Source organism: Microlunatus parietis (genome assembly GCF_013407955.1).
Classification (GTDB): domain Bacteria; phylum Actinomycetota; class Actinomycetes; order Propionibacteriales; family Propionibacteriaceae; genus Microlunatus; species Microlunatus parietis.
Genome location: NZ_JACCBU010000001.1, coordinates 6,489,664 through 6,604,640, shown reverse-complemented (window position 1 = coordinate 6,604,640; position 114,977 = coordinate 6,489,664). Strand labels below are relative to the sequence as shown.

Sequence of the window (114,977 nt, the reverse complement as noted above, 5' to 3'; positions counted from 1 at the left end):
CCCGAACCGGACAGGTAGGCCTCGACGACCGCCTTGATCTCGGCCGTGACGGCGGCGGACACCGCGGCGGCGGCCTCGGCCGACGCGTCGGCGGACAGCTCGGCCGACAGCTCGTCGGCCAACTCCGCCTCCAGTTCGGCGGTCAGGCCGGCGGCCAGCTGGGCGACGACATCGGTCTGGACGACCGTCGTCGCGGTGCCGGTCAGATCCGTCGTCACCGGCGCAGCGGCAGCGGTGGACACTCCGGCCAGACCGGTGATCGCGCCTGCGATCACCGCCACGGCGCCCTTGGCCAACGGCTTCAGAACAGTCACAGGTACTCCCTCGAGTCGTGGGCCCGGCCCGCGCGGGTCTGGCCCGGTCGGCTACAGCCGCCCCGGCGGGACGGCCCTGGGCACGCTAGCGAAGAACCTCCCGAGTTTGTCCAGGGTTGGTATCGGACCGTGAGAGTTCCAGGAACCGACGTCGGGACCGGGATCGCGCAACCCGGCGTCCGCCTCGGGCCAGCAGGCAGGGGGCCGTCCTCCTGCGACCCTCGCGGGATAACCTCTGCCGCATGTCGACACCTGGCTGGTACCCCGATCCGGGTGGCCGGCCGGGCACATACCGCTACTGGGACGGCCGGGCCTGGTCGGACCGGACGACGACCCGGCCGCGGCCGGCGCCCGGTGATCCGCGCCAGGGATCGCGGCGCGGCGTCGTGCTCGTCGTGGTGGCGCTGGTGCTGGTCGTCGTGCTGGCGGTCACCGGCATCCTCATCGCCCGTACCCTCACCGGTGGGGCGCGGCCGATCACGGACCCGCAGCCCGAATCGACGGTGAGCGCCTGGGACGACTCGAAGCCGACCGCCTCGCCCACCCCCTCACCGAGTCCGTCGCCGAGTCCGTCGCCGTCGGGGACGCCGTCGCGCCGGGAACGGGTCTCCTGCCCGAGTGGGGCCCCGGGAGAGGTCGCGGCGCATCCGAGCGACGGCCGGGTGCACGGCGGGAAGCTGTCCTTCCCGATGGTCGGGTCCGGGTACGGGCCGCCGCGGCCGAAGCACGGGCTGAGCTGGTTCTACGACGTCGCCTCCCAGTCCCAGATCACCGAACCGGGCTGGGAATCCTGGTTCGCGGTCGGCGAGGTCGCCGTCCTGCCGGGGTTCGAGTCGCCGGCCGACGCGGCGGAGAGCTCGATGCAGTGCGTGATCAACCCGAGCTGGTTCTCCGACTTCGAGAGCCGTACCGATGTCCGCAACGAGGCGTACGAACTCGACGGCCGGAAGGGCTGGATCATCTCGGCCGAGATCCGGGTCGACAATCCCAGCATCAGCGTCGACGGGGACGTCGTCACGATCGTGATCATCGACGACGGCCGTACCGACCGGCTCAGCGGCTTCGTCAGCATCGTCCCGATCGGCGACGGTCCGCGCAACCAGCTGGCCGAGGAGACCCTCGCCGGGCTCCGCGTCGGTTGATCATCGTTGGGTCAGGCTTCGAAGAGGGATCGCCACTCGGTCCCGAAGCGCGGCGGCCGACCTCGGTAGCCACGTTCGGTCAAGTGATCATGAATCGTCGTGACCAGAGCCCGGGCCTGTCGCAGTCGCGCCGCGGTCACCCGGATCACGGCGTAGCCAGCTGCGGCGAGCGCCTCGTACCGTTCGATGTCGGCGCTCCACTGCCAGCCGTCGGTCCGATGCTGCTCGCCCTCGTACTCCACCACGACGCGGAACTCGTCGTAGTAGAGATCAACTTCGGCGATCCGTCGCTGCTCGTCGCCGACCGCGACGTTGCACCGCGGCTCCGGCAGCCCGGCCATGATCAACATCAGCCGCAGCTCGGACTCGCGCACCGACGCCACGTTCGGCCGGGCCAGCTCTGCAGCCCGGCGGGCGGTACGGCAGCCGCGACCGGTCGCCGCCGCAGCCGCCTCGACCAACTCCTTCCTGGTCGCCCGGCCCAGCTTGATCAACCGATCGGCGACCGCGACCGCATCGACGATCGAAAGTTCGGTGCAGGCCTCGACCCAGGCCGGAACAGGGAGTGCGACGCGATTCCGGGCGAGCGGCAGCAGGTGCCGTCGGACCAGCCGGAGTCCCGGCGTCCGGCGGCGCAGATCGGTGGCGGTCGCCAGTCGTACCGGAAGCGGATCGGCGACCTCGACTCCGTGCAGCCACAGCGCCGTCACCCCGACCACGACCGTGTCCGGTGGCGCGGCGAGCACGGCCGCCGCGCACCGCTCGAGCAGCGTCGGCTCGTCGTCCTTCTCCAGGTACACGCCGCGGACCAGCCGGCGCAGCGATCGCACCCGATTCCGCCGCCCTCGTTCCCGCTCCCGACGCGCCGTGGTCAACCTCACCTCCCCCATCCGGACAGCCTCACCCGCCCGGCCCGACCGCGCCACCCCCGTCCGTCAATCTGTGGACAACTCCGCGACGCAATGTTCGCGCCTACCTCCGGACTGTGGACGATCCGTACTTCTCCGAGGCGATCTCGCCAGCACCACCTTCCGATCGCGCGCGCCCCCGACCCACCGCTCAACACCATCGAGCGGACTGGTTGACCCGCAAACCGGCCGAAATCGAGGTCAAATCGTCCGTTCGGCAAGGTGCCGAGGCCGTAGCCTTCCGATGGTGCCGATCTCGACGACTGGGTTGAACGACATGCTGGCTGAGGTCGCGAGCCAGGCCGAGGTCACGAAGGTGGAGCGACTCCACGGGCTGGATGCGGAAGGGCGTTGATTCGGTTCGCCGGCTCTCGTGATGACTCGGCTGAGCGGTCAAGGCGACGTTCGACCGCCCAATCTGGATCGCTGGCTGCAGATCGCCCATGCCTTGGCTTCAGTTCACGCCACGGATACCGCAGGCGCCGGCGGCCCCTGCTTCCGCAGGACAACTGGGGCAACCGCGAGCTCACCCGAATCCAATGGCCGTCGAACTCGTCTCTCGTGCAGCGTGCCATGGATGCCGTCCGGCAGCATCGCCCAGATCCGACCGCAGGCCGCACCCTGATGCACGGCGACTATCACCCGGGGAACCTGCTGTGGCGTGACGGTGCCCTCACCGGAGTGATCGACTGGAACGGGGCGAGGCTCGGCTCGCGTTGGTTCGACGTGGCCTACTGCCGTGCCGATGTCGCTGCCCTCTTCGGCCACGCATCACACCATTCCTCCGCCAAGCCCTCGCGGAACTCGGTGTCCGACCCCGCCGAACGGACGGGTTGACCGGCAGATCGGGCCTGTCATGTCTCGGGTTCGTCCGGACAGTATGTCCGAGGTCAGTGTGGACAGATGGTGGTGTGGTTGGTCAAGGGTCGGGGCCGCGCGGGAGCTGCGAGGAGGGTGGCGTCGTCCTCGTCGTGGTCAAGGCCGGGGCCCTTCGGGTTGGCCTTCGGCCAAGCCTTGACCTCGTCTCCGGGCGCCTGCCGATTCGCGGTCAGCTTCAGCGTGGCGGGTTTGGGCCGAAGCCGCTAGAAGGGTTGGGACCGCTCGGTGGCGTCGCGGCTGCCGTGTTCTGGTTGCCAGCCGCTGGATTCGTCGAGGAAGTCGTCGGGCCAGGGTGCGGGCCGGCCGGTGTCGTCCCACCAGCCGGTTTCGTAGCCGGCTTCCAGGGCTGCCCGGTATTGATCTTGGGTGAAGCCTGGACCGTGGATGTCGCGGAGGTCGATCTTGGTCTCGTCTGGTTCAGCGGCGTCTGGTTCACGATCGTTGTTGATCATGGTTGTTCCTTGCGTTGTCGTTGTTGGTGGATCAGCAGGGGCAGCCGGCCGCCGCGGGGCCGTCCGTTGCTGTAGTAGGTCTTGCCGGGTTCGAGGACCTGGGTCCGGAGGTGGCGGCCTCGGCCATCGAAGATCGTCACGGTCTGACCGGTGCTGATCGTGGTGACGGTGGTCTTGGCATGTTCACGGCCGAGCTGGATCCGGACACCGTCGACCCGCACGCTGCCGTTCGCGGCGACTCTGGGCTGTTTCGACCGTGCCGGCCGTGCCGGTGCCGGTGCCGGTGGGGCCGGGACCGGCGGGACCGCGACCGGCCCAGCGGCCATGACCTCGGCCGGTGTGCGCAGGCCGAGGGCTTGATGGCCACGGTCGTGGTTGTAGTAGCGGTCGAACTGATCCAGCTGTGCTTGCAACTCGGCCAACGAGGTCGCCCTCGGCCGGGCTCTCAGCCAGCGTTGCACGGTCTGATGAACCCGTTCGTCCTTGCCCTGGGTCTGCGGATGCCCCGGCCGGCCGGTGATCGGACGACACCCCAGTCCGGTCAGATGATCAACCAGACGGCTCCGCCGGCCGATCCGGGTCTGATTCAACGCGCTGCCGTTATCGGTGAGCAGCAGACACGGCACCTGGAACGCAGCGATACCCCTGTCGACCACCAGGATCGCCGCCTCCACCGTTTCACCCCACGCCGCGAGCGAGGCGATCATGAACCGGGAATGATCATCCACGAGCTGGAAGATCACACACGCACGGTCAGCGGCCAGCACCCAGTCGAACGCGTCGAGCTGCCAGCACTCATGCACCAGCGCGAACACGAACCGTCGCACCGCCGACCGCGGTCGTTTCTGCGGTTGCGGGACCACCATCCCGCGACGGGAGAAGATCCGGGCCAGCGTCGACGCGGCCGGCGGCGTCACACCCAGCCGGTCCATCCGGAACCGGACCGAGACCGGTCCGTAGTCACAGCCCTGATCCCTCAGCTCCTTCCGGAGCCGGACCGCCAACTCCTCGATCTCCAGCCCGACCGCGAGCGGATGCCCCTGCGGCCACGACCGCGAACGTGGCTGGACCGCCGCCGCCGGATCCTCCGCTCGAGCACGAGCCCGGAGTTCGTAGAACCAGGACCGCGACAGCTTGTGCCGCTCACAGAACCGAGAGACCGCGCCCCGCGGCGCGTCCTCGGGCCAGAACGCGATCTGAACACGAATGTCCACCGAGACCACCCTGTCTGCCATGAACGCCAGCATGCGTTCGTCCGAACTGTCCGGACGAACCCGAGACATAACTGTCCGGTCGAACACAAGTCAGGACACCGGCAGATCGGGCCGGAATCGAGGTCAAGGCGTCCGTTCGGCGGCCCCGATCGGGCTAGGGGGCGGCGAGGGCCTCCGTCGGGGAGAGGCGGGAGGCTCGGACGGCGGGATAGAGGCCGGCGATGCAGCCGACCAGCAGGGTGGCGGCGAGACCGCCGGCGACGGCCCAGAGCGGGACGACCGCGGTCCAGCCCTGGTACGTCGCGTAGCCGACCGTCGCCGCTGCCCCGATCGCGGCTCCGGCCAGGCCGCCGAGGCCGGACAGCAGCAGCGACTCGACCAGGAACTGGGTCCGGACCTGGCCGTGGGTCGCGCCGAGGGAGCGGCGCAGGCCGATCTCGGCTCGCCGTTCCAGGACGGAGATCACCATCGTGTTGGCGATTCCGACGCCGCCGACCAGCAGCGCCACCGCGCCGAGCCCGACGAGCAGCCCGGTGAAGGCGCGGTCCGCCGCCTGCTGCGCCGCCAGCGCGTCGGACGGGCGGGAGACGTCGACCTCGTTCGGCGCCTCCGGGTTGGCCGTCGCGCCGAGGACCGCCGCGACCTGTTCGACCTGGGCCTCGGCGGACCGGGTGTAGACGCGGGTCGGGTGCCCGTCGAAGCCGAGCAGGGACTCGGCGACCGGCCAGCCGGTCAGCGCGGCGCTGTCCAGTTCCGGGGCGAGCACCGACGGCTCCAGGATGCCGACGACGACGAACCGTACGCCGCCGATGATCACCGTGACGTCCGGACCGGGCGAGGTGATCCCGAGCCGTTCGGCCGTGTAGGCGCCGAGCACGGCGACCGGGTAGTGGCCGGTCGCGGAGTTCAGCCAGGAGCCCGCTTTCAGGGCGGTGCCGGTGGTGGCGAGCAGATCGTTCCGGGCCGCGTACGTCGCGATGCCGCCGGACTGCTCCACCGGGATCCGGTCGTTGCGGTACACCTTGGCGTCGGGCACCAGCCCGGTCGCCGAGGTCGCCTCGACCGGCCCGATCCGGCCGATCATGGACTCGGCCGTGAGCGGCAGCGTGGCCGCGCCGCCGGTGAACGTCGACCCGGCGTCGGCGGTGAGCAGGTTGGTGCCGAGCGCGTCGAGGGTCCGGTCCAGCTCGGCCCGGGACGACGCGGAGATCCCGATCACCGCGACCATCGCGGCGATGCCGATCGCGATCCCGAGCGAGGAGAGCACCGCTCGCAGCGGTCGGGTACGCAAGCCGACCGCACCGACCCTGATCACGTCGGAGACCGGCATCCGGCCCGGTCGTAAGGCCCGACTCACGATGCCACCTCACCAAGATCATCAACTCCGCGCCCATGATCATCAGCACCGTGATCATGATCATCGACGGCGGCGCGGCGATCTTCGACTACCCGGCCGTCGAACATCCGGATCTGGCGCGGCAGCGAGTCGGCGAGTTCTCGATCATGGGTGATGATCACGACCGTGGTGCCGTCGTCGTTCAGGTCGCGCAGCAGCCGCAGCACGGTCGCCGACGACACCGAGTCCAGCGCACCGGTCGGTTCGTCGGCCAGCAGCAGGGCCGGCTCCCCCACCACGGCGCGGGCGATCGCGACCCGTTGCCGTTCGCCGCCGGACAGCTCGTGCGGCCGGTGATCGATCCGGGCGGACAGGCCGACTCGGTCCAGGGCCGCGGCGGCCCGGCGCCGCCGCTGCCGGCGGGAGGTGCTGGTGTAGAGCAGCCCGTCGGCGACGTTGTCCAGCGCCGGTACGCCGGCCGCCAGGTGGAACTGCTGGAACACGAACCCGATCCGGTACGCCCGCAGGGCCGACAGCTGACGGTCGGACAGGTCGGCGACCTGGTGCCCGTCGATGATCACCGCGCCGGAGGACGGCCGGTCCAGGGTGCCGATCAGGTGCAGCAGCGTCGACTTGCCGGACCCCGACGGGCCGACGACCGCGACGAGTTCGCCGGGCTCGACCCGCAGCGAGGCGCTGTCCAGGGCGACGACTCCGTCCGGGTAGCTCTTGCTGGCCCGGTCCACGGTGATCATGCCGGGCCCGGGCCCGGCCGGGGCGATCATTCGGGTATCCCGACGACGGTGCCTTCGTCGATGCCCGCGCCGGACACCTCGACCCGGCCGTCGGCGAACAGGCCGGTGTCGACCTTGACGTAGGAGGTGGTGCCGCCGGCGACGACCTCGAGCCCGTACCCGCCCTCGGCCAGCGCGAGCAGTGCGGTCACCGGGACGGTCAGCACGTCCTTGCGTTCGCCGGTGGTGACGATCAGGTCGACCGCCGCCTGGTCGTAGCCGGCCGCGGCCTCGATCGCCTTGTCGCCGCTGAGTTCGGCGACCGCGATCACCACGGTCGACGCCTCCTCCTGCTGGCCGGACCCGGCCTGCACCTCGGTGGACAGCTCGGTGATCTTGGCCGGCACTCGTTTCCCGTCCGGCAGTTCCACCTCGACCTCCGCCCCGGTCTTCACGTCGGCCAGGTCGGACGGCTCGAGTTGGACGGTGACCGCCTTCGCGGTCGAGGTATGGCTGAGCACCGGCTGCCCCGGCGTCGCGGCGGCACCGAGCTCGACCTCCAGCCCGTCGATCCGCCGCGACTCGGGCAGGAAGGCCACCCGACCCAGCTCGACCGTCCCGGTCTCCGCCAGCCCGAGGTCGTCCTGCCACTCCTCGACCGCCGCCGCGGTGCGCCAGGTGAACTCGTCGTCGACGGTGAAGCCGTCGTAGCCGAGTTCCTCCAGGTTGCGCTCCAACTGCTCGACGTCGGGGCCCTCGTCGCCCTCCTTGAGCGTGCGGTAGGCCGGCAGCTCCCCGTACAGCAAGATCACCGGGTCGCCGTCGACGGAGTACAGCGACTGACCCCGCTTGATCACGTCGCCGACGTCGGGCAGGCCGGTGATCGTTCCGGTCAGCCGGTTCGTGGTGGTGGTGGCGACGCCGTAGCCGAGTTCGCCGTCGTACTCCGAGGTGGCGGTCAGCGTCTGCCGGGTCACCTCGGCGGTCGCGGGCGGCAGGACGGGCGGGCTCTGGTTCGCCGCCTTGCCCCATCCCTGCGCGCCGAACCAGACCGCCGATCCGCCGCCGGCAGCGGCCGCGACGAGGAAGATCACGGCGGCCACCCGGCCGCCTCGCCGGCGCCGCGTCACTTGCCCACCGCCCCGCCGAGCAGGTCCTTGCAGGCCTCCTGCGCGGCCTCGAAGTCGGGATCGCCGGCGAGCTCCTTGTTGATCTGGATGCCGGGCTGGTTCGGGTCGGGATCCGGGAACTTCTCCACGCCGTTCTCCCGCATGCACGTGGCGTGCTCCTGCGCGGCGCCCATCCGCTGCTGGTACTTCGGGTCGTTCTTGTCCATCTGCGGCGCCAGGTCGCGGCAGGCCTCCATCGCCTCCCTCGACTTGGCCTGGTCGCCCTGCACCCTCAGCTTGAGCCGGCCGTCGGGGCCGGGGTCGTCGACCTCCATGCCGTGCTCGCGCAGGCACTCGACGTACGCCATCGTCGCCTGCTTCGGGTCCTGGCTCGGGCCGCCGGACGCCGACGGCCCGGCCTCCCCGCCGCCGGCACTGGCCACGCCCCCGCCGTCCGTACCGGCACAACCGGTCAGCACCACCAAGATCAACAGCAGGCCGGCGAACGGGCCGGCTCCGCGCTTCAGCATCGTCTTTCTCCTTCACTCGAACGGATTCCCCCCAGTGAAGCCCTGCCCACGTTTCCCGGCCGTTACCCGATTCATGGCCGGCTAACAGGAAGGAAACATAGGTTCACGGAGGATCGCGGGGGTGCTCCAGGGAAAGGGAGAGTGATCATGCGCGTGCTGGTGGTCGAGGACGAGCCGATCCTCGCCGACGCGATCGCCGAATGGCTGCGGGACGAGCCGCATGCGGTGGACGTGGTCGGTGACGGCGGCTCGGCCGTGGAACGGATCCACACCTACGACTACGACGTCGTCGTGCTGGATCGCGATCTTCCGGTGCTGCACGGCGACGAGGTCTGCCGGCTGCTGATCGAGTCGCCGTCGACGGCCCGGGTGCTGATGCTGACCGCGTCGGCCGCGGTGGCGGACCGGGTCGGCGGGCTGAGCCTCGGCGCCGACGACTACCTGACCAAGCCGTTCGCGCTGGCCGAGCTGGCTGCCCGGGTGCAGGCGCTGGGCCGCCGGTCCCGACCGGCCGCGCCGCCGGTGCTCCGCCGCGGCGAGCTCGAGCTCGACCCGTCCCGGCGCGAGGTGTTCCGCGACGGCGTCCAGATTCCCTTGGCCAGAAAGGAGTTCGGCGTACTGGCCGAGCTGCTCCGGGCCGACGGCGCGACGGTCTCGGCCGAGCAGCTGCTGGAGAAGGTGTGGGACGAGTTCGCCGACCCGTTCACCGGCTCGGTCCGGCTGACCGTGCACAAGCTGCGCCGCAAGCTCGGCGAGCCGACCTTGATCGACACGATCACCGGCGTCGGGTACCGCCTGCGATGAGAATCCGGAGACTGCGCCGCTCGATCGGCCTGCGGGGCCGGCTGACCCTGATCTACGGCGGGTTGTTCCTGGCCGCCGGGGTGACGTTGTTGATCACCACCTACCTGCTCTTCCAGCAGCAGTTGACCGGCCAGCTGCTGCGGCAGAAGGTCGCCTGGATCGGTGGGCCCGGCGCCGAACCGCTGCCCGACAAGGCGGGGCTGCCGACCAAGAGCCAGGTGTACGTCTACACGCCGGACGGCAGAATTCTGTCCGGCGCGGACGCCCGGACCTTCATGGCCGAGCAGGCGGCCCGGCTGCAGGACGCGGCGTCGCAGTCGCTGCTGCTGCTCGGCGGCATCGCGCTGCTGATCGTCGGCGGCATGGCCGTCGGGCTCGGTTGGCTGGTGGCCGGCAGGGTGCTGGCGCCGCTGCACCGGGTCCGCGGCGCCGCCGAACGGATCGCCGCCGCGCCGACCGCGAACCACGGCCTGCGGGAACGGATCGCGCTGTCCGGGCCGGACGACGAAGTGAAGGACCTCGCCGACGCGTTCGACACCATGGTGGAACGACTGGACGCCTCGTTCGCCGGCCAGCAACGCTTCGTGGCCAACGCGTCGCACGAACTGCGCACCCCGCTCGCCCTCAGTCGGGCCATGATCGAACTCGCCCTGCACCGCAAGCAGACGTCACCCGACCTGCGCCGGCTCGGCGAGGACCTGCTCCAGGTCAACGCCCGGCACGAGACGTTGATCAACGGGCTGCTGGTGCTGGCCGGCATCGACAACGAGCCGCTCGAGGCGCGCCCGGTCGACCTCGCCGAGATCGTCGACCACGCGGTCGGCGACACCGCGGCGGAGGCGGCCGCGGCCGGCGTGACCGTACGGGCGACGACCGGCCCGGCCCCGACCGTCGGCGACGCTCTGCTGCTCCAGCGGCTGGCGCACAACCTCGTGCAGAACGCGATCCGGCACAACGTCGCGGAGCAGGGCTGGGTCGACGTCGAGACCGGGGCCGCGGACGGCCAGGCGACCCTGCGGGTGATCAACTCCGGACCGGTGATCGGCGCGCACCAGGTGCCGCACCTGTTCGAACCGTTCCGCCGGCTCGACGCCGACCGGCTGGCCGGGCGCAACGGCTCCGGGCTCGGCCTGTCCATCGTCCGCTCCGTCGTCACGGCCCATCGCGGCCGACTGGACGCCGAGCCGGCACCGGGTGGCGGCCTGGACATCACCATCAGCCTGCCCGCCTCCCCGCCGGCCCTGGAACGGGCCGGCTGATCACCGCGGCGGCCCGGCCAGGATCCGGGCCCGCGTCTCGGCGAGCGTCTCCTCCCGGTGTCTCGGCCCGTCGATCGCCCAGGTCGCGCCGGCGTCGGCGAGCTCGTCGGCCGGGGCGGCCGCGAGCGACGTCACCACGTCGAAGCCCGGGCCCGGATCGAGCTCCGCGACGAGCGCGGCCAGGGCCTCCGGGGTCAGCGACCCGGTGTCCCGCGACTGCGGGACGATCCCGTCCCAGCGGGCCGCTCGCCGTACCCCGGCGCGGGCCGGCAGCGTCGCCGCCACCCAGATCGGCGGTCGCGGTCGTTGCACGGCGGCCGGCAGCAGCTGTGCCGACACCCGGTAGTGCTCGCCCTCGTGGTCGACCGGTTCGCCGCGGAGCAGCCGGTCCAGCACCGGCAGGGCCTCGTCCAGTCGGGCCGCGTGCACCTTCGGCTCGACCGGCTCGCCGAACGCCCCGTACTCCGTCGCCTGTGGCACCCCGAGCCCGACACCCAGCACCGCGCGACCGCCGGTCAGGTGGTCCAGCGTGACGATCTCCTTGGCCAGCTTCCACGGTCTTCGCCGCGGCACCGGCGTGACCATGGTGCCCAGCCGCAACCGTTCGGTGTGCGCCCCGATCGCGCCGAGTTGCACCCACGGGTCGTAGGTCGGCTCCCGCCGGTCCGGATCGAGCTGCACGTGGTCCCAGAGGAAGAAGCCGTCCCAGCCGGACTGCTCGACCTCGACCGCGAACCGGACCAGCTCGGCCGGCGGATGCCCGTTGGGCAGGTTCACCCCGAATCTCATCACCATCCCACCGTCCTATCAGCCGGCACAGACAGTCGCCTGGGCCGCGACGGGACCTACTGTCGGCGGCGGGATCTACTGTCCCGGGCAGACACGACGAGAGGGAGCGGACTGTGACGGAAGCGACGATCACCCGGAGGCTCGGTACGGACGGCCCCGAGGTCAGTGCGATCGGGTTCGGCGCCTGGGCCATCGGCGGCCCGGCCAGCCGGGACGGCCGGCCGATCGGCTGGGGCGAGGTCGACGACGACGAGTCGGTCGCCGCCCTGCACGCCGCGCTGGACGCCGGGGTCACGTTGATCGACACCGCAAACGTGTACGGCGCCGGCCACAGCGAGCGGGTCGTCGCGCGGGCGCTCCAGGGCCGCCGCGACGAGGTGGTGATCGCGACCAAGTTCGGCAACCTGATCGACGAGGCGAAGCGCGAGGCGATCGGCCGGGACGCGTCGCCGGAGTCGATCCGGGAGCAGTGCGACGCCAGCCTCAGCAGGCTGCGGACGGACGTGATCGACCTCTACCAGTTCCACATCGGCGACTACCCGCTGGACCGGGCCGGCGAGGTCCGGGACGCGCTCGAGGGCCTGGTCGCCGACGGCAAGATCAGGTTCTACGGCTGGAGCACCGACGACCCGGACCGGGCCGCGTTCTTCGCCGAGGGTGAGCACTGTGCCGCGGTCCAGCAGTCGTTCAGCCTGGTCAACGGCAACGAGGACACCCTCGCCGTCGCCGAGCGGCACGGCCTGGCCAGCATCGTCCGCGGCCCGCTGGCGATGGGGCTGCTGACCGGGAAGATGACCCGGGAGACCACGTTCGCCGAGACCGACGTCCGGCACGGCTGGGACTGGTCCGGCGACCCGGGCCGCCGGCTCGACGCGCTGGATAAGGTGCGCGAGATCCTGACCGAGGACGGCCGGACGCTTGCCCAGGGCGCGCTCGGCTGGCTGCTGGCCCGGAGCGAGGCGTTCGTCCCGATCCCCGGCATCCGTACCGTCGCGCAGGCCCGGGACAACGCCGGCGTCCTCGCCGCCGGGCCGCTGTCGGCCGACCAGCTGGACCGGATCGCCGCGGCGCTGGCCTGACCGCAAGCGGCGTCGCGTGACCTCGGTCACCTGGGCTTGACCATGCCCCAAGGTCACAGCCTGGAGTGGGATCCGTCATGTCCCACGACAGGAGGCTTGAGATGGAACGAGGACGAAGGGCGCGCCGTTGGCTGGCACTGATCGTCGCTGCCGGGCTCGCCGGATCACTGCTGAGCACGCCGGCCGGCGCCGACGACGGCGCGGGCTCGGGCTCGGTCGGCGCCGTGACCTGGGGCGCCTGCCCGGCGGACGTCGCGGAGAAGGCACCACAGCTCGAGTGTGCGGAGATCCCGGTGCCGCTGGACTACGACGAGCCGCACGGCACCACGATCAAGATCACGGTGTCCCGGCAGGCCAGCTCGGACCCGGCGAAGCGGCGCGGCATCCTGCTGCTCAACCCGGGCGGTCCGGGCGGCGCCGGCCTCAGCCAGCCGGCCGACCTGGTCAACCTCGGCGCGCCGGCGAGCGTCCTGGACAGCTACGACCTGATCGGCATGGATCCGCGCGGCGTCGGCCATTCGTCGCCGGTCAGCTGTGGTTTCACGGCCGACCAGGACTACCGCGGCAACATCCCGCCCTTCGCAGCCGACGCGGCGGCGGTCGAGCGACAGGCCGAGGCCGCCAGGAAGATCGCCGACCAGTGCGCCGAGCATGATCAGGACGGCCGGCTGCGCCATCTGACGACCGCGAACACGGCCCGCGACCTGGACCGGATCCGGGTCGCGCTCGGCGAGCAGAAGCTCAACTTCTTCGGGCTCTCGTACGGCTCCGCCCTCGGCGCCGCGTACGCCTCCCTGTTCCCCGAGACCACCGACCGGCTGATCATCGACAGCAACGTCGGCGACACCCATCTCGGGTACGAAGGGATGCGCCAGTTCGGGCTCGGCGCGGAGCAGACCTTCCCCGCCTTCGCGAAGTTCGCGGCGGCCCGGCACGACGCGTACGGCCTCGGCCGCACCCCGGCCGCGGTACGGCGGAACTACCTGGAGCTGGCCGAGCGGCTGGACCGCGAGCCCGTCGACGGGGTCGACGGCGCGCTGGCCCGGTTCCTGGTGTTCGTCGGCCTCTACTCCGAGAAGGGCTTCGCGCCGACCGCCCAACTCCTGCAAGCGCTGGGCGACTCCGATGCCGCGGCCGTCCGCCGGCGGCTCGCCGAGCGCCCGCCGGTCGGCCCGGCCCAGCCCAGCACACCGGCCGAGAAGAAGACCGACGCCCTGTCACCGTACGACAACACCTGGTCGGCGTTCCTGGCCGTGACCTGCAACGACTCGGACTGGCCCGAGGACGTCGCGACCTATCAGCGCGAGGTGGCGAAGGACCGCGCGCGCTTCCCGCTGTACGGCGCCGCCGGCTCGAACATCAACCCGTGCGCCTTCTGGCACCACGAGCCGAGCGAGCCGCCGGTCGCGATCAACGACAACGGCCCGGCGAACGTCCTCGTCGTGCAGAACCGGCGCGACCCGGCGACCCCGTACCTCGGCGGGCTGAAGATCCGGCAGGCGTTCGGCGACCGGGCCCGACTGGTCAGCGTCGACGGCGTCGGGCACGGCGTCTATCTCTACGACGACGACCCGTGCGCGATGAACGTCGCCACGCAATATCTGGTCGACGGCACCTGGCCGCGTCGCGACGTCACCTGCTGATCCGCGGAAGGATCAGCGGGTTCCGATCAGCCGGCGGCTCTGCCAGCGCCGGCCGATCCGGAACCCGAGGCGCTGATACAGGTTGATCGCCACCGCGTTGGCGGCGTAGACGCCGAGCGTGCAGACGCCGTGCCGCCGTACGGCGAGCCGGGTCAGCGCGGCGGTGATCACCCGGCCCAGTCCGCCGCCCCGGTGCGCGGCATCGACGGTGATCCCGGACAGCAGCGGCCGGCCGGCCACGTTGTCCTCGATCACGCCGCAGGCGATCAGGGCGCCGGCCCGGTCCCGCAGGCCGAGCCAGGTCTGCCCGGGCGCACGGCCCGGCACCCCGTCGCTGCCGGGGTTGTGCTCGGTGATCAACGCCGTCAGCTCGGGATGATCGGCCCTGTCGAGCTCGATGATCTTGTCCTCACCGGGCTGGTCCGGCGGCGCCTCGGCCGTCCACATCCAGTGCCAGTCGCCACCCGGCCCGAGCTCGAGCCGGTCCGACACCTCGGCGTAGCACCGCTCCTCGATCGTGATGATGTTGCGCGGCAGCTCGTCCAGCCCACCGGTCATGATCAACTCGTCGAGCAGCACCGCCACCTCGGCCGGCGGCCCGAACACGGCACTGCCGTCGCCGCGGGTCTGGGTGGTGCGCGGGATGATCATCGCCGCACCGTACGCGTAGCCGGGCCGGGCCAGCGTGTCCGGGATCTCCCAACGGAGGAAGGGGTCCTCGGGGTCGAGCCGTCGCAGCTCGGCCGCCGAGGCCAGGCTGATGATCATGGACCGGCTCAGGCCTTCTTCTCCGCCTTGGTGGTCTCGCCGGTGGACAGGGCGGCGACGAACGCCTCCTGCGGCACCTCGACGCGGCCGACCATCTTCATCCGCTTCTTGCCTTCCTTCTGCTTCTCCAGCAGCTTCCGCTTCCGGGTGATGTCGCCGCCATAGCACTTGGCCAGCACGTCCTTGCGGATCGCCCGGATGTTCTCCCGGGCGATCACCCGGGACCCGATCGCGGCCTGGATCGGCACCTCGAACTGCTGCCGCGGGATCAGCTCCTTGAGCTTCCCGGCCATCAGCACGCCGTACGAGTACGCCTTGTCCTTGTGCACGATCGCCGAGAACGCGTCGACCGGCTCGCCGTGCAGCAGGATGTCCACCTTGACCAGGTCGGACCGCTCCTCGCCGGCCGGCTCGTAGTCGAGGCTGGCAAAGCCCTTGGTGCGCGACTTGAGGGCGTCGAAGAAGTCGAACACGATCTCCGCCAGCGGCAGCGTGTAGCGGATCTCGACCCGGTCCTCGGACAGGTAGTCCAGGCCCTGCTGGACACCGCGCCGAGCCTGGCACAGCTCGAGGATGGTGCCGATGTATTCGGCCGGGCTGAGGATCGTCGCCTTCACCACCGGCTCGTAGACAGCCGAGATCTTGCCCGCGTTCGGATACTCCGACGGGTTCGTCACGACGTGCTCGTCGCCGGTCTCCAGCTCGACCCGGTAGACCACGTTCGGTGCCGTGGAGATCAGGTCGAGGTTGAACTCCCGCTCCAGCCGCTCCCGGACGATCTCCATGTGCAGCAGGCCGAGGAAGCCGATCCGGAAGCCGAACCCGAGCGCGCCGGAGGTCTCCGGCTCGTACGTCAGCGCGGCGTCGTTGAGCTGCAGCTTGTCCAGCGCCTCGCGCAGCTCCGGGTAGTCGGCACCGTCGATCGGGTACAGCCCCGCGAACACCATCGGGTTCGGGTGCCGGTAGCCGCCGAGCGACTCGGCCGCGGGCGCGGACGCCGAGGTCACGGTGTCGCCGACCCGGGACTGCCGGACCTCCTTCACGCCGGTGATCAGGTAGCCCACCTCGCCGACGCGGAGGCTCTTCGCCTTCACCGGCTCCGGCGAGATGACGCCGACCTCGAGCGTCTCGTGGGTCGCCTTGGTCGACATCATCAGCACCCGCTCGCGGTGCGACAGCTCGCCGTCGATGACGCGGACGTACGTGATCACGCCGCGGTACGTGTCGTACACGGAATCGAAGATCAACGCCCGGGCCGGCGCGTCCGCGTTCCCGGTCGGCGCCGGCACCTGGGTGACGATCTGGTCCAGCAGTTCGATCACGCCGTCGCCCGTCTTGGCCGACACCTTGAGCACGTCGGAGACGTCGCAGCCGATGATCCCGGCCAGCTCCTCGGCGTACTTCTCCGGCTGGGCGCTGGGCAGATCGATCTTGTTCAGCACCGGGATGATGCGCAGGTCCGCCTCGAGCGCGAGGTAGAGGTTGGCCAGCGTCTGCGCCTCGATGCCCTGCGCCGCGTCGACCAGCAGCAGGGCACCCTCGCAGGCGGCCAGCGACCGGGACACCTCGTAGGTGAAGTCGACGTGCCCCGGGGTGTCGATCATGTTGAGGATCTGGGTGGTGCCCTCGAACGGGCCGGTCCGCGGCGTCCACGGCATCCGGACCGCCTGCGACTTGATCGTGATGCCGCGCTCGCGCTCGATGTCCATCCGGTCCAGGTACTGGGCCCGCATCGCCCGTCCGTCGACGACGCCGGTCAACTGCAGCATCCGGTCGGCCAGGGTCGATTTGCCGTGGTCGATGTGGGCGATGATGCAGAAATTGCGGATGATGTCGGGGCTGGTCCGGCCAGGGATGGGTGTCACGCGGTCAGGTTCCAGTCTGTAGCTGTTCGATGGTTCGGTACGGGTGCGCGGGGGCACCGAACGCCCATCATCCCACGGCGCACCAGCGACTAAATCGCCTCGACGCGCCCGGACCGCTTCCGCGACGATGATGGCCATGAGTCTTCCGGTGACCTTCGCCGTCGGGGTACGGCGCCCGTACCTCGATCTTCCCGCCGAGGTCCGCGCCTGGGTCGACCGGACCCTCGGCGAGCCGGTGGTCGAGGTCGCCGACAAGCAGGGCGGCTTCTCCCCCGGCGTCGCTGCCGTGGTCGCCGGAGCGAGCGGCCACAGCCTGTTCATCAAGGCGGTCGGCTCGGCGGTCAACCCGGATGCGATACGCATGTATCGGGAAGAACAGCAGCACTCGGCCCGGCTGCCGGAGATCGACTTCGTCCCTCGTACGGTCGCGACCGGTGAGCTGACCGTCGGCGAGGAGCAGTACGCGATCTCCGCGCTGCCCGCCATCGACGCCGCCCCGCCGCCGCACCCGTGGACTCTCGCGGACGCGAACCGGGCCTTCGACACGGTCGGCGAGCTCGGCGACCGGCTCACCCCGTCGCCCTGGCCGGAGCCGACCGGCGACGAACTGGGCCGGTTCTTCGGCGGCTGGCGCAACCTCGGCGGCGGCGATCCGTGGCTGGCCGATCCCTGGATCGCCGAACGGGCGGAACGGTTCGCCGAGCTGGAAGCGGCGACGGTCGAGCGGATGGCCGGCGACACGCTGAGCCACACAGACCTGCGCGCCGACAACCTGCTGTTCGGGCCGGACCGGGTCTGGGTGGTCGACTGGGCCGCCGCGCAGAACGCCGCCCGCTGGCTCGACCCGGCCCTGCTGCTGGCCGACCTGGTGGTGTCCCGGGCCGACCTCGGCGACGGTGGCGAGATCGACGTGGCCCGCTTCGCCGTCGAGCATCCGGCCCTGGGCACGGTGCCGTTCGAGGTGAACTGGGCCGGCGTCTGCTGCCTCGCCGGAGCGTTGCACGGGTTCTCCCAGCGGCCCGCTCCACCCGGCCTGCCGACCATCCGCCCCTGGCAGGCCCGCTGCGCCGACACCATGATCGCCTGGTGCCGCCGGACCGAACCCGGATCATGATCAACACCTGGTCATGATCAACAAGGGCCCGGAGTTCCTCCCGGCACAAAACGCCCGCCTTGTGCTCCGGCGAGACCCCGACCAGCCCGGCTCGACCTTCTTTCGGCGAACGGCCGGCGCAAGATCGTCCTGGATCCGATGATGATGTCATGGGGACACCCGCGAGGCGCTGGGAGTTGATCGTCTGGTGCTCGCTGACCTTCGTCGCCGAACTCGGCGCGCTGCTGGTCCTGGCGACCGGCGCCGCCATGCTCATCATGGGAATTCGGATGTACTACGGGCCCTGGGCCGACCCGCCCGGAACGGACGAACTGCACGTCGCCCTCATGGCGCTGGCCACCGTGGTGACGGTAGTCCACACCGTGGTGCGCTGGAAACGCGGCACCGTGCCGGAATGAGCGAGGGTCAGAGGTCGAGTTCCCAGGTCTGGCCGACCAGGTCGGTGCCGAAGCTGTGGTGCCGCTCCTCGTCGACCAGCCGGAAGCCGGCCCGCTGGTAGATCCGCCGGGCCGCGACGAGGACGTCGTTGGTCCACAGCACCAGCCGCCGGTAGCCGGCGGAGCGGGCGAACTCGATGCACGCGTCGACCAGCCGGGTGCCGAGGCCGAGACCGCGGGCCCACGGCTCGGTGAGCAGCAGCCGCAGCCGGGCCGTCTCGTCGTCGTCGCGGACGCAGAAGACGCTGCCGGCCCGCTGCCCGTCGACGGTCGCGATCCAGACCCGGGCTCGGTCCGGGGCCGCGGTCGCGGCGAAGTCGGCGACGATCCGGGCGACCAGGGCCTCGTAGGTCGCGTCCCAGCCGTACTCCTCGGCGTAGAGCACGGCGTTCCGCTCGACGACCCAGCCCAGGTCGCCCGGCTCCGGCCCACGCAGTTCCACCCGCGGCGGTTCGCCGGCCGGCTCGAGCAGCGTCCGTACGGTGCTCATCGCGTCGACCAGCCGGGCCCGGTCCGGGGCGCGCAGCGGTGCCAGCAGGCCGGAGACGTCGCCCACCGAGCCGCGAAGCAGCTCCTCGAAGGCCGCCCGGCCGGCCTCGGTGAGCGTCACGGTCTGCCGCCGCTTGTCGGTCGCGGACCGTTCCCGTTCGACCAGGCCGGCCGCGCCCAGCCGGTCCAGGATCCGGGTCGCGTAGCCGGGATCGAGGCCGAGTTCGGTCCGCAGGCCGACGATGTCGACCCGGCCGACGGCGGCCAGTTCGAACAGCACCCGGGCCTCGGTCAGGCTGAACGGCGAGCCGGCCAGGCCTTCGTCCAGCACGCCGATGATCTTGGTGTAGAAGCGGTTGAAGGAACGGACCCGGTCCACGGTGGCCGGGTCGACGGAAACCTTTGACATAGTCAAAGATTACGCCGCGGACCGCCCGAAATCGACAGCGTCCCGGACCCACGGACAGGGCAAGGATCTGCCGGTCATCGAAGCCTGCCGCGCGCTGCCGCTCGGCGGCGGCGCCGGTGGTTCCGTTCGGATCGCCGACCACGCCGCGGGCCCAATCGACCAGCGCCACTGAGCGGAACTGCCTCAGTGCCGCCGGATTTGGGCTGCCGCGAGCCGGGCTGCTAAAGTCGACCGTCGCGTGACCGCTCGGTCGTGCACGTCCACCTGTCGTACGAAGAGAGTGTCAGAGGCCTGCCCCGTGGCGAACATCAAGTCCCAGATCAAGCGGATCAAGACGAATGAGAAGGCGCGTCAGCGCAACAAGTCCGTCAAGTCCGCCTTGAAGACATCCGTTCGCCGGTTCCGCGAGGCCGCCGAATCCGGCGAGGCCGCCAAGGCGACCGAGTACGCGAAGTCCGCGACCCGACTGCTGGACAAGGCCGCGAGCAAGGGCGTCATCCACAAGAACCAGGCTGCGAACCGCAAGTCGGCCATCGCAACCCAGGCTGCCAAGCTCGGCTGACCTGATCGGCCTCGGTGCCGGGTGGAGATCGTGGACGATCTGCTGACCCGAATCGAGGCCGAGAATCCGCGCCTCCGCGCCTTCGTCGACGAACCCGATCGACGGGAGCGGCTTCGGCGCGACCTCGACCATCTCGCGCAGCGGTGGCCGGACCCTTCGGACCGGCCGCCGCTTTTCGCGCTCCCGGTCGCGGTCAAGGACGTGTTCCACGTGGCCGGTCTGCCGACGCGGGCCGGTTCCCGGCTGCCGGCCGAGCTGATCACCGGTGAGCCCGGACCCCTGATCACCAGCCTGCTGGACGCCGGCGCCGTGGTCCTGGGCAAGACCGTGACCGCCGAGTTCGCGTTCCTGGCGCCCGGCGAGACCCGCAATCCGCACCGGCTGGAGCACTCCCCCGGCGGGTCGAGCAGCGGCTCGGCCGCGGCGGTGGCCGCCGGCCTGGCGCCGATCGCCCTGGGCACCCAGACCGTCGGCTCGGTGATCCGGCCCGCCGCCTACTGCGGCATCCTCGGCTTCAAGCCCACATTCGGCAGGATCGGCAGCGAGGGCGTGATCGCCAACGCCCCGACGTTCGACACGGTCGGCTTCCTGGCCGCCGATTCCGACGTCCTGGTCCGGGTCGCCGCCGCCACGCTGCCTGACTGGCAGCCCACCGATTCGGCCGCGCTGCCGACGTTGGTGGTCCCCCGTGGCGCCTATCTCGACCAGGCCGAGCCGGTGGCACACACCGCGTTCGAGCGCCACCTGGACGTGCTGCGCGAGGTCGGCTACCAGGTCCACGACGTCGAGATGCTCGACGACATCGAGCAGGTCAACCAGCGCAACTTCGTGATCAACGGCTACGAGCTGGCCCGCTCCCACGATGCCTGGTTCGACGACCACGCCGTGCTCTATCATCCGCGTACGGCAGCCGCGATCAGGGACGGCCGGACGATCGACCGGCGCGACTACGAGGCCGCGTTGCGGGAACGGGCGGTGTTCGCCGACGCCCTGATGGCCGCGCTGGCCGGGATCGATGCGTACGTCGCTCCGGCCGCGACCGGGCCCGCGCCGCACGGGCTCGACACGACCGGCAGCCCGCTGATGAACCTGCCCTGGACCCAGGCCCGGCTGCCCGTGCTCGGCTTGCCCGCGGGCCGGACCGACGACGGGCTCCCGCTCGGCGTCCAGTTCGCGGCCGCGCCGGGCCGTGACGAGGCACTGCTCGGCTGGGCCGCCGGTCTCGTCGCCGCACTGGCCAAGGGTCACCACGGTCCTTCAGCCTGACCGGGCGGCGTACAGGGCCACCTCCAGGCATCTTGATGCAGCCGCCGAAGAGCATCATGGTGTCTTCATGAGGATCACCTTGACTCTTGACCCGGACGTGGCTCGGCTGATCGATGACGCCGTCCATCAGCAGCGACGTCCGATGAAGCAGGTGATCAACGACGCGCTGCGACGGGCGCTGGCGCCACAGCAGCAACAGGACCTGCGCCCATTCCAGATCGAGCCGCATACCAGCAGACTGCGACCGGGACTTGACCTGGCCGGGTTCAACCGACTTGCCGACGAACTCGACGACGAGGCAATCGTGACGGGTCTGCGGAACGCGTCGTGATCTTTCCGGACGTCAATCGGCAGCACCAGCGATCTTCGGGTATCTGCGGTTGGCGACCAATCCCCGAATCTTCGATCCGCCGATGGCCATTGACGCTGCAACGGCGTCCGTGACCAGCTGGCTCGAACGTCCACAGGTCGAGTTTCTCGGGCCTGGCCCGAGGCACCTGGACATCGCTTTCGGTCTCCTGGAATCCGCCGGCACCGCGGGAGATCTCACGACCGATGCCCAACTCGCGGCCTACGCCATCGAACGAGGCGCCAAGCTGTGCTCGAACGCCGCGGACTTCGGCCGATTCGACGATCTGATCTGGGTCAATCCGCTGGCTGACGGCACCCGATAGGCAACGTCGCCGCACAGGCCAAGGGCTGACCGGCTTCAGTCGGGCAGGTCGACGGCGAGCACGCGGTCGTCGTCCGGACCGGGACTGCCGCGGCCGTCGGTGTTGTTGGTGATCAGCCACAGCCGGCCGTCCGGTGCTCGGGCCACGTCGCGGAGCCGGCCGTAGTCGCCCGCGTAGTGGCTGGTCGAGGTGGTCGGATCGCCGACCGGGACCGTTCGCAGCACCCGGCCGCGGAGGTTGGCGACGAAGATCGTCTCGCCGATGATCGCGATGCCGCTCGGGCTGGCGTCGGCCGGGCGCCACTGCTGGACCGGGTCGACGTAGCGGCCGTCGCCGGCGATCCCCTCGACGACCGGCCAGCCGTAGTTCGCGCCGGGCGTGATCACGTTCAACTCGTCCCAGGTGTCCTGACCGAACTCGGCGGCGAACAGAGTGCCGTCGGCCGCCCAGGCCAGGCCCTGCGGGTTGCGGTGGCCCAGGCTGTAGACCGGCGAGCCGGGGCTCGGGTTGTCGGCCGGGACGTCGCCGTCGGGCGTCAGCCGGATGATCTTGCCGGCCAGGCTGGCCGGGTCCTGCGCCGCCTCGCGCTGACCGGCATCGCCGACGGTCGCGTACAGCATGCCGTCCGGGCCGAACGCGATCCGGCCGCCGTCGTGGTAGCTCGCGGACGGCAGGTCCTCGATGATCGACTCGGCCGGGCCGAGGCCGAGCGACCCCGGTTCGCCGGTCAGCGGGTAGCGCTGGATCCGGTTGCCGGTGCGGCCGGTCGAGTAGGCATACAGCCGGTCTTGATCATCGACGGCCAGGCCCAGCAGGCCCGACTCCCCGCTGTGCTCGACGTCGGCGACCGTCCCGATCACTCGGGACCGGCCGGCGCCGTCCAGTTCCAGGATCTCGCCGTCGTCGCGTTGGCTGATCAGGGGCGTTCCGCCGCTCAGGAAGACGACCGACCAGGGCGCCGCGAGACCGGTTGTGATCACCGCGGGCGTGCCCAGCTGCGAACTTCCGGTCGGGGCGGCTTCCGGGGTGCAGGCGGCCAGCGCCACGGCGAGCAGCAGCCCGAGGATCCGCCGGGTACGGACAGCTTTCATGATCAACAGGACCTAACGTTCGAGGAGCCGGGGCCGGGCCAGGACCAGGAGTCCGATCAGGGACAGGCCGGTGCAACTGATCATGAGAATAGCCATCGGTACCGCAGTGCTGCTGCCGCCGAGCCCGGCCAGCGGCGCGATCAGGCCGGCGAACGCCCACTGGACCAGGCCGAGCACGGCGGAGCCGGTGCCGGGATGGCGCGGCACCTGGGCCGCCGCGAGGGCGCCGCCGTTGGGACCGATCAGCCCCTGCGCGGTCATCAGGACGAAGAAGCACGGTACGGCCAGCCACAGTGGCGCGTGGAGCCAGAGGGCGCCGATCAGCATCGCGACGCCGGCGGCCAACGCGGCCAGCTGCCCGGCCAGGATCAGCTTCCGGGTGGCGATCCGCCCGGCCAGCCGGGCGGCGGCCAGGGCTGCGACGGTCATCCCGCCGGCGTTCGCCGCGAAGTCGATCGAGTACGCGATCGGCGACAGGCCGTTCATCGACTGCAGGACGAACGCCGAGGTCGCCACGTAGGCGAACACCGCGCCCATCGACGATCCGCTGACGAGGACGTACCCGAGGAAGGGGCGGCTGCGCAGCACCTCGCGGGCGGTGCTGCCGAAGGCGGCCAGGCCGCCCCGGTGCCGCTGCTGCACCGGCAACGATTCCGGTACGGCGAGCGCCACCGCGACGGCCATCGCTAGGCCGAGCGCTGCGACGGTCCAGAACGACATCCGCCAGTGCGACAGCTGCAGGATGACGGCACCGACCAGCGGCCCGACGATCGGCGCGATGCCGCCGACGCCGGCGATCACGTTGAGCACCCGAACCAGCCGGGCGCCGGTGGCCAGGTCGACGATCACCGCCCGGCCGATCACCATCGCCCAGCCGCCGGCGAAGCCCTGGACGAAGCGCGCCGCCATCATGATCGAGATCGCCGGGCTCACCGCGCAGACCACCGAGGCCGCGGCCATGATCAGCGTGCCGATGATCAAGAGCCGCCGGCGTCCGTACCGGTCGGAGACCGGGCCGCCGATCAGCTGGCCCAGGGCCATTCCGGCGAAGAACGTGGTCAGGGTCAACTGGACCTGGGTCGCGGTGGCGCCGAGATCACCGGCGACCACCGGGAACGCCGGCACGTACAGGTCGGTGGCCAGTGGCGCGATCGCGGTCAGGAACACCACGGTGCCGACCAGGGTCGCGGTGATCTTGGCTGCCGACCGGTCGGCGATCGGCTCGGTGATCACGGTCACGGCCGGAGCAGCACCTTGATCGCCCGGCGCTCGTCCATCGCCCGGTAACCGTCCGCCGCCTGATCAAGATCGAGTTCGAGGTCGAACACCCGGCCCGGGTCGATCCGCCGGGCCATGATCAACTCGATCAGCTCGGGCAGGAACCGGCGCACCGGGGCCGGACCGCCGTGCAGGTGGACATGGCTCATGAAGTAGTCCTCGCCGCGGATCGCGACGTCGTGCAGGACGCCGACGAAGCCGACGTGGCCGCCCGGCCGGGTCGCCCGGATCGCCTGCATCATCGACTCCTGGGTGCCGACCGCCTCGACTACCGAGTGCGCACCGAGGCCGCCGGTGAGTTCCCGGATCCGCTCGGCACCGGAGTCGCCGCGCTCGGTGACGATGTCGGTGGCGCCGAACTCGCGGGCCAGCGCCTGCCGACTCGCGTGCCGGCTCATCGCGATGATCCGTTCGGCGCCGAGCTCGCGGGCGGCGAGGACGGCGAGCAGCCCGACCGCGCCGTCGCCGACCACGGCCACGGTCTTGCCCGGGCCGGCCTCGGCCGCGACCGCGCCGAACCAGCCCGTACCGAGGACGTCGGAGGCGGCCAGCAGGCCGGGCACCAGGTCGTCGGTGGGCAGGTCGGGCGTGGCGACCAGGGTGCCGTCGGCGAGCGGGACCCGCATCCGTTCGGCCTGGGCGGCGCCGCCGGTGCCCAGCACCTCGCGGTGCACGCAGGAGGTCTGGTAGCCGGCCCGGCAGAGCTCGCAGGTGTTGTCGGAGGCGAAGAACGACCCGACCACGAACTGGCCGGGCTTGATCGTCGTCACCTCGGCGCCGACCTCCTCGACGATGCCGGCGTACTCGTGACCCATGTGCAGCGGCTCGGTCACCGCGTCGGCGCCCCGGTAGGGCCACAGGTCGGAGCCGCAGATGCAGGTCGCCGCGAGCCGGATGATCGCATCCGTCGGCTTCAAGATCGTCGGCTCGGCGACCTGCTCCACCCGCACGTCACCGGGCCCGTACATCACCACTCCACGCACTGGCGTTCTCCTCGAACTCTCTGGGGATCCCGTCGGCCGACCGGCCGACGCCTCCAGTTGAGCGCCCCGGCCGGGCGTGGAGAAGTCACTGCCGTGAGGTGTACTGACAAGGCATCCCAGGGCCGGGGCGGCGCGAGGTAGCGTCGGCATTGTGGACAACCGAGCCGAGGTCCGCGAGTTCCTGACCTCGCGGCGAGCCAAGATCAGCCCGCACGACGCCGGGCTGCCCGAGACCGGGTCCCGCCGGGTCCCCGGACTCCGCCGCACCGAGGTCGCCACCCTGGCCGGGGTCAGCATCGAGTACTACTCCCGGATCGAACGCGGCAACCTGGCGGGCGTCTCCGGCGCGGTCCTCGACGCGATCGCCCGGGCGCTGCGGTTGGACGACGCCGAACGGGCCCACCTGTTCCACCTCGCACACGCCGCCGACGGCACCAGCGCCCGGATGCGGCCGCGCCGCCGGACCGCGAAGCCGTGGACCCCGCCGCCGAGCCTGCAGTGGACGCTGGACGCCATCACCGGCGGTCCGGCCATCGTCCGCAACGGCCGGATGGATCTGCTGGCGACCAACCACCTCGGCCGCGCCGTGCACGCGCCGCTGTACGACCGCGACCCCGACCGGCCGCCCAACTTCGCCCGCTACACGTTCCTCGACGAGGATTCCCGCCGCTTCTACCCCGGCTGGGACGAGGCGGCCGACATCTGCGTCGCGATCCTGCACACCGAGGCCGGCCGGGACCCGCACGACAAGGCGCTGCACGACCTGGTCGGCGAGTTGTCCACCCGGAGTGAGGAGTTCCGGCGCCGCTGGAGCGCGCACGACGTCCGTACCCACGGCGCCGGCACCAAGCATTTCCACCACGCGGTCGTGGGCGACCTCACGCTGGCGTACGAGAGCGTGGACATGATCTCCGAGCCCGGCCTGACCCTGACGATCTACACAGCCGAACCCGGCTCACCGACGGCCGAGGCGCTGCACCTGCTCGCCTCCTGGGCCGACACCAGCCTGGAGAGCCGCCGGCACAGCCCGACGTGATCGAGAGCGGTCAGTTGCCGTAGTGGGCCCAGGACTTCGGGTACCGCTTGCCGGGCGTCGTCTTGCCGAGCATCTCGCTCACCGTGACCAGCGTGTAGCCCTTGTCCTGCAGGCCTTCGATGATGTCCTCCTGGGCATCGATCGTGGTCTGGTGGATGTCGTGCATCAGCACGATCCGGTTCTTGGCCGCGCTGTGCAGGACCTTGCTCTTGATGTCGTACGGATCGTGGCTTTCCCAGTCGAGCGTGTCGACGTCCCAGAGGATCTGGGCCAGGCCGAGTTTCTTGGTCGCCTTGTCCACGCCCTTGTCCGTCGCCCCGTACGGCGGACGCATCAGGGTGATCCGGCAACCGCAGGCCTTCTCGATCGCTTCCGACGCCTTCTTCATGTCCATATACGCCCCGTCGACCGACTTCCGGTCCAGCGAGTCGTGGTCCCACGAGTGGTTGGCCACCTCGGACCCCATGTCATGGATCTCCTTGACCAGCTCCGGGTATTCGGCGGCCAGATTGCCGAGCTGGAAGAAGGTGGCCTTCGCCTTGTACTTCTTCAGGATCTTGATCAACTCCGGCGTCGTCCCCGGGCTCGGGCCGTCGTCGTAGGTGAGCGCGATGCACTTGAGTTTCTTACAGTCGACCGCGGGCCGCTCCGGCGGTTCGGAGCTGGCCGGCGGGGTCGGGGTCGGGCTCGGCGACTCCGGGGCGGCGGAGCTCGGCGGAGCGCTCGACGAACCGCCGGGCGAGGACCCGGTGCCGGTGGAGGAAGCGGGCGGGCTACCGGCCGTGCCGGGCGGAACTGTCCCACATGCCCCGAGCAGAAGGGAAAACCCGATCAGAAGTACCGCAGCCGCAGACACAGGCACGGATCGCTGGAAACGCACCGGACCGACGATACCCCGCACGGAGTACATCCATTGCACACCACGAGGAACCGTGGCGAACACCACGTGACCGGCTCGGATCAACGGCGGGTCCGGGCCGCCGTGACCGCCAGAACGGCCCGTTCCAACGCGTACTCGGCGTCACCCTCGGCCCCCTTGACGGCCGCGTCCGCCGAGGCGACCGCGTGCAGCGCGGTGGCCAGCCCGGTCGAGTCCCAGCCGCGGGCCTGACCCCGCATCGTCTTCAGTTTCCACGGCGGTACGCCGACCTCGCGGGCCAGGTCCGGCTCGCGCAGCCCGCCCGGAGCGCTGATCAACTTCGCCAGCCCGCGCAGGCCCGAGGCGAGCGCGCTGGTGACCAGCACCGGCGCCACCCCGGTCGAGGTGGCCCAGCGCAGCTGCTCCATCGCCTCCCCGGTCCGGCCGGCCAGCGCGGCGTCCGCCACGGCGAAGCTGGTCACCTCGGCCCGGCCGCCGAAGTAGCGCCGGATGGTGGCGACGTCGATCCGGCCCTCGGTGTCGGCGATCAGCTGCCGCACCCCGGCGGCCAGCGACCGCAGATCGTGGCCGATCGCGTCGACCAGGAACTGGGCCGCCTCCGGTTCCAGGGTGCCGCCCGCCTTCCGTACCTCCGCGGAGACGAACTTGGGCAGTTCCCAGGCCTTCACCTGCGGGCAGTCGACCACCGTGACCGGCTTCAGCTTCTTCAGCTTGTCCAGCAGGCCCTTGCCCTTGTTGCCGCCGCCGTGCACCAGGACCAGCGTCAGGTCCTCGACCTGGGCGCCGGCGATCTCCAGCACCGGGTCGAACAGGTCGGCCGGCAGCTCGGCCAGGTTGCGGATCACCGCGGCCCGGGAGCTGGAGAACAGCGAGGGGCTGGCCAGCTCCGCCAGCCGACCCGCGTCGAGCCGGGCCGCCTCGACCTCGGTCACCTCGAGCTCCGGCGCGACGGCCCGGGCCTTGGCGAGCACGTCGGTGACGGCCCGGTCGGCCAGCAGCGACTCGGGGCCGGTGACCAGCAGGGTGCTCGGCACCGATGACCGGTTGCTGGAGGCCGAACGGCTGGTGGAAGGCGGCACGGGCTCATCCTGCCACTGCGGTACGACAATCGGACGCACGCTCACCGGTCCGGCAGCGGGACCGCATTCTGGCGCTAACCGCGCGCGTGATGCAGTCTTGGACTGACATGCCAACCCGCATCCCCTGCTACCCGCCCCGCAAGGACACGCACAACCCGCTGAGTACGCCATGACTGAAGCCGTCCCCGAAGCCACCGACCCGCCGCATCTGTTCACCGGCGAGCGGCGACTCCTGGACCGGCTGGCCAGGGTGCGCCCGGGCACGGTCGTGATCCTGTTCGACGGGCGCCGGCCGGCCAGGATCAAGCTGCCCGGCGAGTTGCTGGTGCCGAGCTGGTGGCCGCTGCTGCCCGCGCTGGAGGTGCTGCCGGTCACCACCGACACCATCGAGGCGGCGATCACGCTCGACGACGTGGTCACCGCGGACGGCGGGATGATCCACCGGATGGAGCTCCAGGTGCTGCTGCGGCTGCTGGACGACGAGGAGTACCACGGGTTGCAGCAGTTGGCCGAGCACTACGGCAGCGAGCTCGGCCTGTTCCTGGCCCGGGGCGTGCAGGCGGAGCTCGAGGTCGCGGTACGGACGGCGATGCGGATGAACGACTACGCCGAGATCCGGCGGCAGTCCCTGCTCAAGGTGCTGCGGGAGGCCTGGCTGCCGTACAACGTGGTCGACGACATGGTCGACGTGCAGGGCGTCACGATCCGCCGGGTGGAGTGGTCGGCCGAGCAGGAGCCGGTCAAGGAGGTGGCGCCGCCGGCGGAGCGGCTCTGGGTCGATCCGTACGTCGACGAGACCTATGTCGAGGACTCCGACCTCGGCGGCACCCTGGCCAGCAGTTCCGAGGACGACCAGCGTTCCGGAGTCGGCGGGTGAGCACGATCACCTCGCTCAGCGCGGCGACGCAGCCGACGCTGGCGGGGCTCTCCCGCGACGACAGCTACCTGCCGACGGCGAAGGTGCTGGAGCTGTCCCGGCTGCCGATGTTGATCATGGTCGTGGTCAACGTGATCTTCTTCGTCGCCTACTGGCTGCCGGAGCTGGCCCGCGGCAATGACGATCCGCTGCTGGGCCAGTTGGCGCCGCTGGCCTCGGCCGCGTTCGCGACCGGCGGCGAGGTCTGGTTCGCCACCCAGCGCAGCACCGGAACCTGGTTGTTGATCTTCGGCCTGGCGATCGCGGTGCTGATCCGGTCGCGGCACTGGGTGGCCCGGTTGATCTTGTTCCCGGTCGCCTATCTCGGCGCCGCCCTGGTCCTGGTGATGATCTTCGGGGTGATCATCCGAGGCGAGCTGTTCGGCACGCTGCTCTCGGTGCTGCTCGGCGTGGTCTGGGTGGCGACCGCGGTGACCACCACCTGGCGCAGCCTCTGGCAGAACATCGACGACCTGCCGCCCCGGAGCCCGCCGCGGCTCTGGCCGCTGGTGCTGGCCTGCGTCGCCGCGGTGATCCCGCTGGCGGTCGGTCGGGCCGTGTTCGCGCCCGACCTGCGGCAGGCGGCGGCGGACCTCGCCGTGTCCGGTTCGGCGATGCGCTGGGCGGCCCTGTTCACCGAGGCGACCCCGCGGCTCTACCTGGCCGGCGTCGCCGTGCTGGTGGCCGGTTGGGCCGCCTGGCGGCTGCTGCCCGGCCGCCGTCCGGACCGCCCGGCCGGGACGGTGGTCACGCTGCTGGTCGCGCTGGTGATCGGAATGGGTGGCATCGGCATGTCGGCGGCCCAGTTGGCGGCGCAGCGTACGGAACAGATCAGGTCCGGTGACCCGACCCCGGAACTGCTGTTCAGCTGCGTCTCCTGGCGGCAGCCCGGCGAGGGCCCGGTCCGGACCCTGGTCGTGCACGGTGCAGGTTGTCAGCAGTTGAGCGGGTTCACCGGGTACACGCCGTCGACGGACCGCGCGCTCGGCTACTCGGTGTCGCCGGTCAAGGCGTCCCTGCCCGGCGGGCCGGAGATCACGAGCAGCGTGATCTCCGCCTCGTACGGCGACATCCTCGTCCTGGCCGGCACCAACCGGTTCGACGACAAGGCCGACCGGATCGTCGGCCTGCGGATCACCGACGGCGCGGAACTGTGGTCGTTCCCGTGCGCGGTCGAGTCGGGCCGCGGCGCCAGCCTCGAACTGCGCTTCGCCGGGGCGCCGGACGGCGACGACCCGGCCGCCGGCCGGCTGACCGAACGCGGCGAGACCGAGGCGGTCGTGGCCGTCTGCGGCGGCGTCGGCAAGACTCTCGACCCGCGGACCGGCGCCGAGCGGTGACCGGGTTCCCGGCGCTGCGGACCCGCCGGCTGACCCTGCGCCCGGTGGTACCGGAGGACGCCGAGGCGATGGTGGCCGTCCTGGCGGATCCCTTGCTGTACACGTTCACCGGCGGCAGCCCGCCGGACCTTGATCAACTCCGGGACCGTTACCGGCGGCTGGCCGGCGGCCGGTCCCCCGACGGCGCCGAACGCTGGCTGAACTGGATCGTCCGGCTCGACGAGGTGCCGATCGGCGTGGTCCAGGCGACGGTCCGGCCGGCCGCCGGCGAGGCCGACGTCGCCTGGGAGATCGGCACCGCCTGGCAGGGCCGCGGCTACGCGTCCGAGGCCGCCGCCGGGCTGGTCGACTGGCTCCTCGCCGACGGCGTCCGGGTCGTCGGCGCGTACGTCCACCCGGAGCACGTCGCCTCCCAGCGCGTCGCCGCCCGGGCCGGCCTCAGCCGTACCGAGGCGACCGTGGACGGCGAGCAGCGCTGGGTTCGTACCGCTTCCTGAGCGACGTCAGCGGGCGCCGAGCAGGTGCTCCAGCGCGAGCTGCTGCAGCCGGACGAAGCCGAAGCCGCGGGCGTTGTGGTAGCCGGCGGCGTCGAAGTCCTCGTAGCTGGAGCGGTCCGCGACCAGGTCCTGGTAGCTCTCGCCCTCGTTCAGCGTCGGCTGCGCCAGCTCCGCGACCTTGGCGTCGGCCAGGGCCTGCTGCACCTCCGGGTCGGCCCGGAACGCCTTGGCCCGTTCCTTCAGCAGCAGGTAGGTGACCATGTTGGCGCGGGCCGATTCCCAGACGCCGGCGTAGTCCTCGGTTCGGCTCGGCTTGTAGTCGAAGTGCCGCGGGCCGTCGTAGGCCGGGCCGCCGTCCGGGCCCCCGTTCTCCAGCAGGTCGACCAGCGAGAACGCGTTCTGCAGGTCGCCGTGGCCGAACACCAGGTCCTGGTCGTACTTGATGCTGCGCTGGCCGTTCAGGTCGATGTGGAACAACTTGCCGGCGTCCAGGGCCTGCGCGATCGCGTGGGTGAAGTTGAGCCCGGCCATCTGCTCGTGGCCGACCTCCGGGTTGACGCCGAACAGTTCGGACCGGTCCAGCGTCTCGATGAACGCCAGTGCATGGCCGACCGTCGGCAGCAGGATGTCGCCGCGCGGCTCGTTCGGCTTCGGCTCGATCGCGAACTTCAGGTCGTACCCCTGATCGGTCACGTAGTCGGCGAGCAGGTTGACCGCCTCGCGGTAGCGGGCCAGCGCTGACCGGACGTCCTTCGCGTGGTCGTACTCACCGCCCTCCCGGCCGCCCCACATGACGAACGTCTGGGCGCCGACCTCGGCAGCAAGATCAAGATTGCGGATCACCTTGCGCAGCGCGAATCGGCGCACCGCGCGATCGTTCGAGGTGAAGCCGCCGTCCTTGAACACCGGGTGGCTGAACAGGTTGGTGGTGATCATGGGGACGACCACGCCGGTGTCGGCGAGCACGACCTTGAGCCGGTCGATCTGGGCGGTCCGCTCGGCGTCGGTGGCCTCGAACGGGAACAGGTCGTTGTCGTGGAAGGTGAGCCCGTACGCGCCGAGCTCGGCCAGCTTGGTCACCGCCTCGACGACATCCAGCGGCTCCCGCGACGGCGCGCCGAACTGATCCTGGCCGACCCAGCCGATGGTCCACAGGCCGAATGAGAACTTGTCCGCAGGGGTGGGGGTGACTGCCATGACTTCAACACTCCTTGATCATCTTTGAATTGTTGCCCTCCGCAACATATTCGCGCACAATCATCATCGTCAACGAAGGCGGGTGCCGTCAACGGAAGGCCGGTGAGATGTCAGCGGGTACGGACTCCTCGCGGCGCCGCAACCTGTCCGCGGTGCTCCGGCTGGTGCACACCCGGCGCGGGCTCAGCCGGGCCGAACTGACCCGGCTGACCCGGCTCAACCGGTCCACCATCGGCGGCCTGGTCGCCGAACTGGCCCAGCTCGGGCTGGTCGTCGAGGCGGAGCCGGCGATCGACGGCGTCGGCCGGCCCAGCCCCAGGATCGAGCCGAATCCGGACGTCCTGGCCGTCACGGTCAATCCCGACGTCGACGCGGTCACGGTGGGACTGGTCGGCCTCGGCGGAGTGGTCCGGGCCCGGGTGCGGCGGGCGACCCGGCGGGTGCCCACCCCCGAGCGGGCGGCCACGGTGGCCGACGGCGTGATCCGGAAGCTGCTCGCCAGGTCGCCCCGGGCACGCGTGATCGGGCTCGGCGTCGGGGTGCCGGGCCTGGTTCGGGAGGCCGACGGCACGGTGGTGCTGGCCCCGCACCTCGGCTGGCGCGATCAACCGGTGGCCGACGTTTTCACTGCAGGTACGTCGATCCAGGCCAGGGTGGCCAACGATGCCCGGCTGGCCGCCGTCGCCGAGGCGACCTTCGGCGCGGCCGCCGGGCACCGGTCCGTGGTCTATCTGAACGGCAGCGCCAGCGGCATCGGCGGCGGCGTGCTGATCGAGGGCCGCCCGTTGCGCGGCCGGTCCGGCTTCGCCGGCGAACTCGGCCACACGACTGTCAACCCGGACGGTGCCCGGTGCCACTGCGGTCGCCGGGGCTGCCTGGAGACTGAGGTCACCCGGGACCGCCTGCTGGCCGCCCTCGGACTCGCCGACGCCGCCCCGGAGGACCTGGAAGGCCGCCTGCTCGCCGACGATTCACCGGCCCGGCCGGAGATCACCCGGCAGCTGGACTGGCTGGCCCAGGCCATGATCGACTTCAGCAACGCGTTCGACCCGGAGTTGATCATCCTCGGCGGCTTCCTCGGCTCCCTGCAAGCCGCCGACCCGGCCCGCCTCGACGACGCGATCGCCCGCCAAGCCTTCGCCGCCCTCGGCACTCCCCCGGAGATCCGCCGAGCCACCCTCGGCCCCGACCTCCCGGTGATCGGCCCCGCCGAGTTGATCTTCGAATCCCTGATCGCCGACCCCAAGTGAGGGCTCAGACCCTCCGTCGAGTGGTGAGTTATCGACGTCGAATTCGACGATCTGCGTCGTTATGTCGCCACTGGATCGATTCACAACGCTGGAGGAGTCCCGACATCTGGCTCAGGAACTAGGGACGCACGACACTAGCTGCCTTGCCCGTGGCGCCGATTCGATCTTCGCTGAGGAGGTCCTGGCGGGCGGTGGCGCACTTGTTGCCGTGCTGCCGTCCGCAGGCTACGCGGAGGCGAAGGGCAAGACGGACGACAGCGACCAAGATCCCGATCCGTTCCCGTCGCCGTGATCTGGCCGATCGGTGCCCCCGCAGCCGCGCGTGACACAAATCTGCAACGCAACGGCCCTCGAAAGCCGAGAAACCGGTTACCGTAGCTGTTGCGCTGCAGATTTGTGTCACCGGCCCCGGTGCCGCTGACGCGTGCCGAAAGCACCGGCGGCGGCGTAGTGATCGAGGGCCACCGCTGCGCCGAGGGTCCGGCTTCGCCGGCGATCGCCCGCTACGCCTTCGCCGCCCTCAGCCCGAGATCCGGTCGCGGCGGAGGGGAACGCGCGGATCACGATCCGTGGCTGCGTGGGCCTTGAGGTCGCGACCGGCGACCAGGTCCGGCCTCCGCCGAGCCACCCTCGGCCGCGACCCCACCGATGATCGGCCCGGCCGAGTTGATCTTCGAACCTTGATCACGCACCCAGACCCTCCGGCGTGACGATCGCCCCGAGATCACCGCCCGCTCAGAACCCGTCCGCGACCGTTACACGCATCCGCGACTCGTGCGTCGGTCGCGGATGCTACGAACAGTCGCGGCCAAGCGCGGATTCCTGGCGGCGGCGAGCGGTAGCCGCCGTCCGGGCCCTCGGGCCCCCGGACCGACCGCGAACCCAGCCCCACGCGGATGCCGACCTCGCCCGGAACCACCCGCGACCGTTACACGCATCCGCGACCGGTACAACAGTCGCGGATCAGGGCAAGGGTCGCGGATACCGAAACGGTCGCCCTTCCGGGCCTCGGCGGCCGCTGAGCGTGGACGATTCCGCCGCTGCTCCCGGGACCGGTCACGAACGCGGTCCCACGCGGGGGTTGGGCCGGCCCTCGATCGATGGGCGCCAGAAGGCGTAGGCCTGGTCGCCGATCGTGTTCGCGATCCAGTGCCGGGGTGGCGTCGCGCCGCGGCGGTCGAATCCTTGGGCGATCGGATCACCGGAACCGTCGCCCGGCCAGAGGCCGTAGAACACGTTGTCCCGATGGGTCCGGTTCGTCGTGCGCCGGGAGGTCTCGTCGTTCGGATTCAGGTAGAAGGTCGCGGTCTCGGCTTCGTTGTAGAAGGCGTTCCTGGTGAACTGGTAGGTCTGTTCGGCCTCGAAGTTCGTACCCGATCGCTCGTGGGTCTCCCAGATCAGCTGCGGATAGCCGCCGGCGATCTCCCGGTCGGGATTGACGTAGTCGGGATGGGTGTCCGGATACTCGACGTCGGGAACCGGCCGGGCCCACAGCGCGTTGCGGTCGAACGTGACGCCGGTGAAGCCGTAGTTGATGTTGAGCAGCCGGCCCTTGCCGCCGATCTCGAGGTTGCGGGTGACCTCGATCCCGGCGTCGGTCGGCCGGGTGCACAGCGTGATCAGCCCGTAGTTGTTGTCGTGGCTGTAGTTGTAGCGCCACACGGTGCGCGGGGAGTCGAGGTCGGGGTCGAGCGCGGCGCCGTCCATCGCGTCGTGGGACAGGTTGTGGTGAACCTCGTTCCATTCGACGACGAAGCGGTGCACGCTGACGGTGAAGACGGAGTTGCCCGAGGCGACCCGGTCGCTGGTGTAGCCGACCTCGTTGTGGTGGAACGATCCGCCGTCGGCCATCCGGATGATCACGCCGTTCTTCCCCGTGTCCAGGATCCGATTCCAGCCGATCTCGACACCGGTCCAGGCCACCTGCTCCCAGGTGTAGCCGCGGTAGACATCATCGGTGCCGGGGGTCAACTCCTTGTTGCGCAAGTTGCTGTCCAGCCACAGGCCCGTCTGGTCGACATGTTCGATCACGTTGTCGGTGATCGTGATCTTGTCGAACCGGCCGATCCGCCACGAGCCGTCCGTGTGCTGCCGGCCGTCGAGCGCGAAGCCGATGCCGCCCGAACGCTTGCCGTCGTTGCCGTCGGGGACGATCAGGCCGGCGACGTCGTGGATGTGGAGATTGTCGATCAGATAGCCCGAGTAGACGGGCTGGGCGGGTTCGTCGACGGCGACCAGCAGTCCGTTCCGCAGGCCCTGGTCGTCGGCGTCGTTGGTGAGTTCGAGATCGCGCACCTGAACGTGCTCGGCGTTGTGGATCAGAACGGTCGCGGCCAGCTCGGCGTCCGCGGCGAACGATCCGTCGATCCGCGGTCGCGGGCCGTTCCCGTACGCCCCGACGACGATCGGGGCGTCCGCCCGGCCGGAGTCGTCGATGACGATGTTGCCGGACCAGGTGTCGCCGGCCCGGAACAGCACCCGGTCACCCGGCCGGAAGGTGGCCTCGTTCACCCGCTCGGTGGTCGCCCAGGCGGCCCGGGGATTCCGGCCGGACGCGTCGTCGGAGCCGCCCCCGGCGTCGACGTAGAAGGTGCGGCCTGGCGTCTCCGCGTGCGCGGCCGGCGCGATCGTGATCATGGCCGACAGCAGCACGGCGGCGGTGATCAAGGTGACGGGTGGTCTCGGCTTCATCGGGAGGCCCTCCTCGCACGCTCACTCAGGAATCGTGCAATCGATTGCACGATCGTAGGAGGAACAGTCGTCCGAGGTCAAGGGACACCCAACGCGCCCGGTCCGCCCGGTCGGCGGAACCGTGCCCGAACTTTGGGCTCAGAGGGCGATATGGAAGAAGTAGAGGGCGAACTCGCGGTAGAAGCGGAGGCCGATCGCGGCGATCACGAGCAGGTACCAGACCGCGATGATCGTGATCTTGAAGGCGTCGAGCCGCTGCCCGATCGCCTGGGCCTTGTCCCCCAGCGACCCGTCGGCCAGGGTACGGACGACCGTGGTGGCGACGATCGGGATGGTGACCAGCCAGACCAGCATGCACCAGGGGCAGAGCTTGCCGATCACGTACAGGCTCTGGGTCTGCAGCCAGGTGATGAAGACGCCGGCGAGCACCGTACCCACAGCGAAGCTGATCCGGTACCAGGGCGCGAACCGGGCGCCGGCCAGCAGGCCCGCGCCGAGGGTGATCACGACCGCGAAGCCGCCGATCCCGAGCAGTGGGTTGGGAAAGCCGAACAGCGAGCCGGCCGCGGAGGTCATCACGGGACCGCAGGCGACGAACGGGTTGACGTCGCAAAACAGCCTGGCTTCCGGGTCCTCCAGCAGGTGCAGCCGCTCGATGGTCAGCGCCATCGAGGCGATGAAGCCCAGCGCGCCGGCGATGATCAACAGCAGCGGGTACGCCAGCGACCGGCCCCCGGCCGTCTCTTCGGCCTGGCCGGTCTCGGGCGAACTCACCGCGACCATGATCAGGCTCCGGCCAACTGATGCACCTTGTCGATCAGCTGCTGCCCGACCAGCAGTTCCGACTTCTCGCCGTTGATGATGACGGTCGGGGTGCCCTGGACACCGGCCTTGACCGCCTCACCGGTGTTGCCGGTGATCCAGGAACTGTACTTGCCGTCCTCGATCGCCTTCAGCGCTTCGGGATTGGTCACGCCGTTCTGCTCGGCGAAGGCCTTGAAGTCGGCGTTCTGCCAGATGTCGGTCTGCTCGGTGTGGTTGACGAACAGGGCCGAGTGGAAGGCCAGCCAGTCGGCCGGCTGGTACGCGACGACGGCGGCGCTGGCGTTGCCCGCGGTCTGGCCGTACTGCGACTGGAACTGGATCGGGCGGAAGTTGATCGCGAGATTCCCCTCGCCCAGCAACTGCTCGTACGTCTTCGCGGTGGCGGCGTCGTACTCCTTGCAGTGCGGGCACGAGTAGTCGTAATACATGTCGATGGTGACCTTGGCGTCGGCCGGCCCGATCCGGATCGCGGTCCCGTCGACGATAAGCGGGAGCTCCCGTCCGGCCACCGTGATCGTGGTGTTGGCGCTCGGCCGTCGGTCGTTCTGGGTCACCACGGAGATGATCACGGCCGAGCCGATGATGCCGATCACCACCAGGGCGACGGCGGCGATCACGATGATCTGGGTCAGCCGACCGCGCTTCTGAGCCGCGGCGGCCTGCGCCTTGGCCAGTTCGCGGGCGGACTTCTTGGACCCCCCGGACTGTGACTTCGCCTTCACCGACGCCATCTGATGTCAACCTTTCGTCTTCGTACGCTCGAAGCCTAACAATGCCGCGGCCGTGGCCCCGCCGGCTCCGGCGCACGGCCAACCTGTGAGTTCCTGTGTCATGGGGCGATCTCGACGTCGACGGCGGCCACTGGCTCCGCGAAGGTGGAGGTCCGGGCGGAGATCTCGAACCGCCAGGTCCCGGCGAGCGGGAGGTCGAGGGAAGCGCGGTACGACCCCGCCGCGGCCGGCGAGGTCGTACCGTCAATCGGTCCCAATCCGGATGCCCGATGGATGGCCCGGAGTCGAGGATTCTCGACGGTCCGGGTTTGACGCCCCGCGCGGTCAACGATCGTCAGTTCGACCACGTTCCCGCCGACCCGCCCAGGATCGATGTGTCCGCGGACCGTGATCAGATCGAGATGAACGGTGAAGTCCCGTACCGGCGGACGGGGCGCGGCCGGCACCGGACTGAGCCCGACCAGGACGCCCGCGGTGATCACCGCGAGGACGAGGATCGCCGCCTCGTTGAGCGCGCCGCGCCGCAGCCGGCGGAGGGCCGCGGTCCCGGTCCGGGCCTCCCGGATCCGGGGCAGCATCCGGTAGTGGTGGCCGGCGGCGAGGGCGGCCGCGACGGCGGTCAGCCCGATCTTGACCAGCAGCACCCGGCCATAACCGGTGTCGATCAGCGACCGCGGCTCGGGCAGGATCAGCAGCGTCTGCACGACGCCGGTGGCCGCCAGCAGCACCAGCGCGGCCGCGGCGAGGATCGAGAACCGGTCCAGCACTTTCGCGTACGACAGCGCGGCGGAGACCGCCGGCGAGCGGAGCCGGGCGGAGCCGAGCAGGATCACCAGCCCAGCCAGGCCGCCGAGCCAGAGGGCGCCGGTGAGGATGTGCAGCAGGTCGGCCGGCAGCATCAGCCAGACAGGGCCCTTGGCTGCGCCGTGACCCAGCGGCAGCGCGGCGGCGGCGGCCACGACGGCACCGGCGCCGACCAGCAGCCGGCCGGCCCGGCTGCTCCGGTCCGGAGCGACGGCGAGCAGGCCGAGCCCGGCGGCCGCGAGCAGGACGGAGCCGAGGGCGGGCACCAGCGGCGCACCGGTGCGACCCGTGATCACGGCGACACCGATCCAGCCGGCCAGGCCGAGGGCACCACCGCCGAACTCGAGCCGGTGCCGCAGTCTGGCCTCCCCGGTGCGGTGGGGCCCGCCGTCCCGGCGCAGCAGCGTCGTGGCGATGAGGTCGAAGACGGCGAGGCCGATCGCGAGGAGCAGCCCGAGGTACGCGGCGGCCTGGGCGGCGATCCGGAACGGCTCGGCGACGGCGGCCGGGTCAGCCTGGGGTCCGGCCGGCGGCGGGCCGCGGTGTCCGATGGAGAACTCGAGTACGCCGGAGATCGGGTGCGAGTCCTGCGAACCGGCCCGCCAGCCGAGCAGATAGGTGCCGGGCCCGAGGTCTCCGGGCAGGGCGACCCGGAGCTCGTTGCCGTCGGCCGTCGCGGGCAGCGTCCGGGGCGGCCGGTCCGCCGCGTACAGCACGGTCCCGCCGTCGATCGGGCGGACCGGCTGGTCGAAGGTCAGCCGGACCGCCTCCGGCCGGGTCGCGACGACGGCGTCCTCGGCCGGGTCGGTGCCGAGCAGCCGGGCATGCGCCGCCGCCGGCGTTGCGGTGACGATCACACTGACCCCGGCCAGCAGGAGCGCGCTCAGCCAACGGAGGGGCGCGCGGCGGAGAACGGTCAGGACGACGACCGCCTGGTCCTGATCAGGGCGTAGCCGCCGGCCGCGAGCCCGAGCAGACCGGCCACCAGTCCGGCCGGGCCGGTCCAGGCGAGCGACGACGAGTCACGGTTCTCAGCCGACTCCGGTGCGGCGGCCGGTTCCGGGCCGGTCACCTCGAGGGCCGGGGCGGGCGTCTCCAGAGTGTCCGGGTCCTGCCCGGCGGCGGGCACCTGGATCCAGGCCGTCTCGCCCTCGGTGCAGGTCTGCACGGTCGGGAACGCGAGCGTCGTGCCGGCCGCGTCGTCGGGCAGCTTGACCTGGACCTGGAACGTCTGCCGGAGTTCGTCGGGCAGCGGCTGCTCGGCGGTGTAGACGACCTGGTCGACCCGCTCCGTGACGGTGTTCCCGTGGCTGTCGGTCCTCGGCTCGGCCACCTTGGCCCGGACCACCTCGGCCTTCCAGTCGGCGACGACGGTGGGCTTGGTCGTGGTGATCGACTCCGGGATCTTGATCGCGATCTTGGTCGTCGGCGAACCTTCACAACCATGGGGTACGGCGAACGTCAGCACGGCGTACTCCCCCGCGACGGCGCGCTCGGCACTGACCGAGACATGGGCGCCGGCCGGTGTCGCGCCGAGCAGCAGGAGCAGGAATCCGCCGATCACGGCGGGGACAACAGGTCGCATCACGGTCTTCCTCGTTTCGCTGGTCCGAACGCCGATGATTCTACAACTTGTAGAATCGATCTGCGCTCAGGTCGACACGGCAAGCATGGGTACGGTCATGATGATCATGCCGAGCACCATCGCAACGGTCGCGGACCGGTCGGCGACCCGCCGCCCGTGCCGCCGGACCAGCGGTCCCGCGAGGGCGACGGCCTGGCGACTGCCGACCGCCAGGAACGCCACCAGGACGGCGATCCCGGCCAGCGAGGCGATCGGCCCCGGCGGGCGGATGATCATGACGAGGGACATCCAGGACATCCCGAACATCATCACCGCGTGGGTCGGCCAGGTCTCCCGGTCGCCGCTGCACCGGACCCGGGGCAGGAGATACCAGACGCCGGCCAGCGCGAACCCGGTCAGCTGCAGCCAGCCCGACCAGGCCGGCTGGGGCAGCCAGACCATGGCGATCATGGCCACGGCCATGATCACGTGCAGCAGCTGGGAGATCACCCCGGTGCGGCCCGCGCAGCCCCACGGACGGAGCAGCCGGAGCACCCCGTAGGCCGCCACGGCCACGGAGATCACGGTGATCGCCCAGGCGTCGATCATGATCGGAAGTTGCGCAGGCGCAGGCTGTTGGTGACCACGAAGATCGACGACAGCGACATCGCGACGCCGGCGATCAACGGGTTCAGCCAGCCCGCGGCGGCCAAGGGAATGGCGGCGATGTTGTAGCCGAAGGCCCAGATCAGGTTGCCCCGGATCGTCTTCAGCGTGCGCCGGGACAGCTCGATCGCGTCCGGGATCACGCCGAGGTGGCGCCGGACCAGGATCAGGTCCGCCGACCGGAGCGCGATGTCGGTGCCGTTGATCACGGCCAGCCCGAGGTCGGCCGTGGCCAGCGCGGTGGCGTCGTTGATCCCGTCGCCGACCATGGCGACCTTCGCGCCGCCGGCCTGCAGGGACTCGATGGCGGCCGCCTTCTGGGTCGGCAGCACGTCCGCGATCACCGCGTCGACGCCGATCGCCGTGCCGACGGCGTTGGCCGCGCGCTCGTTGTCGCCGGTCAGCAGCACCGTGGTCAGGCCGAGCCGGCGGAGTTCGGCGACCGCCTCGGCGGCCGAGTCGCGGAGCGTGTCGGCGAGCCCGAGCACCGCGACCACCGCGTCGTCGACCGCGACCAGGACGGCCGTCTGTCCCTCGGACTCGGCCGTCGCCAGCGCCTCGCCGGCCGCCTCGGGCACCGCGATCCCGGACCGTTCCATCAGCTTGGCGTTGCCGATCACCACCCGCCGTCCGTCCACCGCCGCCCGGGCGCCCAGGCCCGGTTCGGCGGCGAAGTCGGTCACCGCCGGCTCCGGTGCGTCGGGATCGGCCAGCGCCGCGATCGCGGCCCCGACCGGATGCTCGGAGTGCCGTTCGGTGGCGGCGGCCAGCCGGACCACGTCCGGCTCGGCGAGGTCGCCGACGATCCGTACCGAACGGACGGCGACCGATCCCTCGGTCAGCGTGCCGGTCTTGTCCAGCACCACGGTGTCGATCTCGCCACTGGCCTCCAGCGCGTCCGGTCCCTTGATCACGATGCCCAGCTGGCCGGCCCGGCCGACGCCGACCATCAGCGCGGTCGGCGTGGCCAGTCCGAGCGCGCACGGACAGGCGATGATCAACACCGAGATCGCGGCGCTGGCCGCCTCCCGGACACCCGAGCCCGTGATCAACCAGCCGGCCAGCGTCAACGCCGCGATGATCAACACCGCTGGGACGAACACGGCGACGACTCGGTCCACCAGCCGCTGCACCCGCGCCTTGCGGGCCTGCGCCTGCTCGGCCAGCACCGCCATCTGGGCCAGCTGGGTCTGCTCCCCCACCCGGTCGGCCTTGATCAACATCCGGCCGGTCAGGTTGATCGTGCCGCCCAGCACCGTCGAGCCGGCGGTCGCCTCCACCGGCAGCGGCTCGCCGGTCATCATCGACACCTCGATCGAGGAGGCGCCGTCGAGCACCGTACCGTCGGCGGCGATGGTCTCCCCCGGACGCACGGCGAACGTCTCGCCGACCCGGAGCTCGGCGACGTCAATCACCCGTTCCTCGCCGTCGCGGACCACCCGGACCCGGTTCGCCGCCAGCCGGTTCAGCGCACCCAGCACGTCCGCGGCGGACCGCCGGGCCCGCGCCTCGAAATAGCGGCCGGTGAGCAGGAACGTGGTGACTGCGGCGGCAACCTCGAGATAGATCGAATCGGCGCCGGCCGGCGTGATCCCGTACCCGAGCCAATAGCCGCGGTCATCGGGCGACCCGGTGATCAAGGAAACCACCGACCAGCCGAACGCCGACAACACGCCGAGCGAGACCAGCGTGTCCATGCTGAACGAGCGGTGCGCCAGGTTGCGCAGGGTGGCCCGGTGGAACGGCCAGGCGCACCAGAACACCACCGGGATCGCGATCAGCACGCACAGCCATTCCCAGTACGGGAAGCGCAGCCCGGGCACCAGCGCCAGGGCGATGGTGAGGTTGCCCAGCGGCAGAGTGAGGATGGCCGCGACGGCCAGCCGGCGGCGCAGCATGCCGACCCGGTCCGGCCGGCTGCTCTCGTACCGGTCGGCGCCGGTGTCGGCCGGGATGACGTCGGCGGTGTAGCCCGCCTTCCGTACCGCGTCGACGACGTCCGGCGCCCGGTCCGCGGTGAGCCCGGTGACCACGGCCCGCTCGGTCGCATAGTTGACGATCGCTGTCGCACCGTCGAGCCGGTTCAGCTTCTTCTCGATCCGGGTGGCGCAGGCGGCGCAGGTCATCCCGCCGATCTCGAGCTCGATCCGGTCGGTCCCTTCGGTGGCCGTACCGTTGTTGATCAACTCAGTGCCGGTCATCGCGTACGACCTCCCGATCGGATTCGCGCCGGGCGAGTTCGGCCAGCATCGTGTTGTACGCGTCCAGTTCGTCGTCCCGCCCGCGGACCGTCCGGTCCTTGCGCCGGGCTTCCCGCTGGTCGGACCGGAACCACTGGGCGACCAGCGCGACGATGATGATCAACAACGGCAGCTCGCCGGTGGCCCAGGCGATCTGGCCACCGACCTGCTGATCGGCGGCGAGATCGTGCGGCCAGGCCAGGTCCAGCGAGGTGTAGAAGTTCTCGCCGATGATCGATCCGCCGGACAGCACGGCCACCGCGAAGAAGGCGTGGAACGGCATCGCGGCGAAGACGAAGCCGAGCTTGGCCACGTGCGGGATCGGTCGCGGCGGCGCGTCCACGCCTACGGCCAGCCCGTAGAACAGGCAGCCGATGATCAGGAAGTGCAGCGTCATCAGCTGGTGCGCCCAGTGGTACTTCATCGCGGTGTCGAACAACCCGGAGAAGTAGAGCGCGTAGAACGAGCCGATGAAGATCACCCAGACCACCAGCGGGTGCGTGATCAACCGGGTCGGCCGCAGTTGCAGGAACGCGTTCACCGCGTCCCGGATCCGGTACGGCTCGCCGGGCCGGGACACCCGGGCGGCCCGCTGCAGCAGGGTGATCGGGCCGGACAGCACGATCAGCACCGGGACCAGCATGTTGAACGTCATGTGCACGGCCATGTGCCAGCTGAACATGGCCGACGAGTACATCCAGACCCGGCTCGTGGTGACCACGAGCACGATCAGCCAGGCCAGCGTCCAGGTGATCATCCGGTGCACCGGCCAGTGATCACCGCGTCGGCGCAGTCGCAGGAATCCCCAACCGTACAGGCCGATCGCGGCGACGGCTGCTGCCGCGAACAACAGGTTCGGCCGGCCCGGGAGCAGCATCTCGGCGATCTGCGGCGGGTTCGGGACTTCGAAGCCGAGGTAGTTCTCCTGAGCCGACTGCGGCCACCAGTAGCGCGGCGGGATCATCGCGGTCAGCGCCGCCTGAGCGCCGAGCACGAAGATCATCAGGACCGGATCCCAGCGCGGGGTGATCGCCGTCCGGAGCCGGACCAGCCAGAGCGCGGCCACGATGATCAGCAACGCGAACAGGCCGGCGAGCACCGTCCCGTAACCGGACTGCCAGGGGAGTTCGTCGACGAGCTCGAAGGCCGCGATGCCGACCCGGGTGGCCAGGCTGAGTAGCAGGGCGATCCCGGCGACGAGCCGGTAGCGGGCGATGACGGTCGATTCCCGCCAGGACTCGCCGGCGGCCCAGGTGATCGCGAACCAGGCCGACGAGGCGAGGGTGAAGATCGTTGCCGCGTCGGTGGCCAGGTCATGGCCGGCGCCCACCGAGACCTGGTTGGTGAGCACCGGCGGCAGCCCGGCGAAGGCGACCAGGCCGGCCAGCACCGCGACCGACGGCCAGCTGCCGACGAACCGGGTCAGGATCGCCACCAGGAACGCGATCAGCGAGGTCAGCAGCCAGGCCTGCGACGACTGGTTCGCGGTGAGGAAGTCGCCCGGCGAGTAGAGGAAGTAGGCGACCGGCACGCCGGTGCTGATCGCCGCACTAAACGGTACGGCGGCGAGGGCGGCCACCGCCCAGTTCAGGGACCAGCGGCTGGCGGAGGTGAGGACGTCCAGCTGGTCGGCCGACAGCCGGTGGCCGGACTCGCGCGCGGGCCGGCGGCCGAAGGCGACCACCTGGACCAGCCGGGCCAGCGTGACCAGCGCGCTGACACTGGCGACGAACCCGAGCAGCGCCCCCATCGCGATGGTCACCACGTCGGCCTCGACCCGGCCCGGCAGGCTGGTCTGGGCCGACTGCCAGGCCGCGGCGACCGCCACTCCGCCGGCGGCGACCAGCGTCGCGAGGACGAGGACGACGGAGCGCACGGCGGTGGGCCGGTGCGGAACGACGGGGGCGGTGCGGGAGTCGTCGGCCAGGGAGTCTGTCTCGTCCATCTCGCCGGAGACTCTACGCTAGGCTTCAACGACTTGTAGAAGGAGTGGCATGGTCCGGGACCGGGGCGAACTCGAGGCGAAGGTCATGGCCGCGTTGTGGCGGCACGACAGGCCGTTGACCGCGCGCGAGATCCAGGCTGCGATCGGCGATCCGACGCCGGCCATCACCACCGTCCTGACGATCCTGGAACGGCTCCGGACCAAGGGCCGGGTGCTCCGCGAGGAGACCACCGGATCGACCTACCGGTTCACCGCCGCGAAGTCGGAATCCGAGGACGCGGTGGAGAAGATGCTCACTTCGCTCACCGCGACGGAGGACCGGGCGGCCGCATTGGTCCAGCTGGCCGGCAACCTCGACGCCCGCGACGCGGACACGCTGCGACGGGCCCTGGAGGCCCGCCGGAAGCGGGGCGCTCGGTCATGATCCTGGTCGCGGCGCTGGTCGCGTACACGCTGCTGACGATGTTCCTGGCGCCGCTGCTGCTGGGCCGCGGGCACTGGCGGATCGACCGGCCGCGGCTCTGCCTGTGGCTCTGGTTCGCGCTGTTCCTGTCCGGGCTGGTGTCGGCGGCCGCGGCGATCGGCCTCGCGATCACGTACGGCATCGAGGCCCATCTGGCCGCGAGCCGGGAGGACTGGCTCGTCCCGACCGGCGGCACCGTGCTCGCCTGGATCTCGCTCGGGCTGGCCGGCGGCCTGCTCAGCGTTGTGGGTACGAAGCTCGGCGCCATGATCATCGCCGAGCGGAAGCTGCGGGCCGACTTCGCCCGGCTGATCAGCACGGCCGGCTACCGGCAGGAGACGATCGCCGGGCTTTCCGTGCACTACATCAACTCGCCCCGCCCGCTCGCCTGCGGCCTGCGCGGCCGTACCGCGGAGATCGTGGTCAGTTCCGGGCTCGCCGACCGGCTCTCCCCGGCCGAGGTGCGCGCCGTGATCGAGCACGAGCGAGCCCACCTGCGCGGCAGGCACGACCTGGCCACCCGCCTCGCCGCCCTCAGCTGCGCCTGCCTGCCCACCCTGATCGCCTCCCGGGAACTGCACCGCGCCACCCTGCTGCTGACCGAGCTGATCGCCGACGACGCCGCCGCCCGCCACTGCGGAGCCGGCATCACCGCCTCCGCCCTGGCCAAGCTGTCCACCGGCGACGACCACCTGTTCCACCTCCGCGCCCAACGCCTCCTCCCCGCCTGACGCCAATAAAGACCCGCCGACCGGTCACAAAAGCAGCGGTTCTGGCGGCGTGTCGCTGCGTAAGTGACCGGTCGATCCTGTCCGGCCCACGCCACGACCGCGCCACGGGAACGCGAGTCAGGTTCTCGGATCCGCGCCGCTGCTTCTCCGGTCCGCCGCCCAACGCCGCGCCGCGCGGGTGAACTCCAGCAGCACCGACTCCTTGGCCGTGCCGTAGTCGGCCCGGCTGTCCGGATGGGCGAGGGCGGCTGCCCGCTTCGCCTCGGCGTAGCGCCGGGCGGCGTCGGGGTGTGCGATCAGGTAGTCCCGGAAGTCGCGGTCGGCCTGCGGCGCCGGCGACCGGACGTGGAAGACGTGCAGATGTTCGGTCCGGACGCCGTCGGTGTCCCGCTTGAAGAAGATGTGGTCGGGATCGTCGGCGAAATACTTCGGGTTGTACGTGTAGCCGAGGCCGAACACCCCGGATCCCTTGCCCAGCACGGAATCCGGGTCCGCGGTCGTGACGAGCAGGTCGATGATCGGCTTGGCCGGCAAGCCGGGCACGCTGGTCGACCCGATGTGCTCGATCGTCGCGTCGGCGGGCAGCACCGGTGCCAGCTCGGCGGCGTCGGCGGCGAACCGTACGGCCCAGTCCGGGGTCCACTCGACGACCTCGACCAGCGGGCGCTGCTCGGTCACGATGGCGGAACGTCGAACTCGAGCAGCACCTTGCTGCTCGTCTGGCCGGCGGCCACCTCGAACGCCTCCGCGACCCGGTCCAGCCCGAACGTGTGGCTGATCATCGGCTCGACGTCCAGGCCGTCGGCCAGCAGCGCCAGCGCGTCGCTGATCTCGTCGACGAACCGGTAGCTGCCGCGGTAGTCGATCTCCCGCGACACCAGCGCGGCGAGGTCGGTGGGATGCGGTCCGGCGGGCAGGTTGCCGACCTGGACCAGGACGCCGCCGCGCGCCGTGGCGGCGAGCACCGGGCCGACCGCCGCCGGCGCGCCGGACGCCTCGAACGCCACCTCGACGTCGGCCGGCAACGGCTCCCCGGCGGACAGGTCGATCGCGACGTCGGCGCCCATCCGGCGCGCGATCCCGAGCGGGTACGGGGCGACGTCGGCGACCGTGATCGCCGCGGCGCCGGCGGCCCGGGCGGCGGCGACGACGAGCACCCCGATCGGGCCGCAGCCGCTGACCAGCACGGTCCGGCCGGCCACGTCCCCGGCCCGGTTCACCGCGTGCAGCGCGACCCCGAGCGGCTCCGCGACCGCGGCCCGCCGCAGGTCGACCCCGGAAGGTACGGGACGCAGCTGCCCGACCGGAACGGTCCGAAAGTCCGCGAACCCGCCCGGCGTGTGCGGAGTGAACGCCGCTGACCCGAAGTACCGGACCACCTGATGCAGGTTGGTCCGGCCGGCGATCCGCTCCGGCAGCGGGTCGTCACCGACGACGGTGGCCGGGTGCACGGTGACCGGGTCGCCGACCGCGAGACCCTCCGGTCCCGGGCCGGGCCCGAACGCCGCGATCCGCCCGGACACCTCATGCCCGAGGACCAGTGGTTCGGTCATCACGGCCGCGCCGGTGCTGCCGTGCCGCCAGTAGGAGAGGTCGGAGCCGCAGATACCGCCGAAGGCCATCCGGATCAGCGCTTCGCCGGGTCCCGGTTCCGGGTCGGGCCGCTGCTCCACACGGAGATCGCCCGGCCCGTACGCCACCACGGCCCTCATCGGTCACACCCTGGCATGCGCGGCAGCGTAACCGATGCCACACTCCGCGCCGTTGCCCACCTCGTGACCGAATGACTAATCTGGTCATCAGTCAGACAGGAGGAGAGAATGGCCGAGGACCCGTACGCACAGCGAGACCGCCGCATCCTGGATGCCGCGGCCGACCTGGTGCTCCGCTGGGGGGCCAAACGGGTGACGATCGATGAGGTCGCCCGCCACGCCGGCATCGGCAAGGGCACGGTGTATCTCCACTTCGAATCGCGCGCCCGGCTGCTGGACGCCATGCTGATGCGGGAGTCGGTGGCGATCACCGACGAGCTGATCGCGGCGATCGAGCGGGACCCCGTTGCCGTACTGCCGGGCGAGCAGGCGCGGCTGACGTACCTGATCGTCCATCGCCGACCGCTGAGCCGAGCCATGATGACGCGGGACCGGGACCTCCTCGGCGAGCTCGCGCATGAACAGGCGGTCCGGCCGCTGGCCGAATCCAGTCGGACCTTCGGCCACGAGTTCTTCGCCCTCCTTCGTGATCATGGTCTGCTGCGCGCCGATCAGGAACCCGGCACTCAGGAGTTGATCTTCGGAGCGATCCAGACCGGCTTCTATCTCAATCCCGCCGCAGCCGAGCTCGCCCCGGAAGCGACCGCGAACGCGTTGCGGGACACGATCGCCGCGACCCTCCAGCCACCCGAACCACCCGATCCCACCCGTCTCGAGTCGGCCGCATCACAGGCAGTGGCCCGCTATCGCCGACTCCGTGACGATCTTGCGGACGAGATCGCCCGCCGACCCGAAAGGTCCCGATGAACCACATCGTCATGGCCGCCATGCCGGCCGCCGGTCACGTCAACCCGAGCCTGCCGGTCATCCGCGAACTGGTCCGGCGCGACATCGGCGTCACCTACTACGCCACCGAGGAGTTCCGGGCGCCGGTGGAACGAGCCGGTGCGAGCTTCCGGCCGTACCCCGACGGCACGATCTCGTCGACCATGATCGCCGACGCGACCCAGCACGGCGGACCGGTCCAGGTCGTCAGCCGGATCATGGACGCAACCCGCACCCTGGCCCCGTTCCTGGCCGAGGAACTCCGCCGGCACCCACCGGCCGCGATGATGTTCGACTCGAACGCGCTGTGGGGCCGGGTCGCCGCCGCCGACCTGAAGCTGCCGATGATCTCCCTGATGACCACGATGCTGGTGGGTACGGAGAGCATGCGCACGATGAACGGCCGGGAATGGCTCACGTTCATCGGCGAAACCCTGTCGGCCTTGCCCACCGTCCTCGGCTCCCGGAAGCGGCTGATGAAGCAGTTCCCCGCGGAACTCCTGCCGCCGCGCCCGGTCTTCCCGATGCGCGGCGACCTGACGATCTTCCCGATCCCGCGCTGGCTGCAGCAGCCCGATCCGCGGATCGACGAGACCTGCCACTTCGTCGGCCCGACCTTCGACCCGGCGGCGGTACGGCAGAGCGCACCCGACCCGGAACTGGCCGATCTGCTGGCCGGGCCGGAGCCGGTGATCATGGTCTCGCTGGGCACCCTGCACGCGGGCAGCGAGGAGTTCTTCCGGACCTGCTTCACCGCTCTCGGCGACCTGCCGGCCCGGGTGGTCCTCGCGGTCGGCCGGCCCACCGACCCGGCCCGGCTCGGCTCCCCGCCGCCGAACACCCTCGTCCGGACGTCCGTACCGCAACTCGACGTGCTCGCCCGGGCCGAGCTGTTCGTCACCCACGGCGGCATGAACAGCGTCCTGGAGGGCCTGCACCACGCGGTGCCGCTGGTGATCATTCCGCAGCAATTCGAGCAACTGCTGATCGGCCGCGCCGTCGCCGAGCGCGGCGCCGGGGTCGTGCTCCGGCAGAACCTCGCCGGCCGCCCGGTCCCGCCGGCGGCCTTGCGCGCCGCCGTCGACCAGGTCCGCTCCGATCCGGCCCATGCAGCTGCCGCCCGGACGACCGCGGACGGCATGCGCCAGGAAGGTGGTGCCGTAGCATCGGCGGAACTGATCGACCAGTTCCTCGCTCGGCCACGGGTCGGCTCATAACAATGTTATGTTGTGCCGAGATCTACCGACCGACGAGAGGAACCGCCCCATGGGCAAGATCATCAACTCCACCAACATCTCGCTCGACGGGGACATCACCAACCTCGAGGAGTGGCACTTCGACTACTTCGGCGAGGATGCGATGCGCACCGCCGGCGAACTCCTGTTCGGCAGCGACGCCGTGATCATGGGCCGGGAGACGTACGACGGTTTCGCGCCGGCCTGGTCGGAACGCTCCGGCGACGAGTACTCCGACCGGATGAACAGCATCCCCAAGTACGTCGTGTCCAGCTCGCTGACCGACCCGACCTGGCAGAACACGACCGTGATCGGCGCCGACGTCGCCGAGGAGATCGGCAAGCTCAAGGAACGGACCGAGCGTTCGATCATCCAGTACGGCTTCGGCGACGTGACCCGGCTGATGCTGGAGCACGGCCTGCTCGACGAGCTGTACCTCTGGGTCCATCCGGTCATCTCGGGCAAGGCGAAGCCGGCGGACCTGATCTACCGCGACTTCGCCAAGACCAGCTTCGACCTGGCCGGTACGGACACGCACGCCACCGGCGTCGTCGTCCTCCGCTACACCGCGAAGCCCGCCGCCTGATCCGCGCCGATCGTGATCATGGTCCGGCCCAGCGCCGCCGCCACGCCGATGGCGACTGCCCGGTGTGGCGCCGGAACTGCCGGGAGAAGTAGTACGCGTCGCTGATCCCCACCCGGCGGGCGATCTGGGCCAGCGGCAACGACGTGGTGATGATCAACTCCTTGGCGGCATCGATCCGGACCCGGAGCACCCAGGCCAGCGGTGAGGTGTCCAGGTGGCGCCGGAACAGCCGAGTCAGCGTCGCCGTGCTGCAGTCCGCGACCGCCGCCAGATCGGCCACCGTGATCGGCCGGCCCGGCTCCGCGGTCACCCAGGTCAGCACCCGGCGCAGCCGGAGCGGCAGCCGGCGATCGTTCTGCGGCAGGATCTGGTCGGCGGCCCGCAGTTCCCCGGTCACCAGGACACCCAGCGCGCGGGCGGTCTCGACGTCCGGCGTGCCGCGGTCCCAGACCTGCGCGATCAGTTTGATCAAGGTCTTGAGCGTGGGATGGCTGGTCTCGTCGGTGACCCACAGCTCGTCGCCGATGCCGAGTTCGGCGTCGGCCCGCCAGCCGACGCCGGCCAGCGGATGATCGGGATGGTGCGGCACGGCGAGCTCGACCGGCTGGTCGGCTGCGTGCCACGGGATCAGGTGCGCGCCGTAGACGAGGTAGGGATCCGCCGGGTCCGGCCGGTAGGCGACCTGGTGGCCCCACGGCAGGACCATGATCATGTCCGGTCGCAGGTCGTGCTCGGTCCCGTTGATCACGACCCGACCGCGGCCGGAGTTGCCGGCCAGCAGCATCCGGGACTCGACCCGCGGATAGCCGGAATGATCACCGGGGTGAGCCTGCACCGTTGCAGCGAAGGCGACCAGCGGGAAGCCCGGCCCGCCGTCGGCAGCGGGCCGGGCGATCCTCGGCGTCTCCGATCTCAGCAGATCTTGTTCTTCTGCCAGCGCAGTTCCTCGTCATGATCGACCAGCGTCAGGCCGCGGTCGCGCCAGTAGTATTTCAGGCTCTCGTCGGTCCAGCCCTGGTAGATGTCGTCCCAGGGCAGGATGTCGCAGTGCGGCGTGATCGACCCGCGGGTGATCGGCTCGTCGGCCCGCTGGTAGCGCAGGTCGAGCGACAGCCGGACCCGCTCCCCCTTCACGTTGGGCATTCCACGGTGCACGGTCAGGCTGGTGAAGGTCAGCACGTCGCCGGCCTGGAAGTCGGCGACGCCCCAGGACAGCCCCGAGTCGCAGATGTAGGCCTCCAGTTCCCCGGCCCCCTGCGCCGCGTGGTACGTCAGCAGCCCGTCGGCCTGCGAGCCGACCAGCACGGTCAGCGCACCCAGCTCGACCGGGCAGTCGCCCAACGGGAACCAGGACGTCCAGACGTTCTTGGTGCCCTGGATGTGGATGAAGTCCTGGTGGGCCGGCGTCGGCTGGAAGTTGGAGCTCGGCACCATCACCCGGGCGATCGACAGCGGCTGCCGCAGCACGTTGCCACCGAGCAGTCCGTCGTACAAGTTGATCATGGCCGGGTCGTGCCCGATCGCGTGGAACTCCTGGATCCGGTAGATGTCCCGGTACGCGTCGAGCGGGACCCCGGTGCCGCAGAAGGCGGCGGCCACCGGGTCCACCTTGTCGAACGCGGCCCGGTCGGCGATTCCGTCCATCGGATCGGTGCCCGCCCGCAACCAACCATGATCGGCGACGACCTGCATCATCTGCCGGCGCAGGCCGAGCACCCGGTCCCGGTCCAGCAGGCCGCGGAAGAACAGGTAGCCGTCGACCGCGGCGCGCTCCAGCAGCGCCTGCGGGTTGCCGAGCAGCGGGCTGGAGTCGACGAGCTCGACCGTGGGATTGGCCGTCGCGATGTCGGACGTGGTCATGAGAATCACTCCTGTGAGTAGATCGCCGATGGCGGTCGTTTCGCTCAACTCTGACCCACCAGCGCGCTGCGGTTCCATGCCCGAGAGGCGTACTTCCTGGACGATCCGATCAGCTCGATTCAGGCACGGAGGTCGGAAAGCCCGCGGTCGCGAAGCAGCTCTTTGACGCCCTCGTGCTCGTCCATGACATAGGCGCGCGCGAGCAGGTCGTTGAAGGTGTCAGCAAGGCCGGGATCATCCTCGTCGACCGGGATCGTCAGGAGCTTCCCGTTCCCGGAGCCGATCAGCAGCCCGTTCGGTACGAACAGTGCGGTGCGCTTGTTGCCGTCCTCGAACGGCTGGGCCTTGGCGAGTTGGACGAAGACCTCCAGCGCGCGCTCGTTCGGGTCGTCGTGGGAGGACAAGGCCTTATCCAGCAGGCGTTGCAGGCTCTCGTCGGTGCACGCCTCCGGTTCGTGGCGACCGTAGCGCGTACGCACGCCGATCCGCTGTTCCTGGGTTCGGAACTCGCCTGGGCTGAGCGCTGCGGTGCGCGTGAGCTGTGCATTCACCGCCTTGACGAACGCAACGTCAATCGGCCGATCGCTGTGGTCGATGATGAATTGCGATACGTCGCGGAGATCCTCCAGCAGCGCCAGGTCGGCACGGGATCTGACGCCAGTGACGCTCCCCGAGCGCAGAAAGTTCTCCGTGTCCAGGCGGCCGGTCGAGAGTCCGTCGAAGACCTTGCCGGAGGAGTACACGACCCCCGCAAGATCACTGACGGTGATCCGGGACATGTGCGCGCTCCTCTCGCGGGTACGGGCTAGCAGTTGGATTCTCCCAGAATCGCTCACTCAGTATGGATCAACTCGGTCGAGCACGAGCAGGTGGCAGTCGTCGGCGACAGCGAAGCCGATCTCCACCGCGCTGCCCGCTGTGATCACCCTGTCGCCGCCGCGGACCCGGAAGCGCTCGCCGGGGCGCAGGGTGCGCGGGATGATCTTGGGACGGTCCGGGCGGCCGGGGCGGCCGTAGACCAAGATCACCGTACGGTCCGCGGTGCCGTACTCGAGCGCGTAGACCGGGTCGGCCGGCTCGCCGTGCCGCTCCACCCGGCCCTGCTGAATCGTGGGTCTCAGCTCCCGGTAGAGCTTGATCAACTCCGCGGCCCGGGCCCGCTCGGCGGCGGTCCAGGCGAGCAGGTCGGACCCGACGCCGAGGACGCCGGCCATCGCGACCAGGAACCGGAACTCGAAGCTCGCCGGGTCCGGATCACGGCGGTCGGGCTGATCGGTCACCCAGGAACTCATCAGGTGCGAGCCGAACGCGGACAGGAAGCCGTGCTGGATCGCCAGCCGGGCCCGCGGCCCGGTCTCGTCGCTGGTCCACACCACGTCGGTCAACGCGAGCACCGCCGCATCGATCCGGCCCCCACCCGACGAGCAGGCTTCCACCGTGACGTGGCCGAACTCATCCCGCAGCATCCGGAGCACCCGGTGGTAGCCCTCGACGTGCTGCACCGACCACTGCCGACCATGATCGTCGCCGGGCCGGCCGCCGTCGCTGACCGGGCGGTTCATGTCCCACTTCAGGTAGCTGATCCGGTGATCGGCCAGCAGCCTGCGCAGGGTCTCCTCGCACCAGGCGACGACTTCCGGCCGGCCGAAGTCAAGCAGGTACTGGTTCCGCACCGTGACCAGCGGGCGGTCGCCGGCGCGGTAGACCCAGTCCGGGTGGGACCGGAACAACTCGCTGTCCGGGTTCACCGCCTCCGGCTCCACCCAGAGGCCGAACCGCATCCCGAGGTCCGTGACCGAGGTGATCAACGGGGCCAGGCCCTGCGGGAACTTCACCGGGTCCGGAGTCCAGTCGCCCAGGCCGGCCCGGTCGCTGGTCCGGCCGGCGAACCAGCCGTCGTCGACGACGAACACCTCGGCGCCGATCTCCGCCGCGACCTCGGCCAGCGCCGTCTGGTGCTCGGGCCGGACGTCGAATTCCGTGGCGTACCAGGAGTTGTAGACGATCGGGCGATGAGCCGGACCGATATCACGGCTGAGCACCCGACGTTGATGATCATGCCAGCGGCCGGGCAGGCCGGCGACACCCTCCGGTGCCCGTACCCCTAGGCTCTCCGGCGTCGCGTACGACTCCCCCGGGTCCAGCGTGATCACACAGCTCTCGTCGTCGACCCCGGCGCCGATCCGGACCCGGCCCGACCCCGGTACGACCTCTGCGGCAAGTCGCCAGGACCCGCTCCAGGCCAGCGCCACCCCGTAGCCGGGGCCGCCGCCGGGCGTGCCGACCGCGATCACCGGCGCGTAACTGTGCGACGTGACGCCCTGCCGGCTCCCGATCGTGAACGTCCCGGCCGGCAGCGTGACCCGGTGGGTGCCGAACTCGCGGGCCCAGTCGCCGGCCAGGAAGTCGATCACCGGCGGTTCCGGGACCGGCAGGTCCCAGGCGGGGGCGAACGCGCGCGGCAGGATGAGTCGGCGCCGGCCCACATTGGTGATCACGGCCCGTTTCGTGATCACGTCGTGTTCGGTGTCGGCGGTGATCCGCAGCTCCAGTTCGAGCCGGCCGGTGCTGTCGACCGCGCGGACCCGAAGCGTCGTCCCGGTCCCATCCTTGATCAACTCGCCGTCGGAGTCCCAGATCACCCGGGCGCCGACCAGCCCGTCGCCGTGATCGACGATCAGCTCCGACGCCTGCCGCTGCCGGGTGCCGAACACCGCGTACTCCAGCGGCAGCACGTCGGCCGGAAGGTCCCAGCCACCGGCCAACGGCAACTCAACCTCCGGAGCCTCGCCGGGATCGGTCCAGGACAGGAACACCGGACCAAGATCATCGGGAGCCAGTCCGACCCGATAGACCCCGGTCGCGGTGGGCAGCTCCCAGGCCGGGCTCACTTGTTCGCCCCGACCAGCAGGCCGGACACGAAGTGCTTCTGGAACAGGAAGAACACGACCGCCGGCGGAATCGCGGCCAGGATGGAGCCGGCGGCGACCACGTTCCACTTGCTGACGAAACTGCCCTGCAGGTTGAGCAGCGCCGCGGTGATCGGGAACTTGGTCTCGGTCCGGAGCACGGTCATGGCCCAGATCAGATCGTTGAAGACCCAGGTGGTGGCGAGCGCACCAAGCGCGGCGAGCGCCGGCCGGCAGAGCGGCAGCACGATCTGACCGTAGGTTCGGATCGCTCCGGCACCGTCGACCACAGCCGCCTCGAACACCTCGCGCGGGATGCCGCGCATGAAGCCGTGCAGCACGAACGTGTAGAAGCCGAGGCCGAAGCCGATCTGCACCACGATCAAGGCCAGCAGCGTGTCGTAGATGCCGATCCCCTCGGCGATCTTGGCCACCGGGATGAGCAGGATCTGCGGCGGCAGCAGGTTGCCGGCGAGCATGATCAACAGGATGCTCCGGCGGAACGGGATCCGGAATCGGCTCAGTGCGAACGCCGCCATCGAGGCCAGCAGCAGCGTGAAGATCACCGTCACCACGGTGACCAGCGCGCTGTTCAGCAGGGCGCCCCGGGTGCCGGCGTCGAACGCCGTACTGAAGCCTTCGAAGGACAGGGCGGCGGGCAGCGCCGCGAGACCGCGCATCGTGATGTCGTCGAACGGTCGCAGGGAGACGCCGATGACGAAGATCAGCGGCGAGATGTAGAGCAGGGTGAACGGGATCATCCCGACGTGGAACCAGGGTGAGGTTTTGTTCATCGTTCAGTCCTCCTCACCGCGGGCCGCGCGGGCCAGGTAGGTGATGATGAAGATGATCGCGAGCAGGAAGATGATCACGGCGATCGCGGAGCCGTAGCCGAGGTTCACCACGGTGAAGCCCTGCTGGAACATGTACGTGCTGAGCAGCTGGCTGCTGTCGTACGGGCCGCCGCGGGTCATCGACCAGACGATGTCGAACGTGCGCAGCGAGTCGATCACGGTGACCGCGAAGACCACCGTGTTGACGCCGGCCAGTTGCGGCATCACCACGTGCCAGAAGCGTTGCCAGCGGTTCGCGCCGTCCACCGCGGCCGCCTCCTCCAGCGCCGGGTCGCAACTCTTCAGCCCGGCCAGATAGAGCACCATGATGTAGCCCACCTGGCGCCAGACCGCGGCGACCAGCACCCCGTACAGGGCGAGATCGGGCGAGGCCAGCCACGGCGTCGCCAGCGCCTCGATCCGCAACGCCTCGAAGAAGCCGGTGATCGGCCCGTCCGGCGCGTACATCACGCGCCAGAACAGGCCGGTCACCGCGAGCGAGAACACCATCGGCAGATAGATCGCGGCGCGGTAGATGCCGACCCCGCGCCGCGGCCGGTTCAGCAGCACGGCCAGGGTCAGCCCGCCGATCACCGAGAGCCCGCCGAACAAGATCACCCAGATCGCGTTGTTGCGAAGGGCGGTCAGGAAGACCGGATCGGTGGACAGGTTGACGTAGTTCTGCAGGCCGATGAACTCCGCCGCGCCGACACCCTGCCACCGGGTCAGCGACAGCTGGAAGCTGTTGAACGCCGGCCAGAAGACCCAGAACACCTCGACCGCGACCGGGATGATCAAGAACAGCCAGACGACCGGCGGCACGCGCAGCGCACCGCGGGCCCGCCGCGTTCTGGTCCCGGCGGCCCGGTCCGGAACCGTAGCCGTGGCCGTCACTGTTTGAAGACCCGCTCGGCGGCCTTCTGCCAGTCCTCCAGGGTTCCCTTGATGTCGGACGGATCGTCCAGGAACTTGGTCAGGGCGGCATCGGCAGTGAGCTGCAGCGCGTCGGAGGAGTCCCGGTTGAAGAACTGGGTGATCTCCTTCGTCTCGTTGAGCAGCTTGATCCCCTTCTGCACCATCGGCGAGAAGCCGGACGTGTCGACGTCGGGCGAGGTCGGCAGGTTGGCCGAGCCGGACAGCTGGATGTTCTTCTGTTGCGCGTCCGGCGAGGCCAGGAAGGACATCAGCTTCTTCGCCTGATCGACGTTCGGGGCCTTGGCCGATCCCATGTAGCCGTCGGTCGGCGCCTCCTCGGCGCTCGGGACGGCCGGGTCGATCGTCGGCACCGAGAAGAAGTCGATGTCGTCGACCTGGTCCTTCGGCACCGATACGACGATGAACGCGCCGGTCAGATACATGGCCGCCTTGTCCTGCACCAGCGGCGTGACCGCCTCCTGCACGGAGTAGGAACGCATGTTGGGATCGAAGTACGGGATCAACTGCTTGTACCGCTCCAGCACGGCGGCGACCCGCTCGTCGGTGAACGGGAACTTTCCGGCCAGCAGGTCGCGGTGGAACTGGGCGCCGTTCACCCGGAGGTTGAGGTAGTCGAACCAGCCGGACGCCATCCACGGCGTCGAGCCGATGCCGTTGGTGAGCGGGTACACGCCGCGGCCCTTGAGGTCGTCGCAGAGCGCGATGAAGTCGTCCCAGACCTTCGGCGGCTCGGTGATGCCCCACTTCTGGAAGGCCGACTTCTTGTGGAAGATCGACCACCAGTAATAGCTGGTCGGTACGAAGATCTGCTTGCCGTTCTCGTCGCTGCACAGGGCGCGCAGCGATTCCGAGTACTTCGCGCAGGCGCCGTCGCCGGTCCAGAGATCACTGACATCGAGCAGCAATCCCTTGCTGGCATAGTCTCTGGCGACCGAGCCGGCCAGCCAGCCGATCACGTCCGGCGGGTTGGCCGAGGTGAGATAGGTGGACAGCTGGGCCCGGAACTGCTCGGTGGCGACGGCGTTCACGGTCGGCGCCGGGCCGTCGTAGTCCTTGATCGTTTCCAGCAGCGCGTCGCGCGTCTTGGGCTCCGAGAACGCGATCTGCAGCGTCGCCGGGCCGCCGGTCGGCCCACCGGTCGGTGGTGCCGAGGTGCCCGGGCCGGTGCCGATGCAGCCGGACAGCAGGGTCGCCCCGCCGAACGCCGCGGCGCCGCCCAGGAGCGCGCGCCTGGACAGGCTGGTGGGGCTGGGTGGTGATGAGAAGCGCATGGTCATCGAACCTCTCCTGTGAGTGATGGACTCTGATCTTGGGTCTGCAGCCGCCGCTTCAGGTCGATCGCGTCGGCGTGGTTGGGATCCTCGGCGAGGATCTCGTCGAGCCGGCTCAGCGCGGCCTGCCGGCACCCGTTGACCGCGGCCAGCTGGGCCCGGAGGAAGCGGACCCGGCGGTTCTTGATCAACTCCGGGTCATCGGCGAACAGCAGCAGGGTCGGCAGCGAGGTGGCGAAGTAGTCGACGGTGGCCGGAGTCGCCTCGAGTTCGTCACAGAAGATCGACAACCCGGCCGCGAGCTCGTCGGCGGGGCCGGACCGGCCGAGCCGGCGCAGCGCCGTGATCGACGCCGCGGTCGCCTCGCTGAACGGCGTGGTGCTCATGGTCAGGAAATCGCCGGACTGTGCGGCCGCCTCGGCCCATTCCATTCGGGCGGCGTCGTGATCACCGGCCGCCGCCAGGGCGTCGCCGCGGGCCAGCCGGAGCCAGGCCGAGTTGGCCAGCGGATGGCGTTGTTCGCCAAGGGATCGGGGCGGGTCCAAGGTGCGGTCGAGCCAACCCACCGCGTCCCGCGGACGGCCGGCGGCCAGGGCAGCGTCGGCCTGGGCGAGGCAGGCGCGGTCCCAGGCTCGCAGGGTCTGCCCCTCGCCGCCCTCCCAGGGCTGGAACTCCCGCTCCAGCAGCAGGTCGGTCGCCGCCTCGTGATCACCGAGGGACAGCCGCAGCTGGGCCAGTTCCACCACCGCGTCGTCCCGCTGACGGACCAGGTCGGGCCGGTCCTGCAGCCGGGCCCACCGCTCGGCCGGCGCGATCCCGGCCCGGGCCTGGAGTTGATCATGTTCGAAGCGGAGCCGGGCGTCTTCCGGCGCCGCCTGGACGGCGCGTTCGTAGCTCTGCAGAGCGCTCGCCAGGTCGCGCTGTCGGTTGTACGCCGCGAGGCCGAGGTTGCGCCAGCAGACCGGGTCCGACGGGTCCAGCCGGACCGCCCGCTGCCAGGCTTCGACGGCCTCGCCGACCCGGTCCCGGTCGTAGAGCCAGTGGCCGAGCAAGGCCGCCGCACAATGATCGCCCGGCTCCTCGGAAACCCTTCTGGACAACAGGTCTGCGTCGTCCAGCCGGGCCGGGAAGCACCAGCGGTCCGAGCCGGTCCGGGCCTCCGCGAGTGCGGCCGCGGCCTCCTCGGCGCGGCCCAGTTCGGTGAGCAGTTCGGCCCGGCGGTACGCGATCAGTGGGCCCGCGGCCGGCGCGCCGAGGGGTCTGGAGCCGTCGGCGATGGCCGCCCGCTCGAGCACGCGCAGGGCGGCTTCCGGTTCGCCGACGCGGACGTACTCGAGGGCGACATCGAGCAGGGTCTGCGCGTCATCGGTGAGCGGCTCGCCGGCGAGGTCGTTCGTCCACCAGTGCAGCGGATCCAGCCTCCGGGTCTCGGCGAGCAAGCGCTCGGCCTCGTCGGTCCGGCCGAGCCGGCGCAGGATGATCACCGAGAGGGCCCGCGCCTGCAGGTGTTCGGGTTCGGCCCGCAGCACGTCGGTCAGCCGCTCGACCGCTGTCTCGTTCCGGCCGGCCGCGGCGTCGAGCACGGCGGCCCGGTAGCCGGCCGGCGCGCGCCAGGCCCGGTTCCAGGCCGCCTTGGCGTACGCCGCGTAGGCGCCGTCATGATCACCGAGCCGGTCCCGGGTCAGGCCAAGGTAGTAGTGCGCGGTGGTGTCGGCCGGGTTGGCATTCCGTACCGACAGCCTGGCCACGGCGCGGCGGAGCAACTCGTCGGCCTCCCGGTAGTGCCCGGCCCGATACCGGCGGGCGGCGAGCGCGGTGCAGGTCGGAGCATGATCGGGATCGCGGCGCAGCGCCTCCGCCCAGTACGGTTCCGGGGACCGGGTCGCGTGCCGGTACTGCTCCAGGTGAACCCCGGTCAGATAGAGCTCCTCCACGCTGCCGACCGCCTCCGGCGCCGGCGGTTCGGTCGCCGGGCCGCCGGGCTCGGCCGGCTCCGTACGGGCCCAGCGCGCCAACTCCACGCCGCCGGCGACGACCGTGATCACCAGGTCGTGATCTTGGTCGCCGGCGAGCGGCAGCCGGACCGGGCGGCCCGGGGTCAGCACGACCGGGTGCTCGGCCCGGCCCGCGGCGCTCTCGATGATCACCGTCGCATCGTCGTGCCGGGCCGTCGCGGCGATGCCCACGGCGCGGTCGGTGACGCTGATCGCCGCGTCCAGGGTCGCGGCCTGGACCGGCCCGATGCCCTGGTACGGATACCAGAACTGGCTGAACACCTTCGTCTCGCCGGGCGCCAGGAAGGAGAAGTCCGGTTGGTTGTCGGTGAACACGCCCGCCATCAGCTCGATGTAGGCCGAGCTGTCATCGGTGAGGTTGCGGCACCAAGCCTCGCCGAACGGCGCGTTGCCCCAGGTCCACAGCTTCTTGCCGACCGCGGTCCGGTGATCGGCGACGTGCACGAAGCCGGCCCCGGCCTCGTGGTCGTACGCGCCGAAGAAGTCGCCCTCGCTGCCCAGGCACATGTAGGAGGTGGGCACCGGGATGTTGCGGTACCAGTCGATCCGGTCCCCCGGAACGCCACCGTCCGCTGAGCCTGTCGAAGCGCGGTGCGGGTAGTCGATCCCGTAGTAGGGCCGGTCGGCCGCCGGGAACGCCGTGACGGCCCGGCGCGCGTGATCGGCGACCATCGACACGTCCGGCGGGAAGAACGCCTGAAGTTGATCATGGGCGCGGACGGCTACGTTGGCCCACCAGAGGAACGTCTGCGGCTCCTCCGAGGAGTTGTAGAGCCGCACCTTCAGCTCGATCGCTGCCCGGTCCGGCCGCAGGCAGATCCCGTGCATCCCCTTCATCCGGGTGAACGGATCATGATCGGAACACCAGACCGTCACCGAACCGTCCGGATCCTGCTCGATCGTCGCGTCGGTCGGCAGGTAGGTCGCCGGCCGGTGGTGCTGCGGCCAGTTGAACTCGACGCCGCCAGCGATCCACGGCCCGGTCAGCCCGATCAGGGCCGGCTTGATCACGTCGTTGCGGTAGAAGAAGTCGTGCTCCGCGATCTTGTCGTAGCCGACGTGGATCCGGCCGCCCAGCTCGGGCAGGATCATCAGCCGGATCCACTCGTTCTCCAGGTGGATCGCGTCCCAGGAGACCGGGCGGCGGACCGGGTCGATCCGCTCGAAGAACGGCAGCGGGTAGACCCGGCCCGAGGAGCCCTGGTAGACCCGTTGATCAAGATAGGCCGGATAGCGGTCCGGCGGCAGCGGCGCGTAGGTCTCGATCAGCACCGGTTCGCGCCAGCCCGCGACCGGCGCGGCGGCCAGGCTCGATGGGCGTTCGGGCAGCGTGAGCCGCGGCGACTCCTCGATGAGCATGGGCGCGACGGTAGCCCGGCCGGCTGCCGGTGAGAATGACTGATCCCGCGATCTCCCTGGACGATCCGACGATCCGGGAGCAGCATGGGAGGCATGTTGATCGCGGACGGCTTCCCGGGACAGCGCCTGCTGGTGCTGCCACGTCCGCTGGTGCAGCGCGCCCTCCGGCGGAACCCGACCTCGCGGCTGCTGGTGACCGATGCCGGGCACTTCCCGCATGCGGCGAGCCATGGCCGGATCCGGAGTCACGGTGCGCCCGAGGCGGTGGTGATCATCTGCATCGAGGGCCGGGGCTGGTGCACCCTGGGCCACCGTACCTTCGCCGTGCCGGCCGGCACCGCCTTGATCATTCCGCCGCACCTGCCGCACGGCTACCGGGCCGACGACGATGAACCCTGGACGATCTGGTGGCTGCACGCCGCCGGCCGTGACGTACCGTCGCTGCTCGAGCCGATCCTGCCCGACCGCGTGGTGCCGATCGGTGATCTCTATCGCGCGACCGCGACCGTGACCCACGTCGTCGACTGCCTGAGCCGCGACGAGACCGAGCCGAACCTGATCATGGCGGCCGGCCTCGCCTGGTCGCTGCTGGCCCAACTGGCCGCGGACAAGCTGTCCGGCGGCCACGGCCAGGCCGAACCGGTCCGGGCCGCTCAAGATCATCTCCGGGAGCACTTCGCCGACCCGGTCCGGGTCGGCGACCTGGCCCGGCTGGCCGGCCTCAGCCCGTCCCACTTCGCCGCCCTGTTCCGCCGCGCCACCGGCTCCGGCGTGATCGAGTACGTGAAGCGGCTGCGGATGGCCCGTGCCCGCGAGCTGCTGGCCACCACCACCGCCGGCGTCCGCGAGATCGCCGGCGAGGTCGGCTACGACGACCCGTTCTACTTCTCCCGCCAGTTCCGCGCCGTCCACGGCTGCAGCCCCACCACGTACCGCAACTCCTTCACCTAAATCGCCGACCGGTCACAAAAGCAGCGATTCTGACGGCATGTCGCTGCGCTACTGACCGGTCGGCGGCTGGGATTCGGACGCGGGCGTCGACGGGAGCGGCTGCGGAACCCGCGGGTACTGTTCCTTGGTGGCCTCTCGATTCCGGACCCTCCGCAGTGCGTTCGCGCGGTGGATCGGCCGACCCGGACTACACGACCTTCGCGGGTACGTCAGCGTCGTCGAACGGGCCGGCCGGCTCGAGGACGACTTGACCGGACTCGACGACGAGGCGCTGCTGCGCCGGGCGACCGCGATCCGCGAGGGTGCCGAGCCCGCGCTGCCCGCCGAACTCGTGGCGCTGGGCCGGGAGGCGGCCCGGCGGGCCCTCGACGAACGCGCCTACGACGTCCAGCTGCAGGCCGCTGTCGCGCTGCTGGCACCGCTCGGCGGCGGTCCCGGCATCATCGCCGAACTGGCCACCGGCGAGGGCAAGACCCTGGTCGGTGCGATCGCCGCGGCCGGGTACGTGCTCGGCGGTCAGCGGGTCCAGGTGCTGTCCGTGAACGACTACCTGGCCCGCCGGGACGCCGCCTGGATGGGACCGGTACTCGGCAGGCTCGGCGTCACCGTCGGCTGGATCGAACAGTCCTCGACCCCCGAGCAGCGCCGGGCCGGCTATGCCGCGGATGTCTGCTACGTGTCGGTCAGCGAGGCCGGGTTCGACCTGCTCCGGGACCGGATGCGGACCGCCGACGAGGACCGGGTGCAGCCGGAGCCGGACGTCGCCCTGATCGACGAGGCGGATTCGGTGCTGCTGGACGAGGCCCGGGTGCCGCTGGTGCTGGCGGGCAGCGCGGGCACCGGTGACGATCTCGCGGAGGCCGCGCTGCTGGTCGCCGAGCTGGTCCCGGACCGCGACTACGCGGTGGATCCCGACGGCCGCACGGTCAGCCTCACCGACGACGGCGTACACCGGGTGGAACGGCTCGCCGGGGTGGACAACCTGTTCGAGGACGGCCGGCTGCTGACCCGGGTGAACGTCGCCCTCTACGCCCGCGCCCTGGTCCGGCGCGATGTCGACTACCTGGTCGCCGACGAGGCCGTACGGCTGATCGACCCCGACCGTGGCCGGGTCGCCCGGTTGCGGCGCTGGCCGGACGGGCTGCACGCCGCCGTCGAGGCGAAGGAGGGGCTGCGGCAGAGCGAGCGCGGCGCCATCCTGGACCAGATCACCGTGCACGAGTTGATCAAGCGCTACCCGGTGCTGATCGGGATGACCGGCACCGCCGTCTCCGCCGCCGAGCAGCTCCGCGAATTCTACCAGTTGGAGACCGGCGCGCTGCCGACGCACCGGCCGACGATCCGTCTCGACGATCCCGACGAGGTGTACGCCGACGTCGAGACCAAGGAGAAGGCGATCCTCGCCCGGGTGGCCACCGAACACGCAGCGGGCCGGCCCGTCCTGCTCGGCACCTCCGACGTGGCCGAGTCGGAACGGCTCGCCGAGCAACTCCATGATCAAGGGATCGAGGCCGCGGTGCTGAACGCCCGCGACGACGCCCGGGAGGCGGAGATCATCACCGGCGCCGGGGCGTACGGGGCGGTGACCGTGTCCACCCAGATGGCCGGCCGCGGCACCGACATCCGGCTCGGCGGGCCCGGCGAGGAGGACCGGGACCGGGTCGCCGATCTCGGCGGGTTGCTGGTGATCGGCACCGGGCACTATCCGAGCCGCCGGCTCGATGATCAACTCCGCGGCCGGGCTGGCCGGCAGGGCGACCCCGGCCGGAGCGTGTTCTTCACCTCCGACGCGGACCCCTTGATCACCCGGACCGGTGATCAACTGAGCGGCGCCGATGTCGATCATGCCCAGCGGATCGCCGAGGGCGAGGCGGCCGAGCTGCGCCGGATCACCTGGCACTACAACGAGCAGCTGCGGGCCCAGCGCCGGCAGGTGCTGGAACACCGGGAACGGCTGTTGATCACCGGGCTGGCCGGTGATCAACTCGCCGCCGCGGCACCGGAACGCTGGTCCGAGCTGACCGAGACGATCGATCCGGAGGTGCTCGGCGAGGCGGCTCGGCAGCTGGTGCTGGCCTTCCTGGACCGCCGCTGGAGCGACCATCTTGCCTTGGCCGAGCACGTCCGGGAGGGCATCCACTTCCGCACCCTGGGCCGCGAGAATCCGTTGCACGGCTTCAATCGGGAGATCGCCGAGGCCTACCGCGGGCTGATCGACGAGGCGCTCTCGGACGCCGTCGAGGCATTCGGCGACGCGGTGATCACCGAGGACGGCATTGACCTCGCCGGCGTCGGCGCCGGCCGCCCGAGCGCCACCTGGACCTATCTGGTCAGCGACAACCCGTTCGGCTCCCCCGAAGATCAGCTCCTGGCCGCCGCCGGCCGAGCCCTCCGCCGCATCGTCCGCCCCGGCGCCGACTGACACCGCCCGAACCGCTCCCGCATCGAGCGGAGGGAAGGACCTGCCCGACGCAGCCCTCCTCCCGCGCCCCGCCGCAACCCCGCTCCGCATCCGCGTCCCTCCGACCCACCAGCCGCGACCGTTCCACCCATCCGCGACTGGTGCAACGGTCGCGGATACGTGCAACGGTCGCGGATCGGGACGGGATGGCTCCTGGCCGGCAGCCGCGTTGGTGTCGGAGTTCCGTCTCGCGACCGGCCAGCACTGCCGAACTCGCGGGCCAAGCCAGAGCACACCGGGCCCCGACCCACCAGCCGCGACAGTTCCGCCTATCCGCGACTGGTGCAACGGGCGCGGACACGAACAACGGTTGCGGATACGGAGGTGTGGCGAGTCAGGTGGGGAAGGCTTCGGGGTGGTCGAGGGCGTAGACCAGGGCCCAGTCCTGGTCGTTGGCCAGCGGGTCGGCGTGGTGGGTCGGGTTGCCGTTCACGCAGCTCGGGTAGACGAAGGCGCAGGTGGCCCAGCCGTCGTCGGCGAAGTTGATCAGATTCGCGCGCAGGATCGCGGCACCCTGATCGCGGAGTTCCGCCCGGCGCTCGTCCGGGACGATCCCTTCCGGCAGGCCGAGGAACACCTGGGCGCTCAACACGGTCCAGTAGTGCGGGAAGACGTCGCCCCAGTGTCGTTCGGCGCCGAACCAGTAGCCGTCCCAGTGCCGGATCGGGATGTGCCGCAACCGGGCGTCCGGTTGATCACCGGCGAACGCGGTCAGCCAGGGCAGCCGGAGCGCGATCTCCTCTCCCGGCACCGCGTTCGGATCGAGCCGGTGCACGTTGATCATCAGGTCCAGCAGGGGCGCGACCATGGATTGTTCGTAGTTGACCTCGTGCGACGGCAACTCGGTGGCGACGTCGACGAAGTGTCGGCCATGCGCGATCAGCGATCCGCGCAACGCCTCGGCTCGGTCCGGGTCCCCGGTGGTGATCAACTTCTCGGCCAGGCCGGCCACGATCCCGCCCAGCCCGAAGGCGAGGAACTGCTGGCCGCCCAGGGCGTAGTAGCGCTCGATGATCTTGGCGGCGAGGTCCAGGTCGGCGGAGTTGCCGGTCCGGTCGTGCTCCGCGGCCAGGTAGCGCGCGTACCAAGGGAAGTTGTAGAGCCTGGTGTGAACGGCGTGGCGGCTGTCGTCGACGACCGTACCGTCGGCCGCAACCACCCGGTTCAGCACGAAAGCCCGATGCCGGTCCAGCACCTCGTCCAGCCCGGCCGGGTCGCCCCAGCCGAGGGCTCGCGCCTGCTGCAGCAGCAGCGGCATCGCGACCCGTTCGCGGACGTCGTTCCAGTCCCGCCAGACCGTCGGCAGCGTGGTCAGTCCGGACCTGCGGTCGTACGGGACGAACGCGGCCGCCGACTCGTCCCCGCGTTCCGCGGCCACCTGACGCTCCGCGATGAAGGCGACCCGCCGCTCGACGACCTCCCGCAGCGGCCGGTGGAAGAACACGCTGGCCCGGGCGGTCCGGCCGTCCCGGGTGGCGCGCAGCTCGATCACGCCTGGACCATCGGAGTTGATCATGCCCTCGTGCCCTGAGCCTGTCGAGGCGTCGTCCTGAGCCTGTCGAAGGGGGCTGAGCCCGATGTGACCTGGCCCTTCGACAAGCTCAGGGAGCGTTGTGGCTGTCGTCGTGATCGGCACAGCCTGGCCGGCCTCGGCGACCACCGCGTCGAGCGTGATCAACGGACTCCGATCGGCCTGCAGGCCGGCCCGGTCGTCGCACCAGGACAGCCGCCACGACCACTCGTACCGGCCACCCGCCTCGATCATGATCTCCGGCTGCCCGCCGAAGGCGTCCGGCGAACGGGCCTGATCGGTCGGGTGCAGGTAGAGGTGGCCGCGGATGTTGGAGGAACTGACCGTGTCCCTCGACTCGACCGAGTAGGCCCACAGCTCACCGGTGATCAACACCAGACCGAGTCCGGGCCCGGCACCGTCCATCGGTTCGGCCCAGACGTACGCATCCGCGCCGCCCGGCCAGACGTGGGCGTGGACGGCACCGCCCAGGCTGTCGGCGCTGGACTGGTAGACATCGCGCCACGGCGTGCTGATCCCGATCGAGCCGATCCGGGCCGGTTCCGCGCCGGTGTTGATCAAGGAGTAGTGCTCGGTCCAGTGATCGTCGAAGCGGCGATCGACCTCGAGCCGCAGCCCGTGCTCCGGCCAGGCGTGCACCAGCTGAACGCCGTCCTCAGTCCAGGTGACCGTGTCCGGACGGTCCCAACGCAGCCCGCGCGGTCCGTCCGCTGCCTGGACGATGCAGAACCCCTTGCCCCAGCGCCGGGACGGATCGTGTACGGCTCCGTCCGCCGGGTCCGAGTCGTCCAGCAGCACGGTCCGCCCGGTCCGCGGATGCACCACCCGCAGCACCGACCCGTCGCCGGCCAGCCGCACCGAGCCGGCACCGAACCGCAGTTCTCGATCTTGTTCCGCCATGGCCATGACCCTAAAGGCCGTGCCGGTGCGCCGCGTGCCGGGCTAGCCTGAGCGGCGATGAACGAATCGCTGAACGATCTGGACCTGCTGCGGCGGGAGATCCGGCTGCTCTGGGGCGTGGATGATCATGGCCGGGAAGCCGAGCCGCCGCGGGCGGCCGTCCCGGACCCGGACCCAAACCGGACCGAACCGCCGGCGGAGCTGTTGTTGATCAAGGATCGGCTCGACGCCACCACGCCGACCGAGATCACCGGCTGCGTCAGCTACCTGATCGACCCCGCCCGGACCGTTCCGGTGCCGCCGGAACTCGCCCTCCACCGATCCGGCGAGCCCGTGCCACCCGACCTGGCGGCCTTGCGGCCGGATCCGGAGTGGGAGCCGGACGAGTGGGCCGACCTGCTCGCCGGCCGGCTCGGACCGTGGGCGTTCGGGATCACCGACGGGCGGATCGCCGCGATCTGCCACACCCCGCGCGACGCGGACGGTGCGGCCGAGGCTGGGGTCTGGACCCATCCCGATCATCGCGGCCGGGGCTACGCGGCCGCGGTGACGGCAGCCTGGGCCGAGGTCGCCGCGGCGACCAGACCACTGCTCTACTACAGCCACCTGTTCGACAACGCCGCCTCCCGCTCCGTCGCCGGCAAGATCGGCGCCCGCCCGCTCGGCCGGATCTGGCAGCTCCGGAACGTGGGAAGTTCGGCCACGACTCTTGCCACACCCGACGTTCATTGACAAGCTTCAGCCCGGACACCGGAGTTTGATCACGGACGGGGCTGATCACGATGGGGCTGGATCGTTCGACGCTGCGCCGATCCCCCGTCCGGCCGACCGTGACGATCCTCGTACTCATGATCATCGCGACGTTGCTCACGGTGCCCCGCGCGTACGCCGACGGCCCGGTCGGCATCGAAGCCGTCACCGTCGGCGCCACGACGATCACGATCACCGGCCGAGCCGCCGGTGAGGTCGATCTGTACGCGATCGGTGCCGAGCGGACCGCCTCGATCGCCGGCGCCGACCCCGTCTCCACGGTGATCCCGACGTCGGGCCGGTTCAGCGCAACGATCTCCCGGATCGCCAGGGACGGCACGGACCGGCTCTTCAGCCAGTTCGTCGCCGCGGCCGACGGGAAGCCGGTCGGCCCGAGCCGGTACGCCGACCGGTTCGACTTTGCGCCGGCCAATCCGGCACCGCTGCCGGCGACGACCAGCAAGAAGGGTCTCCAGGTCCAGCTGACCGACGACGCCGAGGAGTTGGGGATCCAGCACGCGGCGCTCAATCTCGATCTTGCCGACATCATGCTGCTGAAGTCGGCCGACCCGGACTCTGAGATCGCTTTCGATCATGGTGGCAGCACCTACTACTTCGATGCGGCGGCGGTCACCGCGTTCGACCGGCAGATCAAGCCGCTCACCGACGACGGCATCCTGGTCAACGTCATCCTGCTGCTCTACCGGCACCCCGGCGAGGCCAACAGTGCCGCCGAGGTGCTGATACATCCGGACGCGTCCACCGAGCCGGGCGCCGGGCCGGTGTTCGGCTTCAACACCGAGACCGCCGACGGGGTCCGGTACCTCAGTGCCGCCCTCGACTTCGTGGCCCAGCGGTACGGCCGCCAAGATCATCGGCACGGGCTGGCCTCGGGCTACATCGTCGGCAACGAGGTCAACGCCCAGTGGACCTGGTCGAACTCGGGTGAGAAGTCGCTGGCCGAGTTCGTCGACGGCTACGCCCGGGCGGTACGGCTGGTCTCGCTGGCCACCAAGTCGGCGTTCCGCGCCGCGCGGACGTACCTGTCGCTGGAGCACCACTGGACCCTGCTGCCGCCGGGCAACCCAGACCCGGAGAACCCGACCCGCAACTACCGTGGCAGGGACCTGGTCGACGAGTTCAACCGGGTGGCCGAGCGGGGCGGGGACTTCGACTGGCAGGTCGCCTACCATCCGTACCCGGAGAATCTGTTCGAGCCCGACTTCTGGAACGACGAGACGGCCACCGAAACGCCGGACACGCCACGGATCACGTTCAAGAACATCGAGGTGCTGCCGCAGTACCTGGAGGCCGCCGAGTTCCGGTACGGTGACCAGCCGCGCCGGATCATCCTGTCCGAGCAGGGCTGCAACACGCCGGGCCAGGGCGATGCGCTGACCGAGCAGGCCGAGCGACTCCAGGCCGCCTGCTACGCGCTGGCCTACTACAAGATCAAGTTCCTGCCGTCGATCGACTCGTTCATCCTGCACCGGCATGTCGATCACCGGCAGGAGGGCGGGCTCAACCTCGGCCTGTGGGCGGCCGATCACAGCCGCGAGTTCCCCGCCGCGCCGCTGCGGAAGAAGATCATCTACGACGTCTTCGCCGGCATCGACACCGCCCGCTCCACCGAGGTGACGACGTTCGCGCTGCCGATCATCGGTATCGACGACTGGGCCGAGCTGGTGGACGGCTTCGACCCGAGCAAGCTCGCCGACCGGGCCGAGGTGCTCGCGGTGCCGAGCCGGGTCGGCGGCAAGCTCGCCGACGTCCGGCCGCTGGGCACGTTCGGCCGCGACGCCGACGGCTGGCTGCCGTCCAACAACGCGGCCGCGGCGACCGCGCAGGACGGGGTGCTCAAGGTGACCACCGCGGACGGTACGTTCGGCAAGCAGGACCGCGGCGTGGTGCGCGCCTTCGACCGGCCGATCGCCCTGTCCGGCAAGCGCTGGCTCGGCGCGACGGTACGGGTGCCCACCGACGCCGGGCTCGGCCCCGAAGTCCTGGTCCGGCTCCGCGCGACGCTGGACGACGGCATGATCATCAACGGCCGGGCCCGGATTCCCGCCGACGGCCAACTGCACCCGGTCGCGATCGCGGTGCCGGCCGATCCGGGCCGGCTGACCCGGCTCAAGGTGCTGGTCGGCGGGACCGGCACCGGCACCCCGGGCGCCTCCTTCGCGATCGGTTCCGTGGTGGCAGCCGGCAAGGCCGACCCGTCCCGGCTGCCCAACGTGACCGCCAGCGCGGCCGCCGAACGCGCCGAACTGATCGGCTCCCGGCTGACGATCAGGCTGGGCAACCTCGATCTGGACCCGCTGACCGGACCGATCATGATCGGCAACGGCTGCGGCGACGTCAGGACCGACCCGGCCCGGGTCGACGGCGACGGCTCGACGTTCGGCGAGACGCAGACGATCACGACCAAGATCACCGCCGTGACCGGCGAGGACCCGTCGGCCGTCTGCCTGGAGCTCGCCGGGCAGCGGCTGTTGGTCCCGGTCGACATCCCGCCGCCGACCGAGCACACGGTGATCGACTTCGAGAACGACCTCGGCGGCTTCACCCCCGGCGACGGGGTGGCCGGCATCGCCCGGGTCGGCTCGTTCGCCAACGCGCCCGGCCGGCCACGCTCCGGTGCCTACGCGCTGGAGGCGACCAGCGAGGCCGTACCCGGTGATCAACAACGCAGCATCGCCGCCCGCTACCGCCAGCCACTCGAACTCGGCGCCGCCGGCACGGTCTACGTCTGGATGAACGCGTACGGCGGGCTGCCCGGCGCGACCGGCTACCGTGCCACGCTGACGCTGCTCGCCGAGGACGGCACCAGCATCACCGAGACGCTCGACTCGTTCAGCCCGGACCGCTGGAACCGAGTCGCGGTTGACGTCTCCGGCTGGCCGGGTCGGAGCAAGATCACCGGGATCGAGGTCGGGTTCGCCGGCGTCGGCAGCACCACCACCTGGCAGCCGCGGTTCCAGCTGGACGATCTGGGCTGGTTCGCCGGCTGACCGGCCGCCGCGGTCACCGGTCCGGCGCGACCGTCGCGGCGCCGAGCAGGAGTTCCGCCTCGTCGCAGAGCCAGCCGAGGTCGGCCTCGACGCTGCGCCGTTTGATCATGATCCGGCGAGCCCGGCCACCGGTCGCAGCCGTGGTCACCGGAGGCGGCAACCGGACCAGCTGCCAGGCGAGCGACTTGATCAACAAGCGGTACCGGAAGCCGAACCCGAGTTGATCGGGGTCGACCGGGCCCGCCGCAGCTTCGACACCGCACCGGTACTGCTCCAGACAGTCGGCCAGCGACAACCGACGGTGCCGGATCGACGGATTCGGCACGGCCAGCAGCACGCCGAGGTCGCTGCCGACCGGCCCCCGGTGACAGGACCCGAGGTCGAACATGATCAACACGTCACCGCGGACGGTCACGTTGGACCGGGTCGGGTCACCGTGGCACAGCGTCGACGGCAGGGCCAGGAAGCGTTCCCGGAGCTCGATCCGGCGCGCCGCCAGCCGGTCCAGGGTCTGTTCCAGCCGGTCGGCGATCTCCGGCGCCACCGTACCCCGAACCGTACGGCCGAGGTCGCGCAGTTCCTCCAGCCGCCGGTACGGTTCCGCCCGGTCGGTCAGCCAGGGCAGTGAGCCGAGCACCGGATCACCCAGCCGGGCCCCACCGAACTCACCGAGCGCCCGCGCCGCCGTCAAGATCAACTCCGGCTCCTCGAGTCGCTCGATCGAGCCGAGGTCCTCCAGGAACAGGTGCCAGCGCGGCACCGCCCCGGGCACCGCTTCCCGTTCGGCGTGGTGCAGCCGCGGCACTCGCCAGGTCCGCCCGCCCGACCAGAGTCCGGACCGGTAGCTGCTCACTTCGCGCGGCCGGTCGCCGACCAGCGTCTTTCTGATCATGGTCCCGCCGCCCGGCAGCCGATACCGCACCACCGCCTCCACGTCCGCCCCGCGGCCCGCGAGCCCGGTGACCGGAACCGGTGTCCGACCTCGCCGGCCCGGTCCGGCCGCCGCTGCGGCTCGGCGCAGGACTGGTGCGGAGATCGTGCCGGAATAGCCGGCCAGCAGCCGGTGCAGCCGTCGCAGGTCGACCGGATCGGCGCCGGTCCGACCCGCGAGCCGGATCAGGGCCCGCGCTTGCCGGGTCCGCCCGGCCGCCGCCAGCTCCCGGATCGCGGGGAAGATCAACTCCGGCGCCGGGCGGTCCCGGCGCAGCCGGCGTACCGTCTGGTTGGCCGCCGTCCAGGCACGCAGCCGCCGAACCGCCGGCAGCCGCCGAATCCACCGCAGCCGACGGAAGGCACGCAGCGACAGGACCGGGTGGAGGGTGCGGCACAGCACCGGGTTGAGCATGAGCCGGAGTGTTGCGACGCCCGATGAGACGCCGATGAGTCCCGGATGAGGCGCCCCTCATGATCAACACCGGCCGTGATCACCCGGATCTGGAACGCAACGTGGCGATCAGCAGCACCACGGTGCCGGACAACAGGAACAGCGTGCCGACCAGCACCAGCCCGGCGCCGCCCAGCGCCAGCAGAGTGGACAGGTAGTTGATCTGCAACGCCTGGCCGAGCAGGAAGCCGGCGACACCGAGCCCGAGGAACACTGCCGCCGTGATCAGGTACGGCCGGGCCAGACGCAGCGGGGAGACGGAGTCGGCCATGGGCCGCACGATAGGTCACCCGGCGGTCACCGCGCCACGCCGCCGAGCGCAGGCTCCTCCGGACGGCAGGACGACCGGCGGCTGTGGTTCCGGTAGCTCCGAGCCCGAGGCGCAGTCCCGGCTGGCTCGGCTCGCGTCCGTACGGTCTGATCGATCCCATGATCATCAACGGGTCGCGGACAGCGTTGCTCCGGCAGGTGGTTGACACGGGGCTCTGACCTCGATCATGATCGTCAGTGGCGTCGACCAAACGCCCAGCCTGCGAGGACCCGCCCCAGCCGGGACCTCGGAATGGCGAAGGGGAAACTGCCCTCACGGTCACCATCGTCCAGGCCTGTTCGAGTGTCACGTTGCTGGGGAGCGGCGACACGTCGAGGAGGCTTGTCATGACCAAGCAGAGCAGTTTCAAGCGCGCGGTACGTGAGCGAGCCCGCGCAACCGGGCAGCGTTACACCCAGGCGCGGGCCGATCTGGAGTTGGCGAACCGGCAGGAATTCGTCCACTCCCGGCCGTACGAGCAGGCGACGCTGAAGGCCCATCTCGAAGCGCATTACGGGATCCGGATCGACTCGATCCTGCCGATCGACGACGATCCCGCCACCCGGCCCCGAGACTCCTGGCCCGGTCACTACGCGTCGACGCTGGTCGTCAAGCACACCGACGGCGGGCGGTGGATCGCGCGGGTCTTCTCGTCCTCGGCCGACCGGGTCAGCCGAGTCCAGGGTGACGCCGAGATCCTGCGGTTCCTCGCGCTACACGACTTCCCCGCGGAGCGGATCGCTGACGACGATCCGGTCACCGTCCTCGACGGCAAGGGGATCATCGTCACCCGGTTCATCGACGGCGGGCGCCCGAGTGGCGGGCCGGAACTCTGGTACGAACTCGCCGGCCTGCTGGGCCGGCTGCACACGCTGCCGCCCGGCGACGGCGCCGTGGCCAGAGACGGCGGCGCCGAAGAGACCGACGGCGGCTTCCACGTCGGACGGCCGAAGGAGGACCTGACCGCCGCGATGAGCTTCCTGGTCAGCGTCGAGGACAAGGTCGACGACGCGGCGCGCGAGAAGTTCGACTGGCTGCGCGATCAGGTCGAGACCGCCGACGACGCCGAGGGCCTGCCGGAGGCGCTGACGCACGGCAACTACCATCCCTGGGCCGCCGTCGGCACGCCCGGCGACCTGGCGATCGTCGGCTGGGCCGGCTCCGGGCGCGGGCCCCGATTGCCCGCGTTGGCCTGGCTCCTGCGCACCGCGGCCGAGCGCAACGGCACCGCGAACGTCGCCGCGGTCTCGCGCGGCTATGCCGAGCACGTCCGGCTCACCGACGAGGAACTCGACCGGCTCCCGTCCATCCTCAATCTGCGCGCCTTGTGGCTGGAGTGTCTCGGCTTCCGGATGACCGTCAACAGCGGCGGCACACCCGAGCTGAACGAAGGCTGGCTGCAGCCCGCCAGCCACGAACACACCGAACGGCTCGCGGCCCAAGCCGCCGAAGCCCTGCGCCCCTAGCCGGACGCGCATCGTGCCGAGTGGACGCCGAGGGCAGATCCCGGGCGGCCGCGGCCCTTCGGGTCCGCTCGGCACGGGCCGACAGCGGCGCACGCGTTCGGGATCACCGGGACACGACGGCGCCGAGCTCACCGGCAGCCGTGATCGCGATCGAGCCCCGTTCGCTGGTGGCCAGAACGGTCATGCCCAGCGACTCCAGCAGGGCGACGGTACGTGGAGCGGGATGCCCGTAGTCGTTGTCCCTGCCGGCGCTGGCCACGGCGACCCGGGCCCGGGTCGCGGCCAGGAAGTCCCGGTCCTGCCGCGACGAGCCGTGGTGTGGCACCTTCACCACGTCCACCGTCAGGTCCACGCCGGAGGTCAGAATGGCCCGCTGACCGTTCGGTTCAAGATCACCGGTGAACAGGATCCGCAACCCGCGGTCCCGGCCGGGTGACGGCGCCAGAGTGGCGATCAGGGCGAGGCTGGCGTCGTTCTCGGCCGAGGACTCGCCCTCGTCGTCGCCCGGGAACGGCGGGGGTACGGCGACCGGGCCGATCACCTGCCAGGCGGTGCCACCCACCGCGACCCGCTCCCCCACTCGCGGAGTCCGCACTCGTACCCCGTGATCAGCCGCAAGCCGTTGCACGGCGACGGCCTGGGCCGCCGGGGCGGGCAGCGGTCCCACCCACAGCTCGCCCACCGGGCGGCCGTCGAACACCCCGGCCAACCCGTCCACGTGATCGGCGTGGAAGTGGGACAAGATCAACAACGGCACGCCCCGGATGCCGAGTTGATCAAGGCAGCCGTCGATCAGCCGCGGGTCCGGCCCGGCGTCGACCACCACCGCCTGATCGCCGCCGACCGGGACCACCAGCCCGTCACCCTGGCCGACGTCGCAGGCCACCAGCGCGGCGGCGGCGGGCGGCCAGCCCGGCTGGACCGGCGGCCGGAGGAAGCCCACCGCCATGATCAGTGCGACCGGCAGGGCGAGCCAGCGCCGGGCCAGCACGTGCGGCATCAGCCAGGCGGCGGCGAGCCCGGCCCCGGCCAGCAGCGCCAGCGCCGCCGGATGTCCGGGCCACGGCCAGGCGGCGCCGGGAAAGGCGGCACCCCAATGCGCGACCCACAGGATCGGCTGGGCCGACCAGGCCGCACCGAATCCGGCCACGACCGCGGCCCACGGGTGCAGCAGCGACAACCCGGCCGCCGCGAAGCCGAAGACGGTCGCCGGGCCGACGAACGGCCCGGCCAGCGCGTTCGCGACGATCCCGACCACGCTCACCGTGCCGGACAGCGCGGTCACCACCGGCAGTGTGGCCAGGTGCGCCGCCAACGGCACCGTGATCGACTCGGCGATGATCTTGGGCAGCCACCGGTGCAGGACCGCCGCCCAGCGCGACGCCCACGCGATGATGCCACCGCTCGCCAGCACCGAGAGGGCGAATCCCGCCGACCGGCCCAGATACGGATCGATCAAGATCAGCACGACGACCGCGACCCCGAGGTTCCGCAGCCCCTTCAGCCGCGAGCCGCCGCCCAGCGCGGCGAGCGCCACCAATCCCATGGCCGCCGCCCTGAGCACGCTCGGCTCGGTCCGGCACAGCGCCACGAAGATGATCACGCCGAGCAGCCCGACGCCGCGCAACCACCAGCCGCGGACACCGCACCACCGGGCCAGCAACAGCAGGAATGCGAGCAGCAAGGTCAGGTTGGCCCCCGACACCGCCGTCAGGTGGGTCAGCCCGGTCCGGACGAAGTCCTCCTCGAGTTCCGGGGTGATGCCCGACGTGTCGCCGAGCACCAGCGCCGGCACCAGCGCCCGCTGTTCGGCCGTCCGGTCCTCGACCGCGGCCCGCAACCCGGCCCGGACCCGCTCGACCAGGGCCAGCCCGGCGTCCGGGCCCGCGGTCACCGTCACGCCGCCGCGGACCCTCGCGATCGCGGCAAGATCATCACCGGCGTCCGGTGCCCGCAGCCGCGCGTCCACTCGGAGCGCCGTACCCACCGGGAGCCGCTCGAGCGTGGCCAGCGCCGGTCCGCTCGCGATCAGCAGCACGGGCGCGGCGACTCGCCAGTGATCACCCCGGCCGGCGACGGTGACCGTGTCCACCCGCACCGACAGGTAGTCGCCGCCCGGACCGGCGTCGCCCCGCCTCGGATCGGCGACGGTACGGACCTCGAGGGCCACCACCGCCTCCGCCGCGGCCAGCTCCGCCACCGGACCCGACCGCAGCCGATGATCATGAAGCGCACCGGCCGCGGTGATCGCGATGATCACCAGCCCGGCCGCGACCGGCAACAGCAACCGCCGGGCGGCGCCCGAGATCACCAGCAGCAACCCCACCGCGGCGGCGACCGCCACGACGACCGGCTGTCCCGCGGTCCCGGCCACGGACGCCGCCCAGGCCGCAATCGCGATCGGCACCATCCGCAGGTCGCCGAGCCGCCCCTGATCCTCCCGTTCCGCCTCGGCACCCGGGTCGGGCACCCGGGGCCGGTGCCGGTCAGACACGGACGTGCGGCGCGAGCTGCGCGAACGTCTTGGGTCCGATCCCGTCGACCTCCTGCAGTTCCTCCACCCGGCTGAACCGGCCATGCTGTTCCCGCCAGGCGATGATCTTGCCCGCCGTCACCGGCCCGACGCCCGGCAGTGCCTCCAGTTGCGACTGGGTCGCCGTGTTGAGGTCGACCTGCCCGCCACCGCCGGCCGGGTCGCCGCCGCCGGTGTTCGTACCGCCGCCGTCACGCACCTCGCCGGCCGGATCCGCCCTGGTCCCGATCACCACCTGCTGGCCGTCGGCGAGCACCTGGGCCAGGTTGAGTCGGTCCGGGTCGGCCTCCCGGGTCAGTCCTCCGGCCCGTTCGATCGCGTCGGCGACCCGCGATCGCTCGGGCAGCGTGACCAGGCCGGGTCTTCGGACCGCCCCGACGACGTGCACCATGATCACCGCCGGCGTCGCTCCTGGCGTCGCCGGCGGTCCGGTCGACGGCTCGGGCGGCTGGGACTCCGGCTGGACCTGCGGCACCGGGGTCGCCAGGCTGACCGGCTGCGCACGCAGCACCGCCCAGCCCGCGACCGCCAGCCCGAGCACGGCCACGACCGCGATCACGGCCAGGTGCGCTGGCCCGAACCTGCCGAACCCGCGCGGCCGGATCGGCAGCCGGTCAACGGCGTCCGGGCCGAGGTCGTCGTCCTCCCCGTACTCCTCGACATCGTCGGCCGGCTCCGGTCGCGGCGCCTGCTCGGCGAGCATCCGGGCGATCCGCTCCCGGACCCGATGCGCCAGGTCGGGCTCCGCCCCTTCCGTCACTTTCATGCCCGGGAGGTTAAGCAGCATCGCCCGCATCAGCCGGCGCGCAGAAAATCTGTGGATGACGAAGATTTCAGGTCGCCCGCTGTGGACAACCCGCGGCCGCGAACCCGCAACGTCGATCAAGTCTCGGATCAGGGCAGACCAGAGAATGGGGACATGACGGACGGACCGAGCGATACCTTCGCCGCCTTCGTCGACGCGCTGTCGGACGCGCTCGACGACCATGCCGTCACGGCAGCCGACCTGGCCGCACGGGTGCGGCTGTCCCGGTTCCACTTCGATCGAGTGATCGCCAGCACCGCGGGCGAGCCGCCCGCCCGGTTCCGCCGCCGCGTGCTCCTGGAGCGGGCGGCGTTCCGGCTCGTCACGAGCGACGCAACCATCCTCGACATCGCGGTCGAGGCCGGCTACTCCTCGCACGAGGCCTTCACCCGAGCGTTCGCCCGCGCCTACGGGGTATCCCCGAAGCGTTGGCGTCGCGAACCCAGCCGCTTCGCGATCGCATCGCCGAACGGCGTCCATTTCCATCCCCCCGGCAGCCTGCGGTTGCCGGGCCGAGAGAAGGTGCGCTCCATGGACCTCCTAGTCCGGATGGTCGAACATCACGTCTGGCTCGTCGGCCAGATGCTGGACCGGGCCGGCCGGCTCACCGCCGACCAACTCGACACCCCGGTCGAGATCTCGGTCGAGGGCATCGACGACGACCCGACCCTGCGATCCCTGCTGTCCCGGCTCGTCGGCCAGCTCGACATGTGGAGCTCGGCGATCGAGAACCGGGAGTACGACTTCTCCGTCGAGCGCGGCGAGAGCGTGCAGCACATGCAGCGGCGGCTGGCCGAGGTCGGGCCGAGCTTCATCGCCGAGGTACGAGACGCCTGCGAAGCGGGCCGGCTCGGCGACGCCCTCCTGTGCCCCGGCGGTGACGGGGTCGAGATCTACACGTTCGGCGGCATGATCGCGCACGTCCTGACCTTCGCCGCCCATCGCCGCACGCTCGTCGCGGGCGCCTTGGCCGACGCCGGGTTCGACGACCTCGACTCCGGCGACCCGATCCACTGGGTTGCCGAGTCCGCCGGCTGACGAAGGAGGCCAACATGACCAACCCGGCAGGTCATCTGGTGGCCGTCAACGTCGTGCACGAGATCCGCCCCGGGCCGACCCGGGAGACCGCCATCGACAAGCGTCCGGTCGCCGGACGGGTCACGGTCAGTCAGCTCGGGCTGGACGGCGACCGGCAGTGCGACACGCGTCACCACGGCGGGCCCGACAAGGCGCTGTACGCCTACGCGCACGAGGACGCAGCCTGGTGGGCGACCGTGCTGGGCCGAAACATACCGCCCGGCCTGTTCGGGGAGAACCTCAGGACAGCGGGACTCGACGTCACGCACGCCAAGATCGGCGAATGCTGGCGGATCGGGGACCCGGGACGCGGCGTCCTAGTCGAGGTACGGATGCCGCGTACCCCGTGCGAGAACCTCTCGGCCCGGATGGGCGATCCGCAGTTCCACAAGCGGTTCGCGGCCACCCGCCGGGTCGGGGCGTACCTGATGGTGCTCGAGACCGGTTCGATCCAGGAGGGCGACGCCATCGTGATCATGGAGCGGCCCGATCACGATCTCACCATCGGCGACTACCTCAGCCGGCCCGACGCGGCTCAACTGCGGCGGCTCCTCGACTCGGGCGTCGACCTCGCCGAGACCGTACGCCGGCGGGCCCGCCGGATCGTCGCTCGCGCAGCCTCGCCGCGCTGACGGCCGGAAACGTACGTGCCCGAGCGACGGGTCAGCCGCTCCGCGTGGCGCGGCGCGTGGTGTAGATGTCGACGACGGTCTTGATCACGACGAGGATCAAGATCACCTCGACCCCGTCGGTCCGGAACCGGTGCGGCAGCAACGCGAAGATCGGGTCGAGCACCCGCAACACGGCCGCGGGCAGGCCGTCCCCGCCACCGAGCGTGAACCAGAACGCGAACAGCACCGCGAGGTGCAGCACGATGATCCTCGGGTACGGCTGCAGCATGGCCTGCTGCGGCGACACGACGGTCCGCAAACCGGTCGGACCGAACCACGTCGACAGCAGTTCGACCAGGTAGCGGACCGCGACGACGATCACCGGGAACCCGAGCCACAGGAAGGTCGGCTCGACCCCGAGCTTGATCGTCACGATCAGCGTGAACACGCCGTGCACCAGGCAGAAGATGCCGTAGTGCAAGGTGAAGAACAGCCCGTAGCGGCCCGGAGTGCCCCGGACCGGACGGCCGTTCACGGTCAGTCGGGAACCATCGGTCGCCGTGCCGCGGGCCGAGACGACCCGGACCAGGCTGATCATGCCGATGATCACGTTCTCGATCCAGAACAACAACATCACGTTGCCGGCCGGCCAGCCCCAGGCCATCACTCCGACCAGGGTCAGCACGTTCATCGTGACCGAGAAGCCGATCGCGATGATCGAACCGGTGATGCCGTCGTCCGGATCTGCCTCGGGTGCGGATCCTTGCTCCGTCCGCACCATGGTGGATGGGCGCGATTGCTGAAGAGACACCAGGCGACCCCCTCTGCTCGTCCAGTGACTGCGGATGTACCACTCCAGCCAGCAGCATTATGGCGGACGTCATGATCATCCGGCGGCACCGGGTCAGTCGGGCGAGACGACGACCCCGAGCGTACGGGGTCCCGTGTGCACCCCCAGCACGGCGCTGACCGGGGTGATCACCAGATCCATCGGCCCCTCGGCCCGCCGCTGCAATCGGATGGCGAGCTCCTCGGCCGGCGCCGGATCGTCCAGGTAGTGCACCGCGAGGCCGACCCCGCGGCCGGCCGCGTGGGCGGCGAGCATCGCGTCGGCGGCGAGTTCCTCCAGCCGGAGCCGGGCCCGGTTCGCAGTACGGACTCGCTCCCGCGGCCGGATCTCGCCGGCAGTGATCGTCAGCAGCGGCTTGACCGAGAGCGCCGAGCCGACCAGCGCGGCGGCGGCGCCGATCCGGCCGCCCCGGCGCAGGTGCTCCAGGTCGTCGACCACGAAGTACGTCCGCGCGGCGGCGGCCCGCTCGATCGCGACGGCCGCGACCCGGTCCGCGTCGGCGCCCTCGGCAGCACACCGGCCGGCGGACACGGCGGCGAAGCCGAGCGCCATCGCCAGCGTGCCGGAGTCGATCACCCGGGTCGGCACCGGCGCGGTCCGGGCCGCGACGGTCGCCGCGTCGTAGGTGCCGGACATCCGGGCGCTCATGGTCAGCACGACGATCGCGGTCGCCCCGGCCTCGGCGGCGGAGCGGTAGGCCGCCGCGTACTCGTCGATGGACGGGCGGGAGGTGCTGACCCTCCGGCCGGCCCGGATCGCCTCCGCGACCGCGCCCGCGGTGGCGCCGGTCGAGCCCTCGGGCCGGCTGACGCCGGCGATGACGACCTGGAGCGGAACCACCCGCAGCCCGGCAGCGGCGACCCGGTCCGGCGGCAGGGACGCGGTGGAGTCGGTGATCACCGCGACGTCGGCCATTGCGAAAGAGTAGTGGAGTGTCGCCACGCCGGTGCCCGCGCGAATCGCCGCCCCGCTCACACCCCGATCGGGCTTCGGATGGCAGCATGGTGCTGAGTCTGCGGAATCGCTCAGGTGACTTGGCCCATGACGTACTGTGACAGCGTCGTAGGGTGGCAGGCCTGGGCGCCCAGCCGCCGATTCCGAGTGACGGTCGAACGGGAGGGGGTTGAGCCGTGGCGAAGTACAAGCCGCGCCGTGCCCTGATCGAGGACGACAACCACGAAGATGCCCCGACGCTCGCCGACCTGAAACGGGAACCCGCCGGCCCGCAGCGCACCCCCACCCCGCCGACGCCGGCCCCATCGAGCCCGAACGCCTCGACTCCGAACGCCTCGACCCAGAACCCCGCGACCGCAGCCGACACGGCCCCAAGCGACGCAGCCCCGGACGACACGGTCGTGATCGACCCGGCGAAGCCGCCGGCCGGCCCGGCCGCGAGCGCGCCCGATCGGACCGCCGAGACCCTCGAGTCGCAGTACCGGAGTGCCGCGGATGCGCTGTACCGCCGTCCGGAGGAGCCGACGGCGGTCGAGCGGACCGCCGAGACCCAGCTGCTGGCCCCCACCCTGCGCCGCACCGGGGACCGCGCCCGGAGCCGGCAGGTGATCAAGGACGACGCCGACTTCGACGAGCCCGAGGAGTCTCCCGCCGATCGAGCGTCGCGCCGGGTCTGGCGAATCGGCCGGCGGACCATCGTCCTGGTCACCATCCTCACGGTCCTCGTCGTCGCGGCGCTCGGGACGCTGGCGTACCTGATCTTCCGGGACGCCCGCTCGCTGCCGCTGACGATCGGGCTCGGCGCACTCGCCCTGCTGTTGTTGATCTACGTCTGGCGGATGGTCTGGCATCCGCGGCTCGTCGCCACCGGCAGCAAGCTGACCGTCTACAACCCGCTCAGTAAGCGGGTGATCCCGTGGTCCGACGTGACCCTGGTGCAGCCCGGCCCGAACGGCATGATCATCGGGACCGACCGGGACCAGGTCGAGGCCTGGTGCGTCCAGAAGGGCCGCTCGGCGCTGAAGCGCGGGCATCACACCCGGGCCGACCGGATCGCGGCCGAGCTGTGGCGGATCTGGGATTCGGCCGCTCCGGCGCTGACCGACGAGCAGGGCAGCTGGCGGATCCGCCGCGCCCGGCCCGACGAAGCCCAGCTGCTGACCCGGCTGGAGCGGGCCGCGAGCGAGCACGCGCTCGGGCACATCTTCCCGCCCAATCGCTTCCCGTACCCGGTGGCCGACGTGGCCCGGCGCTGGCAGCGGACCCTGGCCGAGCGCCAGGTCCGGGTCCGGATCCTCGAGGTCGGCGAGACCCCGGCCGCCTTCATCGCGTACGACCACGAGACGGTACGCCATCTCGGCGTGCTGCCCCGGCACACCCGCAAGGGGTTCGGCACCGCCCTGCTCTCGACCGCCGAGGAGGACGTGTTCTCCTCCGGCGGCGCTCAGGTGCAGCTGTGGGTGCTCACCGAGAACCGGGCCGCCCGGGCGTTCTACCGGGCCCACGGCTGGACCGAGACCGAGGACCGGCGGCGCAGCGAGTTCCCGCCCAAGCCCGACGAACTGCGGATGATCAAGGTGCACCGCCGCGGCGAGCGGAGCCGAACGGAGTGAGCTCGTCCGACTACCGGGCCGGCGCCGGCCCGGCCTGGGACTCCGTGCGCCCGGCTCGCCGTTCCCAGGTGGTCCTGGTGATCTTCGCGCTGCTGTTCGCGTTGCCGGCGGCCGTCTTCACCGTGCTCCGGTTCTGGCAGCCCGCCGGGCAGAGCGCCGAACTGCTGTCCGCCTTCATCGGGTACGCGATCATCGGCTACCTGGTCTCGCTGCTGCTCTTGGTGATCGCCTTGATCAGGGCCCGTAAACGCGCCGTGGTCGCGGTGATCACGATCATCGTCGCGGCCCTGGTCTGCCTGCACGGCTCCTGGATCGGACCGCTGTTCGTCCCGGACGGCCGGGCCGCGACGACCCCGGCCTTCCGCGTCCTCAGTCTCAACATGCTGCACGGCGGTGCCGATCCGGAGCGGGTCGCCGAGTTGGCCCGGTACGCCGACGTGGTGGTGCTGCTGGAGGTCGAGCCGGACACCCGCGCGGCGCTGGACCGCTACGGCTGGTCGGAGCGCTTCCCGCACGCGCTGGGCGCCGACGACCGCGGCGTCAACGGGTCGTCGGTCTACTCGCGCTTTCCGTTGAGCGATTCGGAACTGCTGCCGCAGACGACGTTCCAGCAGTGGATCACGACCGTCGAGGTGCCGGACGTCGGGCCGGTCCGGCTGATGGGCGTGCATCCGTGCAACCCGTACTGCGGCAGCAGGACCTACGTCTCCGAGCACCGGTTGATCCGCCGGATCGCTGCCGAGCAGCCGAAGGACCGGCCGTTGATCATCGCCGGCGACTTCAACGCGGTCGATGATCACGGTGCGATGCAGAACCTGCGGGCGGACGGGCTGCGCAGCGCCACCGACGTCGCCGGAGCCGGCTGGCTGCCCACCTTCCCGGCGAACCGGCGCTTCCCGCCGCTGATCCCGATCGACCACGTCATGATCAACGACCGGCTGACCGCCACCGAGGTCCGTACCGTCGAGGTGGCCGGCACCGATCACCTCGGCATCGTGGCCACCCTCGCCGGTACCACCTGACCCACCTCACCAGGTTTCCTGGCGCAATACCAGAGAAGTTTCTCGGGTAAGGCGCCAGTTTTTCACGTAACGTGAAAAACTGGCAGACGCGATTCAGGCGGGGACGATCGAGACCAGCTTCGGGGCGCGGATGATGATCTTGGCGATCTCGCGGCCGTCCAGGGCGCGCTGCACCGATTCCTCGGCCAGGGCCAGCTCGCGCAGCTCGTCCTCGCCGATCGTCGGCGAGACCTCCAGCCGGCCGCGGACCTTGCCCTTGACCTGGATCACGCAGGTGACCGACTCGATGGTCAGCAGCGACTCGTCGACCGTGGGCCAGCCGGCGTTGGCGATCGACGGCGGCTTCCCCAGCTGCTCCCACATCTCCTCGGCCACATAGGGCGAGACCAGGCTCAGCGCAATCGCCACGAACTCACAGGCCTCGCGGACCGCGGGGTCGGCCGGGCCGGCGCCGGTGTCGATCACCTTGCGGGTCGCGTTGACCAGCTCCATGATCCGGGCCACCGCGACGTTGAACCGCTGCGTCTCGATGCACTGGGTGATGTCGGCCAGGGTCCGGTGCGCGGTCGACCGCAGGGTCGCGTCGCCGCCGGCCGGGTCGACACCGGGCTCGCTGGTGACGTCCGCGGCCAGCCGGTAGGCCCGCTGCAGGAACTTCACCGAGCCGCTCGGCGACAGGTCGGCCCAGTCGATGTCCTCCTCCGGCGGGCCGGCGAAGATCATCGTCAGCCGGACCGCGTCGACGCCGAAGTTCTCGATCTGCTCGCCCAGGTCGACACCGTTGCCCAGCGACTTGCTCATCGACTTGCCCTGGTTGATCACCTGGCCCTGGTTCAGCAGCCGGCGCATCGGCTCGGTGAAGTCGACCAGGCCCATGTCGTACAGCGCCTTGGTGAAGAACCGCATGTACAGCAGGTGCAGGATCGCGTGCTCGACGCCGCCGACGTACTGCGCGACCGGCATCCAGCGCCGGACGTCCTCGGGGTCGAACGGGCCACCCTCGAAGCCCGGCGAGCAGTACCGGAAGAAGTACCAGGACGAGTCGACGAACGTGTCCATCGTGTCGGTGTCCCGGGTCGCCGGGCCACCGCAGGTCGGGCAGTCCACGTTCACCCAGTCGGTCGCCGCCGCCAGCGGCGACGTGCCCTTGGGGTTGAGATCCGTGCCCGTCAGGTACGGCAGCTCCACCGGCAGCTGATCATCGGGCACGGGCACCTCCCCGCACGCCTCGCAGTGGATGATCGGGATCGGGGCGCCCCAGAACCGCTGCCGGCTCAGCAGCCAGTCCCGCAGCCGGTAGGTCGTCGCGCCCCGGCCGGCGCCCTTCTCCTGGAGCACCTTGATCATCGTCGCGACACCGGTCTCGGTGTCGGAGATCCCTTCCAGGACAGGAGAGTTGACGTACGGACCGTCGGCCTTGGTGGCGATCCCGGAGACGTTCGGGTCCTCCTGGCCGGAGTCGATCACGACCAGGATCGGCAGGCCGTACTTGCGGGCGAAGTCCAGGTCGCGTTGATCATGGGCGGCGGACCCCATCACCGCGCCGGTGCCGTACTCGGCCAGCACGTAGTCGGCCACGAAGACCGGGATCTTCGCGCCGCTGACCGGGTTGATCGCATCGACGCCCAGGTAGACGCCGGTCTTCTCCCGGTCGGTCGACTGCCGCTCGATCTCGGTCTCGGACTTGGTCTTCTCCAGGTACGCCTCGAACTCGGCCCGATGATCATCGGTGACGATCTTCGGGGCCAGTTTGCCGTCCGGCGCGATGACCAGGAAGCTGGCGCCGTACAGGGTGTCCGGCCGGGTGGTGAAGACGGTGATCGGCTCGTCCGAGCCGGGCAGCGCGAAGTCGATGTAGGCGCCCTCGGACCGGCCGATCCAGTTCCGCTGCATGGTCAGCACGCGCTCCGGCCAGCCGGCCTCCAGCTGCTCCATGTCGTCCAGCAGCCGGTCCGCGTACTCGGTGACCTTGAAGAACCACTGGGTCAGCTCGCGCTTGGTGACGGGCGAGCCGCACCGCTCGCACTCGCCGTTGATCACCTGCTCGTTGGCCAGCACGGTCTGGTCCTTCGGGCACCAGTTGACCCAGCTCGCCTTCCGGTACGCCAGCCCGCGCTCCCGGAACCGCAGGAACAGCCACTGGGTCCACCGGTAGTACTCCGGGTCGGAGGTGTGCAGCCGCCGGGACCAGTCCAGGCTCAGCCCGTACCGCTTGAACGAGTTCGCCTGGGTGTCGATGTTGGCGTAGGTCCACTCGGCCGGGTGCGCGTTCCGCTTGATCGCGGCGTTCTCGGCCGGCAGCCCGAACGAGTCCCAGCCGATCGGGTGCATCACGTCATAGCCGCGCAGCTTCAGGAAGCGGGCCCAGACGTCGCCCATCGCGAACGCCTCGGCGTGACCCATGTGCAGGTCGCCGGACGGGTACGGGAACATGTCCAGCACGTAGCGGCGCTCCTTGGAGCCGTCGTCGAGCGGCGTGAACGTCTGGTCGGCCTCCCAGAAGGCGGCCCAGCGCTCCTGGGCCGCGCGCGCGTCATAACGCGCGCCGGTGGCGTCGGCTTCCTCGACCGAGGACTCATTCACGGTACAAACTCCCTTGTGCTCTTGGTCCGGGCATGAAAAAACCCCTCGAGCAGGAGGGGTTGGCCGCGCTGGACTGTGGTCCGCGCGGCTAGCTAAGGAGCGCCCGGCGGTGCTGCATGCCGGCCATGCTAGCGCAATCCGGCGATCGCCGTCCGATCGTGCCTAGGAGGGTGGTGTCTTCACCCGGACCGCCGCCGGCACCACCTCCGCGACCAGTCGCGAGGCCTCGCCCTCGGTATCGCCGTCCAGTTGGTACGCCTCCGGGGCCGGCACCGTGATCTCCACCCGGTGGCCGGTCCAGTGGTCGAGGTTGGCGTCCTCGTGGTGCCGCCGCAGCAGCACCCGGACGAACGCCGTGATCCAGTCCCCGAGCCGGCGCGGTGACGCCACCAGCAGGTCGAGCCGGCCGTCGTCCAGCCGGGCCTCCGGGATCAGACTGACCAGCCCCGGCACCTCCCCGACGTTACCGACGACGCACAGCACGGACCGGCGCCGGACCGTCGGGCCGTCGTCGATCGTGATCTTGGTCCGGAGCGGCTTGCGGCCGAGGTTGCGGGCCGCGGCGACGGCGTAGGCGGCCGGCCCGATCGACTTCTTGAGGTCGGCGTCGGCCTCCTCCATGATCGCCGCGTCGGTCCCGATCCCCGCCATCACAGCGAAATGGTCGGGCTCGCCGTCGTCGGCGGTGAGCTTGATCAGGTCGATGGTGCGTTCCTGATCACCGAGCGCGACCTCGATCGCGTCCTCCAGCCGGAGCGGGATGTCGAGGTTGCGGGCGAGCAGGTTCACCGTGCCCGCCGCGAGCAGGGCGACCGGGATGTCGGAGCCGACCAGGCCGGCGATCACCACCCGGATGGTGCCGTCGCCGCCGGCCGCGACCACCAGGTCGACCCCGGCCTCGACGGCCTCCGCGGTCATCGCCCGGCCGGGGTCGTCCGGCGTCGTCTCCAGCCAGAGCGGCTCGGCCCAGCCGGCGTCGACGAACCGCTGCCGCAGCAGGCGTTCCAGCGCGTCATCGATCTTGGTCGCGTTGATCACGACCGCGGCACGCCGCTCGGTCCGCTCTCGATGATCTTGCTCGGTCATCGGCACAAACTACCGCGAGACCGGCGGTTCTCGCGGTTCATTCCGTCGGCCAGGGACATGTCCCAGTTCCGGTGACCGATCATTGAACCGACGGTGAATCCCCGGTTACGCTCATAGGACGTCCGATGAGCGGGGGTGCGCCATGCCGCAGACCGACCATCCTCTTCCTCTCGACCGCCGATCGTTCCTGATCACCGGCGCCGCGGCCGGAGCCTCCGCGCTCGGGCTCGGCGCGGTTCAGACGCTTCCGGCCTCGGCCGACGAGAGCGCGGCGCCGCCGCCGTACAGCGAGACGACGGTGTTCACCAACGCGGACCGGACGCTGCCGTACAACGTGTATCACCAGGTCGGCATCGTGCAGGCCGGCGACGGTGTCCTGCTCGCGTACGCCGAGGGCCGGATCGCGACCTCGGACCTGACCCGGACCGTCGATCTCGTCTACCGGCGCAGCCCCGACGGCGGCCGCACCTGGGACGCCCAGATCAGCGTGCTGACCAGGCACGGGACCGTCCGGCACGACGGCGCCGACCGGCCCGTCTGCTATTTCAACGCCAACCTGCTGTACGACAGCGCCACCGGCATCATTTGGGCCTTCTGCGACCGCAAGATCGGCGAGCCGGACTACACCGAGCAGCACCAGTTCGAGGCGAACCGGATGGTCTACCTGACCAGTCGCGACAACGGGCGGACCTGGAGCGACATCCGGGAGGTGCCGGCCGACCTGTTCGAGGGGAAGCCGGGCGACCGGCACGTGTCGACGGCCGGCCACGGATTGAAGACGAGCAGCGGCCGGCTGCTGATGCCGGTCTCCCACCAGTACCGGCACTACCGCCCCGATTTCACCGCGTCCTTCCTCTACAGCGACGACGGCGGCGACACCTGGCGGATCAGTGAGCCCATTCCGCCGCGAGCACCGTACGCGGGCTTCGCCGAGCTGCGGATCGCCGAGACCGCACCGGGCACGATCCTGGCGATCGGCCGCGGCCGTAACGGCGACAGTGAGCCCGGGCTCACCGGCGGCCACTTCAAGGTGCGCTCGGTCAGCACCGACGACGGGCTGACCTGGTCGCCGGCCGAGCTGGAGCCGGACCTGCCGGAATGGTTCAACGGGGTCGACCACGGCATGATCAATCTGGACCGCCCGCGGCACGACCTGGTGATCGTCAGCTCGTCCGACGTGCCGTCCGGCTTCACCGAGCACCGGGGCAACCTGACCGCCTACTACAGCCTCGGCCAGGGCCGGGCCTGGCGCCGCGGACCACGGCTGGTGTCTGGCGCATCCAACAACTCCGACCTGGTGCAACTCGGCTCCGACCTGGCCGGTTGCCTTTTCTGCAAGGGAAAGTACGCCGGCCGCAGCGTCTATCAGTCGCCCCGGGTGGTGTTCGCCCGGTTCACCCTGGACTGGCTGTTCGACACCGACCGGCCAGCGCCGGTGGCCCGCTGGCGGCTGGACGAGGGTTCCGGCGATCGGGTCGCCAGCAGCGGCAGCGAACGCTACGACGGCCGGGTCGTCGACGCCTCCTGGGTCCGCGACGGCGGCCGGCCGGTGCTCGAGTTCGACGGCCGCGCCGGCTTCGTGGACTTCGGCGACGTGCTCGATCCCGGCCCGGGCAGCTTCACGGTTTCACTGTGGTTCCGCCGCGCCTCGGCCGCCGTACCCGGGCGGCAGTTGGGTCTGATCACCAAGGGCAACCTGGTGTCCACCCGGGCCGGCTTCTCAGTGGTGCTGTCCACCGCGGGGTTGCCGGTGGTCCGGGTCAACGCCGGCGGCGGCACCGCCCAGCGGGCCTCGCAGCAGGCGACCACGGCCGTGCTCGACGACGACTGGCACCACCTGGCCCTGGTGATCGACCGGAGCCGACGCCTGGTGAACGGCTTCCTGGACGGCTCCATCCTGCGCTGGCAGTCCGGCGGCAGCGGCCCGGCGACGGACGTGATCGACGGCTTCGGCCCGATCGACACCGCCGAGCCGCTGCGGATCGGCTGCACCAGTGTCGACGGCGTCGTCGGTGATCATTTCGAGGGCCGGATCGCCGACGTCGCCGTCTTCCGGCGGGCGCTGTCCAATCTGCACCTCGAGGAACTCGCTCGGGCCGGTCGCTAGTCAGCGGAGCCGGCCGGCGCCGATCGTCACGCTTCCGCTCCAGGTCGTGACCACCTGCTTGTCGCTGACGGCGATCGGCTCCGGGTTGCTGCAGCGCAGCTCGTACCCGTCGATCACCTGGTGCACGTCGAAGGTGTCGGCACAGCGGCCTTGATGATCCCGTGCCCAGTCCGCGATCTTGCGCCGGGTCGGGCCGGCGGCGGGCAGCACCAGGTCCAGCCCCAGCTGCAGCGCCTCGACGGTGCGCCGGTTCGCCTGACCGGTCCGGTCGGGCGGATCGGTACCGACGGCGGAGGCCGAGCCGAGCGCCATCAGGCTGGTCAGCCGGTCCGCGTCCCGCAGGCTGTGGTTCAACGCGTAGGTGTGCTGGTCGCGGCTCGAGATCCGCTTGGTGCAGCGAGTGCCGTACGACCCCGATTTCTCGCACTGGAAGCCCTTCGACCGCAGCGCGGCCACGAGTTTGCCGACGCTCACCTTCGGGAAGCATCCCTCGCTGGTCCTCGCCTGGCACCGCACCGGGCCGGGCCCGGACGGGGACGGCGACGGCGACGGGGAAGGCCGTGATCGGTCGGCCGCGTCGGTGGGCGGCGGGGCGGTGGTCTCGGTCGCGGCCTGCAGACTACGTATCCACAACGTTCCTCCGGCGACCAGTCCGATGATCACCACCGCCGCCACGACCGCGACGAGGATGATCAAGGGCGCTGCGGAACGCCGGGGACCGTTCGGCGGCCCGGGGTGGGGCGGCTGTTGCTGGACCGGCAGCCACTGTCGGCCGTCCCACCACCACTGCCCGTCCGGCGACCGTGGAGGCGGAGCCTGAGACATGCGGCGCATCGTACCGGCCGTCGCCGGTGACCACCGGCACCGATCCGGGTACAGGTCGGAGGGTCACGGAGGAAGGGAGACGCGCCATGACTGATCTGACAGCGAACACGCCGTTAGCCGGACCTGAAGGCACGCAGGTTCGCCACCGCCGGACCGAGGTCGCCGGCATCGAGATCTTCTACCGCGAGTGCGGACCGGCGGACGCGCCGGTCCTGCTGCTGCCGCACGGCTATCCGGCGTCGTCGTACGCGTTCCGCCGGCTGATGCCCGCACTCAGCGACCGCTGGCGCACCGTCGCGCCGGACCTGCCCGGCTTCGGCTACAGCGCGACGCCGGACCCGGAGTCCTTCTCGTACACTTTCGACGGCTATTCCGACTTTCTGCGGCGGTTCACCGAGGTCGCCGGCCTGACCCGCTACGCGCTCTATCTGCACGACTACGGGTCCCAGTTCGGCTTCCGGCTGGCAATGGCCGCGCCGGACCGGGTCTCCGCGTTGATCATCTCCAATGGCGACATCTACGAAGATCAACACGGTCCGAAGTACGCGCCGCTCAAGGAGTTCTGGAACAACCCGACCGACGAGGGGCGGCGCAAGCTCGGTCAGGCCGTATCACCGGAGGGGTTCCGGGACGAGTACGTCGGCGAGGTCGACGACCGGCTGGCCGAGCGGATACCGCCGGATCTGTGGACGCTGGCGTGGGCCCAGCTCGGAACCCCGCAGCGCCGGGAGAACCTGACCTCGCTGCTCGCCGACCAGCGTCACACGGTGCCCTGGTTCGCCCGCCAGCAGGCCTACCTCCGTGATCATCGACCGCCCACCCTCATCGTGTGGGGCCACCAGGACGGGTACATGCCGGCCGGTGCCGCGCAGGCGTACCACCGTGATCATCCGGCCGCCGAACTGCACCTGATCGAGGGCGGCCACTGGCTGCTCGAGACGAACTTCGACGAGGTGCTGCCGATCATCCGCGACTTCTCGCCCGGACGCTGAACTGATCTCCGTCCCTAGTGTCGTGCGTCCCTAGAAGAGATCCGGCGGCACCGGCGGCACGTCGTCGAGGAACGCGTTCAGCATCGGCAGCAACGTCGCCGATTCCGCCGCCAGGCCGACGTGGGACATGGCCGGCATGATCACCAGACGGGTGGCCGGTGACTCCTGCAGCACGCCGGCGCCGGCTGGCTGCTCATCGCCGCCGCCCCGCAACCGGAACAGCGCCAGCGCATGCTCCGGTCGCACCGAGTCGGCGTCCCCGACGATGATCATGGTCTTGGCGGGGAACGAGCGCACCTGGCCGTCGCTGAGGTGATGATCATTGCTCCCCAGCACCTTCATCTTCTCCAGGTACGCGTCGAACGCCGCCCGGTCCGGCGTGTGCTCCAGGAACGCCCGCTCGACGGCCGTACCGGCGAACGCGGCGGCGGTGAGACCGGAGATTCCCTTCAGCACCGATGGATACCAGCCGTCCCGACGGTAGGTGGCCGACAGGACGATCAGCTTCTCGACCAGGCTCGGGCGGCGGACCGCGAGTTGCAGCGCCACACTGCCACCCTGTGAATAGCCGAGCACGGCCACTCGTTCGACCCGTAATGCCTCCAGCAGCGCCGCGGCGTCGTCGGCGAACTGCTCGTACGACATCGGGCGCGAGGTGTCCGGGGTCCGGCCGTGGCCTTGCTGATCGAAGATGATCACCGGTCGCTCGGCTGCCAGCTGGTGGATCCAGTCGGCCATCGAGCCCGTACCCATGAATCCGCCGGGGATCACCAGCAAGGGAGTCCTGGCCGACCCGCGGAGCTCGCCGTACACCTCGTGATAGAGGCTGAGTCCGTTGATCGGCAGCCACCCGCTGCTCGTCGGTTCAACTCCCATCGCCGGCAGGGCCGTAGAGCCGGGCGATGTCGGGCGAGTCGAGCCAGTTGGAGTAGGTGGGCGCCTTGGGCCAGCCGTCCGGCGAGTCCTGCCACTCCTCCTGCCGGCCCCACGGCAGCAGATCGATCAGCGGGAACGTGTGGCTGAGCTGCTCGGTGCCCCGACCGTTCGTGTGCCAGGTGCGGTAGACCTTGTCGCCGTCGCGGAGGAACACGTTCACCGCGAAGCCCGCCCCGGGCGGCGCGTCGACGTCGGCGCCGAACGGGCTCTCCGCGGAGGAGTACCAGTCCATCTGGTTGCCGACCTTTTCCTTGTACGCCAGCGCCTCCGCGATCGGACCGTTGGTGACGATCACGAAGCGGGCGTCGTAGTTGTCCAGGAAATCCAGCCGGACGAACTGCGACGTGAAGCCGGTGCAGCCGCCGCACTGCCACTCCGCGCCGTCGGTCCACATGTGGTTGTAGACGATCAGCTGGGACCGCCCGGCGAACACGTCGGCCAGCCGGATCGGGCCGTCGGCTCCGATCAGCGTGTAGTCACCGAGTTCGACCATCGGAAGCCGGCGGCGTTGCGCGGCGATGGCGTCGAGCTCCCGGGTGGCCGCCTTCTCCCGCCGCCGCAGCTCGTCGAGCTCCGCCTGCCAGGTCTCGCGGTCCACGACCGGCGGCAGTGCCTTGGTGGTCTGTTCGGTCATGCTTCCTCCCGGGTGTGCTGGATCGGTCCCGAGGTGTAGACCAGCGTCGGCGGCCGAAGTCATCGGTTCCAGTCAGCCGAATTCCCGGCTGGTCGTCAAGACCTCCCGGTCGACGGCTCCCGGCCGGCGCCCGAGGACCTGACAGGATCTCGGAATGCGAATGCTGATCCAGGAGATCATGATCGACAGCGAGAGCCCGGCGGACCTCGCCCGCTTCTGGGCCAGCCTCATGGGGTGCCGATGGGGCTCCGTGAACGCTGATCTCGCGGTGGTCGCTGCCGCGCCGATTCGGATCGCGTTCCAACGGGTCCCAGAACCCAAGCAGGTCAAGAACCGGCTCCACCTCGACGTCCAGGTCGCCGACGCCGGCGAAGCCTGCGCCAGCGCGATCGACCTCGGCGCGCGACGAGCCGGTCGGGAGGAACTCAACGAGACCGGCGACGGCTATGTCGTGATGATCGATCCGGAGGGCAACGAGTTCTGCTTCGTCGTCGACAACGACGGCGGCTGGGAGCGACTTGCGGCCGAGTCACTGTCGCAGAATTGACGATAGTTTGCACAACAGCCCGTTTCCAACGGTGGAATGGAAGCTATCGTCAATTCTGCGACATCGAGTCACCCCTTCACGGCACCCGTGAGCACACCCTTCGCGAAGTGCCGCTGCAGGAACGGGTAGACGATCAGGATCGGGACGATCGAGATCACCAGAATCGCCATCTGGATGGCGGCCTGCGGCGGCAGATGCTCCACGCCCAGTTCGGCGGCGCCCAGTTGGGTGTCGTTGATCACGTACGTGCGCAGCACCAGCTGCAGCGGCCACAGGGTGGTGTCGTTGATGTAGAGCAGCGCGTTGAAGAACGCGTTCCAGTAGCCGACCGCGTAGAACAGGCCGATCACCGCGAGCACCGCCTTGGACAGCGGCAGCACGATCGAGGTGAAGATCCGCAGCTCCCCCGCCCCGTCGACCCGGGCGCTCTCGATCAGCTCCCGCGGCAGCCCGGCGAAGAACGCCCGCAGCACCACCACGTTGAACGCGCTCACCATCGTCGGCAGGATCAGCGCCCACAGACTGTCGATCAGGCCGACGCCGCGGACCAGCAGGTAGGTCGGGATGATGCCCGGCGAGAACAGCATGCTGATCAGGACGATCAACAGGAACGGCCGGCCGGCGATGAAGGCGGGCCGGGACAGGGCGTAACCGAGCAGGCTGGACACGGTCAGGCTGAGCAGGGTGCCGACCACCGTGACGAACGTGCTCACGCCGATCGCCCGGGTCACCACGCCGCCGGCGAAGATCGACTGGTACGCCTCCGTACTGATCGACTCCGGAAACAGCACCAGGCCGCCGGCCCGGGCGATCTGCTCGGCCGGTGCCAGGCTGGTCGAGACCACGCCGAGGAACGGGATGATCACGGCCGCACAGAAGATGATCAGCACGACCGCCTTGAGCAGCCGGACCGGCCAGGAGGCGATCGGCGTTCCGTGTACGACGGGACGGCTCATCGGCGATACACCCCCTCCTGGCCGAACACGTGGGCGATCCGGTTCGCCGCCAGCACCAAGATCACGCCGACGATCCCCTTGACCAGGCCGACCGCCGCAGCGACGCCCCAGTTCCCGCCCAGCACGCCGTTGTTGTAGACGTAGGTGTCCAGCACCTCGCTGACGCCGCGGCCGACCGCGGCCTGCTGCAGCAGGATCTGCTCGAACCCGACGCTGAGCGAGTCGCCCAGCCGCAGGATGAAGAGCAGGATGATGATCCCGCTCAGGCCGGGCAGCGTGATGTGCCAGAGCTGCCGCATCCGCCCGGCGCCGTCGACGCTCGCGGCCTCGTACAGCTCGGGCTCGATCTGCGACAGCGCGGCCAGGAACAGGATCGTCGCCCAGCCGGTGTCCTTCCAGATGATCTGCGAGGTGAGCAGGGCGTGGAACGTGTCCGGGTTGCCGATGATGCTGACCGTCGCGAAATCGTTGGAGCGCAGGAAGTTGTTCAGCATCCCGCTGCCGCCGAGCAACTGCTGGAACAGCGAGACCACGATCACCCAGGACAGGAAGTGCGGCAGGTAGAGGATGCTCTGGACGATCTTCTTGATCTTCTCCGAGAACAGCGAATTCATCAGCAGCGCCAGCAGGATCGGTGCCGGGAACACGAACACCGCCTGCAGCGTGGTCAAGATCAACGTGTTGCCGAGCGCCTGCAGGAAGGCGCGGTCGCCGCTGAAGATCACCTCGAAGTTGTCCAGGGCCGACCAGTCGCTGGCCATGATGCCGAGGAACGGCTGGTAGTCCTTGAACGCGATCACGTTGCCGAGCAGCGGAACGTAATGGAACAACAGGATCAGCGCGACGCCGGGCACGGCGAAGATCAACAGCACCCGGTCGTCGAGGACCCGCCGGGCCAGCGACGGCCGGCGTCGCTCCGGCGGCACGGTCGCGGCGATCGGGGCCGAGCGGGCCTCAACCTCCGTTGACATCGGCGTGCGCCTGCTGGAGTTCGGACCGGATGTCCTCGCCTCCCGCGGCCAACCAGTCCTGCACCCCGGTCGCCCAGGCCGACACCGGCTGCTTGCCGAGGATGATCTGGGTGCTCAGGTCGTTCAGCGGCCCGTCGATGATCGCGCCCTTCTTGCTCAGGGTGTCCGAGTAGAGCCCGTACGAGGCGTTGGCGACCAGCCGCGGAGCGATCTTCTGCTGGATCTTCTGCTGCTTCTCCGGCACCTCCGGATGCCCGGCCAGGTAGAGCGCCATCGGCGCATCGCAGACGTACTGCAGGCCGATGCCGGTCTCCAGCACGCCGACCTTGTTCGGGATCGGGTCGGAGCCCTCCAGCGCGTAGTGCCGGCCCTCGACACCGAACTTGCGGAACAGGTATTCCTGGGTGCCGAACGGCGCGGCCATCCAGTTCGCGATCTTGAGCAGCGTCTCCGGGGAGTGCTTGGTCTGCGCGTTGATCGCGGTGATGTTGTTCAGCGCCGCGCCGAGCCACGGGGTGCCCTCGCCGCCGTCGAACCCCGGCACGTCGAGCATGTTCACGGCGAACGCGTCGCCGGCCGTGTTGTCGGCGTAGTACTGGTTCCAGGCCACGAAGCTGTCCAGGTCGAAGCTGACGATGCCGCCGTTGAACCACTGCTTGCGGGCGCTCGCGCCGGAGGTGAACGCGTCCGGGTTGACCACGCCCGCCTCGACCAGCTTCCGTACCGCCTCGAGGGCGTCGGCGCTGCGCGGATGCTCGTTGGCGCTGGTGAACTTGCCGCCGTCCTCGGCCCACAGGTACGGGATGCCGAGCATCTGCTTGAGGTAGTTCGTCGGCGCCGTCGACCAGGCCCAGCGGTTGCCGCGCTGGTCGGTCATCTCGACACAGAGATCGAAGAACTCCTGGAAGTTCTTCGGTGCCGGATCCTTGATTCCCTTGGCGGCAAGGAGATCCTCGCGGTAGAGCGGCAGCGAGGTGCGGGCCATGCCGCGCGGCACCGGCACCCCGTAGATGCCGCCGTTGAAGACGCAGCCGCGCCAGTAGACCTCGGGCAGGTTGGCCAGGAACGGATACTGCTTGACCGCGTCGCCGGACAGGAACTCGGTCAGGTCGCGGGCCTTGGCCTTCAGCAGGCCGGGCAACTGCGCCGTGCCGGGCGGGATGTTGATCAGGTCCGGCAGGTCGTCGCCGGCCACCCGGGTGGCGAACTTGTCGCCGTACTCGTCGTTGGAGGCCATGCTGATCTCGAGCGGCGAGCCGAGCCGGTTGTTCAGCTCGGTCCAGAACGCGTTGTCGCTCGCGGGCGGCGGGATCGCGCCGGGGATGTTGGTCATGAAGGTGACCGGTTGACCGTCGCCCGGCGCCTCGGTGATCACCTGCTTCGGCTCGGCCGGAAATTTCAGGTAGCCGTCCAGGACCGTCTCGTCGCCGGGCAGGTCCGGGTCGACCCCTTCGTACGGCTGGTGGGTCGGCAGCTTCACCGCCGCGTTCACCGCGGCGTCGTCGCCACCACCGCCGCCGGTCGAACAGCCGGCCAGGCCGCCGAGGCCCGCCACCCCGACCGTGCCGGCGAGAGCGGCACCACCGCCGAGCAGGCCGCGCCGCGAAAGTTGCGTACGCCCGTGCAGATCCATGTTCCCCATCTCCTTCGTTGGGTCGAGCCCCCACCCCCGGGTGAGTTGCGACGGACTATGACATAGTACGTCCTATGTCTTCAAGCCTGAAGGACGAGTTGATCTTCGATCCGGCCGACAGCGACTACCACACCTATCGCATCCCGGCCCTGATCGCCGACGGCGAGAACGTGATCGCGTTCTGCGAGGGGCGGGTGAACTCGGGATCCGACACCGGCAAGATCGACCTGGTCTGCCGGAGATCCACCGACGGCGGGGCCAGCTGGGGCGACGTCCAGGTGGTCCACTCGGCCGACGACGCGACCTGCGGCAACCCGGCCCCGGTGGTCGATCCCGCCAGCGGCGACATCGTGCTCGTCTCGGTACGGAATCCGGGCGACCTCTCCGAGAAGAAGCTGCACCTGTCCGACCAGGCCTACCTGGCCCGCCGCGTGTTTCTCCAGCGCAGCGGCGATCTGGGCCGGACCTGGACCGAGCCGGAGGAGATCACCGACGCGGTGAAGCACAAGAACTGGGGCTGGTATGCGACCGGCCCCTGCCACGGCATCGCGCTGACCCAGGGCCCGCACGCCGGCCGGCTGCTGATCCCGGCCAACCACACCGTGCTGCCCGAGCCGGACCAGGATCCCGACCCGCGGCAGCGCTACAGCGCCGGCCACTGCATCGTCAGCGACGACGGCGGCCGCAGCTGGCGGCTCGGCTTCGTCGATGATCATGTCGACGACGAGGATCCGCTGGCGATCAACCCGAACGAGTCCGCGGCGGTCGAGCTGGCCGACGGCCGGGTCTACTTCAACACCCGCAACTTCTCGAGCTCGGTATCCGGCCGCGTGCACGCCTGGTCGGAGGACGGCGGCGACACCCTGGACGCGCCCTATCGGCCGGTCCGGGCCACCGTCGCACCGGACGTGCAGGCCGCGCTGATCCGGCTGCCGGACGACCGGATCGTGCTGTCCACGCCGCGCTCGGCCGGCCGCCGGGTCCGGCTCGGCCTCTACGTCGGCAACGCCGGCGGCACCGGCTGGCGGCGCGGGCCGCTGCTGCACGCCGGGCCGGCCGCCTATTCCGACCTCGCCCTGCTCCCCGATGAACGGCTCGGCGTGCTCTACGAGGCTGGCCAGAAGCGCCCGTACGAAGGGATCCGGCTGGCCCGCGTACCGTTGTCGTCGATCGACGACAGACGATCATGAACGGAGGAACGACCATGATCGGCGACCCGAGGCTGCGGCTGCACGGCGTGATCCCGCCCTTGGTGACACCGCTGACCGACCAGGGCGATGTGGACGCGCGTTCGCTGGCCCGGTTGATCGGGTACGTGCTCGCGGCCGGCTCCACCGGCGTCTTCGTACTCGGCAGCAGCGGCGAGGGGACGTCGCTCTCCGATGATCAACGAGCCCGGGTGCTCGACGTGGCTCGGTCCGAGACCGCCGGAGCCGCGACTCTGCTGGCCGGCACTCTCGAGCCGTCCACCAACCGGGTCGCCGATCTGGTCCGGCAGGCGATGAAGTTCAGCGTGGACGGCCTGGTGATCACCGCGCCGTTCTACATCCCGCCGCACCGCAACGAGATCGACCGGCACTTCCGCCGGCTCGCCGAGATGGCCGGCCAGACCCCCGTCTTCGGCTACGACATTCCGTCCCGGGTGAAGCTCAAGCTGGACGGTGAGTTGATCTTGGAACTCGCCGCCGACGGCGTGCTGGCCGGGGTGAAGGACTCCAGCGGTGCCGAGCTGAGCCTGCGCTCGCTGGTGAACGGCCGGAGCGACCGCGGGCTGGACGGCTTCTCGATCATGACCGGGTCGGAGGTCACCGTCGACACCGCGATGCAGCTCGGCGTCGACGGCGCCGTGCCCGGCCTCGGCAACGTCGACCCGGCCGGCTACGTCCGGATCCTCGCCCTGGTCGAGGCCGGCGACCTGGCCGGCGCCCGGGCCGAGCAGGACCGACTGATCAAGCTGTTCGACATCATCAAGGCCGGCGACCGCAGCCGGGTCGGCGGGGCGTCGGCGGCGCTCGGTGCGTTCAAGGCGGCGGTCTGGCTGCTCGGCGTGATCGACTGCCCGCGGCTCGCCGAGCCGGCGATCGGGCTGAATGACGCCGAGATCGCCGGAATCCGGGGCAGGATGGAGGCCGCGGGGCTGCTCTGAGGGGTCTTGAGGAGGAACGATCATGACCGGTACCGGTTCGACGGCGCGGCGCCCCCGCACGGCTGCGACGAACCAGGAGTTCATCCGGGACGCGGTCAAGGCCTACATCCTCGACCACAACCTCGTCTCCGGCGACCCGCTGCCCACCGAGCAGGAACTGATGACCCAGCTCGAGGTCGGCCGGCATCCGTTGCGGGAGGCGATGAAGGCGCTGCAGGCGGTCGGCATCATCGAGATCCGGCACGGGTACGGCACCTATGTCGGCACCGTCGGGCTGAAGTCGCTCGAGGACGGGCTGGCGTTCCGGATGTCGCAGTCGATGGCCGGCGACCTGCGCGAGGTGCGCGACGTGCTCGCGGTCCGGCAGGCGCTGGAGATCGGGCTGGCCGACGACGTGGTCGCCCACTTCGCGGACGGCGACCTCGGCGAGCTGACCGAGATCGTGGAACGGATGGAGGCCAAGGCGCGGCGCGGGGTGCCGTTCGCCGAGGAGGACTGGGAGTTTCACCGGGCCCTCTACCAGCCGCTCGGCAACGCCCTGATCCTCGATCTGGTCAGCGTCTTCTGGCGCACCTTCGCCGACGTGAACGCCCGGCTGCCCGGTGATCAATACACCAAGAAGGAAGCGGCGCGCTGGCACCGCGATCTGCTGAACGCCCTCGCCGCGGGCGATGCGGAGCGGTTCGCTGCGGCGATGAAGGATCATTTCGTCGGTATCCGCGCGCGGTTCGAAAGGTGACCGGAGCGGTCATCTTCGGCCCGTAGAGTGTGCCGCGTGACAGACGACGGCTTGGTTGTGGCCGGGGACCTCCGGCTGTTCGTTTCCCGTACCGGGGTGCCGGATGGGCCGCCGGTGATCCTGCTGCACGGGCTCGGCGGTGATCACACGACGTGGGACCGGTTCGCGGAACACCTCGGTGATCGCTACCAGGTGTTGGCGGTGGATCAGCGCGGGCACGGCGGCAGTGATCATGCCGACGGATACTCGTTCCGGGCGCTGGCCGAGGACGTCTGGCTGCTGGCCGACGCGCTGGACTTGGATCGGGTGACCCTGATCGGGCACTCGATGGGCGGCCTGGCCGCGTTGATCGCCGCCCAGCTGCGGCCGGACCGGGTGGCCGCGCTGGTGGTCGAGGAGGCACCGCCGCCGGTGCCGCTGGACCGGCCCGACGTCGAGCCGCCGGATCAGCCGACACCGTACGACTTCGCGTTGATCAACCAACTGCGGGCCGAACTGCGCTCCCCCGACCCGGCGAACTGGTCCGGGCTGGAGTCGATCACCGCGCCGGTGTTGATCTTGGCCGGCGGCCCGGACAGCACGCTGCCGCAGGAGGCGCAGGCGGAGGTCGCCGGGCGGATCCCGGGAGCGAGCTTCCGTACGCTGCCGTACGGGCACGGGATCCACGCCGGGGAAGGTTTCTCGGCCTTCTGCGACGCCATCGACGAGTTCCTCGGGTCGCGGGTCCATGCGGCTCGATCGTGATCAACTCGCGGAGCTGACGCTGCGGCGGCAGTTCCCGACTGCTCCGGCGGGCCGACCCACCCTGCGCGACCTGCGCACCGTGTTCCGGCGGCTCGGGCCGATCCAGTCCCAGGCGCCGCGGGCCCCGTTCCTCGCCGCCGCCAGCCGGCTGCCCGGGCTCGACTACCACACGATCTGTGCGGCCCTGGAGTCGTACCAGCTGGTCAAGACGAGCAACCTGCGCGGCACCGTGCACACCTCGGTGGCCGACCGGTTCACCCTGCTGGACGCGGTGGCCCGGCTGGCTCGGCCGGCCATGATCACCCGGCAGCTCGGGCTGCGCAAGGTCGACCCGGCCGACCTCGACGCGGAACTGGAGGCGTTCTGCAGCGACGCCTGGCGACCCCGGGACGAGATCTGCGCGCACGCCGAGGAGTGGCTGGCGGCCCGCGAACCGGATTTCGCGGGGCTGCGATCCAGCAGTGACCGCGGCCTGATCTGGGGTCACAGCGGCCTGATCCGGCGACCGAAGGACGCCGCCTGGGAGAAGCGGACCGACATCTATCACCGCACCGGAACTGCGGTGCTCGACGAGTGGACGCCCGTCGACCCCGACGCGGCGCTGGCCGAGTTGATCATCGGCCACTGCACCGCCTATGGCCCGGTACACCGGCGCGACCTCGCCTTCTTCTTCGGCGTCGGGCTGACCAGGGTCGACAACGCCGTGGCCACCCTCGGCGACGCCCTGGTGCACCACACCGGACCGGACCACGAGCCGCTGTTCGACCTCGCCCGGCCGCCCCGCGGCGGTGAGCCCGATCCCGGCTGCCGCCTGCTCGGCGAGTTCGACGGTCTGCTGCTCGGCTTCAGCGGCCCGAACCGGACCCGGTTCTGCACCGAGGAACAACTCGCGGCGATCTGGCGCAAGGCCAACGGACTCTTCGCGCCGGTCGTGCTCCATGATCAACGCCTGGTCGCCACCTGGCGCACCGTCGCCCGAGGCCGCCGGACCGAGATCGAGATCACCCCGCTCCCCGGCGAGGCCCGCCTCCCCGAGGATCTCGTCGCCGCCCCGGCCCAGGACGTCGCCACCGCCCTCAACCTCGACCTCGCCGACCTCCGCCTCCTCCCCGACCGCTGACCGGTCACAAAAGCAGGCGTTCTGGCGGCGTGTCGCTGCACTTGTGCCCGGTCGGCGGAAGGGCGGTGGGGAGGAAGTGATGCGGCGAGTCCGAGGACGAGGGGAAAGGCGCCCGGGGCGGGCGACAACCAGAGTCCGCCCCCAGACCGAACGACAACCAGAGTCCGCGTCTGGACGGGCGGCAACGAGGTCGGTCGGCCGCGAGAGGAACGGCGACAGACGGACGGCCACAAGAAGGGCGCAGCGGACGAAGGAACGACGGCGCGAAGGAGCGGCGGCAAACCGGCAGCGACAACCGGCGGCGGAGCCGGCGCGGCGAAACCGGAAGCGGCAACCGGTGGCGGAGCCCGCGCGGCGAAACCGGCAGGGGCAGAACCCGCGCGGCCGAACCTGCAGCGGCGAAACCGGCGACAGAGAACCCGCGCGGCGAAACCCGCACCGACTCAGCCGACGACAGCAGAACCCCGCGCAGCCGAACCCGCACCGACCCAGCCGACGACAGCAGAACCCCGCGCAGCCGAACCCGCACCGACCCAGCCGACGACAGCAGAACCCCGCGCAGCCGAACCCGCACCGACCCAGCCGACGACAGCAGAACCCCGCACGGCCGAACCCGCACCGACCGAGCTGGCGACGGCAGAACCCGCGCGGCCGAGTCAGCGGCGGCAGAACCGGCGCGAACCGGCGCGGCAAGACCCACATCGGCGATCGGCAGCGGCAGAGCCGGCGCGGCAAACCGGTGACGACGAACCCGGCAGCCGCCGCTGGGGAAGACGGCGGCTCTGTGCGGCTCGTCGGATCGACCGGGGCGCGGCCCGCTGCCGTCCGACACCGGCGAACTGGGCGAGAACTCGGCACCCGGACCTGTCGCGAAATCTCTTGGTGGCGAGCGCTCCCGGGATCTGAAGCGCTTTATCAGCCCGTGCGAAGAGAGATGGCGACACGCCTCTCGGCACCCGACCCGCCACACCTGCCCAAACCCACGGCCGATCTCGTCGAGTGTGAGGCTACGACCAACTGAAACCGTTTTCAGGGGCCCGGAACCTCACACTCGACGTCGACGGGCGGCGCAGGTCGGCGAGCGGGGCGAGGCGACCTCACGAGCCTTTGCCTGGAGGGTCCGCCTGGGACGCGGGCGCCGAACGCCGCACCCAGTGGGAATCCGGAGGCCGCTGGGACCGGGAGGCTCGGGCCAGCCACCACCCACGGCAGCAGAAACCCGGCGACCAGAGTCGTAACCACCGGATGCCCCGCCGGCGCGCGCCCGCCACGGAGCCCGGCATCAGGGACCCCACCCGGAGCGGGCCGCGGTACCGAAGCATGACGAGGCGCCGCCTGATCGGGAGCGATGCCACCCGCCGCCCGACCGGGGCGATGCCACCCGCCACCCGACCAGAAGCGAGACCACCCGCCGCCCGATCGGGGCGATGTCACCGAGTGTGACGTTACGAACCGATGAAATCGATTTCGGTGGTCCGTAACCTCACACTCGACGTCGGCGTGCTGGGCCGGGCGCTGGGCGCGGCGATCGGCCGGGCCTGGAGAGCGGGGCGCTTTGCGGCGCGTTCCAGCGGCTTGTGGTGGGCCTGACCGGCGGCGACTGGCGGCGCGGTCGCCCAAGCGGTCAGTGCCTGCTGGATCGTCTCGACCGGATCAATGCGTGTGGATGCGGAGTACGGGCTCGGGATCGGTGATCAGTTCGACGTCGCCGCCGATCGGGAGGGTCGCGATCGGATTGGTGTGGCCGAAGTCGAGGTTGGCCAGGACGGGCAGGCCGGCCAGGACCGGCTGGCGGCGGACGATCTCCTCGAGCAGGTCGCGGGTCACCCCGCTGTTGGCCTGGAAGCGTCCGATCAGCAGGCCGCGCAGGCCGGCGGCGTCGGGCAGTTGGAGCAGCGAGGTGAGGTCGCGGGCGAACTCGTGCGGGTTGGTCAGGTAGTCGTCCTCGACCGCCAGGACGGCCCCGTCGAGACTGGGCCACCACGGCGTGCCCTGGAGCAGGTTCAGCGTGCACAGGTTGCCGCCGACCAGCCGGCCGCGCGCCGTGCCCGGGGTCAGGGCCCACCAGCCGTCGGTGGGCCGGACCGTGCGATCGTCCTGATCAAGGAACCAGGGGTCGTCGGTCCAGGAGCCCGCCGCCCGAATCGGGTACGGTTCGTCGGCCAGGCAGGCCTGCCGGAACCAGGCGACGGTCGGCTCGAGATGATCACGCATGCCGAAGGTCGACCAGTGCGGACCCGAGTAGGTGATCATGCCGGTCCGGGCCAGGATCGCGTTCTGCAGCGCGGTGATGTCGGAGTAGCCGCAGAAGATCTTCGGGTTCGCAGCGACCAGCTCCCAGTCGAGGTACGGCAGCAGCTCGTTGCTGTTGAAGCCGCCGATCACGGTCAGGATCCCGCGCACCTCGGGAGCGGCGAACGCCTCGTGCAGGTCCGCCACCCGGGACTCGATCGAACTGGACTCGAAGGCGTCCCGCTCATCGACGTGACGGCCGAACGTCACCCGCAGGCCGAGCTCGGCGAACCGTCGTTCGATCACCGCGGAATGATCATGGTCCAGGACGAACGCGCGGCTCCGCGCCGGCGCGATCACCCGTACGGTGTCGCCCGGCCGCAGCTTCGCGGGGACGATGGGCTCCGAGGTCTCCACGACCACCAGCCTGCACCACGCGTCAAGCCGTTTCCGCGGCGGGATCCTCCGGCTTCGCCCCCGTTCCGGGCGCCCGCCGCCGCTGCCGTTTGCCGCGAGCCAGCTCGGTGGCCAGCGCGTCCAACGGCTGGGCGAACTGATCATGGAATTGGGCCAGCCAGGCATGCAGTTCGTCGAGCGCGGGTAGGTTCACCGCGTAGATCCGGCGGGTGCCGTCGACCCGTACCGTCACCAGCTCGGTGTCCCGGAGCACCTTCAGGTGCTGGGACGTGGCCGGCTGGGAGATGCCGAACCGGTCCCGCGCTGCCTCCGCGAGTTCACCGGCGGTACGGTCTCCGCGGGCGAGCAGCTCGAGCAGATGACGGCGGACCGGGTCGGCCAGGGTTTCGAAGATCGCCATGATCAGCCGGGCCGCCTCAGGACTCGGCCATATAGGCGGCCGCCGTCCGGTCGGCCGCCGTCGCGGCCAGCCTCGCGTCCTCGCCGCCCACAACAGCCGCCCGGCCCCAGTCGGGCGCTGGACCGCCGAAGCGCGTCCCGTCCGCCCGGGGTCGACCTCCACTCCTGCTCGATCACCAGCCCACTCCCCCGGCGCCCGGCCCGTACGTCCGCCAGCTGTCACGGTCCGGCTGCTCGTGCCGTCGTTCGATCATGGTCCGGCCGTCCGGCTCGGCGGACAGGTCACCTTGATCAACTCCGGTGGCACCCCGGCGTCGTAGGCCCAGGGCGTTGATCACGGCTGCTCCTCCGGCACGACGGTGTAGAAGGCGAGCACCGCCTCCGCCGCAGCCCGCGCCTCCGCCGGATCGGTGCCGTCCCCGATGTCGGCCCGGGCCCAGTCGTCGGCGGCGTAGCGGTGGAACTCCACACCCTCCGGCGTGGTGGGCCAGCTGGCCACCTCCTCCGGCCGCTCGGCTCCCGATTCGAGATGCAGCCCGAGGCCGAGGAACGCGCCGTCCCAGCCGACCCCGACGGCACCAGGTCCGTACTGCTTGGCGAATTCGGGATCGACGTGCGCCTCGTGGATCAGCTCGACCGACGTCCGGTCGCCGTCCGGACTGAGCCTGATCTCCAGCCAGGAGACCTGGTCGCCGAACTCCCAGGTGGTCTTGATCAACTCCGGCTGCCGACAGGTCTCCACGGTGCCGCCGGCGTTGCCCTCGAACTGGTACCGTCCGCCGACCTCGAGGTCGCCGGACACCGGCAGGAACCAGCGCGGCAGCCGCTCGGCGTTGGTCAGCGCGTCCCAGACGTCGTCCTGCCCGGCCGGGAAGGCGCGGCGGGCGATCGCGATCTTGGTCGGCTTGCCGTCCCGCTCCCCGGTCCGGACCTCACGGGTCACCGCCTTGACATGTTCCAACGGGTTCATCCGAATCCTTTCTCTAAGACCAAACTTATATAAGTGCAGACTAAAGCACGACCCGGATAGGGTGCAAGCCATGAAGGTTCTGGTGACGGGCGGTGCCGGCTACATCGGCGCCCATGTGGTGAGGCTGCTGCAGCGGCGCGACGACACGGTGATCGTGGTCGACGACCTGAGCACCGGCGTGGCCGAGAACGTCGGCACGGCCGCCCTGGTCCATCTTGATCTTTCGGTGCCGGACTGCGTGGAGAAGCTGGAGAACGTGCTCACCGAGTATGCGGTCGACGCCGTCATCCACATCGCCGCGAAGAAGCAGGTCGGCGAGTCGGTGGAGCGCCCGGTCTGGTACTACCAGCAGAACGTCGGCGGCTTCGGCCACCTGCTGCAGGCGATGCAGGCGGCCGGCGTGAACAAGATGATGTTCTCGTCCTCCGCCGCGGCCTACGGCAAGGCCGACGTGCCGGCCGGGCAACTGGTCACCGAGGACACGGCGCCGCAGCCGATCAGCCCGTACGGCGAGACGAAGCTGGTCTGCGAGTGGATGATGCGCGCGGCCGGCGTCTCCTGGGGTCTGCGCGGCGTCGGGCTGCGCTACTTCAACGTCGCCGGGACCGGCTGGCCGGAGCTCGGCGACCCGACCGTGCTCAATCTCATTCCGCTGGCCCTGCGCTCGCTGACCGCGGGTGAGCGGCCCAAGGTGTTCGGCAACGACTACCCGACCCCGGACGGCACCGGGATCCGCGACTACGTCCACGTCCTTGACCTGGCCGACGCCCACCTGGCCGCGCTCGACTACCTGGAGCGGGACGACCGCCCGTACGACATCTTCAACGTCGGCACCGGGCACGGCTCCTCGGTGCTCGAGGTGCTGGCCGAGATCGGCAAGTCGTCCGGGTACGCGATCGACCCGGAGATCGTCGCCCGCCGGCCCGGCGACCCGGCCGAGGTGGCCGCCGACGTGAGCCGGATCAAGGAGGCCCTCGGCTGGACCTCCCGGCACACGCTGGCCGAGATGACCGATTCCGCCTGGACCGCCTGGGAGCTCACCCACGGCGAGCCGAAGGTCGCCCCGACCGGAACCGGGCGGGCCACCCCGGCCCGTCGTTGATCATGAACGACTCGATGATCATGGATGAGAAGTTGATCATCCGGGTGGAGGAGCTGCTGGCCGGACCGCGGCCGGTCTCGATCGTCCTCGCCGGCGACCCGGTGCTGCGCCGGCCAGCCGCCGACTACCACGGACAGCTTCCGGCACCGCTGCTCGCCGAGTTGCTGGCGGCGATGCGCGAGACGATGCGGGCCGCGCCCGGCGTCGGCCTGGCCGCGCCGCAGATCGGCCTGGGCCTGCGGATCGCGGTGATCGAGGACGACGCCGATCTGCCAGAGGAGGTCACCACGGCCCTCGACCGGCGGCCGCTGCCGTACCAGGTGATCATCAATCCGGTCTACACGCCGCTCGACGATGATCAGGCCGAGCACTACGAGGGCTGCCTCTCGGTGCCCGGCTACCGCGCCGTGCGAGCCCGGCACACCCGGGTCCGGCTGAGCTACCTCGATGATCAACTCGTGCCGCGGGAGCAGGAGTTCACCGGCTGGTCGGCCCGGATCGTCCAGCACGAGACCGATCACCTGAACGGGACGCTCTACCTGGACCAGGCGGATCTACGTTCGCTGAGCTTCACCGGTTCTTGATCATTCCGCCGGCCCGTCCGATTCGGGTACGTCGAGCCGGGCCAGCATCCGCTTGAGCATCCGGTTCAGCGCGGCCAGTTCCCTGCGGGACAGCGCCGCAGCCATCTCCTCCTCACGCTGACCGCGCAGGTCCATCGCCCGCCGCCACAGGTCGGCGCCGGACCGGGTCACCTCGACGTCCAGGCGACGCCGGTCCGTACCGCCCGGAACCCGTTGCACGTAGCCGGCCTGCTCCAGCTTGGCCAGCCGGCCGGTCATCCCGGCCGGCGAGATGCCCATGTCCTCGGCCAGCCGGGACGGCGATGCCCGGCCGGGCGTCTCCCTGATCATCAGCGTGTGCAGCGTCGCGTACTCGGCGAGCTCGAGCCCGACCCGCGCCGCGGCCTCGGCCTTGTAGTCGGTCAGCCGCCCGGCGATCAGTTGGATCCGGTAGATCGCCGCCTCGACCTCGTCGTCGAACGGTACGTCGATCCAGTGGTTGCGCCACCGTTGCACGTGGCGGTCGGCCGCATCGTCAGGCATGTCCCCAGCATAGTGATACTTCGTTGACAAAATATTCGCCAGCAAATTACTTTTACGCACGTGAACGAGAGCAAGGCGAGCCCGCTGACGTCGGTCCCGTTCCGCTGGCTGCTCGGCGGGACCACGATCCAGTCGCTCGGGGCCGGGATCGCGCCGGTCGCGCTGGCGTTCGCCGTGCTCGACCTCGGCGGGTCGGCACAGGAGCTCGGCCTGGTGATCGCCCTGTACGCGGCCGCGGACGTGATCACCTCGCTGTTCGGCGGCTGGCTCGGTGATCGGATCCCTCGCAGCCGGCTGGTCGCGCTGGCCACCGCCGGCAGTGGACTGGTCCAGCTGATCGCGGCGGCCGGTCTGATCGGTGGCTGGGCGACGATCCCGCTGCTCGGAGCGATCGGCGTTGCCGGCGGCTGTGCGACTGCGCTGGCGGTGCCGAGCTCCCGGGCCCTGATCGGCCAGACCGTGAACGACGCCCAGCTCGCCGGCGCTGTCGCCAGCCGCCGGCTCGGCCAGAACGTCGGGATGATCATGGGCACCGGTCTCGCCGGGATGCTCGTCGTCTGGATCGGCTCCGGCTGGGCACTCGCCGTCGACGCCGCGGCCCTCGGCATCGCCGCCTGGTGCTTCTCCCGGCTGCGCGCCGAACGCCCGACCGGCAGCACCGACGAGTCGATGCTGCGCGGACTGACCGAGGGTGCCCGGGAGGTGTTCCGGCACGCCTGGCTGTGGCTGCTGTTGCTGCAGGCGCTGATCTACCACCTCTTCTTCGGCGGCGCGCAGGCCGTCCTCGGACCGATCGTCATCGGCGAGACGCTCGGCCGCGACGCCTGGGGCTGGGGCCTGGCGGCGATGATGACCGGCTTCCTCACCGGCGGCCTGGTCAGCCTGCGCTGGCGGCCGCAGCGCCCGCTGCTGGCTGGGGTTGCGCTGCTCATCCTGACGGCGGCGTTCCCGTTCGCGATGGCGTACGCGAGCCCGACGGCGGCCGGGCTGGCGGTACTGCTGGCCGGGGCCTTCGCGCACGGGTTCGGGCTGGAGATCTTCAGCGTCGGCTGGGACCTGTCGATCCAGCAGAACATCGCCGAGGACAAGCTGGCCCGGGTGTACGCGCTCGACCAGGTCGGCTCCTATGTCGCCCGGCCGGTCGGGCTGGCGCTCACCGCTCCCGTCGCGGCACTGACCGGTTTCCGGCCCTGGCTGGTCGTCGTCGGGGCCGTCATCGTGGCCAGCTGTCTGGCCGCGCTCGCCGTACCTTCGGTGCGCAGGTTGCGTTGCCGAACCGGCACCGGTGAGGTCACGGAAGCACGGCTGTAACCGATTCGTCACGTGATGGTCGAATCTGAAACTGCCGCGTAACAACACGGCGCGCCCTCTGCAATATCCGCTCAGCAGAGTCGGGGCCAGGACTTTCCAGCTTCTTCACCGAAGGAATCTCCATGACTCCACTCGAACTGAATTCGGGCGACACGGCCTGGATTCTCACCTCCGCGGCCCTGGTGTTGCTGATGACACCCGGCCTCGCGCTCTTCTACGGCGGCATGGTCCGCGCGAAGAGCGTGCTCAACATGATGATGATGAGCTTCGGCGCGCTGGCACTGATCTCGGTGCTCTGGGTGCTGTACGGCTACTCCATCGCCTTCGGCAACGACGTGGGCCTCGGCCTGCTCGGCAACCCGATCGAGTACCTCGGCCTGAACGGGCTGATGGCCGACGATCCGGAAGCCTCGCTGCCGGCCATGGCGTTCGTCGGGTTCCAAGCCGTCTTCGCGATCATCACCGCGGCCCTGATCTCCGGCGCGATCGCCGACCGGGCCAAGTTCGGCACCTGGATGATCTTCATTGGCATCTGGGTGACTCTGGTCTACTTCCCGATCGCGCACTGGGTGTTCGCGTTCACCAGCGACGACGGCTCCGTCGTCGGCGGCTGGATCGCCAACAACCTGGCCGCGATCGACTTCGCCGGCGGCACCGCGGTGCACATCAACGCTGGTGCGGCCGGCCTGGCCCTGGCCCTGGTGCTGGGCAAGCGGATCGGCTTCGGCAAGGAGCCGATCCGGCCGCACAACCTGACCCTGGTCATGATCGGCGCCGGCCTGCTCTGGTTCGGCTGGTTCGGCTTCAACGCCGGCTCCGCCGTCGCCGCGGACAACACCGCCTCCGTGGTCTGGGTGAACACGCTCGTCGCGACAGCGGCCGGTACGCTCGGCTGGCTGCTCACCGAACGGATCCGGGACGGCAAGCCGACCTCGCTCGGTGCCGCCTCCGGTGTGGTCGCCGGCCTGGTCGCGATCACCCCGGCCTGCTCCTCGGTCTCGCCGGTCGGCGCGATCATCATCGGTGCGATCGCCGGTGCGCTGTGTGCCCTCGCGGTCGGCCTGAAGTACAAGCTCGGGTACGACGACTCGCTCGACGTGGTCGGCGTGCATCTGGTGGCCGGCCTGTGGGGCACCATCGCGATCGGCTTCTTCCTCACCAGCGAGGCTCCCGCCGGGGCGCCCACCGAGGAGACGCCGGCCGGGCTCAACGGCCTCTTCTACGGCGGCGGCTTTGATCAACTCTGGCGCCAGGTCGTCGGAGCCGTGGCCGTGATGGTGGTCAGCTTCGTGATCACGTACCTGATCGGTTTGATCTTGGAGAAGACGATCGGCTTCCGGGTCGACAAGGACAGCGAGCTCGACGGCGTCGACAGCAGCGAGCACGCCGAGACGGCGTACGATCTCGGGACCCTGGGTGCCACCCGCCGGGGTGGGCTTGGCACCACGACGACCCGTCCGGCCGAGCCGGCCGAGGCGACCGGTAACGGCGTCGACAGCAAGTCATCCGAGGAGGTGACGGCATGAAGTTGATCACCGCGATCATCAAGCCCCACATGCTGGACGAGGTGAAGGCCGCCCTGGAATCCTTCGGGATCGAAGGGATGACCGTCAGCGAGGCCAGCGGATTCGGGCGGCAGCGTGGACACACCGAGGTCTACCGGGGGGCGGAGTACACCGTCGACCTGGTGCCCAAGGTGAGACTTGAGGTGCTCGTGGACGACGAGGATGCCGGTGACATCATCGACGTTCTGGTCAAGAGCGCACGGACCGGCCGCATCGGTGACGGCAAGGTCTGGTCCGTACCGGTCGAGGACGTGGTCCGCGTCCGGACGGGCGAGCGCGGGCTGGACGCGCTCTGAAGCGTGACCTGACCACCGAGCGCCTCGGCGTCGCGATCCGGTCCTCCTGGGCAACCACGGCGGGGCCGGATCGTCGGCGTTCTGTCGCTCGGTTGGTCGAGGATTTCTTGATCGACTTGTACGGCTCCGCGCCGGGCACCGACCGCGGCGGGGTCGCGCTGGCCGCCGTCGGCAGCCTGGCCCGACGGGAGCTCGGGCCGCGGTCCGACATCGATCTGGTGATCTTGCACGACGGCTCCGATCAGGCCGCGATCGACGCGCTGGCCGAGCGGATCTGGTACCCGCTCTGGGATTCCGGGCTCCGACTTGATCATTCGGTACGGACCCCGGCCGAGTGCGCCGAGGTGGCTCACCGGGAGCTGAGCGCCGCGGTCGGCCTGCTCGACCTGCGGCTGATCGCGGGCGAGGCAGACCTGGTCGAGCGGGCCCGGTCCGGGCTGTTGGAGGCCTGGCGGTCCGGGGCCCGGCGCAGATTGCCGGAACTGCTGGAGTCACTGGCCGAGCGGCATCAGCGCAGTGGTGATGCGGCCTCGCTGCTGGAGCCGGATCTGAAGGAGTGCCGCGGCGGGCTGCGGGACATGATCATGTTGCGGGCGTTGGCGGCGACCTGGCTCACCGACCAGCCCCATGCCGGGGTCCGGGAGCCGTACCAGCGACTGTTGGACGTCCGCGACGCCCTGCAGGTGGTCTCCGGCCGGGCGCTGGACCGGCTGGTCGCGGGCGAGGTGCCGGACGTCGCCAAGCTGCTCGGCTACGACGACGAGGACGAGCTGCGCCGCGACGTCAGTCTGGCCGCCCGCCGGATCGGCCACGCCGTCGACCTGACCGTACGGTCGGCCCGGCAGGTGCTGCCGGCCCGGCGCCGCTTTCCCTTCGCCCGCAGGGAACGGCGGCCGCAGTACGACACCGCACCGCACGGCCTGATCGTGCACCTCGGCGAGGTCGGGCTGGCCCGGCTGACCTCCCCCGCCGAGCCGCTGCTCGGCCTGCGGGCCGGTGCGCTCGCGGCCAGTCGCGGACTGGTGCTGTCCCCGATCACCGCGGAGAACCTCGGGACCCACGCGCCGCCGCTGCCGACACCCTGGCCGGACGAGGCGCGGGAGGCCTTGCTGGAACTGCTGGCCGGCGGCGAATCCATGATCGCGGTCTGGGAGGCACTCGACCTGGCCGGCTGCATCAGCCGCTGGATCCCTTGCTGGGAAGGGATCCGGGCCCGACCGCAACACAACCCGGTGCATCGGCACACGGTCGACCGGCACTCGGTGCAGGCGGTCGCCGAGGCCGCCCGGCACCTGACCTCGGTGGAGCGGCCGGACCTGCTGCTGCTCGGCTGCCTGTTCCACGACATCGGCAAACTGCCCGGCGCGGAGCATGATCATCCGCGAGTCGGGGCTCCGATCGCGCGGCAGGCCGTGGCCGCGATGGGGTACGGCGAGGAGGACGCCGCGCTGGTCGAGCTGCTGGTCCGGGAGCACCTCACCCTGGCCGAGCTGGCGACGAAGCGTGATCATGCAGACCCGGCGACGATGGACGCGCTGGTCGGTGCCGTCGACGGCCGGATCGAGGTGCTGCGGCTGCTCCGCGCGCTGACCGAGGCCGACGCCCGCGCCGCCGGTCCGGCGGCCTGGTCGCCGTGGCGGGCGCAGTTGATCAATGCGCTGACCGAACGCGCCGAGGACAAGCTGGCCGGCGAGCCGCACACCGGCCGGGCCGGCGGAATGATCGATCTCGGCCTGGCCCGTTCGGTCGGCCTGGACGGCCGGTCCCGGATCATCGTCGAGGAGAAGCCGGCCGGGATGCAGGTGATCATCGCGACCCCGGACCGGCTGGGCCTCTTCGGTGACACCGCCGGCCTGCTGGCGGCGCACGGGATCGCCGTCCGGTCCGCGCTGCTGAGCACCATCGACGGCGTCGCGGTGAACACCTGGCGGGTCGAGTCGGCCGGCGCCACCGACCTGCCCGACCCGGCCTATCTGATCAAGCAGTTGGAGCGACTCGGCCGTGGTGAGCCGGGCGTCTTGGAGGGGATCCGGCGGCGCGAGGAACGGGTCCGGTCTGCCGGAGCGGAGCCTTGGGTGGCTGCCGTACCCGACGCCAGCGAGAGCGCGGCGGTGATCGAGGTCCGGGCGAACGACCGGCGCGGCCTGCTCTACGCCTACGGCCGGGCGATCACCGCTGCCGGCTTCTCGATCCGGTCCGCGCACATCGCGACCCTGGCCGGGCAGGCGATCGACACCTTCTACCTGACCGAGCCGGACGGGTCACTGCCGTCCGTCGGCCGCGTCGACGCAGCCACCCGGGCCCTGGCCGACGCGGCCCGCGGCACGCCCCCGTCCGGCGACTGACCCTGCTCGACCTTCCCCGTCGCTAGTGTCGCGAGTCGGCCGACCTGGGTCGACTCGCTCCGGTGAGCGAACCCGGGAAGTCGGTGATGATGCCGTCGACGCCGAGAGCGACCAGCTCGCGCATCCGGCTCGGATCGTTCACCGTCCAGACGTTGATCGCCAGGCCGAGCCGGTGGGCACGATCGATCAGCGCACGGTCGGTGTCGTCGGAGCTCGGGTTGATCTGGTCGGCCCAGCCGCTCAGCTCGACCAGCTCGGCCTCGGTCGGCCGGGAAGCGTGCAGCAGGCCGACCGGAACCTCGGGCAGTCGGGCGTGGAACGCCTTCGCATCGGCGACGCTGAACGACTGGACGGCGAGCGCGCCCGCGGCCAGCGCCTGATCCAGGAAGCGCGGCGTGGCGGCCAGTTCGGCGGCGAGCTGCTCCGGCAGACCGGTGCCGACATAGTGGGCACAGGGGCTGATCTCGGCCAGCAGCCCGGTCCGGTGCCGGACCAGCCCGATCACCTCGCCGAGGGTGAGGATCGGCTCACCGGCGAACCGCGGGCCGAACCAGGAACCGGCGTCCAGGGTCTTCAGCTCGGCCAGCGTGAAGTCGGAGACCCGGTAGCCGGTCCGGCCCGGGAAGCGTTCCTCGACGTCGGTGGTGCGGACCAGGGTGCAATCGTGGAAGTTGACCAGCTTCCCGTCCTTGGTGCGCTGAACGTCGATCTCGACGAAGTCGGCGCGCTGAACGATCGCGGCCCGGATCGCGGGGGCGGTGTTCTCCGGTGCGACGCCCGAAGCGCCACGATGGGCGATGACGTCGACGCCGGCGGCCTGTTCGGCCCGCGCCGGAAGGCTGTACGCGGTCACCGCGACACCCGCCAGGACCAGGATCGCGACGGCACGAGCGAGAACGATAGCGCGGGAGATCGGCAGGCGGAGGCTGGGCACCGTGCGGGACCTTTCGTCGGCGGGCCGACCCCGATGGTTTCCGGACTGAGTGACGATCCGAGGTCCAGCAGGCGATGGCCGGCTGAGCATCCCGTGAGCGGTCGGCACCCTTGTCCGCTACCGCCGGTTTACCCGAGTTGATCAAGCCACCAGAGCCACCGCTCGCCACTCCCCGGCCGAATGATCAATCGGCCGGCACCGAACGTCCCCACCCGACCTTCACTGACCGGTCAACTCTGCAGCGACACGCCACCGAAACACCTGCTTTGGTGACCGGTCGGCTGGTTGGTCAGGGGCGGGCCCAGCGGTGGTCCAGGCTGTCCTCGGGCTGCCAGCCGAGCACCTCGGCCAGGCCGTCGGCGCGGTAGCGGCCGTGCGGCGACGGGGCGCGGACGTGCAGCACGGGGCACGGCTCGGGCAGTTCGGGTACGGTCGCGGCGGCCCGGATCGCCCGGCCGGCGTCGGGCCAGCTGATCATGAACGGCGAGGTCCAGCCGTCCGTCGCGGTTGGCGCGATCAGGGTCTCGA

The 114,977-nt window shown here is 70.6% G+C and carries 103 protein-coding genes (2 of these 103 only partly in view); 45 read left to right on the top strand and 58 right to left on the bottom strand.

The window, feature by feature from the left end; translation table 11 throughout:
• Positions 1-314, bottom strand: the 5' portion of a protein-coding gene (locus BKA15_RS31765; RefSeq protein ID WP_179757653.1) for a hypothetical protein. Its footprint begins 163 nt before the window's first position; only the first 314 of its 477 coding nucleotides appear in the window; the start codon lies at positions 312-314; its stop codon lies beyond the left edge, outside the window.
• 242 nt (positions 315-556) lie between these two features.
• Here BKA15_RS31765 and BKA15_RS31760 point away from each other — a divergent pair, with 242 nt between their 5' ends.
• Entirely contained in the window at positions 557-1,456 is a 900-nt protein-coding gene (locus BKA15_RS31760) for a DUF2510 domain-containing protein (RefSeq protein ID WP_179757652.1), read from the top strand.
• An 11-nt stretch (positions 1,457-1,467) separates the two neighbouring features.
• Here the strand turns inward: BKA15_RS31760 and BKA15_RS31755 are convergent, their stop codons facing one another.
• Complete coding sequence (locus tag BKA15_RS31755) at positions 1,468-2,331, bottom strand: DUF559 domain-containing protein (protein WP_179757651.1); 864 nt, start codon at positions 2,329-2,331, stop codon at positions 1,468-1,470.
• A gap of 384 nt (positions 2,332-2,715) precedes the next feature.
• Between BKA15_RS31755 and BKA15_RS31750 the strand changes: the two genes are divergently transcribed.
• On the top strand, positions 2,716-3,201 hold the full coding sequence (locus tag BKA15_RS31750) for a phosphotransferase family protein (RefSeq protein ID WP_179757650.1): 486 nt from the start codon (positions 2,716-2,718) through the stop codon (positions 3,199-3,201).
• Positions 3,202-3,446: 245 nt separating this feature from the next.
• Here the strand turns inward: BKA15_RS31750 and BKA15_RS31745 are convergent, their stop codons facing one another.
• The 6 genes from BKA15_RS31745 to BKA15_RS31720 all read right to left on the bottom strand — a co-directional run bounded on the left by BKA15_RS31745 (position 3,447) and on the right by BKA15_RS31720 (position 8,618).
• Positions 3,447-3,695 (bottom strand): hypothetical protein, encoded by a 249-nt coding sequence (locus tag BKA15_RS31745; protein WP_179753172.1) that lies wholly within the window; start codon positions 3,693-3,695, stop codon positions 3,447-3,449.
• On the bottom strand, positions 3,692-4,930 hold the full coding sequence (locus tag BKA15_RS31740; RefSeq protein WP_179753937.1) for an integrase core domain-containing protein: 1,239 nt from the start codon (positions 4,928-4,930) through the stop codon (positions 3,692-3,694). The genes BKA15_RS31745 and BKA15_RS31740 overlap by 4 nt, the downstream gene beginning before the upstream one ends.
• Before the next feature lie 133 nt (positions 4,931-5,063).
• The gene (locus tag BKA15_RS31735) at positions 5,064-6,266 is read right to left on the bottom strand and encodes an ABC transporter permease (RefSeq protein WP_312879585.1); all 1,203 of its coding nucleotides are present in this window, start codon (positions 6,264-6,266) and stop codon (positions 5,064-5,066) included.
• On the bottom strand, positions 6,263-7,030 hold the full coding sequence (locus BKA15_RS31730) for an ABC transporter ATP-binding protein (RefSeq protein ID WP_246322467.1): 768 nt from the start codon (positions 7,028-7,030) through the stop codon (positions 6,263-6,265). Before BKA15_RS31730 ends, BKA15_RS31735 begins: the two co-directional genes overlap by 4 nt.
• On the bottom strand, positions 7,027-8,109 hold the full coding sequence (locus tag BKA15_RS36070) for a peptidoglycan-binding protein (protein WP_179757649.1): 1,083 nt from the start codon (positions 8,107-8,109) through the stop codon (positions 7,027-7,029). The genes BKA15_RS31730 and BKA15_RS36070 overlap by 4 nt, the downstream gene beginning before the upstream one ends.
• Entirely contained in the window at positions 8,106-8,618 is a 513-nt protein-coding gene (locus BKA15_RS31720) for a hypothetical protein (RefSeq protein ID WP_179757648.1), read from the bottom strand. Before BKA15_RS31720 ends, BKA15_RS36070 begins: the two co-directional genes overlap by 4 nt.
• Before the next feature lie 147 nt (positions 8,619-8,765).
• Between BKA15_RS31720 and BKA15_RS31715 the strand changes: the two genes are divergently transcribed.
• Complete coding sequence (locus BKA15_RS31715; RefSeq protein WP_179758821.1) at positions 8,766-9,422, top strand: response regulator transcription factor; 657 nt, start codon at positions 8,766-8,768, stop codon at positions 9,420-9,422.
• A complete protein-coding gene (locus BKA15_RS31710; protein WP_179757647.1) occupies positions 9,419-10,681 on the top strand; it encodes a sensor histidine kinase in 1,263 nt (420 codons plus the stop codon). The genes BKA15_RS31715 and BKA15_RS31710 overlap by 4 nt, the downstream gene beginning before the upstream one ends.
• Here BKA15_RS31710 and BKA15_RS31705 read toward each other — a convergent pair whose 3' ends face one another.
• The gene (locus BKA15_RS31705) at positions 10,682-11,476 is read right to left on the bottom strand and encodes an LLM class flavin-dependent oxidoreductase (protein ID WP_218871660.1); all 795 of its coding nucleotides are present in this window, start codon (positions 11,474-11,476) and stop codon (positions 10,682-10,684) included.
• Between the two features lie 107 nt (positions 11,477-11,583).
• On the opposite strand from BKA15_RS31705, the gene BKA15_RS31700 reads away from it, so the two are divergent.
• Positions 11,584-12,549, top strand: a complete 966-nt coding sequence (locus BKA15_RS31700) for an aldo/keto reductase (RefSeq protein WP_312879583.1) — start codon at positions 11,584-11,586, stop codon at positions 12,547-12,549.
• Positions 12,550-12,650: 101 nt separating this feature from the next.
• Positions 12,651-14,192: an alpha/beta hydrolase gene (locus tag BKA15_RS31695; protein ID WP_179757646.1), complete on the top strand. Its 1,542-nt coding sequence runs from the start codon at positions 12,651-12,653 to the stop codon at positions 14,190-14,192.
• A gap of 12 nt (positions 14,193-14,204) precedes the next feature.
• Here BKA15_RS31695 and BKA15_RS31690 read toward each other — a convergent pair whose 3' ends face one another.
• Both BKA15_RS31690 and lepA read right to left on the bottom strand, forming a co-directional pair.
• Positions 14,205-14,960: a GNAT family N-acetyltransferase gene (locus BKA15_RS31690; RefSeq protein ID WP_179757645.1), complete on the bottom strand. Its 756-nt coding sequence runs from the start codon at positions 14,958-14,960 to the stop codon at positions 14,205-14,207.
• Between the two features lie 8 nt (positions 14,961-14,968).
• Positions 14,969-16,825, bottom strand: a complete 1,857-nt coding sequence (gene lepA, locus BKA15_RS31685) for a translation elongation factor 4 (RefSeq protein WP_312879582.1) — start codon at positions 16,823-16,825, stop codon at positions 14,969-14,971.
• A 136-nt stretch (positions 16,826-16,961) separates the two neighbouring features.
• Here lepA and BKA15_RS31680 point away from each other — a divergent pair, with 136 nt between their 5' ends.
• Entirely contained in the window at positions 16,962-17,939 is a 978-nt protein-coding gene (locus tag BKA15_RS31680) for a phosphotransferase (RefSeq protein WP_179757643.1), read from the top strand.
• A 149-nt stretch (positions 17,940-18,088) separates the two neighbouring features.
• Positions 18,089-18,337, top strand: a complete 249-nt coding sequence (locus BKA15_RS31675) for a hypothetical protein (protein ID WP_179757642.1) — start codon at positions 18,089-18,091, stop codon at positions 18,335-18,337.
• A 7-nt stretch (positions 18,338-18,344) separates the two neighbouring features.
• Here BKA15_RS31675 and BKA15_RS31670 read toward each other — a convergent pair whose 3' ends face one another.
• Positions 18,345-19,274: a bifunctional helix-turn-helix transcriptional regulator/GNAT family N-acetyltransferase gene (locus BKA15_RS31670; RefSeq protein ID WP_179757641.1), complete on the bottom strand. Its 930-nt coding sequence runs from the start codon at positions 19,272-19,274 to the stop codon at positions 18,345-18,347.
• Between the two features lie 298 nt (positions 19,275-19,572).
• Between BKA15_RS31670 and rpsT the strand changes: the two genes are divergently transcribed.
• The 4 genes from rpsT (at position 19,573) to BKA15_RS31650 (ending at position 21,776) form a co-directional block, all read left to right on the top strand.
• On the top strand, positions 19,573-19,836 hold the full coding sequence (gene rpsT, locus BKA15_RS31665; protein WP_179757640.1) for a 30S ribosomal protein S20: 264 nt from the start codon (positions 19,573-19,575) through the stop codon (positions 19,834-19,836).
• Positions 19,837-19,866: 30 nt separating this feature from the next.
• Positions 19,867-21,102: an amidase gene (locus BKA15_RS31660; RefSeq protein WP_218871659.1), complete on the top strand. Its 1,236-nt coding sequence runs from the start codon at positions 19,867-19,869 to the stop codon at positions 21,100-21,102.
• Positions 21,103-21,169: 67 nt separating this feature from the next.
• Positions 21,170-21,433 carry an antitoxin gene (locus BKA15_RS31655; protein WP_179757638.1) on the top strand — a complete coding sequence of 88 codons (264 nt, stop codon included), beginning with the start codon at positions 21,170-21,172 and terminating at the stop codon, positions 21,431-21,433.
• Positions 21,434-21,464: 31 nt separating this feature from the next.
• Positions 21,465-21,776, top strand: coding sequence for a TA system VapC family ribonuclease toxin (locus BKA15_RS31650; RefSeq protein ID WP_312879723.1), 312 nt, complete (start codon positions 21,465-21,467; stop codon positions 21,774-21,776).
• 35 nt (positions 21,777-21,811) lie between these two features.
• On the opposite strand, the gene BKA15_RS31645 is transcribed toward BKA15_RS31650, so the two are convergent.
• From BKA15_RS31645 to BKA15_RS31635, 3 genes are read right to left on the bottom strand one after another with little or no spacing between them, the layout of a single operon-like run.
• On the bottom strand, positions 21,812-22,867 hold the full coding sequence (locus BKA15_RS31645) for a PQQ-dependent sugar dehydrogenase (protein WP_179758818.1): 1,056 nt from the start codon (positions 22,865-22,867) through the stop codon (positions 21,812-21,814).
• 12 nt (positions 22,868-22,879) lie between these two features.
• A complete protein-coding gene (locus BKA15_RS31640; protein WP_179757636.1) occupies positions 22,880-24,106 on the bottom strand; it encodes a multidrug effflux MFS transporter in 1,227 nt (408 codons plus the stop codon).
• A complete protein-coding gene (locus BKA15_RS31635; protein ID WP_179757635.1) occupies positions 24,103-25,128 on the bottom strand; it encodes a zinc-dependent alcohol dehydrogenase family protein in 1,026 nt (341 codons plus the stop codon). Before BKA15_RS31635 ends, BKA15_RS31640 begins: the two co-directional genes overlap by 4 nt.
• A 151-nt stretch (positions 25,129-25,279) precedes the next feature.
• Here BKA15_RS31635 and BKA15_RS31630 point away from each other — a divergent pair, with 151 nt between their 5' ends.
• Positions 25,280-26,164 (top strand): helix-turn-helix transcriptional regulator, encoded by an 885-nt coding sequence (locus BKA15_RS31630; protein ID WP_179757634.1) that lies wholly within the window; start codon positions 25,280-25,282, stop codon positions 26,162-26,164.
• A gap of 10 nt (positions 26,165-26,174) precedes the next feature.
• Here BKA15_RS31630 and BKA15_RS36690 read toward each other — a convergent pair whose 3' ends face one another.
• Positions 26,175-27,074, bottom strand: a complete 900-nt coding sequence (locus tag BKA15_RS36690; protein ID WP_281385337.1) for a polysaccharide deacetylase family protein — start codon at positions 27,072-27,074, stop codon at positions 26,175-26,177.
• 50 nt (positions 27,075-27,124) lie between these two features.
• Positions 27,125-28,123, bottom strand: a complete 999-nt coding sequence (gene holA, locus BKA15_RS31620) for a DNA polymerase III subunit delta (protein ID WP_312879581.1) — start codon at positions 28,121-28,123, stop codon at positions 27,125-27,127.
• Positions 28,124-28,292: 169 nt separating this feature from the next.
• Between holA and BKA15_RS31615 the strand changes: the two genes are divergently transcribed.
• Genes BKA15_RS31615 through BKA15_RS31605 form a run of 3 tightly spaced genes read left to right on the top strand, consistent with a single transcriptional unit; the run spans position 28,293 to position 30,876 of the window.
• Positions 28,293-29,000: a hypothetical protein gene (locus tag BKA15_RS31615; RefSeq protein ID WP_179757631.1), complete on the top strand. Its 708-nt coding sequence runs from the start codon at positions 28,293-28,295 to the stop codon at positions 28,998-29,000.
• Positions 28,997-30,379 (top strand): phosphatidylglycerol lysyltransferase domain-containing protein, encoded by a 1,383-nt coding sequence (locus BKA15_RS31610; RefSeq protein ID WP_179757630.1) that lies wholly within the window; start codon positions 28,997-28,999, stop codon positions 30,377-30,379. Before BKA15_RS31615 ends, BKA15_RS31610 begins: the two co-directional genes overlap by 4 nt.
• A complete protein-coding gene (locus tag BKA15_RS31605) occupies positions 30,376-30,876 on the top strand; it encodes a GNAT family N-acetyltransferase (protein ID WP_312879580.1) in 501 nt (166 codons plus the stop codon). Before BKA15_RS31610 ends, BKA15_RS31605 begins: the two co-directional genes overlap by 4 nt.
• A 6-nt stretch (positions 30,877-30,882) precedes the next feature.
• Here the strand turns inward: BKA15_RS31605 and xylA are convergent, their stop codons facing one another.
• Positions 30,883-32,073 (bottom strand): xylose isomerase, encoded by a 1,191-nt coding sequence (gene xylA, locus BKA15_RS31600; RefSeq protein ID WP_179757629.1) that lies wholly within the window; start codon positions 32,071-32,073, stop codon positions 30,883-30,885.
• 107 nt (positions 32,074-32,180) lie between these two features.
• Between xylA and BKA15_RS31595 the strand changes: the two genes are divergently transcribed.
• Positions 32,181-33,323, top strand: a complete 1,143-nt coding sequence (locus BKA15_RS31595) for an ROK family transcriptional regulator (RefSeq protein WP_179757628.1) — start codon at positions 32,181-32,183, stop codon at positions 33,321-33,323.
• 1,056 nt (positions 33,324-34,379) lie between these two features.
• On the opposite strand, the gene BKA15_RS31590 is transcribed toward BKA15_RS31595, so the two are convergent.
• The 8 genes from BKA15_RS31590 to BKA15_RS31555 all read right to left on the bottom strand — a co-directional run bounded on the left by BKA15_RS31590 (position 34,380) and on the right by BKA15_RS31555 (position 44,789).
• Positions 34,380-36,014 (bottom strand): hypothetical protein, encoded by a 1,635-nt coding sequence (locus BKA15_RS31590; RefSeq protein WP_179757627.1) that lies wholly within the window; start codon positions 36,012-36,014, stop codon positions 34,380-34,382.
• A 138-nt stretch (positions 36,015-36,152) separates the two neighbouring features.
• Entirely contained in the window at positions 36,153-36,788 is a 636-nt protein-coding gene (locus BKA15_RS31585; RefSeq protein WP_179757626.1) for a vitamin K epoxide reductase family protein, read from the bottom strand.
• An 11-nt stretch (positions 36,789-36,799) separates the two neighbouring features.
• Entirely contained in the window at positions 36,800-37,570 is a 771-nt protein-coding gene (locus BKA15_RS31580) for a DsbA family protein (RefSeq protein ID WP_179757625.1), read from the bottom strand.
• Positions 37,571-37,668: 98 nt separating this feature from the next.
• The gene (locus BKA15_RS31575; RefSeq protein WP_179757624.1) at positions 37,669-39,231 is read right to left on the bottom strand and encodes a copper resistance CopC/CopD family protein; all 1,563 of its coding nucleotides are present in this window, start codon (positions 39,229-39,231) and stop codon (positions 37,669-37,671) included.
• A gap of 59 nt (positions 39,232-39,290) precedes the next feature.
• Entirely contained in the window at positions 39,291-39,959 is a 669-nt protein-coding gene (locus BKA15_RS31570) for a YcnI family copper-binding membrane protein (RefSeq protein ID WP_179757623.1), read from the bottom strand.
• Positions 39,960-40,025: 66 nt separating this feature from the next.
• On the bottom strand, positions 40,026-40,547 hold the full coding sequence (locus tag BKA15_RS31565; RefSeq protein ID WP_179757622.1) for a DUF5134 domain-containing protein: 522 nt from the start codon (positions 40,545-40,547) through the stop codon (positions 40,026-40,028).
• The gene (locus BKA15_RS31560) at positions 40,544-42,805 is read right to left on the bottom strand and encodes a heavy metal translocating P-type ATPase (RefSeq protein ID WP_179757621.1); all 2,262 of its coding nucleotides are present in this window, start codon (positions 42,803-42,805) and stop codon (positions 40,544-40,546) included. The genes BKA15_RS31565 and BKA15_RS31560 overlap by 4 nt, the downstream gene beginning before the upstream one ends.
• On the bottom strand, positions 42,792-44,789 hold the full coding sequence (locus BKA15_RS31555) for a cytochrome c oxidase assembly protein (protein WP_179757620.1): 1,998 nt from the start codon (positions 44,787-44,789) through the stop codon (positions 42,792-42,794). The genes BKA15_RS31560 and BKA15_RS31555 overlap by 14 nt, the downstream gene beginning before the upstream one ends.
• 49 nt (positions 44,790-44,838) lie before the next feature.
• Between BKA15_RS31555 and BKA15_RS31550 the strand changes: the two genes are divergently transcribed.
• Positions 44,839-45,213 (top strand): BlaI/MecI/CopY family transcriptional regulator, encoded by a 375-nt coding sequence (locus BKA15_RS31550; protein WP_179757619.1) that lies wholly within the window; start codon positions 44,839-44,841, stop codon positions 45,211-45,213.
• Positions 45,210-45,983, top strand: a complete 774-nt coding sequence (locus BKA15_RS31545) for a M56 family metallopeptidase (RefSeq protein WP_179757618.1) — start codon at positions 45,210-45,212, stop codon at positions 45,981-45,983. The genes BKA15_RS31550 and BKA15_RS31545 overlap by 4 nt, the downstream gene beginning before the upstream one ends.
• Positions 45,984-46,100: 117 nt before the next feature.
• Here BKA15_RS31545 and BKA15_RS31540 read toward each other — a convergent pair whose 3' ends face one another.
• Entirely contained in the window at positions 46,101-46,661 is a 561-nt protein-coding gene (locus BKA15_RS31540) for a GrpB family protein (protein WP_179757617.1), read from the bottom strand.
• Entirely contained in the window at positions 46,658-47,695 is a 1,038-nt protein-coding gene (locus BKA15_RS31535; protein ID WP_179757616.1) for an L-idonate 5-dehydrogenase, read from the bottom strand. The genes BKA15_RS31540 and BKA15_RS31535 overlap by 4 nt, the downstream gene beginning before the upstream one ends.
• Before the next feature lie 108 nt (positions 47,696-47,803).
• Between BKA15_RS31535 and BKA15_RS31530 the strand changes: the two genes are divergently transcribed.
• Genes BKA15_RS31530 through BKA15_RS31520 form a run of 3 tightly spaced genes read left to right on the top strand, consistent with a single transcriptional unit; the run spans position 47,804 to position 50,341 of the window.
• On the top strand, positions 47,804-48,502 hold the full coding sequence (locus tag BKA15_RS31530; RefSeq protein WP_179757615.1) for a TetR/AcrR family transcriptional regulator: 699 nt from the start codon (positions 47,804-47,806) through the stop codon (positions 48,500-48,502).
• A complete protein-coding gene (locus BKA15_RS31525) occupies positions 48,499-49,737 on the top strand; it encodes a macrolide family glycosyltransferase (RefSeq protein WP_218871658.1) in 1,239 nt (412 codons plus the stop codon). The genes BKA15_RS31530 and BKA15_RS31525 overlap by 4 nt, the downstream gene beginning before the upstream one ends.
• A gap of 49 nt (positions 49,738-49,786) precedes the next feature.
• Positions 49,787-50,341 (top strand): dihydrofolate reductase family protein, encoded by a 555-nt coding sequence (locus tag BKA15_RS31520; protein WP_179757614.1) that lies wholly within the window; start codon positions 49,787-49,789, stop codon positions 50,339-50,341.
• Between the two features lie 16 nt (positions 50,342-50,357).
• Here BKA15_RS31520 and BKA15_RS31515 read toward each other — a convergent pair whose 3' ends face one another.
• The 8 genes from BKA15_RS31515 to BKA15_RS31480 form a co-directional block, all read right to left on the bottom strand.
• Positions 50,358-51,176: an AraC family transcriptional regulator gene (locus BKA15_RS31515; RefSeq protein ID WP_179757613.1), complete on the bottom strand. Its 819-nt coding sequence runs from the start codon at positions 51,174-51,176 to the stop codon at positions 50,358-50,360.
• Positions 51,177-51,253: 77 nt separating this feature from the next.
• Positions 51,254-52,201, bottom strand: a complete 948-nt coding sequence (locus BKA15_RS31510) for a phytanoyl-CoA dioxygenase family protein (RefSeq protein ID WP_179757612.1) — start codon at positions 52,199-52,201, stop codon at positions 51,254-51,256.
• Between the two features lie 119 nt (positions 52,202-52,320).
• On the bottom strand, positions 52,321-52,980 hold the full coding sequence (locus BKA15_RS31505) for a Fic family protein (protein ID WP_179757611.1): 660 nt from the start codon (positions 52,978-52,980) through the stop codon (positions 52,321-52,323).
• Between the two features lie 57 nt (positions 52,981-53,037).
• Positions 53,038-55,092 (bottom strand): alpha-galactosidase, encoded by a 2,055-nt coding sequence (locus tag BKA15_RS31500; protein WP_179757610.1) that lies wholly within the window; start codon positions 55,090-55,092, stop codon positions 53,038-53,040.
• The gene (locus BKA15_RS31495; protein WP_179757609.1) at positions 55,089-55,904 is read right to left on the bottom strand and encodes a carbohydrate ABC transporter permease; all 816 of its coding nucleotides are present in this window, start codon (positions 55,902-55,904) and stop codon (positions 55,089-55,091) included. The genes BKA15_RS31500 and BKA15_RS31495 overlap by 4 nt, the downstream gene beginning before the upstream one ends.
• A gap of 3 nt (positions 55,905-55,907) precedes the next feature.
• Positions 55,908-56,837 (bottom strand): carbohydrate ABC transporter permease, encoded by a 930-nt coding sequence (locus BKA15_RS31490; RefSeq protein ID WP_312879577.1) that lies wholly within the window; start codon positions 56,835-56,837, stop codon positions 55,908-55,910.
• Positions 56,834-58,156 carry an ABC transporter substrate-binding protein gene (locus BKA15_RS31485; RefSeq protein ID WP_218871657.1) on the bottom strand — a complete coding sequence of 441 codons (1,323 nt, stop codon included), beginning with the start codon at positions 58,154-58,156 and terminating at the stop codon, positions 56,834-56,836. Before BKA15_RS31485 ends, BKA15_RS31490 begins: the two co-directional genes overlap by 4 nt.
• Positions 58,153-61,524: a tetratricopeptide repeat protein gene (locus tag BKA15_RS31480; protein ID WP_179757608.1), complete on the bottom strand. Its 3,372-nt coding sequence runs from the start codon at positions 61,522-61,524 to the stop codon at positions 58,153-58,155. The genes BKA15_RS31485 and BKA15_RS31480 overlap by 4 nt, the downstream gene beginning before the upstream one ends.
• A gap of 93 nt (positions 61,525-61,617) precedes the next feature.
• On the opposite strand from BKA15_RS31480, the gene BKA15_RS31475 reads away from it, so the two are divergent.
• A complete protein-coding gene (locus BKA15_RS31475; RefSeq protein ID WP_179757607.1) occupies positions 61,618-62,475 on the top strand; it encodes an AraC family transcriptional regulator in 858 nt (285 codons plus the stop codon).
• 127 nt (positions 62,476-62,602) lie between these two features.
• Positions 62,603-64,897 carry an accessory Sec system translocase SecA2 gene (gene secA2 / locus BKA15_RS31470; RefSeq protein WP_179757606.1) on the top strand — a complete coding sequence of 765 codons (2,295 nt, stop codon included), beginning with the start codon at positions 62,603-62,605 and terminating at the stop codon, positions 64,895-64,897.
• A 373-nt stretch (positions 64,898-65,270) separates the two neighbouring features.
• Here the strand turns inward: secA2 and BKA15_RS31465 are convergent, their stop codons facing one another.
• A complete protein-coding gene (locus tag BKA15_RS31465; protein ID WP_179757605.1) occupies positions 65,271-67,367 on the bottom strand; it encodes a hypothetical protein in 2,097 nt (698 codons plus the stop codon).
• A gap of 57 nt (positions 67,368-67,424) precedes the next feature.
• On the opposite strand from BKA15_RS31465, the gene BKA15_RS31460 reads away from it, so the two are divergent.
• A complete protein-coding gene (locus BKA15_RS31460) occupies positions 67,425-68,099 on the top strand; it encodes a GNAT family N-acetyltransferase (protein WP_179757604.1) in 675 nt (224 codons plus the stop codon).
• Between the two features lie 50 nt (positions 68,100-68,149).
• Positions 68,150-71,128, top strand: coding sequence for a DUF5722 domain-containing protein (locus BKA15_RS31455; RefSeq protein WP_179757603.1), 2,979 nt, complete (start codon positions 68,150-68,152; stop codon positions 71,126-71,128).
• A 13-nt stretch (positions 71,129-71,141) separates the two neighbouring features.
• Here the strand turns inward: BKA15_RS31455 and BKA15_RS31450 are convergent, their stop codons facing one another.
• Entirely contained in the window at positions 71,142-72,473 is a 1,332-nt protein-coding gene (locus BKA15_RS31450; RefSeq protein ID WP_179757602.1) for a phosphotransferase, read from the bottom strand.
• 79 nt (positions 72,474-72,552) lie between these two features.
• Complete coding sequence (locus BKA15_RS31445; protein ID WP_179757601.1) at positions 72,553-72,783, bottom strand: hypothetical protein; 231 nt, start codon at positions 72,781-72,783, stop codon at positions 72,553-72,555.
• 386 nt (positions 72,784-73,169) lie between these two features.
• On the opposite strand from BKA15_RS31445, the gene BKA15_RS31440 reads away from it, so the two are divergent.
• Positions 73,170-74,288, top strand: coding sequence for a phosphotransferase enzyme family protein (locus tag BKA15_RS31440; RefSeq protein WP_179757600.1), 1,119 nt, complete (start codon positions 73,170-73,172; stop codon positions 74,286-74,288).
• A gap of 103 nt (positions 74,289-74,391) precedes the next feature.
• On the opposite strand, the gene BKA15_RS31435 is transcribed toward BKA15_RS31440, so the two are convergent.
• Both BKA15_RS31435 and BKA15_RS31430 read right to left on the bottom strand, forming a co-directional pair.
• Entirely contained in the window at positions 74,392-76,758 is a 2,367-nt protein-coding gene (locus BKA15_RS31435; RefSeq protein ID WP_179757599.1) for a ComEC/Rec2 family competence protein, read from the bottom strand.
• A 16-nt stretch (positions 76,759-76,774) separates the two neighbouring features.
• Positions 76,775-77,587 (bottom strand): helix-hairpin-helix domain-containing protein, encoded by an 813-nt coding sequence (locus tag BKA15_RS31430; protein WP_179757598.1) that lies wholly within the window; start codon positions 77,585-77,587, stop codon positions 76,775-76,777.
• Between the two features lie 153 nt (positions 77,588-77,740).
• Here BKA15_RS31430 and BKA15_RS31425 point away from each other — a divergent pair, with 153 nt between their 5' ends.
• Both BKA15_RS31425 and BKA15_RS31420 read left to right on the top strand, forming a co-directional pair.
• On the top strand, positions 77,741-78,664 hold the full coding sequence (locus BKA15_RS31425) for a helix-turn-helix domain-containing protein (protein ID WP_179757597.1): 924 nt from the start codon (positions 77,741-77,743) through the stop codon (positions 78,662-78,664).
• A gap of 14 nt (positions 78,665-78,678) precedes the next feature.
• Positions 78,679-79,335, top strand: a complete 657-nt coding sequence (locus tag BKA15_RS31420) for an MOSC domain-containing protein (RefSeq protein WP_179757596.1) — start codon at positions 78,679-78,681, stop codon at positions 79,333-79,335.
• Positions 79,336-79,366: 31 nt separating this feature from the next.
• Here BKA15_RS31420 and BKA15_RS31415 read toward each other — a convergent pair whose 3' ends face one another.
• Positions 79,367-80,125: a DUF6498-containing protein gene (locus BKA15_RS31415; RefSeq protein ID WP_179757595.1), complete on the bottom strand. Its 759-nt coding sequence runs from the start codon at positions 80,123-80,125 to the stop codon at positions 79,367-79,369.
• A gap of 93 nt (positions 80,126-80,218) precedes the next feature.
• Positions 80,219-81,079: a DegV family protein gene (locus BKA15_RS31410; protein ID WP_179757594.1), complete on the bottom strand. Its 861-nt coding sequence runs from the start codon at positions 81,077-81,079 to the stop codon at positions 80,219-80,221.
• Between the two features lie 215 nt (positions 81,080-81,294).
• Between BKA15_RS31410 and BKA15_RS37105 the strand changes: the two genes are divergently transcribed.
• Entirely contained in the window at positions 81,295-82,731 is a 1,437-nt protein-coding gene (locus BKA15_RS37105) for a GNAT family N-acetyltransferase (RefSeq protein WP_179757593.1), read from the top strand.
• Positions 82,728-83,753: an endonuclease/exonuclease/phosphatase family protein gene (locus BKA15_RS37100; protein WP_179757592.1), complete on the top strand. Its 1,026-nt coding sequence runs from the start codon at positions 82,728-82,730 to the stop codon at positions 83,751-83,753. Before BKA15_RS37105 ends, BKA15_RS37100 begins: the two co-directional genes overlap by 4 nt.
• A 93-nt stretch (positions 83,754-83,846) precedes the next feature.
• On the opposite strand, the gene leuS is transcribed toward BKA15_RS37100, so the two are convergent.
• Positions 83,847-86,336 (bottom strand): leucine--tRNA ligase, encoded by a 2,490-nt coding sequence (gene leuS / locus BKA15_RS31395; protein ID WP_179757591.1) that lies wholly within the window; start codon positions 86,334-86,336, stop codon positions 83,847-83,849.
• A gap of 162 nt (positions 86,337-86,498) precedes the next feature.
• Complete coding sequence (locus BKA15_RS31390; RefSeq protein ID WP_179757590.1) at positions 86,499-87,422, bottom strand: diacylglycerol/lipid kinase family protein; 924 nt, start codon at positions 87,420-87,422, stop codon at positions 86,499-86,501.
• 142 nt (positions 87,423-87,564) lie between these two features.
• Here BKA15_RS31390 and BKA15_RS31385 point away from each other — a divergent pair, with 142 nt between their 5' ends.
• On the top strand, positions 87,565-89,529 hold the full coding sequence (locus BKA15_RS31385) for a sialidase family protein (RefSeq protein ID WP_179757589.1): 1,965 nt from the start codon (positions 87,565-87,567) through the stop codon (positions 89,527-89,529).
• Here the strand turns inward: BKA15_RS31385 and BKA15_RS31380 are convergent, their stop codons facing one another.
• Positions 89,530-90,354: a hypothetical protein gene (locus BKA15_RS31380; RefSeq protein ID WP_179757588.1), complete on the bottom strand. Its 825-nt coding sequence runs from the start codon at positions 90,352-90,354 to the stop codon at positions 89,530-89,532. It abuts the gene before it with no gap.
• Between the two features lie 86 nt (positions 90,355-90,440).
• On the opposite strand from BKA15_RS31380, the gene BKA15_RS31375 reads away from it, so the two are divergent.
• Entirely contained in the window at positions 90,441-91,346 is a 906-nt protein-coding gene (locus BKA15_RS31375) for an alpha/beta fold hydrolase (RefSeq protein WP_179757587.1), read from the top strand.
• Positions 91,347-91,376: 30 nt separating this feature from the next.
• Here BKA15_RS31375 and BKA15_RS31370 read toward each other — a convergent pair whose 3' ends face one another.
• Entirely contained in the window at positions 91,377-92,222 is an 846-nt protein-coding gene (locus BKA15_RS31370; protein WP_179757586.1) for an alpha/beta fold hydrolase, read from the bottom strand.
• A complete protein-coding gene (locus tag BKA15_RS31365; protein WP_179757585.1) occupies positions 92,212-92,916 on the bottom strand; it encodes a DUF899 domain-containing protein in 705 nt (234 codons plus the stop codon). Before BKA15_RS31365 ends, BKA15_RS31370 begins: the two co-directional genes overlap by 11 nt.
• Positions 92,917-93,070: 154 nt before the next feature.
• Between BKA15_RS31365 and BKA15_RS31360 the strand changes: the two genes are divergently transcribed.
• Entirely contained in the window at positions 93,071-93,463 is a 393-nt protein-coding gene (locus tag BKA15_RS31360) for a VOC family protein (protein ID WP_179757584.1), read from the top strand.
• A gap of 68 nt (positions 93,464-93,531) precedes the next feature.
• Here the strand turns inward: BKA15_RS31360 and BKA15_RS31355 are convergent, their stop codons facing one another.
• From BKA15_RS31355 to BKA15_RS31345, 3 genes are read right to left on the bottom strand one after another with little or no spacing between them, the layout of a single operon-like run.
• Entirely contained in the window at positions 93,532-94,419 is an 888-nt protein-coding gene (locus tag BKA15_RS31355; RefSeq protein WP_179757583.1) for a carbohydrate ABC transporter permease, read from the bottom strand.
• The gene (locus BKA15_RS31350) at positions 94,416-95,390 is read right to left on the bottom strand and encodes an ABC transporter permease (protein ID WP_179757582.1); all 975 of its coding nucleotides are present in this window, start codon (positions 95,388-95,390) and stop codon (positions 94,416-94,418) included. The genes BKA15_RS31355 and BKA15_RS31350 overlap by 4 nt, the downstream gene beginning before the upstream one ends.
• Positions 95,374-97,023, bottom strand: coding sequence for an extracellular solute-binding protein (locus BKA15_RS31345; RefSeq protein WP_179757581.1), 1,650 nt, complete (start codon positions 97,021-97,023; stop codon positions 95,374-95,376). Before BKA15_RS31345 ends, BKA15_RS31350 begins: the two co-directional genes overlap by 17 nt.
• 74 nt (positions 97,024-97,097) lie before the next feature.
• Between BKA15_RS31345 and BKA15_RS31340 the strand changes: the two genes are divergently transcribed.
• Genes BKA15_RS31340 through BKA15_RS31320 form a run of 5 tightly spaced genes read left to right on the top strand, consistent with a single transcriptional unit; the run spans position 97,098 to position 101,772 of the window.
• Positions 97,098-98,213: a sialidase family protein gene (locus BKA15_RS31340; protein ID WP_179757580.1), complete on the top strand. Its 1,116-nt coding sequence runs from the start codon at positions 97,098-97,100 to the stop codon at positions 98,211-98,213.
• Complete coding sequence (locus tag BKA15_RS31335) at positions 98,210-99,169, top strand: dihydrodipicolinate synthase family protein (RefSeq protein ID WP_246322463.1); 960 nt, start codon at positions 98,210-98,212, stop codon at positions 99,167-99,169. Before BKA15_RS31340 ends, BKA15_RS31335 begins: the two co-directional genes overlap by 4 nt.
• A gap of 22 nt (positions 99,170-99,191) precedes the next feature.
• Positions 99,192-99,908 carry a FadR/GntR family transcriptional regulator gene (locus BKA15_RS31330; protein WP_179757579.1) on the top strand — a complete coding sequence of 239 codons (717 nt, stop codon included), beginning with the start codon at positions 99,192-99,194 and terminating at the stop codon, positions 99,906-99,908.
• A 36-nt stretch (positions 99,909-99,944) separates the two neighbouring features.
• Positions 99,945-100,652, top strand: coding sequence for an alpha/beta fold hydrolase (locus BKA15_RS31325; protein WP_179757578.1), 708 nt, complete (start codon positions 99,945-99,947; stop codon positions 100,650-100,652).
• On the top strand, positions 100,636-101,772 hold the full coding sequence (locus BKA15_RS31320; RefSeq protein ID WP_179757577.1) for a DNA glycosylase AlkZ-like family protein: 1,137 nt from the start codon (positions 100,636-100,638) through the stop codon (positions 101,770-101,772). Before BKA15_RS31325 ends, BKA15_RS31320 begins: the two co-directional genes overlap by 17 nt.
• Positions 101,773-103,425: 1,653 nt before the next feature.
• Here the strand turns inward: BKA15_RS31320 and BKA15_RS31315 are convergent.
• From BKA15_RS31315 to BKA15_RS31300, 4 genes are all read right to left on the bottom strand, one after another.
• Entirely contained in the window at positions 103,426-104,421 is a 996-nt protein-coding gene (locus BKA15_RS31315) for a S66 family peptidase (protein ID WP_179747563.1), read from the bottom strand.
• A 22-nt stretch (positions 104,422-104,443) separates the two neighbouring features.
• The gene (locus tag BKA15_RS31310; protein WP_179757576.1) at positions 104,444-104,821 is read right to left on the bottom strand and encodes an ArsR/SmtB family transcription factor; all 378 of its coding nucleotides are present in this window, start codon (positions 104,819-104,821) and stop codon (positions 104,444-104,446) included.
• A 172-nt stretch (positions 104,822-104,993) separates the two neighbouring features.
• Positions 104,994-105,158, bottom strand: a complete 165-nt coding sequence (locus BKA15_RS31305) for a hypothetical protein (protein WP_179757575.1) — start codon at positions 105,156-105,158, stop codon at positions 104,994-104,996.
• A complete protein-coding gene (locus BKA15_RS31300) occupies positions 105,155-105,790 on the bottom strand; it encodes an SRPBCC family protein (protein WP_179757574.1) in 636 nt (211 codons plus the stop codon). The genes BKA15_RS31305 and BKA15_RS31300 overlap by 4 nt, the downstream gene beginning before the upstream one ends.
• A 70-nt stretch (positions 105,791-105,860) precedes the next feature.
• On the opposite strand from BKA15_RS31300, the gene galE reads away from it, so the two are divergent.
• Complete coding sequence (gene galE, locus BKA15_RS31295; protein ID WP_179757573.1) at positions 105,861-106,892, top strand: UDP-glucose 4-epimerase GalE; 1,032 nt, start codon at positions 105,861-105,863, stop codon at positions 106,890-106,892.
• A 14-nt stretch (positions 106,893-106,906) separates the two neighbouring features.
• A complete protein-coding gene (locus BKA15_RS31290) occupies positions 106,907-107,476 on the top strand; it encodes a peptide deformylase (protein WP_179757572.1) in 570 nt (189 codons plus the stop codon).
• Here BKA15_RS31290 and BKA15_RS31285 read toward each other — a convergent pair whose 3' ends face one another.
• Positions 107,477-107,998: a MarR family winged helix-turn-helix transcriptional regulator gene (locus tag BKA15_RS31285; RefSeq protein WP_179757571.1), complete on the bottom strand. Its 522-nt coding sequence runs from the start codon at positions 107,996-107,998 to the stop codon at positions 107,477-107,479. It lies immediately after the preceding gene.
• 60 nt (positions 107,999-108,058) lie between these two features.
• Here BKA15_RS31285 and BKA15_RS31280 point away from each other — a divergent pair, with 60 nt between their 5' ends.
• The 4 genes from BKA15_RS31280 (at position 108,059) to BKA15_RS31265 (ending at position 113,515) form a co-directional block, all read left to right on the top strand.
• Positions 108,059-109,309, top strand: a complete 1,251-nt coding sequence (locus tag BKA15_RS31280; RefSeq protein ID WP_179757570.1) for an MFS transporter — start codon at positions 108,059-108,061, stop codon at positions 109,307-109,309.
• A 122-nt stretch (positions 109,310-109,431) separates the two neighbouring features.
• Positions 109,432-110,835, top strand: a complete 1,404-nt coding sequence (locus tag BKA15_RS31275; RefSeq protein WP_179757569.1) for an ammonium transporter — start codon at positions 109,432-109,434, stop codon at positions 110,833-110,835.
• Positions 110,832-111,170 carry a P-II family nitrogen regulator gene (locus BKA15_RS31270; protein ID WP_152362723.1) on the top strand — a complete coding sequence of 113 codons (339 nt, stop codon included), beginning with the start codon at positions 110,832-110,834 and terminating at the stop codon, positions 111,168-111,170. The genes BKA15_RS31275 and BKA15_RS31270 overlap by 4 nt, the downstream gene beginning before the upstream one ends.
• Positions 111,104-113,515, top strand: coding sequence for a [protein-PII] uridylyltransferase (locus BKA15_RS31265; RefSeq protein ID WP_312879722.1), 2,412 nt, complete (start codon positions 111,104-111,106; stop codon positions 113,513-113,515). The genes BKA15_RS31270 and BKA15_RS31265 overlap by 67 nt, the downstream gene beginning before the upstream one ends.
• Before the next feature lie 22 nt (positions 113,516-113,537).
• Here the strand turns inward: BKA15_RS31265 and BKA15_RS31260 are convergent, their stop codons facing one another.
• Together BKA15_RS31260 and BKA15_RS31255 are read right to left on the bottom strand one after the other, a co-directional pair.
• A complete protein-coding gene (locus BKA15_RS31260; protein ID WP_312879566.1) occupies positions 113,538-114,449 on the bottom strand; it encodes a glycerophosphodiester phosphodiesterase in 912 nt (303 codons plus the stop codon).
• A gap of 289 nt (positions 114,450-114,738) precedes the next feature.
• On the bottom strand, positions 114,739-114,977 hold the 3' end of the coding sequence (locus BKA15_RS31255) for an NAD-dependent epimerase/dehydratase family protein (protein WP_179757567.1). Its footprint extends 1,234 nt past the window's final position; only the last 239 of its 1,473 coding nucleotides appear in the window; its start codon lies off the right edge, out of view; the stop codon is at positions 114,739-114,741.

Coding starts and splice junctions, on each gene's coding strand:
- BKA15_RS31460 (WP_179757604.1), top strand. CDS start 67,425: ATGAACGAATCGCTGAACGATCTGGACCTGCTGCGGCGGGAGATCCGG.
- BKA15_RS31475 (WP_179757607.1), top strand. CDS start 61,618: ATGTTGATCGCGGACGGCTTCCCGGGACAGCGCCTGCTGGTGCTGCCA.
- BKA15_RS31335 (WP_246322463.1), top strand. CDS start 98,210: ATGAACGGAGGAACGACCATGATCGGCGACCCGAGGCTGCGGCTGCAC.
- BKA15_RS31740 (WP_179753937.1), bottom strand. CDS start 4,930: ATGGCAGACAGGGTGGTCTCGGTGGACATTCGTGTTCAGATCGCGTTC.
- BKA15_RS31365 (WP_179757585.1), bottom strand. CDS start 92,916: ATGACCGAACAGACCACCAAGGCACTGCCGCCGGTCGTGGACCGCGAG.
- BKA15_RS31760 (WP_179757652.1), top strand. CDS start 557: ATGTCGACACCTGGCTGGTACCCCGATCCGGGTGGCCGGCCGGGCACA.
- BKA15_RS31730 (WP_246322467.1), bottom strand. CDS start 7,030: ATGATCGCCCCGGCCGGGCCCGGGCCCGGCATGATCACCGTGGACCGG.
- BKA15_RS36690 (WP_281385337.1), bottom strand. CDS start 27,074: ATGTACTCCGTGCGGGGTATCGTCGGTCCGGTGCGTTTCCAGCGATCC.
- BKA15_RS31525 (WP_218871658.1), top strand. CDS start 48,499: ATGAACCACATCGTCATGGCCGCCATGCCGGCCGCCGGTCACGTCAAC.
- BKA15_RS31505 (WP_179757611.1), bottom strand. CDS start 52,980: ATGTCCCGGATCACCGTCAGTGATCTTGCGGGGGTCGTGTACTCCTCC.
- BKA15_RS31495 (WP_179757609.1), bottom strand. CDS start 55,904: ATGAACAAAACCTCACCCTGGTTCCACGTCGGGATGATCCCGTTCACC.
- xylA (WP_179757629.1), bottom strand. CDS start 32,073: ATGGCAGTCACCCCCACCCCTGCGGACAAGTTCTCATTCGGCCTGTGG.
- BKA15_RS31560 (WP_179757621.1), bottom strand. CDS start 42,805: ATGACCGGCACTGAGTTGATCAACAACGGTACGGCCACCGAAGGGACC.
- BKA15_RS31545 (WP_179757618.1), top strand. CDS start 45,210: ATGATCCTGGTCGCGGCGCTGGTCGCGTACACGCTGCTGACGATGTTC.
- BKA15_RS31550 (WP_179757619.1), top strand. CDS start 44,839: ATGGTCCGGGACCGGGGCGAACTCGAGGCGAAGGTCATGGCCGCGTTG.
- BKA15_RS31275 (WP_179757569.1), top strand. CDS start 109,432: ATGACTCCACTCGAACTGAATTCGGGCGACACGGCCTGGATTCTCACC.
- BKA15_RS31510 (WP_179757612.1), bottom strand. CDS start 52,201: ATGACCACGTCCGACATCGCGACGGCCAATCCCACGGTCGAGCTCGTC.
- BKA15_RS31655 (WP_179757638.1), top strand. CDS start 21,170: ATGAGGATCACCTTGACTCTTGACCCGGACGTGGCTCGGCTGATCGAT.
- BKA15_RS31340 (WP_179757580.1), top strand. CDS start 97,098: ATGTCTTCAAGCCTGAAGGACGAGTTGATCTTCGATCCGGCCGACAGC.
- BKA15_RS31480 (WP_179757608.1), bottom strand. CDS start 61,524: ATGCTCATCGAGGAGTCGCCGCGGCTCACGCTGCCCGAACGCCCATCG.
- BKA15_RS31485 (WP_218871657.1), bottom strand. CDS start 58,156: ATGACCATGCGCTTCTCATCACCACCCAGCCCCACCAGCCTGTCCAGG.
- BKA15_RS31680 (WP_179757643.1), top strand. CDS start 16,962: ATGAGTCTTCCGGTGACCTTCGCCGTCGGGGTACGGCGCCCGTACCTC.
- BKA15_RS31425 (WP_179757597.1), top strand. CDS start 77,741: ATGACGGACGGACCGAGCGATACCTTCGCCGCCTTCGTCGACGCGCTG.
- BKA15_RS31330 (WP_179757579.1), top strand. CDS start 99,192: ATGACCGGTACCGGTTCGACGGCGCGGCGCCCCCGCACGGCTGCGACG.
- BKA15_RS31615 (WP_179757631.1), top strand. CDS start 28,293: ATGACTGAAGCCGTCCCCGAAGCCACCGACCCGCCGCATCTGTTCACC.
- BKA15_RS31440 (WP_179757600.1), top strand. CDS start 73,170: ATGACCAAGCAGAGCAGTTTCAAGCGCGCGGTACGTGAGCGAGCCCGC.
- BKA15_RS31520 (WP_179757614.1), top strand. CDS start 49,787: ATGGGCAAGATCATCAACTCCACCAACATCTCGCTCGACGGGGACATC.
- galE (WP_179757573.1), top strand. CDS start 105,861: ATGAAGGTTCTGGTGACGGGCGGTGCCGGCTACATCGGCGCCCATGTG.
- BKA15_RS31390 (WP_179757590.1), bottom strand. CDS start 87,422: ATGACCGAGCAAGATCATCGAGAGCGGACCGAGCGGCGTGCCGCGGTC.
- BKA15_RS31310 (WP_179757576.1), bottom strand. CDS start 104,821: ATGGCGATCTTCGAAACCCTGGCCGACCCGGTCCGCCGTCATCTGCTC.
- BKA15_RS31710 (WP_179757647.1), top strand. CDS start 9,419: ATGAGAATCCGGAGACTGCGCCGCTCGATCGGCCTGCGGGGCCGGCTG.
- BKA15_RS31345 (WP_179757581.1), bottom strand. CDS start 97,023: ATGGATCTGCACGGGCGTACGCAACTTTCGCGGCGCGGCCTGCTCGGC.
- BKA15_RS31595 (WP_179757628.1), top strand. CDS start 32,181: ATGTCAGCGGGTACGGACTCCTCGCGGCGCCGCAACCTGTCCGCGGTG.
- BKA15_RS31590 (WP_179757627.1), bottom strand. CDS start 36,014: ATGAAGCCGAGACCACCCGTCACCTTGATCACCGCCGCCGTGCTGCTG.
- BKA15_RS31385 (WP_179757589.1), top strand. CDS start 87,565: ATGCCGCAGACCGACCATCCTCTTCCTCTCGACCGCCGATCGTTCCTG.
- BKA15_RS31270 (WP_152362723.1), top strand. CDS start 110,832: ATGAAGTTGATCACCGCGATCATCAAGCCCCACATGCTGGACGAGGTG.
- BKA15_RS31705 (WP_218871660.1), bottom strand. CDS start 11,476: ATGGTGATGAGATTCGGGGTGAACCTGCCCAACGGGCATCCGCCGGCC.
- BKA15_RS31350 (WP_179757582.1), bottom strand. CDS start 95,390: ATGTCAACGGAGGTTGAGGCCCGCTCGGCCCCGATCGCCGCGACCGTG.
- BKA15_RS31530 (WP_179757615.1), top strand. CDS start 47,804: ATGGCCGAGGACCCGTACGCACAGCGAGACCGCCGCATCCTGGATGCC.
- BKA15_RS31445 (WP_179757601.1), bottom strand. CDS start 72,783: ATGGCCGACTCCGTCTCCCCGCTGCGTCTGGCCCGGCCGTACCTGATC.
- BKA15_RS31695 (WP_179757646.1), top strand. CDS start 12,651: ATGGAACGAGGACGAAGGGCGCGCCGTTGGCTGGCACTGATCGTCGCT.
- BKA15_RS31565 (WP_179757622.1), bottom strand. CDS start 40,547: ATGATCGACGCCTGGGCGATCACCGTGATCTCCGTGGCCGTGGCGGCC.
- BKA15_RS31670 (WP_179757641.1), bottom strand. CDS start 19,274: ATGTCAAAGGTTTCCGTCGACCCGGCCACCGTGGACCGGGTCCGTTCC.
- BKA15_RS31375 (WP_179757587.1), top strand. CDS start 90,441: ATGACTGATCTGACAGCGAACACGCCGTTAGCCGGACCTGAAGGCACG.
- BKA15_RS31720 (WP_179757648.1), bottom strand. CDS start 8,618: ATGCTGAAGCGCGGAGCCGGCCCGTTCGCCGGCCTGCTGTTGATCTTG.
- BKA15_RS31360 (WP_179757584.1), top strand. CDS start 93,071: ATGCGAATGCTGATCCAGGAGATCATGATCGACAGCGAGAGCCCGGCG.
- BKA15_RS31285 (WP_179757571.1), bottom strand. CDS start 107,998: ATGCCTGACGATGCGGCCGACCGCCACGTGCAACGGTGGCGCAACCAC.
- BKA15_RS31380 (WP_179757588.1), bottom strand. CDS start 90,354: ATGTCTCAGGCTCCGCCTCCACGGTCGCCGGACGGGCAGTGGTGGTGG.
- BKA15_RS31410 (WP_179757594.1), bottom strand. CDS start 81,079: ATGGCCGACGTCGCGGTGATCACCGACTCCACCGCGTCCCTGCCGCCG.
- BKA15_RS31465 (WP_179757605.1), bottom strand. CDS start 67,367: ATGGCGGAACAAGATCGAGAACTGCGGTTCGGTGCCGGCTCGGTGCGG.
- BKA15_RS31645 (WP_179758818.1), bottom strand. CDS start 22,867: ATGAAAGCTGTCCGTACCCGGCGGATCCTCGGGCTGCTGCTCGCCGTG.
- BKA15_RS31715 (WP_179758821.1), top strand. CDS start 8,766: ATGCGCGTGCTGGTGGTCGAGGACGAGCCGATCCTCGCCGACGCGATC.
- BKA15_RS31320 (WP_179757577.1), top strand. CDS start 100,636: ATGCGGCTCGATCGTGATCAACTCGCGGAGCTGACGCTGCGGCGGCAG.
- BKA15_RS31535 (WP_179757616.1), bottom strand. CDS start 47,695: ATGAGGGCCGTGGTGGCGTACGGGCCGGGCGATCTCCGTGTGGAGCAG.
- BKA15_RS31430 (WP_179757598.1), bottom strand. CDS start 77,587: ATGAAAGTGACGGAAGGGGCGGAGCCCGACCTGGCGCATCGGGTCCGG.
- BKA15_RS31675 (WP_179757642.1), top strand. CDS start 18,089: ATGGGGACACCCGCGAGGCGCTGGGAGTTGATCGTCTGGTGCTCGCTG.
- BKA15_RS31420 (WP_179757596.1), top strand. CDS start 78,679: ATGACCAACCCGGCAGGTCATCTGGTGGCCGTCAACGTCGTGCACGAG.
- BKA15_RS31690 (WP_179757645.1), bottom strand. CDS start 14,960: ATGATCATCAGCCTGGCCTCGGCGGCCGAGCTGCGACGGCTCGACCCC.
- BKA15_RS31355 (WP_179757583.1), bottom strand. CDS start 94,419: ATGAGCCGTCCCGTCGTACACGGAACGCCGATCGCCTCCTGGCCGGTC.
- BKA15_RS31455 (WP_179757603.1), top strand. CDS start 68,150: ATGGGGCTGGATCGTTCGACGCTGCGCCGATCCCCCGTCCGGCCGACC.
- BKA15_RS31370 (WP_179757586.1), bottom strand. CDS start 92,222: ATGGGAGTTGAACCGACGAGCAGCGGGTGGCTGCCGATCAACGGACTC.
- BKA15_RS31290 (WP_179757572.1), top strand. CDS start 106,907: ATGATCATGGATGAGAAGTTGATCATCCGGGTGGAGGAGCTGCTGGCC.
- BKA15_RS31745 (WP_179753172.1), bottom strand. CDS start 3,695: ATGATCAACAACGATCGTGAACCAGACGCCGCTGAACCAGACGAGACC.
- BKA15_RS31580 (WP_179757625.1), bottom strand. CDS start 37,570: ATGGCGTCGGTGAAGGCGAAGTCACAGTCCGGGGGGTCCAAGAAGTCC.
- BKA15_RS31555 (WP_179757620.1), bottom strand. CDS start 44,789: ATGGACGAGACAGACTCCCTGGCCGACGACTCCCGCACCGCCCCCGTC.
- BKA15_RS31450 (WP_179757602.1), bottom strand. CDS start 72,473: ATGCTCAACCCGGTGCTGTGCCGCACCCTCCACCCGGTCCTGTCGCTG.
- BKA15_RS31570 (WP_179757623.1), bottom strand. CDS start 39,959: ATGCGACCTGTTGTCCCCGCCGTGATCGGCGGATTCCTGCTCCTGCTG.
- BKA15_RS31300 (WP_179757574.1), bottom strand. CDS start 105,790: ATGAACCCGTTGGAACATGTCAAGGCGGTGACCCGTGAGGTCCGGACC.